The 112,212-nt window shown below is 63.1% G+C and carries 101 protein-coding genes and 1 pseudogene (2 of these 102 only partly in view); 40 read left to right on the top strand and 62 right to left on the bottom strand.

What is annotated here, in order from left to right; all coding sequences use genetic code 11:
• Nucleotides 1–479 carry the 3' portion of a RidA family protein gene (locus BLJAPNOD_RS04905; protein WP_077502173.1) on the top strand. It extends 13 nt beyond the left edge of the window, so 479 of the gene's 492 nt are visible here — the last part of the coding sequence; the start codon falls outside the window, past its left edge; it ends in the stop codon at nucleotides 477–479.
• 19 nt (nucleotides 480–498) lie between these two features.
• Here the strand turns inward: BLJAPNOD_RS04905 and BLJAPNOD_RS04900 are convergent, their stop codons facing one another.
• On the bottom strand, nucleotides 499–1,278 hold the full coding sequence (locus tag BLJAPNOD_RS04900) for an IclR family transcriptional regulator (RefSeq protein ID WP_115421136.1): 780 nt from the start codon (nucleotides 1,276–1,278) through the stop codon (nucleotides 499–501).
• 229 nt (nucleotides 1,279–1,507) lie between these two features.
• Between BLJAPNOD_RS04900 and BLJAPNOD_RS04895 the strand changes: the two genes are divergently transcribed.
• Nucleotides 1,508–2,707 (top strand): aminotransferase class V-fold PLP-dependent enzyme, encoded by a 1,200-nt coding sequence (locus tag BLJAPNOD_RS04895; RefSeq protein WP_115421135.1) that lies wholly within the window; start codon nucleotides 1,508–1,510, stop codon nucleotides 2,705–2,707.
• Between the two features lie 44 nt (nucleotides 2,708–2,751).
• Nucleotides 2,752–4,581, top strand: a complete 1,830-nt coding sequence (locus BLJAPNOD_RS04890) for an ABC transporter ATP-binding protein (RefSeq protein ID WP_115421134.1) — start codon at nucleotides 2,752–2,754, stop codon at nucleotides 4,579–4,581.
• Between the two features lie 24 nt (nucleotides 4,582–4,605).
• Here BLJAPNOD_RS04890 and BLJAPNOD_RS04885 read toward each other — a convergent pair whose 3' ends face one another.
• The 3 genes from BLJAPNOD_RS04885 to BLJAPNOD_RS04875 all read right to left on the bottom strand — a co-directional run bounded on the left by BLJAPNOD_RS04885 (nucleotide 4,606) and on the right by BLJAPNOD_RS04875 (nucleotide 6,244).
• A complete protein-coding gene (locus tag BLJAPNOD_RS04885; RefSeq protein ID WP_115419093.1) occupies nucleotides 4,606–4,974 on the bottom strand; it encodes a VOC family protein in 369 nt (122 codons plus the stop codon).
• Nucleotides 4,975–5,132: 158 nt separating this feature from the next.
• A complete protein-coding gene (locus tag BLJAPNOD_RS04880; RefSeq protein ID WP_107027568.1) occupies nucleotides 5,133–5,294 on the bottom strand; it encodes a Thivi_2564 family membrane protein in 162 nt (53 codons plus the stop codon).
• A 224-nt stretch (nucleotides 5,295–5,518) separates the two neighbouring features.
• Entirely contained in the window at nucleotides 5,519–6,244 is a 726-nt protein-coding gene (locus tag BLJAPNOD_RS04875; RefSeq protein WP_115419092.1) for an META domain-containing protein, read from the bottom strand.
• A gap of 240 nt (nucleotides 6,245–6,484) precedes the next feature.
• On the opposite strand from BLJAPNOD_RS04875, the gene dxr reads away from it, so the two are divergent.
• Nucleotides 6,485–7,660: a 1-deoxy-D-xylulose-5-phosphate reductoisomerase gene (gene dxr, locus BLJAPNOD_RS04870; protein ID WP_115421133.1), complete on the top strand. Its 1,176-nt coding sequence runs from the start codon at nucleotides 6,485–6,487 to the stop codon at nucleotides 7,658–7,660.
• A gap of 234 nt (nucleotides 7,661–7,894) precedes the next feature.
• On the opposite strand, the gene hemA is transcribed toward dxr, so the two are convergent.
• The 4 genes from hemA to BLJAPNOD_RS04850 all read right to left on the bottom strand — a co-directional run bounded on the left by hemA (nucleotide 7,895) and on the right by BLJAPNOD_RS04850 (nucleotide 13,068).
• Complete coding sequence (gene hemA / locus BLJAPNOD_RS04865) at nucleotides 7,895–9,109, bottom strand: 5-aminolevulinate synthase (RefSeq protein WP_077502178.1); 1,215 nt, start codon at nucleotides 9,107–9,109, stop codon at nucleotides 7,895–7,897.
• Between the two features lie 225 nt (nucleotides 9,110–9,334).
• Nucleotides 9,335–10,132 carry a xanthine dehydrogenase family protein subunit M gene (locus BLJAPNOD_RS04860; RefSeq protein WP_115419091.1) on the bottom strand — a complete coding sequence of 266 codons (798 nt, stop codon included), beginning with the start codon at nucleotides 10,130–10,132 and terminating at the stop codon, nucleotides 9,335–9,337.
• A gap of 15 nt (nucleotides 10,133–10,147) precedes the next feature.
• A complete protein-coding gene (locus BLJAPNOD_RS04855; RefSeq protein ID WP_115419089.1) occupies nucleotides 10,148–12,496 on the bottom strand; it encodes a xanthine dehydrogenase family protein molybdopterin-binding subunit in 2,349 nt (782 codons plus the stop codon).
• Between the two features lie 83 nt (nucleotides 12,497–12,579).
• On the bottom strand, nucleotides 12,580–13,068 hold the full coding sequence (locus BLJAPNOD_RS04850) for a (2Fe-2S)-binding protein (RefSeq protein ID WP_115419088.1): 489 nt from the start codon (nucleotides 13,066–13,068) through the stop codon (nucleotides 12,580–12,582).
• Between the two features lie 429 nt (nucleotides 13,069–13,497).
• On the opposite strand from BLJAPNOD_RS04850, the gene BLJAPNOD_RS04845 reads away from it, so the two are divergent.
• From BLJAPNOD_RS04845 to BLJAPNOD_RS04830, 4 genes are all read left to right on the top strand, one after another.
• On the top strand, nucleotides 13,498–13,755 hold the full coding sequence (locus BLJAPNOD_RS04845; protein WP_065780791.1) for a glycine zipper family protein: 258 nt from the start codon (nucleotides 13,498–13,500) through the stop codon (nucleotides 13,753–13,755).
• A gap of 238 nt (nucleotides 13,756–13,993) precedes the next feature.
• The gene (locus BLJAPNOD_RS04840) at nucleotides 13,994–15,223 is read left to right on the top strand and encodes an MFS transporter (RefSeq protein ID WP_115419087.1); all 1,230 of its coding nucleotides are present in this window, start codon (nucleotides 13,994–13,996) and stop codon (nucleotides 15,221–15,223) included.
• Nucleotides 15,224–15,504: 281 nt separating this feature from the next.
• Nucleotides 15,505–17,418 (top strand): autotransporter assembly complex family protein, encoded by a 1,914-nt coding sequence (locus BLJAPNOD_RS04835; RefSeq protein WP_115419086.1) that lies wholly within the window; start codon nucleotides 15,505–15,507, stop codon nucleotides 17,416–17,418.
• Between the two features lie 112 nt (nucleotides 17,419–17,530).
• Entirely contained in the window at nucleotides 17,531–21,706 is a 4,176-nt protein-coding gene (locus BLJAPNOD_RS04830) for a translocation/assembly module TamB domain-containing protein (RefSeq protein WP_115419084.1), read from the top strand.
• Nucleotides 21,707–21,845: 139 nt separating this feature from the next.
• On the opposite strand, the gene BLJAPNOD_RS35875 is transcribed toward BLJAPNOD_RS04830, so the two are convergent.
• Both BLJAPNOD_RS35875 and BLJAPNOD_RS35870 read right to left on the bottom strand, forming a co-directional pair.
• Nucleotides 21,846–22,253, bottom strand: coding sequence for a hypothetical protein (locus BLJAPNOD_RS35875; protein WP_244610876.1), 408 nt, complete (start codon nucleotides 22,251–22,253; stop codon nucleotides 21,846–21,848).
• A gap of 30 nt (nucleotides 22,254–22,283) precedes the next feature.
• Nucleotides 22,284–22,931 carry a MerR family transcriptional regulator gene (locus tag BLJAPNOD_RS35870; RefSeq protein WP_244610875.1) on the bottom strand — a complete coding sequence of 216 codons (648 nt, stop codon included), beginning with the start codon at nucleotides 22,929–22,931 and terminating at the stop codon, nucleotides 22,284–22,286.
• A gap of 305 nt (nucleotides 22,932–23,236) precedes the next feature.
• Here BLJAPNOD_RS35870 and BLJAPNOD_RS04820 point away from each other — a divergent pair, with 305 nt between their 5' ends.
• Nucleotides 23,237–24,028 carry an APH(3') family aminoglycoside O-phosphotransferase gene (locus BLJAPNOD_RS04820; protein WP_115419083.1) on the top strand — a complete coding sequence of 264 codons (792 nt, stop codon included), beginning with the start codon at nucleotides 23,237–23,239 and terminating at the stop codon, nucleotides 24,026–24,028.
• A gap of 27 nt (nucleotides 24,029–24,055) precedes the next feature.
• On the opposite strand, the gene BLJAPNOD_RS04815 is transcribed toward BLJAPNOD_RS04820, so the two are convergent.
• Together BLJAPNOD_RS04815 and BLJAPNOD_RS04810 are read right to left on the bottom strand one after the other, a co-directional pair.
• Nucleotides 24,056–24,553 (bottom strand): VOC family protein, encoded by a 498-nt coding sequence (locus tag BLJAPNOD_RS04815; protein WP_077502190.1) that lies wholly within the window; start codon nucleotides 24,551–24,553, stop codon nucleotides 24,056–24,058.
• Between the two features lie 112 nt (nucleotides 24,554–24,665).
• Nucleotides 24,666–25,100, bottom strand: coding sequence for an Lrp/AsnC family transcriptional regulator (locus BLJAPNOD_RS04810; RefSeq protein WP_115419082.1), 435 nt, complete (start codon nucleotides 25,098–25,100; stop codon nucleotides 24,666–24,668).
• 138 nt (nucleotides 25,101–25,238) lie between these two features.
• Here BLJAPNOD_RS04810 and rocF point away from each other — a divergent pair, with 138 nt between their 5' ends.
• The 4 genes from rocF (at nucleotide 25,239) to BLJAPNOD_RS04790 (ending at nucleotide 30,505) form a co-directional block, all read left to right on the top strand.
• Complete coding sequence (gene rocF, locus BLJAPNOD_RS04805; protein WP_115419081.1) at nucleotides 25,239–26,162, top strand: arginase; 924 nt, start codon at nucleotides 25,239–25,241, stop codon at nucleotides 26,160–26,162.
• A 128-nt stretch (nucleotides 26,163–26,290) separates the two neighbouring features.
• A complete protein-coding gene (gene rocD / locus BLJAPNOD_RS04800; RefSeq protein ID WP_115419080.1) occupies nucleotides 26,291–27,496 on the top strand; it encodes an ornithine--oxo-acid transaminase in 1,206 nt (401 codons plus the stop codon).
• 298 nt (nucleotides 27,497–27,794) lie between these two features.
• Nucleotides 27,795–28,274 carry a chemotaxis protein CheW gene (locus tag BLJAPNOD_RS04795; protein WP_025425030.1) on the top strand — a complete coding sequence of 160 codons (480 nt, stop codon included), beginning with the start codon at nucleotides 27,795–27,797 and terminating at the stop codon, nucleotides 28,272–28,274.
• A gap of 446 nt (nucleotides 28,275–28,720) precedes the next feature.
• On the top strand, nucleotides 28,721–30,505 hold the full coding sequence (locus tag BLJAPNOD_RS04790) for a PAS domain-containing methyl-accepting chemotaxis protein (protein WP_115419079.1): 1,785 nt from the start codon (nucleotides 28,721–28,723) through the stop codon (nucleotides 30,503–30,505).
• A 318-nt stretch (nucleotides 30,506–30,823) separates the two neighbouring features.
• On the opposite strand, the gene BLJAPNOD_RS04785 is transcribed toward BLJAPNOD_RS04790, so the two are convergent.
• The 7 genes from BLJAPNOD_RS04785 to BLJAPNOD_RS04750 form a co-directional block, all read right to left on the bottom strand.
• The gene (locus BLJAPNOD_RS04785; protein WP_077502195.1) at nucleotides 30,824–31,054 is read right to left on the bottom strand and encodes a formate dehydrogenase subunit delta; all 231 of its coding nucleotides are present in this window, start codon (nucleotides 31,052–31,054) and stop codon (nucleotides 30,824–30,826) included.
• Nucleotides 31,044–31,898, bottom strand: a complete 855-nt coding sequence (gene fdhD, locus BLJAPNOD_RS04780; RefSeq protein ID WP_115419077.1) for a formate dehydrogenase accessory sulfurtransferase FdhD — start codon at nucleotides 31,896–31,898, stop codon at nucleotides 31,044–31,046. The genes BLJAPNOD_RS04785 and fdhD overlap by 11 nt, the downstream gene beginning before the upstream one ends.
• 5 nt (nucleotides 31,899–31,903) lie before the next feature.
• Complete coding sequence (gene fdhF / locus BLJAPNOD_RS04775) at nucleotides 31,904–34,783, bottom strand: formate dehydrogenase subunit alpha (protein WP_115419076.1); 2,880 nt, start codon at nucleotides 34,781–34,783, stop codon at nucleotides 31,904–31,906.
• Nucleotides 34,784–35,017: 234 nt separating this feature from the next.
• Nucleotides 35,018–36,574 carry an NADH-quinone oxidoreductase subunit NuoF gene (locus BLJAPNOD_RS04765; RefSeq protein WP_115419074.1) on the bottom strand — a complete coding sequence of 519 codons (1,557 nt, stop codon included), beginning with the start codon at nucleotides 36,572–36,574 and terminating at the stop codon, nucleotides 35,018–35,020.
• Nucleotides 36,571–37,050 carry a formate dehydrogenase subunit gamma gene (locus BLJAPNOD_RS04760; protein WP_077502204.1) on the bottom strand — a complete coding sequence of 160 codons (480 nt, stop codon included), beginning with the start codon at nucleotides 37,048–37,050 and terminating at the stop codon, nucleotides 36,571–36,573. The genes BLJAPNOD_RS04765 and BLJAPNOD_RS04760 overlap by 4 nt, the downstream gene beginning before the upstream one ends.
• A 176-nt stretch (nucleotides 37,051–37,226) precedes the next feature.
• A complete protein-coding gene (locus BLJAPNOD_RS04755; RefSeq protein WP_115419073.1) occupies nucleotides 37,227–38,120 on the bottom strand; it encodes a LysR family transcriptional regulator in 894 nt (297 codons plus the stop codon).
• Nucleotides 38,121–38,378: 258 nt separating this feature from the next.
• Entirely contained in the window at nucleotides 38,379–39,146 is a 768-nt protein-coding gene (locus BLJAPNOD_RS04750) for an SDR family oxidoreductase (protein WP_115419072.1), read from the bottom strand.
• Between the two features lie 173 nt (nucleotides 39,147–39,319).
• Here BLJAPNOD_RS04750 and BLJAPNOD_RS04745 point away from each other — a divergent pair, with 173 nt between their 5' ends.
• The 8 genes from BLJAPNOD_RS04745 (at nucleotide 39,320) to BLJAPNOD_RS04710 (ending at nucleotide 47,759) form a co-directional block, all read left to right on the top strand.
• Nucleotides 39,320–40,084, top strand: coding sequence for a DeoR/GlpR family DNA-binding transcription regulator (locus BLJAPNOD_RS04745; RefSeq protein WP_025425039.1), 765 nt, complete (start codon nucleotides 39,320–39,322; stop codon nucleotides 40,082–40,084).
• Between the two features lie 131 nt (nucleotides 40,085–40,215).
• Nucleotides 40,216–41,733 (top strand): glycerol-3-phosphate dehydrogenase, encoded by a 1,518-nt coding sequence (gene glpD / locus BLJAPNOD_RS04740; protein WP_077502209.1) that lies wholly within the window; start codon nucleotides 40,216–40,218, stop codon nucleotides 41,731–41,733.
• 51 nt (nucleotides 41,734–41,784) lie between these two features.
• A complete protein-coding gene (locus BLJAPNOD_RS04735) occupies nucleotides 41,785–42,855 on the top strand; it encodes an ABC transporter ATP-binding protein (RefSeq protein ID WP_115419070.1) in 1,071 nt (356 codons plus the stop codon).
• 22 nt (nucleotides 42,856–42,877) lie between these two features.
• The gene (locus tag BLJAPNOD_RS04730; protein WP_115419068.1) at nucleotides 42,878–43,948 is read left to right on the top strand and encodes an ABC transporter ATP-binding protein; all 1,071 of its coding nucleotides are present in this window, start codon (nucleotides 42,878–42,880) and stop codon (nucleotides 43,946–43,948) included.
• A gap of 2 nt (nucleotides 43,949–43,950) precedes the next feature.
• Nucleotides 43,951–44,817: a sugar ABC transporter permease gene (locus BLJAPNOD_RS04725; RefSeq protein WP_077502214.1), complete on the top strand. Its 867-nt coding sequence runs from the start codon at nucleotides 43,951–43,953 to the stop codon at nucleotides 44,815–44,817.
• A 20-nt stretch (nucleotides 44,818–44,837) separates the two neighbouring features.
• Nucleotides 44,838–45,662, top strand: a complete 825-nt coding sequence (locus BLJAPNOD_RS04720) for a carbohydrate ABC transporter permease (protein ID WP_115419067.1) — start codon at nucleotides 44,838–44,840, stop codon at nucleotides 45,660–45,662.
• A 12-nt stretch (nucleotides 45,663–45,674) separates the two neighbouring features.
• Nucleotides 45,675–45,959 (top strand): DUF2160 domain-containing protein, encoded by a 285-nt coding sequence (locus tag BLJAPNOD_RS04715; protein ID WP_115419065.1) that lies wholly within the window; start codon nucleotides 45,675–45,677, stop codon nucleotides 45,957–45,959.
• A 78-nt stretch (nucleotides 45,960–46,037) separates the two neighbouring features.
• Nucleotides 46,038–47,759 carry an ABC transporter substrate-binding protein gene (locus BLJAPNOD_RS04710; RefSeq protein WP_077502220.1) on the top strand — a complete coding sequence of 574 codons (1,722 nt, stop codon included), beginning with the start codon at nucleotides 46,038–46,040 and terminating at the stop codon, nucleotides 47,757–47,759.
• 105 nt (nucleotides 47,760–47,864) lie between these two features.
• On the opposite strand, the gene BLJAPNOD_RS04705 is transcribed toward BLJAPNOD_RS04710, so the two are convergent.
• Nucleotides 47,865–49,031: an MFS transporter gene (locus BLJAPNOD_RS04705; RefSeq protein ID WP_115419064.1), complete on the bottom strand. Its 1,167-nt coding sequence runs from the start codon at nucleotides 49,029–49,031 to the stop codon at nucleotides 47,865–47,867.
• 158 nt (nucleotides 49,032–49,189) lie between these two features.
• Entirely contained in the window at nucleotides 49,190–49,555 is a 366-nt protein-coding gene (locus BLJAPNOD_RS04700; RefSeq protein WP_115419062.1) for an antibiotic biosynthesis monooxygenase, read from the bottom strand.
• Nucleotides 49,556–49,715: 160 nt separating this feature from the next.
• Here BLJAPNOD_RS04700 and BLJAPNOD_RS04695 point away from each other — a divergent pair.
• Nucleotides 49,716–50,627: pseudogene (locus BLJAPNOD_RS04695) on the top strand (LysR family transcriptional regulator).
• A gap of 13 nt (nucleotides 50,628–50,640) precedes the next feature.
• Here the strand turns inward: BLJAPNOD_RS04695 and BLJAPNOD_RS04690 are convergent.
• A complete protein-coding gene (locus BLJAPNOD_RS04690; protein WP_115419061.1) occupies nucleotides 50,641–51,078 on the bottom strand; it encodes a hypothetical protein in 438 nt (145 codons plus the stop codon).
• A 312-nt stretch (nucleotides 51,079–51,390) separates the two neighbouring features.
• Between BLJAPNOD_RS04690 and BLJAPNOD_RS04685 the strand changes: the two genes are divergently transcribed.
• Entirely contained in the window at nucleotides 51,391–52,875 is a 1,485-nt protein-coding gene (locus BLJAPNOD_RS04685) for a nucleobase:cation symporter-2 family protein (protein ID WP_115419060.1), read from the top strand.
• A 161-nt stretch (nucleotides 52,876–53,036) separates the two neighbouring features.
• Nucleotides 53,037–53,948 carry an EamA family transporter gene (locus tag BLJAPNOD_RS04680; RefSeq protein WP_115419059.1) on the top strand — a complete coding sequence of 304 codons (912 nt, stop codon included), beginning with the start codon at nucleotides 53,037–53,039 and terminating at the stop codon, nucleotides 53,946–53,948.
• Between the two features lie 70 nt (nucleotides 53,949–54,018).
• Here BLJAPNOD_RS04680 and BLJAPNOD_RS04675 read toward each other — a convergent pair whose 3' ends face one another.
• Nucleotides 54,019–54,447, bottom strand: a complete 429-nt coding sequence (locus BLJAPNOD_RS04675) for a Fur family transcriptional regulator (RefSeq protein WP_077502234.1) — start codon at nucleotides 54,445–54,447, stop codon at nucleotides 54,019–54,021.
• 121 nt (nucleotides 54,448–54,568) lie between these two features.
• Between BLJAPNOD_RS04675 and BLJAPNOD_RS04670 the strand changes: the two genes are divergently transcribed.
• The 4 genes from BLJAPNOD_RS04670 to BLJAPNOD_RS04655 are packed head-to-tail and all read left to right on the top strand — an operon-like array spanning nucleotide 54,569 to nucleotide 58,111.
• The gene (locus tag BLJAPNOD_RS04670) at nucleotides 54,569–55,474 is read left to right on the top strand and encodes a metal ABC transporter substrate-binding protein (RefSeq protein WP_077502236.1); all 906 of its coding nucleotides are present in this window, start codon (nucleotides 54,569–54,571) and stop codon (nucleotides 55,472–55,474) included.
• Nucleotides 55,471–56,406, top strand: a complete 936-nt coding sequence (locus BLJAPNOD_RS04665) for a manganese/iron ABC transporter ATP-binding protein (protein ID WP_077502238.1) — start codon at nucleotides 55,471–55,473, stop codon at nucleotides 56,404–56,406. Before BLJAPNOD_RS04670 ends, BLJAPNOD_RS04665 begins: the two co-directional genes overlap by 4 nt.
• Nucleotides 56,403–57,263, top strand: a complete 861-nt coding sequence (locus BLJAPNOD_RS04660; RefSeq protein ID WP_115419058.1) for a metal ABC transporter permease — start codon at nucleotides 56,403–56,405, stop codon at nucleotides 57,261–57,263. Before BLJAPNOD_RS04665 ends, BLJAPNOD_RS04660 begins: the two co-directional genes overlap by 4 nt.
• Complete coding sequence (locus BLJAPNOD_RS04655; RefSeq protein WP_115419056.1) at nucleotides 57,260–58,111, top strand: metal ABC transporter permease; 852 nt, start codon at nucleotides 57,260–57,262, stop codon at nucleotides 58,109–58,111. The genes BLJAPNOD_RS04660 and BLJAPNOD_RS04655 overlap by 4 nt, the downstream gene beginning before the upstream one ends.
• A gap of 45 nt (nucleotides 58,112–58,156) precedes the next feature.
• Here the strand turns inward: BLJAPNOD_RS04655 and BLJAPNOD_RS04650 are convergent, their stop codons facing one another.
• The 4 genes from BLJAPNOD_RS04650 to BLJAPNOD_RS35865 form a co-directional block, all read right to left on the bottom strand.
• Nucleotides 58,157–58,906, bottom strand: a complete 750-nt coding sequence (locus tag BLJAPNOD_RS04650; protein WP_115419055.1) for a F0F1 ATP synthase subunit A — start codon at nucleotides 58,904–58,906, stop codon at nucleotides 58,157–58,159.
• Nucleotides 58,907–59,259: 353 nt separating this feature from the next.
• Nucleotides 59,260–60,165, bottom strand: coding sequence for an aminoglycoside phosphotransferase family protein (locus BLJAPNOD_RS04645; RefSeq protein WP_115419054.1), 906 nt, complete (start codon nucleotides 60,163–60,165; stop codon nucleotides 59,260–59,262).
• A 92-nt stretch (nucleotides 60,166–60,257) separates the two neighbouring features.
• Nucleotides 60,258–61,382: a mandelate racemase/muconate lactonizing enzyme family protein gene (locus BLJAPNOD_RS04640; protein ID WP_115419053.1), complete on the bottom strand. Its 1,125-nt coding sequence runs from the start codon at nucleotides 61,380–61,382 to the stop codon at nucleotides 60,258–60,260.
• Nucleotides 61,383–61,400: 18 nt separating this feature from the next.
• Nucleotides 61,401–64,061, bottom strand: coding sequence for an aldehyde dehydrogenase family protein (locus BLJAPNOD_RS35865; RefSeq protein WP_244610874.1), 2,661 nt, complete (start codon nucleotides 64,059–64,061; stop codon nucleotides 61,401–61,403).
• Nucleotides 64,062–64,161: 100 nt separating this feature from the next.
• Between BLJAPNOD_RS35865 and BLJAPNOD_RS04625 the strand changes: the two genes are divergently transcribed.
• Both BLJAPNOD_RS04625 and BLJAPNOD_RS04620 read left to right on the top strand, forming a co-directional pair.
• Nucleotides 64,162–65,073 carry a LysR substrate-binding domain-containing protein gene (locus BLJAPNOD_RS04625; RefSeq protein ID WP_244610873.1) on the top strand — a complete coding sequence of 304 codons (912 nt, stop codon included), beginning with the start codon at nucleotides 64,162–64,164 and terminating at the stop codon, nucleotides 65,071–65,073.
• Entirely contained in the window at nucleotides 65,070–66,002 is a 933-nt protein-coding gene (locus BLJAPNOD_RS04620) for a DUF6030 family protein (RefSeq protein WP_244610872.1), read from the top strand. Before BLJAPNOD_RS04625 ends, BLJAPNOD_RS04620 begins: the two co-directional genes overlap by 4 nt.
• Before the next feature lie 6 nt (nucleotides 66,003–66,008).
• Here BLJAPNOD_RS04620 and BLJAPNOD_RS04615 read toward each other — a convergent pair whose 3' ends face one another.
• Nucleotides 66,009–66,440 (bottom strand): Lrp/AsnC family transcriptional regulator, encoded by a 432-nt coding sequence (locus BLJAPNOD_RS04615; protein ID WP_077500747.1) that lies wholly within the window; start codon nucleotides 66,438–66,440, stop codon nucleotides 66,009–66,011.
• A 126-nt stretch (nucleotides 66,441–66,566) separates the two neighbouring features.
• Between BLJAPNOD_RS04615 and BLJAPNOD_RS04610 the strand changes: the two genes are divergently transcribed.
• Nucleotides 66,567–67,670, top strand: a complete 1,104-nt coding sequence (locus BLJAPNOD_RS04610; protein WP_077500748.1) for a saccharopine dehydrogenase family protein — start codon at nucleotides 66,567–66,569, stop codon at nucleotides 67,668–67,670.
• 149 nt (nucleotides 67,671–67,819) lie between these two features.
• Here the strand turns inward: BLJAPNOD_RS04610 and BLJAPNOD_RS04605 are convergent, their stop codons facing one another.
• The 8 genes from BLJAPNOD_RS04605 to BLJAPNOD_RS04570 form a co-directional block, all read right to left on the bottom strand.
• A complete protein-coding gene (locus BLJAPNOD_RS04605) occupies nucleotides 67,820–69,247 on the bottom strand; it encodes a mannose-1-phosphate guanylyltransferase/mannose-6-phosphate isomerase (RefSeq protein WP_115419051.1) in 1,428 nt (475 codons plus the stop codon).
• A gap of 268 nt (nucleotides 69,248–69,515) precedes the next feature.
• Entirely contained in the window at nucleotides 69,516–69,920 is a 405-nt protein-coding gene (locus tag BLJAPNOD_RS04600) for a F0F1 ATP synthase subunit epsilon (protein ID WP_077500928.1), read from the bottom strand.
• A gap of 125 nt (nucleotides 69,921–70,045) precedes the next feature.
• Nucleotides 70,046–71,560, bottom strand: a complete 1,515-nt coding sequence (gene atpD, locus BLJAPNOD_RS04595) for a F0F1 ATP synthase subunit beta (protein WP_077500750.1) — start codon at nucleotides 71,558–71,560, stop codon at nucleotides 70,046–70,048.
• 24 nt (nucleotides 71,561–71,584) lie between these two features.
• Nucleotides 71,585–72,466, bottom strand: coding sequence for a F0F1 ATP synthase subunit gamma (locus BLJAPNOD_RS04590; RefSeq protein ID WP_115419050.1), 882 nt, complete (start codon nucleotides 72,464–72,466; stop codon nucleotides 71,585–71,587).
• Nucleotides 72,467–72,493: 27 nt separating this feature from the next.
• Nucleotides 72,494–74,023, bottom strand: a complete 1,530-nt coding sequence (gene atpA / locus BLJAPNOD_RS04585) for a F0F1 ATP synthase subunit alpha (protein WP_057255020.1) — start codon at nucleotides 74,021–74,023, stop codon at nucleotides 72,494–72,496.
• Nucleotides 74,023–74,589 carry a F0F1 ATP synthase subunit delta gene (locus BLJAPNOD_RS04580; RefSeq protein WP_077500752.1) on the bottom strand — a complete coding sequence of 189 codons (567 nt, stop codon included), beginning with the start codon at nucleotides 74,587–74,589 and terminating at the stop codon, nucleotides 74,023–74,025. Before BLJAPNOD_RS04580 ends, atpA begins: the two co-directional genes overlap by 1 nt.
• Nucleotides 74,590–74,846: 257 nt before the next feature.
• Nucleotides 74,847–75,233 (bottom strand): DUF4345 domain-containing protein, encoded by a 387-nt coding sequence (locus BLJAPNOD_RS04575; RefSeq protein ID WP_115419049.1) that lies wholly within the window; start codon nucleotides 75,231–75,233, stop codon nucleotides 74,847–74,849.
• 182 nt (nucleotides 75,234–75,415) lie between these two features.
• Nucleotides 75,416–77,620, bottom strand: a complete 2,205-nt coding sequence (locus tag BLJAPNOD_RS04570; RefSeq protein ID WP_115421131.1) for a primosomal protein N' — start codon at nucleotides 77,618–77,620, stop codon at nucleotides 75,416–75,418.
• A gap of 178 nt (nucleotides 77,621–77,798) precedes the next feature.
• On the opposite strand from BLJAPNOD_RS04570, the gene fsa reads away from it, so the two are divergent.
• Nucleotides 77,799–78,452, top strand: coding sequence for a fructose-6-phosphate aldolase (gene fsa / locus BLJAPNOD_RS04565; RefSeq protein WP_025425070.1), 654 nt, complete (start codon nucleotides 77,799–77,801; stop codon nucleotides 78,450–78,452).
• Between the two features lie 49 nt (nucleotides 78,453–78,501).
• Here fsa and BLJAPNOD_RS04560 read toward each other — a convergent pair whose 3' ends face one another.
• Both BLJAPNOD_RS04560 and BLJAPNOD_RS04555 read right to left on the bottom strand, forming a co-directional pair.
• The gene (locus BLJAPNOD_RS04560) at nucleotides 78,502–79,638 is read right to left on the bottom strand and encodes an AAA family ATPase (RefSeq protein WP_115419048.1); all 1,137 of its coding nucleotides are present in this window, start codon (nucleotides 79,636–79,638) and stop codon (nucleotides 78,502–78,504) included.
• 39 nt (nucleotides 79,639–79,677) lie between these two features.
• Nucleotides 79,678–80,601 carry a GNAT family N-acetyltransferase gene (locus BLJAPNOD_RS04555; RefSeq protein ID WP_115421130.1) on the bottom strand — a complete coding sequence of 308 codons (924 nt, stop codon included), beginning with the start codon at nucleotides 80,599–80,601 and terminating at the stop codon, nucleotides 79,678–79,680.
• Nucleotides 80,602–80,735: 134 nt separating this feature from the next.
• On the opposite strand from BLJAPNOD_RS04555, the gene BLJAPNOD_RS04550 reads away from it, so the two are divergent.
• Both BLJAPNOD_RS04550 and BLJAPNOD_RS04545 read left to right on the top strand, forming a co-directional pair.
• Entirely contained in the window at nucleotides 80,736–81,671 is a 936-nt protein-coding gene (locus tag BLJAPNOD_RS04550; protein ID WP_077500756.1) for a tyrosine recombinase XerC, read from the top strand.
• A 114-nt stretch (nucleotides 81,672–81,785) separates the two neighbouring features.
• Entirely contained in the window at nucleotides 81,786–82,865 is a 1,080-nt protein-coding gene (locus tag BLJAPNOD_RS04545) for a TraB/GumN family protein (protein ID WP_115419047.1), read from the top strand.
• Nucleotides 82,866–82,911: 46 nt separating this feature from the next.
• Here the strand turns inward: BLJAPNOD_RS04545 and BLJAPNOD_RS04540 are convergent, their stop codons facing one another.
• The gene (locus BLJAPNOD_RS04540; RefSeq protein WP_115419046.1) at nucleotides 82,912–84,150 is read right to left on the bottom strand and encodes an MFS transporter; all 1,239 of its coding nucleotides are present in this window, start codon (nucleotides 84,148–84,150) and stop codon (nucleotides 82,912–82,914) included.
• A 146-nt stretch (nucleotides 84,151–84,296) separates the two neighbouring features.
• Here BLJAPNOD_RS04540 and BLJAPNOD_RS04535 point away from each other — a divergent pair, with 146 nt between their 5' ends.
• Nucleotides 84,297–84,869: a TetR/AcrR family transcriptional regulator gene (locus BLJAPNOD_RS04535; RefSeq protein ID WP_199565894.1), complete on the top strand. Its 573-nt coding sequence runs from the start codon at nucleotides 84,297–84,299 to the stop codon at nucleotides 84,867–84,869.
• 6 nt (nucleotides 84,870–84,875) lie between these two features.
• On the opposite strand, the gene BLJAPNOD_RS04530 is transcribed toward BLJAPNOD_RS04535, so the two are convergent.
• The 18 genes from BLJAPNOD_RS04530 to sdhC form a co-directional block, all read right to left on the bottom strand.
• On the bottom strand, nucleotides 84,876–85,355 hold the full coding sequence (locus BLJAPNOD_RS04530) for a DUF2867 domain-containing protein (RefSeq protein WP_115419044.1): 480 nt from the start codon (nucleotides 85,353–85,355) through the stop codon (nucleotides 84,876–84,878).
• Nucleotides 85,356–85,514: 159 nt separating this feature from the next.
• Complete coding sequence (gene lpdA, locus BLJAPNOD_RS04525; RefSeq protein ID WP_115419043.1) at nucleotides 85,515–86,921, bottom strand: dihydrolipoyl dehydrogenase; 1,407 nt, start codon at nucleotides 86,919–86,921, stop codon at nucleotides 85,515–85,517.
• A 24-nt stretch (nucleotides 86,922–86,945) separates the two neighbouring features.
• Nucleotides 86,946–87,698: an SDR family oxidoreductase gene (locus BLJAPNOD_RS04520; RefSeq protein ID WP_115421128.1), complete on the bottom strand. Its 753-nt coding sequence runs from the start codon at nucleotides 87,696–87,698 to the stop codon at nucleotides 86,946–86,948.
• Nucleotides 87,695–88,198, bottom strand: a complete 504-nt coding sequence (locus BLJAPNOD_RS04515) for a hypothetical protein (protein WP_115421129.1) — start codon at nucleotides 88,196–88,198, stop codon at nucleotides 87,695–87,697. The genes BLJAPNOD_RS04520 and BLJAPNOD_RS04515 overlap by 4 nt, the downstream gene beginning before the upstream one ends.
• Nucleotides 88,199–88,200: 2 nt before the next feature.
• Nucleotides 88,201–88,842, bottom strand: a complete 642-nt coding sequence (locus tag BLJAPNOD_RS04510) for a LysE family translocator (protein ID WP_077500763.1) — start codon at nucleotides 88,840–88,842, stop codon at nucleotides 88,201–88,203.
• Entirely contained in the window at nucleotides 88,839–89,264 is a 426-nt protein-coding gene (locus BLJAPNOD_RS04505; protein ID WP_115421127.1) for a VOC family protein, read from the bottom strand. The genes BLJAPNOD_RS04510 and BLJAPNOD_RS04505 overlap by 4 nt, the downstream gene beginning before the upstream one ends.
• Nucleotides 89,265–89,339: 75 nt before the next feature.
• On the bottom strand, nucleotides 89,340–89,729 hold the full coding sequence (locus tag BLJAPNOD_RS04500) for an MAPEG family protein (protein ID WP_077500764.1): 390 nt from the start codon (nucleotides 89,727–89,729) through the stop codon (nucleotides 89,340–89,342).
• 81 nt (nucleotides 89,730–89,810) lie between these two features.
• Nucleotides 89,811–91,043 (bottom strand): 2-oxoglutarate dehydrogenase complex dihydrolipoyllysine-residue succinyltransferase, encoded by a 1,233-nt coding sequence (odhB, locus tag BLJAPNOD_RS04495; RefSeq protein ID WP_077500765.1) that lies wholly within the window; start codon nucleotides 91,041–91,043, stop codon nucleotides 89,811–89,813.
• 60 nt (nucleotides 91,044–91,103) lie between these two features.
• A complete protein-coding gene (locus tag BLJAPNOD_RS04490) occupies nucleotides 91,104–94,100 on the bottom strand; it encodes a 2-oxoglutarate dehydrogenase E1 component (RefSeq protein WP_115419042.1) in 2,997 nt (998 codons plus the stop codon).
• A gap of 163 nt (nucleotides 94,101–94,263) precedes the next feature.
• On the bottom strand, nucleotides 94,264–95,166 hold the full coding sequence (gene sucD, locus BLJAPNOD_RS04485; protein WP_115419041.1) for a succinate--CoA ligase subunit alpha: 903 nt from the start codon (nucleotides 95,164–95,166) through the stop codon (nucleotides 94,264–94,266).
• Nucleotides 95,167–95,183: 17 nt separating this feature from the next.
• A complete protein-coding gene (sucC, locus tag BLJAPNOD_RS04480; protein ID WP_077500768.1) occupies nucleotides 95,184–96,377 on the bottom strand; it encodes an ADP-forming succinate--CoA ligase subunit beta in 1,194 nt (397 codons plus the stop codon).
• A gap of 110 nt (nucleotides 96,378–96,487) precedes the next feature.
• Nucleotides 96,488–97,453, bottom strand: a complete 966-nt coding sequence (gene mdh / locus BLJAPNOD_RS04475; RefSeq protein WP_077500769.1) for a malate dehydrogenase — start codon at nucleotides 97,451–97,453, stop codon at nucleotides 96,488–96,490.
• A gap of 183 nt (nucleotides 97,454–97,636) precedes the next feature.
• A complete protein-coding gene (gene zapE, locus BLJAPNOD_RS04470) occupies nucleotides 97,637–98,791 on the bottom strand; it encodes a cell division protein ZapE (protein ID WP_115419040.1) in 1,155 nt (384 codons plus the stop codon).
• 62 nt (nucleotides 98,792–98,853) lie between these two features.
• Nucleotides 98,854–99,396 (bottom strand): protease inhibitor Inh/omp19 family protein, encoded by a 543-nt coding sequence (locus BLJAPNOD_RS04465; protein ID WP_115419039.1) that lies wholly within the window; start codon nucleotides 99,394–99,396, stop codon nucleotides 98,854–98,856.
• A 329-nt stretch (nucleotides 99,397–99,725) separates the two neighbouring features.
• Nucleotides 99,726–100,505, bottom strand: a complete 780-nt coding sequence (locus BLJAPNOD_RS04455) for a succinate dehydrogenase iron-sulfur subunit (RefSeq protein ID WP_025425089.1) — start codon at nucleotides 100,503–100,505, stop codon at nucleotides 99,726–99,728.
• 18 nt (nucleotides 100,506–100,523) lie between these two features.
• Complete coding sequence (gene sdhA, locus BLJAPNOD_RS04450; protein WP_115419038.1) at nucleotides 100,524–102,365, bottom strand: succinate dehydrogenase flavoprotein subunit; 1,842 nt, start codon at nucleotides 102,363–102,365, stop codon at nucleotides 100,524–100,526.
• 7 nt (nucleotides 102,366–102,372) lie between these two features.
• Nucleotides 102,373–102,753, bottom strand: a complete 381-nt coding sequence (gene sdhD / locus BLJAPNOD_RS04445; RefSeq protein ID WP_115419037.1) for a succinate dehydrogenase, hydrophobic membrane anchor protein — start codon at nucleotides 102,751–102,753, stop codon at nucleotides 102,373–102,375.
• A gap of 12 nt (nucleotides 102,754–102,765) precedes the next feature.
• Complete coding sequence (gene sdhC / locus BLJAPNOD_RS04440) at nucleotides 102,766–103,161, bottom strand: succinate dehydrogenase, cytochrome b556 subunit (protein ID WP_025425092.1); 396 nt, start codon at nucleotides 103,159–103,161, stop codon at nucleotides 102,766–102,768.
• Between the two features lie 306 nt (nucleotides 103,162–103,467).
• On the opposite strand from sdhC, the gene BLJAPNOD_RS04435 reads away from it, so the two are divergent.
• Nucleotides 103,468–104,112 (top strand): hypothetical protein, encoded by a 645-nt coding sequence (locus tag BLJAPNOD_RS04435; protein WP_115419036.1) that lies wholly within the window; start codon nucleotides 103,468–103,470, stop codon nucleotides 104,110–104,112.
• Nucleotides 104,113–104,236: 124 nt separating this feature from the next.
• Here the strand turns inward: BLJAPNOD_RS04435 and BLJAPNOD_RS04430 are convergent, their stop codons facing one another.
• The 5 genes from BLJAPNOD_RS04430 to tsaD form a co-directional block, all read right to left on the bottom strand.
• Nucleotides 104,237–104,908 (bottom strand): methyltransferase, encoded by a 672-nt coding sequence (locus tag BLJAPNOD_RS04430; RefSeq protein WP_115419035.1) that lies wholly within the window; start codon nucleotides 104,906–104,908, stop codon nucleotides 104,237–104,239.
• A gap of 66 nt (nucleotides 104,909–104,974) precedes the next feature.
• Complete coding sequence (locus BLJAPNOD_RS04425; RefSeq protein ID WP_115419034.1) at nucleotides 104,975–105,406, bottom strand: EVE domain-containing protein; 432 nt, start codon at nucleotides 105,404–105,406, stop codon at nucleotides 104,975–104,977.
• 7 nt (nucleotides 105,407–105,413) lie between these two features.
• Nucleotides 105,414–105,707: a YciI-like protein gene (locus BLJAPNOD_RS04420; RefSeq protein ID WP_115419033.1), complete on the bottom strand. Its 294-nt coding sequence runs from the start codon at nucleotides 105,705–105,707 to the stop codon at nucleotides 105,414–105,416.
• A 79-nt stretch (nucleotides 105,708–105,786) separates the two neighbouring features.
• Nucleotides 105,787–106,776, bottom strand: a complete 990-nt coding sequence (locus BLJAPNOD_RS04415; RefSeq protein WP_115419032.1) for an NAD(P)H-dependent glycerol-3-phosphate dehydrogenase — start codon at nucleotides 106,774–106,776, stop codon at nucleotides 105,787–105,789.
• Between the two features lie 31 nt (nucleotides 106,777–106,807).
• Entirely contained in the window at nucleotides 106,808–107,902 is a 1,095-nt protein-coding gene (gene tsaD, locus BLJAPNOD_RS04410; RefSeq protein WP_199565893.1) for a tRNA (adenosine(37)-N6)-threonylcarbamoyltransferase complex transferase subunit TsaD, read from the bottom strand.
• A gap of 74 nt (nucleotides 107,903–107,976) precedes the next feature.
• On the opposite strand from tsaD, the gene hemC reads away from it, so the two are divergent.
• The 4 genes from hemC to BLJAPNOD_RS04390 all read left to right on the top strand — a co-directional run.
• Nucleotides 107,977–108,906, top strand: coding sequence for a hydroxymethylbilane synthase (hemC, locus tag BLJAPNOD_RS04405; protein ID WP_115419031.1), 930 nt, complete (start codon nucleotides 107,977–107,979; stop codon nucleotides 108,904–108,906).
• 3 nt (nucleotides 108,907–108,909) lie between these two features.
• Nucleotides 108,910–109,620: a uroporphyrinogen-III synthase gene (locus tag BLJAPNOD_RS04400; protein WP_115419030.1), complete on the top strand. Its 711-nt coding sequence runs from the start codon at nucleotides 108,910–108,912 to the stop codon at nucleotides 109,618–109,620.
• Between the two features lie 102 nt (nucleotides 109,621–109,722).
• A complete protein-coding gene (locus BLJAPNOD_RS04395; RefSeq protein WP_115419029.1) occupies nucleotides 109,723–110,961 on the top strand; it encodes a COG4223 family protein in 1,239 nt (412 codons plus the stop codon).
• 11 nt (nucleotides 110,962–110,972) lie between these two features.
• On the top strand, nucleotides 110,973–112,212 hold the 5' portion of the coding sequence (locus tag BLJAPNOD_RS04390) for a heme biosynthesis protein HemY (RefSeq protein WP_115419028.1). Its footprint extends 407 nt past the window's final position; 1,240 of the gene's 1,647 nt are visible here — the first part of the coding sequence; it begins with the start codon at nucleotides 110,973–110,975; its stop codon lies beyond the right edge, outside the window.

The following is a 112,212-nucleotide window of genomic DNA, read 5'->3' as shown; positions in this document are numbered from 1 at the left end:
CCAAGGGCCGTGTGCCGGCTTCGCCCTACCAGAGGCTCGCGGCGCTGGGCATCGACCTGCCGCCGGCGCCGCCGCCGATCGCCAACTTCGTCACCCACGTCCAGGAGGGCAACATCCTCTACCTGTCCGGACAAGGCCCGCGCGAAGTCGACGGACACCTTCATGCCGGCAAGGTCGGTGCCGATGTCGACGTCGAAAGCGCTTACGAGCACGCACGGCTGACGGGCATCAATCTGCTGGCGGTGATGCATGATGCCTTGGGCGACCTCGGCCGCGTCAAGCGCGTCGTCAAGCTGCTCGGCATGGTCAACGCCGTGCCGGATTTCGCCGATCACCCGCGGGTGATCAACGGTTGCTCGGACCTGATGATCGACGTCTTCGGCGAGGCGGGCCAGCATGCCCGCTCGGCCGTCGGCTTCGGCTCGCTTCCCGGCAACATCACCGTCGAAATCGAAGCGATCGTCTCGCTTCACGACTGACGGCACGGGGGAGGTCGGATCAATGGCTGCGCCAGCCCATCATCTTCTCGATCCGCTCGGCGGAAACCCTGACGTGATCTGCGTAGAAGTTGCGATCGTCGAGGATCTTCTGCTCGGGCAGAACGATGGAAATGGTCGCAACGCACCCGCCCTTGTCGTCGAGGATCGGTGCGGCGACGCAGGCGACCGCATAGTCGGACTCACCGGCCTGGATCGAAAGCTTGGCAGCAAGCGCCGTCTCTGCCTGCGCCGACAACGCCGCCGGATCGATATCGGCCCGACCGGTCGGCGACGTGCGGGCGCAGCGGCGGAACAGCTCCAGCCGTTCGTCGGAGGGCAGATGACCGACCAGCAACCGTCCGGAGGCCGTCCAGTTGAGCGGCACGCGGGTGCCGACCCTCGATGTCACCTGGAAATGGCCGGGGCCGTCTGCCATTGCGAGCACCTGCATGTAATCGCCGTCGCGGCCGCAGAGCTGGATGGTTTCGGCAACTTCGCGGCCGAGATCGTGCATCTCCCGCGTCGCCACTCCGAGGAAATCGAGCGAGCGCGCATAGGCAAGGCCGTAGTGGTAGAGCCGGTCGCCGAGCCAGACCTGGCCGTCGGTATCGCGGCTAAGCAGGTTCTTCTCCACCATGTCGTCAACGATGACATAGGCCGTCGAGAGCGGCGCTCCGACTGCCTTGGCAATGGCGTAAACGCCGCTCGGCGAGCCGGTCTCGTAGAGGAAGTCGAGCACCTGCAATGCCCGATCCATACCGCTCACGCGCGAACGGCGGGTCTTGCCGGTCGGTTCCATGTCCTCGCCGGGCTCGGCGGCAATCGTCGTCTTGTCCAAGGGTCTGCTCCCGTGCAATTCGAAATTCGCAACACATGGGCGGGCAGCATCAGCTTTCCGTCTCACCCGCCACGACGGCCCGTTCGTCGATCCGAAACAGCCGGCTTATATCTCATTACTATGGTAGATATTCCGCGAAAACGGAATAGCCTACCCGTTTCGACTGCCAGAAAATCATATGGAGACCACCATGCCTGACCGCGACATCCGCGAAGCCCTCGGACTTCGCCCCGTTATCAACGTATCCGGCACGATGACGAGCCTCGGCGCATCGATCGTGGTCCCGGAAGCGATCGCCGCGATGACAGGCATACTGCCGCAATTCGTCGAGATCAACGACCTGCAGCGCAAGATCAGCCCGGTGATTGCCCGGTTGACCGGCGCAGAGGCCGGCTTCGTCACCGCCTCCTGCTCGGCCGGCATTAGCCTTGCGGTTGCAGGCACGATGACCAGCAATGATCTGGCGGCCATCGAGCGCCTGCCCGACGCCACCGGCCTGAAGAACGAAGTCATCATCCAGATGGGCCATGTCGTCAGCTACGGCGCGCCGGTCGACCAGGCGATCCGTATTGCCGGCGGCAAGCCGGTGCTCGTCGGCCAGGCGACGTCGGCCTATCGCTATCACATCGAAGGCGCCATCAACGAGCGCACGGCCGCTGCCGTCTACGTCGTTTCGCACCATGTGGTGCAATACGGCCTCGTCGGCCTCAAGGAGTTCGCCGAAGTCTGCCATGCCAGGGGCGTGCCCGTCATCGTCGATGCGGCATCCGAATATGATCTGAAGATCTTCCTCGAACAGGGTGCGGATATCGTTCTCTATTCCGGCCACAAGTTCCTCGGCGGCCCGACCTCGGGCATCGTCGCCGGCGAAAAGACGCTGGTGCGCAACGCCTTCCTGCAGAACCTCGGCATCGGCCGCGGCATGAAGGTGGGCAAGGAAAGCATGCTCGGCGTGATGGCAGCGCTCCTTGCCTGGGAAACGCGCGACCACCAGGGCATCCGCGACCGCGAGACCGGCTATCTGAACCTGTGGCGCGGCACGCTCGATGGCCACCCCGGCATCAAGCCGGTGATCGAGGCCGATCCGACCGGCAACCCGCTCGACCGTCTCCGCGTCACCATCGATCCGCAGGAAGCCCACATCACCGCATGGGATCTCGCCGATGCGCTGGCGCGTGGACAACCGCCGATCATCGTGCGCGATCACGAGGTCGAGCATAACTACTTCTATCTCGACCCGTGCAACCTGCACCCCGGCCAGGAGACCATCGTTGCCAGCCGCCTGGCGGAAGAGCTGACGAAGGCGCAGAGCTCCAACGAAATCATCGCCACGCCGCTTCACGAGCGCAACACCCGCCGCTTTGCCGGCCTGTTGCGCTGGCCCGACTGAGACTGCCCGCCGCCACCGTTGCCGAACGACAAGGAATGGAAGACATGACCCGCACAGACGCTGCCACCAATCCGGCGAAAGCCGTGCTTTCGGTCGAGAACCTGACGACCTCGTTTCTGGTCGACGGCGCCTGGAAGCCGGTGGTGCGAGACATCTCGTTCTCGGTCATGCCGGGTGAAACGGTGGCGATCGTCGGGGAATCCGGCTCGGGCAAGAGTGTCACGTCGCTGTCGATCATGCGCCTCTTGCAGAAGGACATGAGCCGGACCGAGGGGCGGGTCATGCTCGGCGGTCGCGATATCCTCGACCTGCCGGAAAGCGACATGCGCCGCGTGCGCGGCAATGACGTGGCAATGATCTTCCAGGAGCCGATGACCAGCCTCAATCCGCTGTTCACCATCGGCGACCAGATCTCCGAGGCGCTGCGCTGCCACCGGCCGATGAGCAAGGCGGAGGCAAAGGCTGAAACCATCCGCCTGCTCGACAAGGTCAGGATACCCTCGGCCGCCTCCCGTTTCGACGAGTATCCGCATCGCTTCTCCGGCGGCATGCGCCAGCGCGTGATGATTGCCATGGCGCTTGCCAGCCGGCCGAAGCTCCTCATCGCCGATGAGCCCACCACCGCACTCGACGTGACGATCCAGGGACAGATCCTCGACCTGATCAAGGTGCTGCAGGAGGAGGAAGGAACCTCTGTCCTGTTCATCACCCACGACATGGGCGTGGTCGCAGAGATCGCCGACCGCACGGTGGTGATGCTCCGCGGCGAGGCGGTGGAAACCGGCCGGACGGAAGACATCTTCCTGCGCGCCAAACATCCCTATACTCGCGCGCTGCTCTCGGCCGTGCCGATGCTCGGATCGATGAAGGGCAAGCCGCAACCGCTGCGCTTCCCCATCATCGACAGCACCACCGGCCTGCCGGACACGCCGGTCGAGGGCGCGAGTACGGTCGCGGAGAGCCGCCCGATCCTCGAGGTCAAGAACCTCGTCAAGCGCTTCGACATTCATGCCGGCCTGCTCGGCAAGCTTCAGGGCCGCGTGCACGCGATCGAGAACGTCTCCTTCAGCCTGCAGCCGGGCGAGACGCTGTCTCTCGTCGGCGAATCCGGCTGCGGCAAGTCGACGACCGGTCGCGCCATCATGCGGCTGATCGAGCCACAGAGCGGATCGGTCGTGCTCAACGGCCAGGACGTGCTGGCCATGGACCGCAAACGCCTGCGCGAAATGCGCCGAACGATGCAGATGATCTTCCAGGATCCCTTCGCCAGCCTCAATCCACGCATGACCGTGGGCGCGGCGATTGCCGAACCCTATCTCGAACACAAGCTCGGCACGCCAAGCCAGGCACGTGACAAGGTCGCCGATCTCCTGGAGCGCGTCGGCCTGCAGGCCGACATGGCGGCGCGCTACCCGCATGAATTCTCCGGCGGCCAGCGCCAGCGGGTCTGCATTGCCCGGGCGCTGGCGCTCGATCCGAAGGTCATCGTCGCCGATGAGGCGGTCTCGGCGCTCGACGTCTCGATCAAGGCGCAGGTCATCAACCTGCTGCTCGACCTGCAGGCGAGCCTCGGCCTTGCCTATCTGTTCATCTCGCACGACATGGCCGTGGTCGAGCGCGTCAGCCACCGCGTCGCTGTGATGTATCTCGGCGAGATCGTCGAGATCGGCCCTCGCGCCGAGATCTTCGAAAACCCGCAGCACCCCTACACCCGCAAGCTGATGGCCGCCGTGCCGATCGCCGATCCGACCCGGCGGCACACCAGGCGCAATGTCGCCAGCGACGAGATCAAGAGCCCGATGCGGGCGCCCGATTACGTCGTCTCCGCCCGGGAATACCGACAGATTTCGGCTGAACATTTCGTACAGGTTTAGAAAACCAGCTCCGAAATCACGTCATCACTTGTCCGGAACGCAGACCCGCAGGCGATGGCCATCCGGATCGAGCGCGACGAAGGTGCGGCCGAAGACGGCGGTCATCAGCTCCTGCTCGATCGGGATCCCGGCCTTGCGCCATTCCGCGTAGAGCCGCTCGACCTCCGCGTCGTCCTTCACCATGAAGGCGATCTCCATCCGGTGGCCTGAGCCAGAGGACACGAAGTTCGCAGCGCTGGTTGACCAGAGACTGAAGGTCAGGCCGTTTTCCAGGGTGTAGGCGACATAGCTCGGAAAGGCTGCAACCGGCTCGCGGCCAAGCAGTCTCGTGTAGAAGGCGGCGCTCTTTTCGGGATCTTCCACGTAAAGCAGAATGAGGTTGGGGCTCAGCATCTTTGATCATCTCCATTGTTTGATGATCACAGGCTAAGGGTATCCACTGTCAGTTTCTGTCAGCATCAATCCGAACCGTGCATGAAAAAGCCGCCGCTCCTGGGATGGAGCCGGCGGCCTTATCAAACCGTTCTAGCGGATTGACGTGCGTGGCTGCGTCAGAAGACGGCCAGATACTTCAGCAGCGAGATGATGCCGATGACGAGCACGATCGCCTGCACGATCTGTTTCGCCCGGCCGTCGAGCGGCAGGCGCTGGACCAGATAAAGCACGAGCACGATAACCAGGAACGTGATCAGAATGCTGATGAGAAGCCCCATAGACAAACTCCCTTTGTAAGGCGACGCGAAGTCGTCTGAGTGATAACGACGGAGCAGGGAGAAAAGTTCCAGTCGTGGCAAGGACTTATTGGATCGAGGCGCGGATCTGAGACCTTGGCCGACGTGAAACCAGGGGTCAGCACATGCTGGTTGTCAGCCGCTACAACGGCCGCAACGATACTCTCCAAGATCCACCTCCGGCCTGAAGCGCCACGGCGCCAATGTCAGCTCGCCACCTTGCAGACGATCCCGGCGTCGTTGTCGCCCTTGGTCGCGTCGTAGAAGGTCACCTCATCACCCTTCGTCCACCAGATATACTGGCCGCCGACATATTTGGCGCCCGATGCGGCAATCACGTTGGACGCGACGGTGAAGTTGCCGTCGATGGTGAAGGTCACCAGGGAGACCGGGCCGGCATTGATGTATTCGGCCTCGACCGGCTTGCCGCCGCAGTCGTATCGCACCTGCTGGCGATCGACCGTTTCTGCGCCCGGAACGGAAATCGCGATATCGACGCTGCCCGATCCGCCAGCCGCCATGGACGCAAGCGTCAGAGCCGGCGCACCGGCCGACTTGCCCAGTATCAGCTTCGAGCCTTCGACATCCCAGGACAGCTCGCTGCGCAACGCATCCAGGAACTTGCGCTCCTGATCCATCACCGCCGGCACGCACATCTTGCGAGTGGAGGCCGCCGGTCCGAAGGTGATCTTCGCGCCGGAAAGGCTGAAGGTCCCGGTAAAGTGGTTGCAGCCGGCCATGCCGCCATAGGTTCCGTCGTCGCGGATTTCCAATGTCGACTGGAGATTGTCGATGACGCCGCGGCCGGCGATATCCTCGGCAAGCCAGGTGCCGACGAGCGCCTGCGGCACGTTTTCGGCAGCGACCGTCTGCATCGAGGCCATTTCGATCAACACGCAGGCGCAGGAAAGGGCGGTGGCGACTTTCAGCATCGGGAACTCCTTGGCGCTTCGACTCGTGATCCGATTCTTAGCCCGATCACACGTCGGATTGAAGGCCGCGCCCTTGTTGCACGTCGATTTCGCCTGTAGAGCCTAGCGCATACCCTGAAGACCGGCATCGGTTTTCGGCAAAATCAAAACGCGACTTCCATCGTAGAAGCCGGCGTCTGACGCCCCGCCCGGGCACCGAACGCCCCCGCTGGAACAGCGAACAAGAACATGGGAATTGGCATGGCATCCCGCGAAAACGCGAAGCGCCGACTGACGATCCTGGGCTCGACCGGCTCCATCGGCACCAACACGCTCGATGTCGTCAAGCACCTGGGTGGTCGCGACAGTTTCGAGATCGTCGCCCTCACCGGCAACGGAAACATTCCGCTGCTGGCGCAGCAGGCGATCGCCCACGGCGCCGAACTTGCTGTCACCGCCGACGACAGCCATTACGCCAGCCTCAAGACAGCGCTTGCCGGCACCGGTATCGCAGTAGCATCCGGCAAAAGCGGCCTGATCGAGGCGGCTGAGCGCGATGCCGGCTGGGTGATGGCGGCCATCGTCGGCAATGCCGGGCTCGCCCCGACGCTCGCCGCCGCAAGCCGCGGCGCCGACATTGCGCTTGCCAACAAGGAATGCCTGGTTTCCGCCGGCAGCCTGTTCATCGAGGCGGTCAAGCAGGGTGGAGGCCGGCTATTGCCGGTCGATAGCGAGCACAACGCAATCTTCCAGGTGCTGGAAGAGCACCAGCGCCATGCCATCGAGCGCATCATTCTCACGGCCTCCGGCGGCCCGTTCCGCACCAAGACACTCGACGAGATGCGCCACGTCACCGCCGATGTCGCCCGCGCTCACCCGAACTGGTCGATGGGTCTAAAAATCTCGATCGACAGCGCCTCGATGTTCAACAAGGCACTGGAGATGATCGAGGCGAAACATCTGTTCGGGCTGAAGCCGGAGCAGATCGAGGTCATCGTGCATCCGCAGTCGGTCATCCACTCGATGGTCGGCTACACCGACGGCTCGGTGCTGGCACAGCTCGGCTGCCCCGACATGCGCACCGCCATCGGCTACGCGCTCTCCTATCCCAGCCGCTGCGACCTGCCGATCGAAAGGCTCGACTTCGCCAAGCTGTCGCGCCTCGACTTCGAAGCGCCCGATGAAATCAGGTTTCCCGCGATCCGCCTGGCGCGCCGCGCCATGGAAGAGGGCGGCGTGCAGGGGGCCGTGCTGAACGGCGCCAAGGAGACGGCGCTGGAAGCTTTTATCGCGGGAGAGATCGGATTCCTGGCCATGGCCGAAATCGTCGAAACCGTCATGGACAAGCTGTCGGACCTGCCCGCGGCCGTCACCATGGACGATGTCTTTGCCGCCGACGAAAAAGCCCGGCAACTGGCTGCCGGGCTGCTGCAATAGCTTTTTGATCGGGCGCTGCCGCCCCTCATCCGGCCTGCCGGCCACCATCTCCCCGCCGGCGGGGCGAAGGAAACGCATGGCAACGTTCAAGCCGCGAACGAACGTTCGCAACATTTCCCTTTAACGGCGTGCATCCAGTGACGTGCCAGCTTTTGTCCTCGTCCCCTCTCCCCGCAAGCGGGGAGAGGGTTAGGGTGAGGGGCAATCTTCTCGGAAGATTAGGTGAGCCGAACCTTACGCGACTGCCCGTGCCAGCGCACAGCGCGACCACAGCGAATGCAGCGCGCCGACCAGATGGTCGATATCGGCATCCGAATGCAGCGGTGTCGGGGTGATGCGCAGGCGCTCGGTCTTCTTCGGCACCGTCGGATAATTGATCGGCTGCACATAGACGCCGAAATGGTCGAGCAGCAGGTCGGAGATCCACTTGCACTTGGCGGCGTCGCCGACCATGACCGGAACGATATGGCTCGGGTTCGGCATATGCGGAATGCCGCGCTGGTCGAGCAGCGAACGCAAGCGGCGCACGCGCTCCTGATGGGCGAAGCGTTCGAGCTGGCTTTCCTTCAGATGACGGATGGATGCGAGAGCACCGGCCGCCAGCGTCGGCGGGAGCGCCGTCGTGAAGATGAAGCCTGATGCAAACGAGCGGATGAAATCGCAAAGCGCGGTCGAGCCGGTGATGTAGCCGCCCATGACGCCAAAGGCCTTGCCAAGCGTGCCCTCGATGACGGTCAGGCGATCCATCAGGCCTTCGCGCTCGGCGATACCGCCGCCGCGCGGGCCGTACATGCCGACGGCGTGCACTTCGTCGAGATAGGTCATGGCGCCGTACTTGTCGGCGAGATCGCAGAATTCCTTGATCGGGGCAATGTCGCCGTCCATCGAGTAGACGGACTCAAACGCGATGATCTTCGGCGCGCGCGGGTCGGCGGCGGCAAGCTTCGCTTCGAGGTCTGCTACCGAATTGTGCTTGAAGATGACGCGTTCGCACTTGGAATGACGGATCCCCTCGATCATCGAAGCGTGATTCCCGGCGTCTGAGAAGACGATGACACCGGGAATCTTCGAACAGAGGGTTCCGAGTGCTGCCCAGTTGGACACGTAACCCGAGGTGAACAGAAGCGCCGATTCCTTGCCATGCAGATCTGCGAGCTCGCGCTCGAGCAGCACATGGTAGTGGTTGGTTCCGGAGATGTTGCGGGTGCCGCCGGCACCGGCGCCGCATTCGTCGATGGCGCGCTTCATCGCCTCAGTGACGATGGAATGCTGGCCCATGCCGAGATAGTCGTTGGAACACCAGACGGTGACTTCCTGGATACCTTCAGCCGTGTGGCGCGCGGCCTTCGGGAAGTTGCCGCGATGGCGAGCGATATCGGCGAAAACCCGGTAGCGACCTTCCTGATGCAGCCCGTCCAGTTCGGTTTTAAAGAAATTCTCGAAGTCCATCATCTTCTCCAGTGCCCTGCCGCTTTTTTTGATTCAAAGCGACCAGGGGTCAACCCCGCAATGCAACGCGCCCGCCGCCTGCGGCAAAAGGCCTCTAGTTTTGAACCGTTCCAAAGAAAGCCTTAGCGCATGTAAATCCCTCCAAGCTTGATCGAAGTCAAGCTTGGACGGAAAAAGGGCGGCCAAAACCGCCCTTTTTGTCACATCAGAACGGGTTCAATCCACTCATGCCGCCGCCACCGCGCGTTTTGCCATCACCTTCACCAGATTGGCGCGATAGCTGGCATCCGCATGGATATCAGACAGCAGGTCGGACGCATCGACCGTCACATTGACCAGTGCGTCCGGTGACCAATTGGCGGAAAGCGCTGCCTCCATGCCCTTGTGCCGAAAGACACCGTTCGACCCGGCCCCCGTCACCGCGACGCGGACATCTCCGTTGTCCCGCCGCGCCACGAAGACGCCGGTCATGGCGTAGCGCGAGGCCGGGTTGGCGAACTTCTGGTAACCGGCCTTTGCCGGAGCCTCGAAGGTAACAGCCGTCACCAGCTCGCCGTCCTCGAGTGCCGTCTCGAAAAGACCGGTGAAGAAATCGCCGGCAGCAATTTCCCGCCGGTCGGTGATGATGGTCGCATCGAGCGCCAACATCGCCGAGGGGTAGTCGGCTGCCGGATCGTTATTGGTGATCGAGCCGCCGATCGTGCCCATGTGGCGCACATGCGGGTCGCCGATATGGCTGGCAAGCCCCGAAATCGCCGGACAGACGGCTGCAAGTTCGGCCGAGGACGCCACCTCGAAATGCGTCGTCGCCGCTCCGATCCTCACGGTTCTCCCGGACACCCCGATGCCCTTCATTTCCGGGACCTGCCTGACATCGACCAGATCGGTCGGTGCGGCAAGCCGCTGCTTCATCGTCGGTATCAGCGTCATCCCGCCGGAGAGATACTTGCCCTCCCCTGCAGCCTGCCGGAGCTTGACGGCATCCTGAATGGAGGACGCCCGGTGATAGTGGGTCTCGTACATGACGCGTCCTCCCTCTCAGTTGGCAGTGTGGGCGGCAGCCCACACCTTTTGCGGCGTCGCCGGCATCGTCAGCCGGTTGTTGCCGATGGCATCGGTGATGGCGTTGATTAGCGCTGGCGGCGAGCCGATGGCGCCGGCCTCGCCGCAGCCTTTGATCCCGAGCGGATTGTTCGGGCAGGGCGTGTTCGAGGTCGAGACCTTGAACGACGGCAGGTCGTCAGCGCGCGGCATGGCATAGTCCATGTAGCTCGCTGTCAGCAGCTGGCCGTTTTCCGGATCGTAGTGAACGTTCTCGAGCAGTGCCTGGCCGATGCCCTGCGCCAGGCCGCCATGCACCTGCCCCTCGACGATCATCGGGTTGATGATGTTGCCGAAATCGTCGGCCGCGACGAACTGGATGATCTTCGTCACGCCGGTCTCCGGATCGACCTCCACTTCGCAGATGTAGCAGCCGGCCGGGAAGGTAAAGTTGGCCGGATCGTAGAAGGCGCCCTCCTTCAGCCCCGGCTCCATGCCCGGCGGCAGGTTGTGGGCGGTATAGGCGGCCAGCGCCATCTGGAACCACGGCACCGTCTTGTCGGTACCGGCGACTTTCAGCTCGCCGTTCTCGATCACGATGTCGCTTTCGTCCGCCTCCATCAGGTGGGCGGCGATCTTCTTCGCCTTGGCTTCGACCTTGTCGAGCGCCTTGACGACCGCCGACATGCCGACGGCGCCGGAACGCGAACCGTAGGTGCCCATGCCCATCTGCACCTTGTCGGTATCGCCGTGCACGATGTTGACGCTGTCGATCGGCACGCCGAAGCGGTCGGCGACCAGCTGGGCGAAGGTGGTTTCATGCCCCTGCCCATGGCTGTGCGAGCCGGTCAACACCTCAATCGTGCCGACGGCATTGACCCGGACCTCGGCCGATTCCCACAAGCCCACGCCGGCGCCGAGCGAACCGACCGCTGCCGACGGCGCGATGCCGCAGGCCTCGATGTAGCAGCTCATGCCGATGCCGCGCTTCATGCCGCGTCCGGCTGCTTCCGCCTTGCGGGCAGCAAAGCCGTTCCAGTCGGCGGCCTTCATCGCCGCATCGAGCGACGCGTCATAGTCGCCGGCATCGTAGTTCATGATGACGGGCGTCTGGTGCGGGAAGCTGCGGATGAAATTGATCCGTCGGAGTTCCGCCGGCGAGACCCCGAGTTCGCGCGCCGCCGTCTCCATGGTGCGTTCCAAGAGATAGGTCGCTTCCGGCCGGCCGGCGCCGCGATAGGCGTCGACCGGGGCGGTGTTGGTGTAGACCGTGCGCACATTGGCGTGGATCGCCGGGATGTCGTACTGGCCTGACAGCAGCGTCGCATAGAGATAGGTCGGCACCGCCGAGGAGAACAGCGACATGTAGGCGCCGAGATTGGCGACCGTGTCGACCTTCAGCCCGATGATCCGGTTGTTGGCATCGAACGCCATCTTCACCTTCGAGAGGTGATCGCGGCCATGCGCGTCGGTGAGGAAAGCCTCCGTCCGGTCCGACGTCCATTTCACCGGCACACCGGTGCGCTTGGAGGCCCAGAGACAGACGATCTCTTCGGGATAGATGTAGATCTTAGAGCCGAAGCCGCCGCCGACATCGGGCGCAATCACCCGCAGCTTGTTCTCAGGCGCGACATTGTAGAAGGCGCTCATCACCAGCCGCGCCACATGCGGATTCTGGCTGGTGGTGTAGCAGGTATAGTGCTCGTCGCCGCCGTCATAGATCCCGAGCGTGGCGCGCGGCTCCATCGGGTTCGGCGACAGGCGGTTGTTGTGAATGGTGATCTCGGTCACGTGCGCCGCCGCCGCGATCGCCTTGTCGGTGGCGGCGGGATCGCCGATCTGCCAGTCGAAGATCAGATTGTTCGGCGCCTCTGGATGCAGCTGCGGCTGGCCCTGTTCCAGCGCCTTGGTCGCATCGGTGACAACGGGCAGCTCCTGATAGTCGACGACGACAGCTTCTGCCGCATCCTTCGCCTCAGCAATGCTGTCGGCGACGACGATGGCGACGGCATCACCCACATACCGCACTGTCTCATGCGCAAGCGGCCGCCAAGCGCCCATCTTCATCGGCGATCCGTCCTTGGAATGGATCATCCAGCCGCAGATGAGATTGCCGATTCCGTCGGCGAGCAGCTGCTTGCCGTCGAGCACGCCGACCACCCCGGGCATGGCCTTGGCCGCCGTAGCGTCGATCGACCTGATCTTCGCATGCGCATAGGGGCTGCGCACGAAGATCGCATATTTCATGCCCGGCACCGACATGTCGTCGGTATAGCGCCCCTTGCCGGTCAGGAACCTTTTGTCTTCCTTGCGCGCCACCCGCGCGCCAATACCTTCAACGCCCATTGCCGATCTCCTCCCGAGATATCCAGCGAAAGTCCTGCGGTGAAATGTGATCGCGGCGAGAAGTCATCGCCGCGGGCCGGATGTCATTCGGCAGCGACGCGGGCACCGCCCATTTCGGCGGCAGCCGCCAGGATCGACTTGACGATGTTGTGGTAGCCGGTACACCGACAGATATTGCCTTCGAGCTCGGCGCGAACGGTCGCCTCGTCGAGCTGCCCGCCATGCCGGCGGATCATGTCGACGGCTGTCATCACCATGCCCGGAGTGCAGAAACCGCATTGCAGGCCGTGATTGGCCTTGAAGGCTGCCTGAACGGGATGCAGCTCGCCGTTTGCGGCCAATCCTTCGATGGTGGTGATGTCCGAGCCCGCCGCCTGCGCGGCGAGGGTGGAACAGCTCTTCATCGACCGTCCGTCCATATGGACGACACAGGTGCCGCATTGCGACGTGTCGCAGCCGACATGGGTGCCGGTCAGTCCAAGGTTCTCGCGAATGAAATGCACCAGTAGCGTTCGGTCATCGCACTGACCGCTCACCTGACGGCCGTTGACCGTCATTGTAATCTTCGCCATTTCGCTCCTCCGGGTGGGTCAATGCCAACACGAGCGCGGAAAGCCGGGTGATGATCTGTTCACGCGACTTCTAGAAACGCGCCAACTGCTATCGATGCCCTTCGCCTCGTGGCTCGCTCCTCCGCGTCCCCGTGGCTTGTCTGTATCATTGTCTTTTTTTGGAATGTCGCAACCGCCCGAAGGCCGGCCACGATAAAAAATTTGCGTGATGGTTGCGCTTGCCGGAATGAGGCCTTCATGTCCCGTTCAGGAACGATATCATTATGTTGGCGGCGAAGAGAATCCGCCGGACCTTCTGTAGACTTTCACAGCGGCCGGTTTATTTTCTGCAATTGCAAGTTCAGGTGGAGAAAGACAGCCGTCTTTTTGCCAATCACTCAAGGGACGGACGAGGCGACAGGCTGAGATCCGTAGAGATCGGAGAGAACAATGAAGAAAGCCATCGCACTTGTGCTGGTTGCCTTGTCGGTTGCGAGCTGCACCCAGACTGAAAAGGGTGCGGGCATCGGCGCCGTCTCGGGCGCGATCATCGGCGGCGCGATCACCGGCGACGTCCGTGGTGCAGCTGTCGGCGCTGCCATCGGCGGCGTCTCCGGCGCGGTCATCGGCAATGTCACCGAACAGCCGGGCCAGTGCTACTACCGCGACCGCTACGGCCGCCGCTACATCGATTCCTGCCCGCGCTAAGCCGCAGGCACGGTCGATCGTATCGACAAGATGTCCGACGTCAAATGACCGTCAGGGCGAAACATCACCCCTCATGGCTCCCACCGTGAGGGGTTTTTCGTTTTCTGCCCCGGTCATCGATCTGCCGACAGCAGTGCCGCCCGGTAACCCCATCGAACGCGGTGGCGCAGGAACCGGGTGGCCGGCGGCAACGCAACTCTGTCAGGTACCTCGAACCACACCAATCGAGGACCTCTCCATGCCCAAGCCGCCAGCCGCCGCCCTGCCCTCCGCGTTCAAACGCATCGGTTGGTCCAACCTATTTGCCCAATTCTCCGAGCAAATCGCCTTGGCGGCAGCACCGCTTGCCGCCGTCCTTCTGCTTTCGGCCGGCCCCGCCGAAACCGGCTGGCTGCAGATGGCCGAGACGCTGCCGTTTCTGCTGCTGTCCATTCCGGCCGGCCTGCTCGTCGATCGCGCTTCACGGCGAACGCTCATGGTCTTCTCCGAAGTGTTGCGCGCCCTGTCGCTGGTCGCCACCCTGGCTTTGATGGCAAGCGGCCTGCTCACCCTGCCGCTTCTGGCCATCATGGGTTTCGTCGGGGCGATTGGAACCGTCTGCTACAATGTCGCCGCACCGGCACTGATCCCCGCGATCGTCCCGCGCGCGCAGCTTGCCGATGCCAATCGCTGGCTGGAGCTTGCCCGCAGCCTCGCCTATTCCGGGGGACCGGCGATCGGCGGGGCGATCGTCGCCTGGACCGGCGCGTCGCTCGCCTATGTCGCGGCGACCACGCTTTCCCTTCTCGCCGTCGTCCTGCTCGCCGGCCTCAGCGAACAGGAACAGACGGCACGCTCCCAGCGCAACCTGCTTCACGACCTGGCCGAAGGCGCGCGCTTCCTTGCCGGCCATGCGCTGCTCCGACCGATCCTCGTCACCGCCATCGTCTTCAACACATCCTGGTTCGTGCTGCAGGCGGTCTATGTCGCCTACGCCGTCCGCACACTCGGATTGACGGCAACCGGTGTCGGCGTGACGCTCGGCATCTATGGAGCCGGCATGATGATCGGCGCCTATGCTGCCCCCGCCATTGCGCGTCGCATTCCCTTCGGCGTCATGATCGCGCTCGGTCCGCTTAGCGGTCTGCTCGCAGCCGTCGTCATGCTGCTGACGATCTGGTTCCCCCATGGCGCGCTTGCGGGGCTGAGCTTCTTTCTGTTCGGTGCGGGACCGGTTCTCTGGTCGATCGCCACGTTGACGCTCCGGCAGGCCATCACCCCGAACGCGATGCTGGGTCGAGTTTCGGCCTTCATCACCACGGCGACATTCGGCGCAAGGCCGGTTGGCGCAGCGCTCGGCGCCATCGTCGCCACCCACTATGGTGTCAAGGCTTGCCTGGCCGTCGCAACAGTGGGTTTCCTCGTCCAGTTTCTTGTCATCATCGCCTCGCAGGTTCCCAGGTTACGGGCGTTGCCCGAACCGGCTTGACGCTGCCGCGTTGCCTCGATGCGACCATCCGATGCCCGGCAAACATCGCCCGGCAGACGTCCACGGCAACCGCCATCTCGGCTACGGCACTTGGTTTTTGTGCTGCGCTGACAACATTCCGGGTCTTTTTCAGCGAAATCGATCCGGAATCTGGGCCTCAGGGGTGGATGCGGAGCGCTGTCATCGTTAACAGATGGAAAACCTTAGGCATGCGATAGTGACCCCGCCGCATATTGAAGGCAGTTTGTATTGGGTCGCCTTAAGACGGGATGCGGAAGCGAATGTCCCCACCACGGTCGAGTATTGCGTACTGGAAGGCAGCGACTGCGCTCGCGGTTGCCGCCTCGTGCGCGCTTGGCCCCGTGTCCGCGAGCAAAGCCTACGCGTTCAAGATCTTCGGCATGAAGTTCTTCGAGGGCGACGAGGACGAGGCGCAGGTCATCGACCCCGTGAATTACACCCTCACCTTCGACCCCGGCACCGATGACAAGGAACTGAAAGAGGCGCTGGAGAACAGCTCGCAGCTGGTCCAGGGCCAGGAAAAACCGGTTTCCGGCGACCTTGGCCTTGCGATCCGCGCCCGCGACGACCGCGACCGCCTGCTCGCCGCACTCTACGAGAAGGCGCGCTACGGCGGCACCGTGGCGATCCGGATCAACGGCCAGAACCTTGACAGCCTGCCGCCCGATCCCTCCTTCCCCAACGGCCAGCCCGTACCCGTCACAGTGACCGTAAAACCGGGCCCGGTGTTTTCGCTCGGTTCGGTCAAGTTCGAAGGTGATGCCGCCGGTCTCAATCCCGCCGACTACGATCTCGCGCTCGGAACAAGGGCGGATTCGACGAGGATCATCAAGGCCGGCGAAAAGGTCGTCAACGATCTGCGCGAACAGGGACGGCCGTTTGCCAAGCTGACCGAGCGCAGCGTCGTTGCCGATCACGCGGATTCGACCGTCGATGTGGTGATATCGGCGGAAGGCGGGCCGGTCGCACCCGTTGGAGAGGTCAGCGTTTCCGGAACCAAGACCGTCGATCCAGGCTTCGTGCGCGACTATTCGCGGCTCAACGAAGGCCGCCCCTATTCGCCCGAGGATATCCGCAGGGCCTCCGAGCGGCTGCGCCAGCTCGGTGTGTTCTCCAGCGTCACGATCAAGGAGGCCGGCACGCTTTCGCCCGATGGCTCGATCCCGATGAAGATCGAGGTGTCCGAAGGCAAGCACCGCTATTTCGGCTTCGGCGCTCAGGTCTCGACCACGGATGGCCTCGGGCTTTCCGGCTATTGGGGGCACCGCAACCTCTTCGGCCGGGCGGAATCGCTGCGGATCGAGGGCTCGATCGACCGTATCGGCGAGACCCAGGAGCTCGACAAGCTCGACTATTCCGCCGGTATCCTGTTTGCCAAGCCCGGCGCCTTCGGCCCGGCCTCGACCTTCACCGCCAGCCTCAAGGCCAATATCCAGGATCCGGATGCCTATCGCGCCAAGATCCTGACCGGTGCGGCCGGGGCGACATTCGAACTGTCGCCGACCGACACGGTCTCGGGTGGCGGGGAAATCAGCTGGGCGGATGTCGATGACGCCTTCGGTTCGAACTCCTACCTGACGGCCGCCATTCCGCTCGAATATGTGCGCGACACCCGCGACGACAAGCTGAACGCGACCGAAGGCTACCGTGCGCTGATCAACGCCAAGCCGAGCTACGAGATCAAGGGCCAGACCTTCTTCTCGTCCTTCGAGGCATCGGCATCGGGTTATCACGCGCTCGGTGACGAGAAGCGGTTCGTTCTCGCCGGCAAGATCGGTGCGGGCGTTCTGGTCGGCGGCGACGGCCTGGCCGACATTCCCGCCAACCGCCGCTTCTATCTCGGCGGCGGCGGCTCTGTGCGCGGCTATTCCTATCAGGAGATCAGCCCGCGCAATGCCAGCAACGACCTGACCGGCGGACGCTCCTATGTCAACGCTTCGCTGGAGGCACGCATTGCCATCACCGACACGATCGGCATCGTTCCTTTCATCGATGCCGGCACGGTATCGGCGAGCACCACGCCCGACTTCTCCGACATTCGCGCCGGCGCCGGCATCGGCCTTCGTTACCAGACACCATTCGGGCCGATCCGTCTCGATGTGGCCATGCCGCTCAACAAATATCCCGGCGGCACGACCTACGGCATCTATGCCGGTATCGGCCAGTCCTTCTGATTCCAGACGGTTTCGACCGATTTCTATGCGTGGGCGGTAAATTTAGCCTGATCGCCCGGAGTTTCCGCCGGCAAAGATTCCGTAGCGACGCAAGTTGCGTTATGGGTAGTTCATGAATCAGGTCGTCCGCTTTCTTCGCGCGACGCTGCGCTATGGCCTTTACGTGCTTGGCGCTCTCGCGGTCGCAGCTCTTCTCCTCGTCGCCTTCGTCGGCTTCACGACACCCGGCGCCCGTCTTGTCGCCTGGGCGATTGAAAAGTATGCGGCCACTCCCGACCAGATCGTGCGGATCGCCGACCCGAGCCCGCTGTTAACAGGGAAGTTCACCGCCGGCAGCGTGACGCTGTTCGACGGCGAGGGCATTTACGCGGAGGTTCGAGACCTCTCGCTCAACTGGTCGCCCGCGGCCCTCCTCTCCTTCCGTTTCGACGCCGCAGCGCTCTCGGCCGGCTCCATCCGCGTCGAGCGCCTGCCCGTGCCTTCGACGGAAACCAAGGAAGTGCGCTCGACCTTCGCGCTGCCTGTCGACGTCAAGATCGACGCGATTGACCTCAAGGAAATCGTCATCGGCAAGGCGATTGCCGGCGAGGACCAGTTCCTGACCGCGAGCGGCAAGGTCGACGCCACGAACGAAAGCATCGCACTGGCGGTCACCGCGGCGCAGCGCGACCGGCCCGAAGCCCGCGCCATCGCCGATATCGTCTTCAATCCGGCCGGCAACGAGTTGAAACTGGAAGCAACGGTCAACGAGCCCGCCAACGGCGTGCTGGCCAGGCTCCTGCGTCTGCCGAACGAACCCGCTGTCAACATAACGGTCACAGGCGAAGGTCCCCTTTCGGATTGGGCCGGAACCGGGACGGCAGCACTCGACGGCGTTGAGATCCTCAAGCTCGATGGCCGCCATGTCCAGACGACGGACGGCATGCACACGCTGACACTCGCCGGTGGCGGCGGCTTCGGTTCGCTGATGCCGCCGGCACTTCGGCCGATGTTCGAGGGCAGCACCAGCATCGATCTTGCCACCGCCTTCGACGGCAAGGGAATGGTGCGCGTCGACAAGGGCACCATCTCGACCGGCGCGCTCGCACTCAACGCGTCGGGCACGTTCAACAGCCAGGGCGACAACAATCTGCAGGCCAAACTTGCCGGCACCAACGGCGCGATCGATTTCCGCTGGCCGCTGGAAAAGGGCGAAGCTCGCGCCCTGATCAACACCGTCAACCTGTCGCTGATCGGCGACGCCCGGTCGGCCATCCTCGACTTGGCGGCGGATGTCGCCTCCGTCGCACTGCCGGAGGTGGCGCTCGGCGCGGTCAAGCTTTCGGCTCAAAGCGACGGCTTCAACCTCGCGACACAGTCGGGCCCGATCAAGACGACCGTCGAGGTCGGCCAGGCGGGCTTCGACAATGCCGATCTCGCACGACTGATCCAGGCGCCGATGAAGATCGTCGGCGACATCGTGGTTGCCACGGACAGCATCGCCTTCAACCCGGTGACGATCGAAAGCCCCGGCGTCGGCGGCACGGTCGAGGGCGCATTCTCCCGTGAAACCAACACGGTCGCTGCCACCTTCAAGCTCTTCGCGGTGCCGAGCGCCCTGCCGCCGGCAGCCGCGGCGAAATTCGACGGCACCATTGCGCTTGCCGGCAGCCTCAAGACCGGCGCCGACGGCAGCGTCACCATCGAGAACATCGATCTCAAATCAGGGACGATCGAAGCTGCCGGTTCCGTGGCGCTCGCCGGCGGCAACCTGACGGCGGATCTCAAGGGCGTCCTGCCGGATCTCGGCAAGCTGCTTGCCGATGCCAAGGGCAAGGCCGACTTCACCGCCGCCGTGACCGGGCCGCTTTCCGAACTCGGCATCAAGGCGGAACTGACCTCGAGCGGCGCGACACTCGCCGGTCGCACGCTGAGCGACCTGACGATCAAGGCCGACGCCACCGCGAACCAGAACAGCCCGCAGGCCAAGCTGACGGCAACCGGTGCGCTCGACGGCCAGCCGATCGACGTACGCGCCGACGTCGTATCGAAAGACGGTCGCACATCGATCCCGGTGCTCGAAGCCAGGATCGGCGAGAACACGCTCAACGGCACCATCAGCTTCACGCCCGACTTCAAGCCCGACGGCACCGTCGATTTCAAGCTTCCGGACCTTGGGCTGCTTGCCGCCATGGCCGGCCAGAAGGCGTCCGGCGACCTCGCCGGCTCGGCCGCGATCAAGACGACCAACGGCATCACCTCGATCGTGCTCAAGGCCGGCGGCAGCGGCATCAAGCGCGACGATCTGACGATCGCCAAGCCGACGGCCGACATTACCATTGCCGATCTGTCGGCGCTGGCGATCAAGGGCAGTGTGCGTGCGGAAACGATTGCGCAAGGCCCCAACCGGGTTTCCGGCTTGAGCCTCGACTTCACCCAGCAGGCGGGCAAGACCGGCTTTGCCATCGACGGCAGATATGACGGCGGACCGCTGACGGCCAAGGGCGATCTGACGAGTTCGAACGGCCGCACGGAAATCCGTCTTTCCTCCTTCGGCGCAACACCGAGGCAGATTGCGCTGAAGCTCGCGGCACCCACCGTGATCGTGATAGAGAAGGGCACCGTGCGCCTGAATGCTCTGACGGTCCAGGCATCGAGGGGCACTATCGCGGTCAGCGGCACCGCCGGTGAAAAGCTGGATATCACCGCGAAGCTCAACGCGCTTCCGGCTGCGCTCGTCAATGCCTTTGCCCCGAATCTCGGCGCGGAAGGCACCATCGCCGGCACCGTCGACGTCGACGGAACGGCAGCAGCACCGCTCGTCGCCTATAACCTCAAATGGTCCGGCGCTTCGCTTTCGGCGGCGCGCAGCGCAGGTGTCGGCGCCTTCGACATTTCAGCCGACGGCAGGTTTGCCAACAACCGAGTAACACTCGACACGACGCTGTCGGGCGCCGGCGGTCTCTCTTTCAGGGGTGGCGGCAATGTCGATATCGGCGGCAACATGCCGATATCGATGAGGTTCAACGGCAATGTGCCCTTCGCGCTGATCGCCAATCTGATGGCCGAGCAGGGCTTCACGCTCACCGGCCAGGCCGCCGTCAATCTCACGATATCGGGGTCGGCCAAGGCGCCGCAGATTGCCGGCACGATCACCACATCAGGCGGGCGCCTCGTCGACGTCCGGCGCAACCTCGCACTCAACAACCTGACGGCCAACGTGGCGCTCGACGGCAGGCAGGCGACGATCACAAGGCTTTCCGCCAACCTTGCAAGCGGCGGCTCGGTCGAGGTCAGCGGCACGGTCGGCACCGTTGCCGGTTCCGGCTTCCCGGCCAACCTGACGATCAGGCTCAACAACGCCAGCTATGTCGACGGCACGCTGTTCAACGCCCAGCTCGCCGGCGAGATGACTTTGACGGGTCCGCTGGTCGCCACGCCGACGCTCGGCGGCAGGGTAACGATCCGCAGGGCGGCGATAACCATCCCGGAGAAACTGCCGACCTCGCTGTCGGCGATAGATATCAAGCACAGGAATGCGCCGCCCAAGGTGAAGCAGATGGCGAGGGACCTGCGCAGGGACGAGAGGCCGGCAGGCGCCAATGCCAGCGGCGTCATTGCCTTCAACCTTGGTGTAACCGCCAACCAGGTCTTCGTGCGCGGGCGCGGCATCGATGCCGAACTCGGAGGCGATCTGACCATCCGCGGGACAGCCGTGCAGCCGACGATCTCAGGCGGTTTCGAGATGCGCCGCGGCCGCCTGGAAATCCTCGGCAAGCGCCTGACTTTTACCGACGGCACCATCGGTTTCGGTGGCGACCTGATCCCGACACTCGATCTCAAGGCGACCTCGACCTCGGGCGCGACGACCATCACCGTCAATGTCGCCGGCTTTGCCAACAATCCGCAGATCACCTTCTCGTCGTCGCCGGCCCTGCCGCAGGATGAAATATTGGCGCAGCTGATCTTCAACCGCTCACTGTCCAACCTCTCTGCCTTCCAGATCGCCCAGCTGGCCTCCGCTGTCAGCCAACTGGCCGGTGGCGGCTCGACCTCCCTGCTCGATGGCCTGCGCAACAAGCTCGGCGTCGACGATCTCGACGTCACCACCGACGAGAACGGCGGCGCCTCTGTGCGGGCCGGCAAGTATCTCAACGACCGCACTTACATCGAACTGCAGCAGGGCTCGGACTCGGGCTCCAGCAAGGCCGTAATCAATCTCGATGTCGGCAAGGGCGTCAAGCTCAAGGGCTCGGCCGCCGGCGACGGTTCGGCATCAGGCGGTATCTTCTTCGAAAAGGAATACTGAGGCGGCAGGTGACCAACGTCGCCTCGGCTGTAGCTGCGCCTACTTTCAACGCCAATGAACAAACCCGCGGATCGTTTCGATCCGCGGGTTTGTTCATTGGCGCCATTCGTCGTCGGGCGGCGATGCTGCCGATCGAGCGTCAGAGCCCAGGGCGAAAGTAGATACCGCTGAGCTTGCCATCGGGGGCGAGCGACAGGCCGCATTCGAGCGTTCCTCTTTCGAACCGCACGTCATAGACGTCGGAACCCTCCTGCAGCACGCCCTTGAACGCCACGCTCCGCAACGCCCCCAGACGGTCGAGTTCTGCCTTGACGATCGGTGCCTGTTCATGCGCGACCGCTGCAAGTGCCGGCATCATTGCGTCGTAGTCGGGCTCGCCGCGCTGATGCTCGGGAATGACGCGGCGAAGCAATGCCTCGCTGTCGGGAAACGGAATCTTGTCCTTCACCCGTTTCTCCAGGTCGTCGGCAACGGCACGCGCCTTTCTCTCGTCGATGCGCTTCGCCGGTTGTTCGTAGCCGCCCTGGTGCAGGACCACGCTTTCCACGTCACCCCGGTCGTTACGGATGAAGGAAAGCTATGCCTGGACGACCCGATAGAAGAACAGGTCGTCCGCTTCCGGGTAGATTTCAATCGCGCTCTGTCCGGTCAACTGCGCCATCAGTCCACCCTCGCAGCGGGTGATGCTGAGCACGTCGCCGGTCTCGAACTGAAAGTCGCCAACCAGTCCGTCATGTCTTTGCGGATCGAAGCGAACTTCCGTTCGCGGTCGCGCCTGCTCGTAGCGTCGCCATGCGACGGTATCCGGCGATAGGTCGGTCATCCTGGTCTCCTTGGCAAGCGTGATGAGTTCGCTGATCGAGACGGCCTGGCCGCTCGATATCTTCTTGAGCGCAGCGCCGATCAGCGACAGGCTGTGTTCGACCCGGTCGCGCAGATCGACGAGCGCCGATTGCTGGATCGTCAGCGTCTGGCCGAGATGCGGCGCGGTGCCGGCAAGCAGGATGGTGATCCGCGTCAGGCTGAGGCCGAGACGCTTCAGGGCGAGGATCTCCGTCAACCGGGCGATTTCCGCGCCGCCATAGAGCCGCCAGTTCTTTTCCGTCCGGCGCGGCGCGATCAGGCCCCGGTCTTCATAGACGCGCAGCGCCCTTACCGTCAGGCCGAGACGTTCGGCGCATTCCGCAGCGGTCAGAAGGTGGTCATGGTTTCGCTTGTCGCTCATGAAAGTCTCCTGAAATCGTCTTCTAAGCTATGACCTTAGGTTCGGCTCAAGCGATATTTTGTGCGGATTGCATCGAGATTGCACCAAGAACGAAAGCGTTCCGGCCAGGCCGACATGGATTTTGCACAATGCCGTCCCTACATGCCCTCCCGCCGCCGTTGCATGTTTTCATGCCTTGAGCCGTATCCGGTTTAGCGTTGAAAACATGTAGAGTTTCATGGTGCTACGGAGAGCCCTGTACGTCAGAGAGGACGCGCAGATCTGTCGTCTGCATTTTCAGCACAACGCATATTTTCAGGTGTTTCTTGTCTCTTCAGTTTCCCGATATCGATCTTCCGCCTGGTTTCGCACCGCTGCTCAAAGGCTATTCCTGGCGAAAGGACAGTCTTGGTCAGTCGGCATCGAGCGTCTTCCTGTTCGACGCCGAAGCTCGCACTCCTCTGGTTCTGAAGGTCGAGCCGTCTGGCCCCTTCGACGAGCTTGTCGATGAAGCCGAGCGCCTCGAATGGCTGGGCAAGCAGGGGATGCCTTGCCCGCGCGTCATCGCCCGCGACGAGTACGCACGCCGGAACTGGCTGCTGATGGAGGCGGTCGACGGCGTAGACCTCGCCTCAAGCTCCCTTGCTGCGTCAGAACAGGTGGTCCTGCTTGCCGAAGCGGTGCGTCGCATGCATGCGCTTGACGTCGAGGCGTGCCCCTTCGACCATCGGGTCGACGCACGCGTTGCGATCGCCAGGCTGCGCGCGGAGGCGGATCTGATCGATGTGACCGATTTCGATGAGGAGCGGCTCGGCAAGACCGCTGAAGAACTGTTCGTCGAGCTTCAGGCCAAAATCCCGCAGGAAGAAAAACTCGTCGTCACCCATGGCGACGCCTGCCTGCCGAACATCATCGTCAGGGATGGTCGCTTCGCCGGTTTCATCGATTGCAGTCGTCTCGGCGTTGCCGATCCCTACCAGGATCTGGCGCTGACCTGCCGCAGCATTGCCTACAATCTCGGGGAGGAATGGGTCCAGCCGTTTCTCGATCTCTACGGCGTCCGTCGCGCCGATCCCGATAGACTCGACTTCTACTGCCTGCTCGACGAGTTCTTCTGAGCGCGAGGCAAAGATGGCCCGCGCCGCCTACGCGGCGTCGCGGGCCTCAAGGTTCAGATCGACGATATCCGCATCCATAAGGTCGATATCTTCGAGGGCGTTGAACAAAGCCCAGATGTGGCCGAACGGATCGATGAAGGCACCGACGCGGTCTCCGGTCGACAGTGTCTCGGCCGGGTTCCTGAGTGCTGCACCCGCCCCGATTGCCCGGCCCATGACCCGGTCGACGTCTTTCACATGCAGTTCGAGAATGACAGCCGTCGTGCCAAGCGCGTGCGGCGACCTTGGCCCACCAAGCTTCGGCTCGGCGTCCCGGCGCGGATTGGCGCCGGCGATCCGGAAGACGGATTCGCCGATCCGAAGATCGGCGCTCGTCAGGATGCCGCTCGGCCATTCATGCCGCTGCACCAGTTCGGCGCCCAGCACGTCACGATAAAAAGCAATGGCGCGGTCCTCATCGCCATGCCGCACAAAAAGCTTCACACAGATCTGCCGATCGGCCAGCCTGCCGCCATTGATGACCATGACATCCTCCAATCTCGGGTGAGGCGCACATCATAGACAACCATGAGAACAAATCAAGAACAATTGCGTTGTAGCGACGTTTTTCACACTCTGCCAGGGTGGACCGAAGGCGCTAAAATGCGCCCGTCAGCTTGCTCGTTTTCAGCAGGATGTTCGTCTCCGTCACGGTGATACCGTCGATCAACCGGATCCGTCTCAGGGTCTCGTCGAACGACACCAGATCCCGATCCTCGAGTTCGGCGATGAAGTCCCAGCGGCCGTTGGTGCTGTGCAGCGCCCTGACCTGCGGCAGACCGCGCAACTGCTCGGCAACCCGGTCGGCCATCTTGCCGTGGACCTCGATCATCACCACGGCGCGCACCCCGGAGGCCGGAATTTCCGATCCGGTGCGAATGGTAAAGGCGGCGATCGTGCCGTTGGCGACCAGCCGCTCGATGCGGGCTGCAACGGTTGCGCGCGAGACGCCGGTGCGCGCCGAAAGGGTCGAAACCGGCAGGCGGGCATTCTGGCGCAAGGCGCTGATCAGCGCCTGATCGAGATCGTCCATGGTTCTCACTTTGCGAAATAAGACTTAGCAATCTGTCGATCTTATCTCTCCAATCGACAGTTTTCCATCTTTTTGCTGTCACGCGTTTTGACGATAATCCGCGCAACTCACGGAATCACCAGGAAGGAACGGGCGGATATGACCACCATCACGCTGATCGGCGCACCCATCGAAGAAGGTTCTGGACGACGCGGCGCGGCCATGGGGCCGACGGCGCTTCGCATCGCCGGTATCGACACCGTTCTGCGCGAGCTCGGCCACACGGTCTACGACGAGGGCGACGTCAAGCCGCTGCCGGCGCGCGACCTCGCCAACCACGCCGGCGCCAACAACCTGCAGATCGTCGCCGCCTTCGCCCGCGCGCTGCACGATTCGGTTCACGACACCGTTCGCAAGGGCCATTTCCCGATCATTCTGGGTGGCGACCACGCGCTGTCGATGGGTAGCGTTTCCGGCATGGCGCGTTACGCCGCCGAAGTCGGCCGCCCACTGTTCGTGCTCTGGCTCGATGCCCATGCCGACTTCAACTCTCCGGCAACGTCGCCGTCCGGCAACATGCACGGCATGCCGGTCGCCTTCTTCTGCGGCCAGGCTGAATTCACCCCGATCCTGCCGGCAGACCGGCCGATGGTCGATCCGACCAAGGTCTTCCAGGTCGGCATCCGCTCGGTCGATGACCGCGAGCGCGAAGAGATCGCCGAACACGGCGTGCGCGTCTACGACATGCGCGCGGTCGACGAACTCGGCATGGCGCACATCATGCGTCAAATTCTCGATGAAGTCCGCTCGGCCAACGGCCTCCTGCATGTCAGTCTCGACGTCGACTTCATGGATCCCGAGCTTGCACCGGGTGTCGGCACCACCGTTCCGGGCGGCGCCACCTTCCGCGAAGCCCACCTGATCATGGAAATGCTCTGGGAAAGCGATCTCGTCTCCTCCCTCGACGTCGTCGAACTGAACCCCTTCCTCGACGATCGCGGCAAGAGCGCGCGTGTCCTGGTCGAGCTGACGGCGAGCCTTTTCGGCCGCCGTGTCCTTGACCGCCCGACCCGCAGCGCCTGAGCCCCTGCATAATTCCTTGAAACGAAATCGTTTAAAGGGAAAATTATGCAGAAAATCAAAGTGCTACAGCGACCTTTGCGCGTCTGATTAGACGCGCGGCGCTGTAGAAAAATAACGGAGGACGACGGATGAACACCACGGCAGACCTGATCGAAACCGAATACCGGCTCGGCGCACACAACTACAAGCCCCTCGATGTCGTGCTTTCGCGTGGCGAAGGCGTCTATGTCTGGGACATGGAAGGCAATCGCTACCTCGACTGCCTGTCGGCCTATTCCGCCGTCAACCAGGGCCACTGCCACCCGAAGATCTTCCAGGCGATGATGGAGCAGGCGCAGAAGCTGACGCTGACATCCCGCGCCTTCCGCAACGACCAGCTCGCGCATTTCTATGAAGAAATCGCAGCGCTCACCGGTTCGCACAAGGTGCTGCCGATGAATTCGGGCGCCGAAGCCGTCGAGACCGCCGTCAAGGCCGTGCGCAAGTGGGGCTACGAGGTCAAGGGCGTCGCTGAAAACAAGGCCGAGATCATCGTCTGCTCCAACAATTTCCATGGCCGCACCATGGGTATCGTCGGCTTCTCGACCGATCCGGACGCGCGCACCGGCTTCGGCCCGTTTGCGCCCGGCTTCAAGGTCGTCCCCTTCGGCGACATCGATGCCTTCCGCGCCGCGATCACCGAGAACACTGTCGCCTTCCTGGTCGAGCCGATCCAGGGCGAAGCCGGCGTGCTGGTTCCGACCCCGGGCTACTTCCCGGCGGTACGCGAGCTCTGCACCAAACACGGCATCACGCTGATCCTCGACGAGATCCAGACGGGCCTCGGCCGCACCGGCAAGCTGCTTGCCGAAGAACATGAGGGCATCGAAGCCGACGTGACGCTGATCGGCAAGGCGCTTTCGGGCGGCTTCTATCCTGTCTCGGCCGTGCTTTCGAACTCTGAAGTCTTGGGCGTCCTGAAGCCCGGCCAGCATGGCTCGACCTTCGGCGGCAATCCGCTCGCCTGCGCCATTGCCCGCGCGGCGCTCAAAGCCCTGACCGAAGAAGGCATGATCGAGAACTCGGCGCGCATGGGCGACCGCTTCCAGAAGGGCTTGACCGACATCCGGTCGAACATCATCAAGGAAGTGCGCGGCCGCGGCCTGATGCTGGCGGTCGAGCTGGTGCCGGAAGCCGGTGGCGCCCGTAAATATTGTGAAGCGCTGAAGCAGCTCGGCATCCTTGCCAAGGACACCCACGGCGACACGATCCGCATCGCGCCGCCACTGGTCATCACCGCGGAACAGGTCGACTGGGCCGTGGAACAGTTCGCCAAGGTTCTCGCCTCGGCCTGACTTTCAGCCATCGTTGAATTTTCCCTTGCGCCCCGGCATCGACCGGGGCGCAAGTGGTATTAGCACTTGCAAAAGCAAGTCTTAACGAATCCCGGCCTATAGTCCCTTCCCAAAGCGCAAAGCGGTTCCTCCGCGCATGATGCAGCTGCGCCCCGCCGGATGTCGTCGGCGGACTTTTGAAAACGCTCCCCATCGGCTCAATGGCCGCGCCAGCCGCGACCGCACCGCACGGAGATGTAACGAGTTTGGCGGTGTCGCGCCCTTGGCGGCGTCGACCGGAAAGCTGGAAGGACCTTCGATGACAAGCACACTCAGGACGGCTGGTTTCGACGGCGAGACGCTGGAAATCATCGCGTTCCGCCTCCACGATCAGGAATTCTGCGTCAAGACCACCACGATCCGCGAGATCCGCGGCTGGGCGCCCTCCACCCCCATCCCGCATTCGCCGCCCGAGGTCATCGGCGTGATGAACCTGCGCGGCACCGTGATCCCGATCATCGACCTTGCCCACAAGCTCGGCATGAAATCGACCACGGCCAATGAGCGCAGCGCCATCGTCGTTGCGGAAGTCCACAACATGGTGATCGGCCTGGTGGTCGATCGCGTTTCCGACATCCTCACCGTCCAGGGCAACCAGGTGCAACCGGTTCCGGAAGTCACCGCCTCCTTCGACAAGAGCTTTGCCGAGGGCATCATCGCCAACGAGAACGGCATGATCTGCTTCCTCAACCTCGCGCGCATGTTCAAGGAACGCGAAGTCGAGGAAATGGCCGCCTAAACAACGAGGCAGGTCACCGTATCAGAGCCGCTTTGCCGCTGGGCAAGGCGGCTTTTTTTGTCCGCTCGGTCCGGGCTCAAAGCGCCGCGGGCGATTCGTAAACGATAAGTTGCTAATTCAACCTAGAAACAGCATGCGAGTTTTCACAACTCAAAACTGATAATTGCTATTTTAACAACTGCTTAATAATCCTGATACTAACGTAGATTGCATAAGCAAGACGTCATGGGCATGAACGCCCACGAGTTCGAACTCCCCTCAAAGCAAGAAAACGCTGACCCTTTTTAGGGCCGGCGGACGACGGACCAGACAATTTTCGGCATGCCGGCATTTGTCCTTGTCCCCGGAGCCTGCGCCGCTTTCGGCCCCGCACGCCCTGTCGACACCGCAAGCAACGAGTCCCGGCTTTCCGCTTGAAACAACAAGAACCAAATCAGAGGGTAATCATGTTCTCTTTCGGACGGAGCCTGGATTCGCGCCAGATCGTCGCCGCGCTGTCAAAGTCGCAGGCCATGATCCAGTTCGATCTCACGGGAAAAATTCTGACGGCCAACGAAAACTTCTGCCAGGCACTCGGCTACACCCTGCAGGAGATCGTCGGCCAGCACCACCGCATGTTCTGCGCACCGGATTATGTGCAGACGCAGGAATATCGCGATTTCTGGGCCCGGCTTGGACGTGGCGAATTTGACGCCAATGCCTACAAGCGCCTGGCCAAGGGCGGCCGCGAAATCTGGATCCAGGCGACCTACAACCCCGTCTTTCACAACGGCAAGCCCTACAAGGTCGTGAAGTTGGCAAGCGACATCACCGCCGCCAAGATCAAGGCGAATGAGGATGGCGGCAAGCTCGATGCCATCTCGAAATCGCAGGCAGTGATCGAATTCACCCCTTCAGGCGAGATCGTCACCGCCAACGAGAACTTCTGCAACGCGCTCGGCTACAGCCTGAAGGAAATTCAGGGCAGGCATCACAGCATGTTCTGCGATCCGACCTACGTGCAAGGCGCTGACTATGCCGAGTTCTGGAAGAAGCTGGCGGCCGGCGAGTTCATCTCCAACGAGTTCGTGCGCTACGGCAAGGGCGGCAAGGAGATCTGGATCCAGGCGGCCTACAATCCGATCCGCGACACGAACGGCAAGGTCTACAAGGTCGTCAAGTTCGCAACCGATGTCAGCGAACGCATGGGCGCGATCAAGGCGCTCGGCGTCGGCCTTCAGGCGCTTGCGGAAGGCGATCTCACCCACAGCCTGCCGACGCCCTTCGTTCCCAGCATGGAAGCGGTGCGCACCGACTTCAACGGCGCGATCGACCGGCTCTGTCGGGCCATGCAGACCGTTGGCGACAATGCCAACGCCATCGCCTCCGGAGCGCGCGAAATCCGCTCGGCCGCAGACGATCTTTCCAAACGCACGGAGCAGCAAGCCGCCTCGGTGGAGGAAACCGCAGCCGCACTCGATGAGATCACCACGACAGTCGCGGACTCCAGCCGCCGCGCCGAGGAGGCCGGCGGGCTGGTCGCCAAGACCAAGGCGGGAGCCGAGCGCTCCGGCAGCGTCGTCAAAAGCGCCATCGGTGCGATGGGTCAGATCGAGCAATCCTCACGCGAGATCTCCAACATCATCGGCGTCATCGACGACATTGCCTTCCAGACCAACCTCCTGGCATTGAATGCCGGCGTCGAAGCGGCGCGTGCCGGTGAAGCCGGCAAGGGTTTCGCCGTCGTCGCCCAGGAAGTACGCGAGCTTGCCCAACGCTCGGCCCAGGCCGCAAAGGAGATCAAGGCGCTGATCACCACCTCCAGCGACCACGTCAAGAACGGCGTATCGCTTGTCGGGCAGACGGGGGCAGCACTTGAGGAAATCTTGGTCCAGGTCCAGGAGATCAACCTCAACGTCTCGGCCATCGTCGAGGCCGCACGCGAGCAATCGACGGGGTTGAAGGAAATCAACCAGGCGGTCAACTCCATGGATCAGGCAACCCAGCAGAATGCCGCCATGGTGGAAGAAAGCACCGCTGCAAGCCACAACATGTCGCGGGAGGCCGAAGCTCTCCATGCCCTGCTCAGGCAGTTCCAGATCGGCCAGGGGACGGCGCAAATCGAGATGCCGCGCTACGGCGAGGATCGCCAGCAGACAACGCGCATGCACACACCCGCCCGCACCCTGCGCGGCGGACAAAGACAAGCCTTAGCCGCCGCACCATCAAACGACGGCTGGCAGAATTTCTGAGCGCAATCCCTGCACCCCGCGCTCAGGAATAGGGGAAGGCGGCGACCGGTCGCCGCCTTCCCTCAAATCTTTTTCCAGGACGGCATCGCCACCGCATCACGGTTGCCGATCCATGCCCCCGGCTCCGGGAATAGGGATTTTCAGAGGGTCGCCACCTGAGCCGCTTGTCGGCGCGGCCATGCCTCGGCAGCAACATCCGTCAGCTCGTTTCCGCAGAACGCCGGAGCGCCCGTTTCTGCCAGTCTCAGAGGATTCTGCCTGGTCAGGACAGGCAATCAATGTGCAGCCGTTCCGCCGCGGCGGTAATCGCCGCCGCCCTCAAGCCGCCTGCGGGCGCTTGATCTTCGAAGCCGCTTCGAGCACCAGCGGGTTCAAGCCCTCACCGCCGCCATCGATATGCTGGAACAGCTGCCGCCGCATGCGCGGCTCCCAATACTTGTTGATATGCGTCGCAACGCCCTGGGCGGCCTCGTCCTGCGGCTGGCTCTTGAAGAAGGTGGCGATCTGGTTTGCCATGTAGATCAGCTTGGCATTGGTGTCATGCGACATCGGCGACGGCTCCGGACTTGATGCGTTCGGCATGGGTGAAAATCTCGAATTCGTCGCCGCGCACCAGCGCGATCAGCGTCATGCCTGCGGCCTCGGCTGTGCGAATGGCAAGTGCGGTCGGCGCCGATATCGCGATGATGACGGGACTGCCGACAATTGCCGTCTTCTGCACCATCTCGACGGAAACGCGGCTGGTGACGACCACGGCACCGTCGCATCCGCGGAAGCCGGCACGCGCCGCCGCGCCGACGAGTTTGTCCAGCGCATTGTGGCGGCCGACGTCCTCGCGCACGGCGATCAATCCCCTGCCCGGCACATAGAACGCGGCGCCATGCACGGCGCGCGTTTCGAAATGCAGCGGCTGCTGGCCGTTCAAGAGCGCGACCGCCTTGACCACGTCTTCCTCCGACAGACGAAGCGTCGACGCAGAAACATCCGGTGTCGGCCGCACCGCTTGCTCGATCGATTCGATGCCACAGAGGCCGCAGCCGACAGGCCCCGCCATGTGGCGGCGTCGCAGGCGCAGCATATCGTTCTGTTTGTCTTTCAGCGTGATCTGCACGTCGATGCCGAGATTACCGGCCACTTCGTCGGCGATCGCCTCGACCGCTTCGATCTGGACGGGTTCGGTGACGATACCCTCGGTCAGACTGAAGCCGACGGCGAAATCCTCGAGATCGCCCGGTGTCGCCATCATTACCGCATGGGTCGAGCCGCCGAAGGTGAAGGCCACCGGCGTCTCCTCCGGCACCACGCGGGAACCGTCCCGCAAAGTCCCGTCGCGACGGGCGGCTTCCGGCACGGTCTTCGATATCTGGAACTTCGGCATGGATGGCCCGGACATTAAAACTACTCCGCAGCCTCAAGCTTGCCGGCGATCCGGCGCGACTGCCGCGCCTGCTCGTCATAATCCTGTTGCCAGTCCGACGGCCCGTTGGACGGCATCACCTGAACCGCGGTCACCTTGTATTCCGGGCAATTGGTCGCCCAGTCGGAGAAGTCGGTGGTGATGACGTTCGCCTGCGTCGTCGGATGGTGGAAGGTAGTGTAGACGACACCCGGCGCCACGCGATCGGTGATCAGCGAGCGCAACGTCGTCTCGCCGGCGCGGCTCGCGAGCCGGATCCAGTCGCCATCGCGGATGCCGCGCTGCTCGGCGTCGTGCGGGTGGATTTCCAGCCGGTCTTCCGCATGCCAGACGACATTGTCGGTGCGCCGCGTCTGGGCGCCGACATTGTACTGGCTGAGAATGCGGCCGGTGGTGAGCAACAGCGGGAAGCGCGGACCGGTGCGCTCGTCGGTCGCCACATATTCTGTGCGGATGAACTTGCCCTTGCCGCGCACGAAGCCGTCGACATGCATGATCGGCGATCCCTCGGGATGCTTCTCGTTGCAGGGCCACTGTACCGAGCCCATCTTTTCCAGATAGTCGTAGGAGACAAGCGCAAAGCTCGGCGTGGTCGCGGCGATCTCGTCCATGATTTCGGAGGGATGGCGGTAGTTCCAGTTCATGCCCATCGCCTGCGCGAGTTTCTGCGTCACCTCCCAGTCGGCATAGCCGTTCTTCGGCGTCATCACCTTGCGCACACGGTTGATGCGGCGCTCGGCATTGGTGAAGGTGCCGTCCTTCTCAAGGAAAGTCGAGCCCGGCAGGAAGACGTGGGCGTAGTTGGCGGTCTCGTTGAGGAAGAGGTCGTGCACCACGACGCATTCCATTGCCGCAAGGCCTGCGGCCACGTGCTTGGTGTCGGGGTCCGACTGCAGGATGTCCTCTCCCTGGATGTAAATGCCCTTGAAGGTGCCGTCGACGGCGGCGTCCAGCATGTTCGGGATGCGCAGGCCGGGCTCGTTGGAGATCTCGACACCCCAGAGCTTCTCGAAGGTCTCGCGCGTCGCATCGTCGGAGACGTGGCGGTATCCCGGCAGTTCGTGCGGGAACGAGCCCATGTCGCAGGAGCCCTGCACATTGTTCTGGCCCCGCAGCGGGTTCACACCGACGCCCGGCCGGCCGATGTTGCCGGTGACCATGGCCAGGTTGGCGATCGCCATGACCGTGGTCGAGCCCTGGCTGTGCTCGGTGACCCCCAGGCCGTAATAGATCGCGCCATTGCCGCCGGTGGCAAAGAGCCGTGCGGCACCGCGCACGAGATCGGCGGGAACGCCGGTATAGGCTTCGGTCGCCTCGGGGCTGTGATAGGGCTCGGCAACGAAGCTCGCCCAGTCCTCGTATTCCGACCAGTCGCAGCGCTCGCGAATAAACGCCTCGTTGGCGAGCCCTTCCGTGACGATCACATGCGCCAGTGACGTCAGAATTGCGACGTTGGTGCCGGGCTGCAGAGGCAGGTGATAGGATGCTTCGATATGCGGCGAGCGCACGATATCGGTGCGGCGCGGATCGATGACAATCAGCTTGGCACCCTCACGCAGCCGCTTCTTCAGCCGCGAAGCGAAGACCGGATGGCCATCGGTCGGATTGGCGCCGATAATGACGGCGACGTCGGTGAACTCGACGCTATCGAAATTCTGCGTGCCGGCGGAGGTGCCGAAGGCCTGGCCGAGGCCATAGCCGGTCGGCGAGTGGCAAACGCGGGCGCAGGTATCGACATTGTTGTTGCGAAAGCCGGCGCGCACCAGCTTCTGCACCAGATAGGTCTCTTCATTGGTGCAGCGCGACGAGGTGATGCCGCCAACGGAATCACGGCCATACTGGTACTGGATCCGCCGGAACTCGGCGGCCACATGCGCATAGGCCTCCTCCCACGTCACTTCGCGCCAGGGATCGGAGATTTTTTCGCGGATCATCGGGTTGAGGATGCGATCCTTGTGGGTCGAGTAGCCATAGGCAAACCGGCCCTTGACGCAGGAATGGCCGCGGTTCGCCTGGCCGTCCTTCCAGGGCACCATGCGCACCAGTTCCTCGCCGCGCATTTCCGCCTTGAACGAGCAGCCGACGCCGCAATAGGCGCAGGTGGTGACGACGGAATGCTCCGGCTGGCCGATCTCGATCACCGACTTTTCGGTGAGCGTCGCCGTCGGGCAGGCCTGCACGCAGGCACCGCAGGAGACGCATTCCGACGACATGAAGTCTTCCGCCATGCCGGCCGAAACACGGCTGTCGAAACCACGGCCGCCGATCGTCAGCGCGAACGTACCCTGCACTTCCTCGCAGGCACGCACGCAGCGCGAACAGACGATGCATTTCGCCGGATCATAGGTGAAGTAGGGATTGGATTCGTCCTTCGGCAGCCACTTGGCGTTGATGTCGCCATTGTTGCGTGCCTTGACGTGATTGTCACCTTCATAGCCGTAGCGAACGTCGCGAAGACCGACAGCGCCGGCCATGTCCTGCAGCTCGCAGTCGCCATTGGCCGCACAGGTCAGACAGTCGAGCGGGTGGTCGGAAATATAGAGTTCCATCACCCCGCGGCGAACGTCCTTCAGCCGCGGTGTCTGGGTCGAGACTTCGAGCCCCGGCGCCACCGGCGTGGTGCAGGAGGCCGGCATGCCGCCCCGGCCCTTGATCTCGACCAGACAGAGCCGGCAGGATCCGAAGGCGTCCATCATGTCGGAGGCGCAGAGCTTCGGCACCTCGATGCCGGCATCCATCGCCGCGCGCATGATCGAGGTTCCCTCGGGCACGGTGACCTCGCGGCCGTCGATGGTCAGCGTCACCATGGTTTCGGAGCGGGAGGCCGGGGTGCCATAGTCGATTTCATGAATGAGAGACATGTCGGGCCTCCTTGGAAGATACGTTCAAGGGCGCGGCGTTGGCGCCTGCTATTACCACCGGTGATGCGGGCATCCGCCCCTCATCCGGCTGCCGCCACCTTCTCCCCGCAGGCGGAGAGAAGGGAAATGCCGCACCCTTTCCCCTGGCCTCTGAGACCAGGTGAGCCTCGTCCCCTCTCCCCGCCAGCGGGGAGAGGGTTAGCGTGAGGGGCAAATTCAGACGGTTAGGGTTGATCATTCCGCAGCCTCCGCAACCGGAGCCGGTTTGAAATCATCCGGAAAATGCGTCATCGCGCTGACGACGGGATAGGGCGTGAACCCGCCGAGCGCGCAGAGCGATCCGAACTTCATCGTGTTGCAGAGATCGGAGAGCAGTTCGCGGTTCTTCTCCGGCTCGATGCCGGCCGCGATCTTGTCGGCCACCTCGACGCCGCGGGTCGAGCCGATGCGACAGGGCGTGCACTTGCCGCAGCTCTCGATGGCACAGAACTCCATGGCAAAACGCGCCTGCTTCAGCATGTCGGCGGTATCGTCGAAGACGACGATGCCGGCATGGCCGATCAGCCCGTCCCTGGCGGCAAAGGCCTCGTAGTCGAATGGTGTGTCGAACAGCGCCCGCGGGAAATAGGCCCCGAGCGGACCGCCGACCTGCACGGCCTTGACCGGCCGGCCGGTTGCCGTTCCGCCGCCGATATGATCGATGATCTCGCCGAGCGCCAGGCCGAACGCAGTTTCGAACAGGCCGGCATGCTTGACGTTGCCGGCGATCTGAATCGGGATCGTGCCACGCGACCGGCCCATGCCGAAGTCGCGGTAGAAGGCAGCCCCCTTGTCCATGATGATCGGGACCGAGGCGAGCGAGATCACGTTGTTGATCACGGTCGGACAGTCGAACAGGCCCTTGTGGGCGGGAAGCGGCGGCTTCGCCCGCACGATGCCGCGCTTGCCCTCAAGGCTGTTCAAGAGCGCCGTTTCCTCGCCGCAGACATAGGCGCCGGCGCCGGTGCGCACCTCCATGTCGAAGGCACGGCCCGAGCCGAGCACCGATGGTCCGAGCACACCTGCTCGTCGCGCGATCTCGATCGCTTGCGCCATAGTGGCAATCGCGTGCGGATATTCGGAGCGCGTGTAGATGAAGCCCTTGGTCGCACCGGTCGCGATGCCGGCGATTGCCATGCCCTCGATCAGCACGAAGGGATCGCCCTCCATGATCATCCGGTCGGCAAAGGTACCGCTGTCGCCCTCGTCGGCGTTGCAGACGATGTATTTTCGATCGCCCGCCGCTTCCAAAACCGTCTTCCACTTGATGCCGGTCGGAAAGCCGGCGCCGCCACGGCCGCGAAGACCGCTTTCCGTCACCTGGGTAACGATCGACATCGGCTCCATGGCGATGGCATTAGCAAGTCCTCGAAGACCGCCATGCGAGCGGTAGTCGTCGAGCGACAGCGGGTCGATGACGCCACAGCGCTCAAAGGTCAGCCGCGTCTGTTGCTTCAGGAACGGAATATCCTCCGTCTTCCCGAGACAGAGCGCATGATCGCCGCCGGAAACCAGCCCGGCATCGATGAGAGAGACGACATCGCGAGCCTTCACCGGTCCATAGGCGACGCGGCCTTCCGGTGTTTCCACTTCGACCAGCGGCTCCAGCCAGTGCAGGCCACGGGAACCGTTGCGCACGATGGCAACGTCGAGGCCGCGCGCGACGACCGCTTCCTCCATCGCTTTCGCCACCTTGTCGGCGCCGAGCGCCAGAGCGGCTGCATCCCGGGGAATGTAGATCTTCGTCGTCATCGGCGCGCCTCCGCAACAAGAGCGTCGAGATCGCCGGCGTCGACCCGGGCATGCACCTCTCCGTCGAACATCGCGGAGGGTGCGCAGGAACAGAGCCCGAGACAGTAGACCGGCTCGAGCGTCACCGCGCCGTCGGGTGTCGTCTCATGGAAGTCGATGCCGAGCAGGTGCTTGGCGCGCTCAGCCAGCTGATCGCCACCCATCGACTGGCACGCCTCGGCGCGACAAAGCTTCAGCACATGGCGCCCGGCCGGGTGTTCGCGAAAGTCATGGTAGAAGGAAAAGACGCCATAGACCTCGGCACGCGACAGGTTGAGCTCTCTCGCGATCACAGGCAGACAGTCCTGCGGCACATAACCGAATTCGTGCTGGATCTCATGAAAGATCGGCAGCAGTGGCCCTTCGAGCCCCTTCAATTCCTCGATGATCGCAAGCGTGCGCCCGGACACATCTCCACGCGGCTGGTGAATATTCACTCGGGGAGCCCTCCCGGCTCGCGGCTGCAGCGCCCCTCATGCGGATCGCGCCCAACTCCAATTGGCATCGCCTGGGAAGGCCGTTTCCTCCACGCGCCTGCCCATGAAGGAAAAGCTTCGCGCTTCTCATCGGACGGGTCAATAAGGCTGTTCCGTTGGTTGATAGAAAAAATCTATTAAACCTGATTTCGCTCACCGAGAATGCGCGCTTCATGCAATAGCGCCGACACAAGCGGCGTGAACGGTTCACGATGCGTCGCAACCAGACCAACGGTGTGATGGGCGTCCGGTTCGACGATCGGGATCATCCTGATATCTTCGTGAAAACCGAATGATTTCGCGACGTTGAACGGCATGATGCTTGCCCAGCGACCGGTGCGCACATGGGAGAAGAGCACGATCATCGAATTCGATTCGAGCGTCGGCTGAGCGACGACGCCAGCCTCGGAGAAATGCTGGTTGATGATCCGTCGGTTCTGCATATCGGCGGTCAATAGACAAAGCCGAATGTCGCTAACCTCCTTCCACGTCACGGTTTCGCGATCGGAAAGCGGCGTTCCCGCAGCCGTTACGAGGTGATAGCGCTCGATCTGCAGCGGCACGCTGGTCACGCGCCCGAGCGGTTCGTTCTCCAGATAGGTGAGGCCAGCGTCGATCTCGAGGTTTTCGAGCAGCGCCAGGATCTGTAGCGACGTGGTCGACAGCACCGAGAAGGTCACGTCAGGATGCTTTTCCTGAAACGGCGCGGTGATCATCGGCACCATGGCAAGTGTCGTCGGAATGGCCGCCAGCCTGATGTGCCCGGAGAGACCTTTGCGCGCCGTGCGCATTTCCTCGCGCATGGTGCGGGCATCGCCGACGATGCGACGGGCCCATTCGAGCACCCGTTGGCCTTCCGGTGTCAGCCCCTGAAAGCGCGAGCCGCGGCTGACGAGCATGACGCCGAGCTGGCCTTCGAGCTGGCGGATGGCCGCCGACAGCGTCGGCTGCGTCACGCCGCATTCGAGCGCTGCCCGGCCGAAGTGTTTTTCGCGGGCAAGCACCAGGAACATTTCCAGCTTGTCGATCATTCCGAACCTTCGGAGTTCTTGGCTTTGCCCCTCACCCTAGCGCTCTCCCCGCCGCGGCGAGAGGGGACGCGCCCCAATCCCTACCGAAGAGCAATCCCGGCCAAAGAATGTCAGCGTGACCGCAAGATCTTGAACTCCGCAGACCTGGAGAAGTCATCGGAGCGTGCGGCACGTCCCTTCGCCCCGCATGCGGTGAGAAGGTGCCGGCAGGCGGATGAGGGGCCGATGCTGAAATGCAAACACGGTGTTGCCCCACACTCACGTGATCAACTGGCCGCCATTGACCTCCAGCACCTGCCCGGTGATGTAGCCGGAAAGCGCATGGGAGGCGAGGAAGAGGTAGGCCGGCGCGCAGTCCTCAGCCGTTCCGAGCCTGCCGATCGGGATCGTCTTGCGCGTTGCTTCCAGTTTTTCCGGTGACGAGTAGCGTTCGTGGAACTCGGTGGTGATGGTACCGGGTGAAACGCAATTGACCCGGATGCCCTCCGGTGCCAGTTCCCGCGCCAGCGCCTTGGAATAGGTGGAGACGAATGCCTTGGTCGCCGAATAGATCGACGAGCCGGCGCTGCCGCCGGTCAGGGCCGAAATCGACACGGTGTTGACGATTGCCGGATGCGTGCCCTTGCGTAAGTGCGGCAGCAGCGCCCGCGTCATCTCGACCACCGAGGTCTGGTTGAGCTGAACGACGGTGCGATACTGCTCGTCCGTCAACTCCGCCGCCAGAAAACGGCCAACCATCGTGCCGGCGTTGTTGACGAGGATATCGATGCTGTCGAAACGGCTACGGATCTCTTCCGCCAGCGCCTCGACGCCGCCCTCCGCCAGGAAGTCGGCCGCAGCCACATGCGCCCGGCCCTCGGTCGCGGCCGTCTCCAGAAAATCCGGCGGTTCGCCGATCACTCGCCCGGCATGAACGAACACATGCGCGCCGCAATCGAGAAACTGGCGCGCCACTTCAAGGCCGATGCCGCGTCCGCCACCGGTCACCACCACAGTCATGCCTTTGAACAAGGCCGGATGAAACATGTCTTTTCCCTCTTCCCGTCATTGCCAAAGTCGCCTATCGCCGGGGTGATTGCAACGCGCGCAATTCACATGCCGCCGACGAAAGCAGAATCGCGACAAACGCCGATTTCTGAAATTGCACAGCTTTCGTTTTTGCATATTATGAAAAAAAACGAAAACGGGGAGGTTTCGGAATGTATTTGACGGGGCGGCAGGCGGAGATCCTGGAACTGGCGAAGAACGAAGGACGCGTGCTCGTCGAGGAGCTGGCGCAGCGCTTTTCGGTGACGCCGCAGACCATCCGCAAGGACCTGAACGACCTCTGCGACGCCAAGATCCTCAACCGGATTCACGGCGGCGCGATCTTCCCGAGCGGCAAGGAAAACGTCAAATACGATGCCCGTCGGCAGATCGCCGCACCGGAGAAGCAGGCGATCGGCAGGGCCGCCGCAGCCCTCATCCCCGACAACGCCTCGCTGTTCATCAATATCGGCACAACGACGGAAGCGGTCGGCGAAGCGCTTCTCGACCACAAGGAATTGATGGTCATCACCAACAATATCAATGTCGCCAACCACTTGCGCGTCTTCCCCTCGATCGAAGTGGTCATCACCGGTGGCGTCGTTCGCGGCTCCGACGGCGGCATCGTCGGCGAAGCGGCGGTCGACTTCATCAAGCAGTTCAAGGTGGACTTCGCCGTCATCGGCGCCTCGGCCATCGACCATGACGGCGCACTGCTCGATTTCGATTTTCGCGAAGTGAAAGTCGCCCAGGCAATCATCGCCAATGCCCGCCATGTCATCCTCGTTTCCGATTCGACCAAATTCGAAAGAACGGCGCCGGTTCGCATCGGCCACATCTCCCAGGTCCAGACCTTCATCACCGATCGCTGTCTTATTGATAACGTGCGGAAAATCTGCGCCGAACAGGACGTTCGCCTGATCGAAACAGAGGCTTGAAAAGCGCTTTTTTAGACGATCCTGAGATTCGCCCAACATTCGTTTGACATTCGATATGTTTTCGCTTTAACTGATTTCGCTTTCGCGATTGCACCAATTTGTGCATTGCGAAATGTGGGAGGGGAAAAGCAGTGGCAGAGCAGGCAATCTTCGACGTCTTCGTTATCGGCGGCGGCATCAACGGATGCGGCATCGCGCGTGATGCGGTCGGTCGGGGATACTCGGTTGCGCTCGCCGAGATGAACGACTTTGCCTCCGGCACGTCGTCGGGGTCGACCAAGCTCATCCACGGCGGCCTGCGCTACCTCGAACATTATGAGTTTCGCCTGGTGCGCGAAGCGCTGATGGAGCGTGAAGTGCTCTGGGCGATGGCACCGCACGTCATCTGGCCGATGCGCTTCGTTCTGCCCTACCATAAAGGCGGCCCGCGCCCGGCCTGGCTCATCCGCCTCGGCCTGTTTCTTTACGACCATATCGGCGGCCGCAAGCTGCTGCCGGCGACGGCGACGCTCGACATGACCCGCGACCCGGCCGGCAAACCGTTGAAGCGGCTGTTCACCAAGGCATTCGAATACTCCGACGGCTGGGTCAACGACGCCCGTCTGGTTGTACTCAACGCCCGCGATGCGGCGAACCGCGGCGCGAGGATCATGGCGCGCACCCGTGTGATCTCGGCCAAGCGCGACAACGGCACATGGACGATCGAAACCGAAGATACCCAAACCGGCGAGCGCCGGCAGACGCGGGCGCGCATGCTGGTCAATGCCGCAGGCCCGTGGGTCGATGCGGTGCTTTCAGGCGCGCTGGGCAAGAACGACGTCCACAACGTGCGCCTCGTCCAGGGCAGCCACATTGTCGTGCGCAAGAAGTTCAGCGACCCGCGCGCCTACTTCTTCCAGAATCCGGACGGCCGGATTATGTTCGCCATCCCCTACGAGGACGATTTCACGCTGATCGGCACCACCGATCGCGACTATACCGACAACCCGGCCGACGTTCGTATCAGTGATGCCGAGGTCGACTATCTCTGCAAGGCGGCAAGCGAGTATTTCCTCGAGCCGGTGGAGAAGGACGACATCGTCTGGACCTATTCCGCCGTCCGCCCGCTGTTCGACGACGGTGCCAGCAAGGCGCAGGAAGCAACGCGAGATTACGTTCTTCGCGTCGAGGGCGACAGGACGACAGCACCGCTGTTGAACGTCTTCGGCGGCAAGCTGACGACCTATCGTCGCCTGAGCGAATCCGCGCTCGAAAAGATCGGCGAGGCCATCGGCGTCAAGGGTGCCAAGTGGACGGCCGGCTCGAGCCTGCCGGGCGGGGATTTCCCGGCAACAGCCTATGCCGACGAGGTCGCCAAGCTTCACAAGAAATATCCCTTCCTTGCCGCAGGCCATGTGCGCCGGCTAATCCGCCTCTACGGCACGCGCGCCGCGGCGCTGCTCGGATCGGTAGCGAACGAGGCTGGCCTTGGCCGCCGTTTCGGCGCCGACCTCTACGAGGCGGAAGTGAAGTGGCTGATCAATGAGGAGTGGGCCCGGCACGCCGAGGACGTGCTGTGGCGGCGCACCAAACTGGGATTGAAGCTGACGCCCGGCGAGGCGGCAGCATTGGAGGAATACATGCGGGGCGCGGCGAACGCCGCGGCCTGAGGACCTCGCATACTGGAATGCCGATGGCTGGGTGGAACACCGGAGAATTCAATGCTTGAAATGAAGAAGATATCCAAGGTCGTGGGTGGGGAGACACATATCTACCCGACCGATCTTGTGCTGCAGAGGGGGACGCTCAATGTGCTGCTCGGCCCGACCCTTTCCGGCAAGACGTCGCTGATGCGGCTGATGGCCGGCCTTGACAAGCCTGCCTCCGGTTCGCTGATCTTCGACGGCACCGACGTCACCGGCCTGCGGGTCCAGAAGCGCTCCGTGGCGATGGTCTACCAGCAATTCATCAACTACCCGTCGATGACCGTCTACGAAAACATCGCCTCGCCAATGCGCATCAAGGGTTCGGACACAGCCACGATCGATCGCGAAGTGCGCAAGGCCGCCGAGCTTCTGAAGCTCGGGCCCTATCTCGACCGCATGCCGCTCAGCCTCTCCGGCGGCCAGCAGCAGCGCACGGCGCTGGCGCGCGCCATCGTCAAGAATGCCGACCTCGTGCTTCTCGACGAACCGCTTGCCAACCTCGACTACAAGCTGCGCGAAGAACTGCGTGAGGAACTGCCGAAGATCTTTGCGGCCTCCGGCGCGATTTTCGTCTACGCCACCACGGAACCATCGGAAGCGCTGCTTCTCGGCGGCTACACGGCGGCGCTCAGCCAGGGCCGCATCACCCAGTTCGGCAAGACCATCGACGTCTACCGTCGCCCGGTCGACCTGGTGACGGCACGCACGTTCGCAGATCCGCCGCTGAACACAATCGAGCTCATCAAGTCGGGCCTGATCTTCACGTTTGACGGCAAGCATGTTCTGTCTGTTCCCGCCCACCTTTCGGCGCTGCCGGACGGCCCCTGCACGGTCGCCTTCCAGCCGCACCACCTGTCGTTCGACCGTCCCTTCGACGGCGCGACACCGCTGACGGTCAAGACGGCAATCTCTGAAATCGCAGGCTCCGAAAGCTTCATCCACGTCGGCTTTTCCGGTGCGCGCTGGGTCATGCTGGCGCCGGGCATCCACGACATCGAACCGGACGCAACCCTCGAGGTCTTCGTCGATATCCGCCACCTGATGGCCTTCGGGCCGGATGGGCGCGCGATCGGCAAAACGGCCTGAGGAGGCGCTGGGAGGAAAGACAATGGCACGCATCGATCTCGAACATATCCGCCACGCCTATGGCGCCAAGCCGAAGTCGGAAAACGACTACGCGCTCAAGGAAGTGCACCACGAATGGAACGATGGCGGCGCCTATGCGCTGCTCGGGCCGTCCGGCTGCGGCAAGACCACCCTGCTCAACATCATCTCGGGGCTGATCAATCCGTCCGAGGGACGCATCCTCTTTGACGGCAAGGACGTGACGCATCTGTCCACCCAGGACCGCAACATCGCCCAGGTGTTTCAGTTCCCGGTCATCTACGACACGATGACCGTCTACGATAATCTCGCCTTCCCCTTGCGCAACCGGCGTGTGCCCGAGACCGAGGTCGACCGCCGCGTCAAGGAGATCATCGAGATGATCGGCCTTGGCGGTTGGGCAGGCAAAAAGGCGCAAGGGCTGACCGCCGACCAGAAACAGAAGATCTCGCTTGGCCGCGGCCTGGTGCGCTCCGACGTCAGCGCCATCCTGTTCGACGAGCCGCTGACCGTCATCGATCCGGAAATGAAATGGGTGCTGCGCTCGCAGATCAAGCGGCTGCACAAGCAGTTCGGCTTCACCATGGTCTATGTTACCCACGACCAGACCGAGGCGCTCACCTTCGCCGACAAGGTCGTCGTCATGTATGACGGCCAGATCGTGCAGATCGGCACGCCCGCCGAGCTCTTCGAGCGGCCGCGCCATACCTTCGTCGGCTACTTCATCGGTTCGCCGGGCATGAACGTCCTGCCGGCGAGGATCGACGGCAGCACCGCGACCATCGGCGGCGAGACCATCCCCCTCAATTTCCGGCCCGAGTTCAAGTCCGGCGCCAAGACCGAACTCGGCATTCGCCCGGAATTCGTGTCGATCGGCCGCGAGGGCATGCCGGTCGCGATTACCAAGATCGAGGATATCGGCCGCCACAAGATCGTGCGCGCCCGCTTCGCCGATCAGCCGATCTCGATCATCCTCGACGAGGACGGCGACATCCCGGCCGATCCGCGCATCGCCTTCGACCAGAAGGCCATCAACATCTACGCCGATTCCTGGCGCGTCGGCGGGGAGGCCTGACCATGGAAAAGACTTGGAACAACAAAGCCTGGTTCATGGTCCTGCCCGTGCTGGTGCTCGTCGCCTTCTCGGCGGTGATCCCGCTGATGACGGTGGTCAACTATTCGGTTCAGGACACCTTCGGCAACAACGAGTTCTTCTGGGCGGGCACCGACTGGTATGTCGAAGTCCTGACCTCCGACCGCTTCTGGGATGCGCTCACCCGCAACCTGATCTTCTCGGCGATCATCCTTGCGATCGAAATCCCGCTCGGCATCATCATCGCGCTCAACATGCCCAAGAAGGGCCTCGGCGTGCCGGTCTGCCTCGTCCTGATGGCGCTACCGCTCCTGATCCCGTGGAACGTCGTCGGCACCATCTGGCAGGTCTTCGGCCGCGTCGACATCGGCCTGCTCGGCCATACGCTGGAAGCGCTCGGGATCAACTACAATTACGTACAGAACCCCATGGACGCCTGGGTGACGCTGATCGTCATGGACGTCTGGCACTGGACGAGCCTCGTCGTGCTTCTGTGCTATGCCGGCCTCGTCTCGATCCCCGACGCCTACTATCAGGCAGCCAAGATCGATGGCGCGTCGCGCTGGTCCGTGTTCCGCTACATCCAATTGCCCAAGATGAAGCGGGTGTTGCTGATCGCCTTCCTGCTGCGCTTCATGGATAGTTTCATGATCTATACAGAGCCCTTCGTCGTCACCGGCGGCGGCCCCGGCAACTCGACCACCTTCCTGTCGATCGACCTCGTCAAGATGGCCATCGGCCAGTTCGACCTCGGTCCGGCGGCAGCCCTATCGATCATCTACTTCCTCATCGTCCTGCTGCTCTCGTGGATCTTCTACACCGTGATGACCACAAGCGACGCGCAGAGCTGAGCCGGAAGGGAGGAAAAACCATGACCGCTACAACACAACCCCTGTCGCAACGCCTCTCTTGGCTGATCCCGACGGTCTACATCCTGTTTCTGCTGCTGCCGATCTACTGGCTCGTCAACATGAGCTTCAAGGAGACGAGCGAGATCCTCAGCACGTTTTCGCTGTGGCCGCAGAACCCGACCCTGCGGAACTATACGGTAATCTTCACCGATCCGTCCTGGTACAAGGGCTACATCAACTCGATCATCTATGTCGTCATGAACACGGTGATCTCGGTGGCAGCAGCCCTGCCGGCGGCCTACGCCTTCTCGCGTTATCGCTTCCTTGGCGACAAGCACCTGTTCTTCTGGCTCTTGACCAACCGCATGGCGCCTCCGGCCGTTTTCGCCCTGCCGTTCTTCCAGCTCTATTCGGCCTTCGGCCTGATCGATACGCACATTGCCGTGGCGCTTGCCCACTGCCTGTTCAACGTACCGCTGGCGGTCTGGATCCTGGAAGGCTTCATGTCGGGCGTGCCGAAGGAGATCGACGAAACCGCCTATATCGACGGCTATTCGTTCCCGCGCTTCTTCCTGAAGATCTTCACGCCGTTGATCGCCTCCGGCATCGGCGTCGCGGCCTTCTTCTGCTTCATGTTCTCCTGGGTCGAGCTTCTGCTCGCCCGCACGCTGACGACCACGGCGGCAAAGCCGATTGCCGCCATCATGACCCGCACCGTGTCCGCCTCCGGCCTTGACTGGGGCGTGCTGGCGGCGGCCGGCGTGCTCACCATCATCCCCGGCGCGCTCGTGATCTATTTCGTGCGCAACTACATCGCCAAGGGCTTTGCCCTGGGCCGCGTCTAAAGGAGCTTCGTCATGAATTTCTCATGGATGGCATGGACGCTGCCGACGGCGCTGTTCTTCATCACCATCGCGCTGCTGCTCGTTGGCATGGGCATCTGGGAATATGTCTCGCCGGGCGGCAACCCGCGCGTCGGTATCCTGCGGTTCGAAACGACGCGCGGCGACCGGCTCTTCGTTTCGCTGCTCGGCAGCGCCTTCATTCACCTCGCATGGCTCGGCTTCGGCGGCGGACAGGACCTCTGGTGGGCGCTGGCGCTCTCCGTCGTCTATGCCGTCGGCGTCTTCCGCTACGTGTGAGGCGATCGAAATGGCAGGTCCGGGAGGGCCTTCCGACACTGCAATGAACGCAATCGCAAAACCCAAAGGGAGGAAATTATGCGACGGCACCTTTTCACGACGACAGCAGCGGTGCTGCTGGCACTGACCGGCACGGCATTCGCCGGCATGGACGAGGCAAAACAGTTCCTCGACAAGGAAGTCGGCGATCTCTCCACGCTCGACCGCGCCGGCCAGGAAGCGGAAATGCAATGGTTCGTCGATGCCGCCAAGCCGTTTGCCGGCATGGACATCAAGGTCGTTTCCGAAACGCTGACCACGCATGAATACGAATCCAAGGTGCTGGCGCCCGCCTTCACCGCGATCACCGGCATCAAGATCACCCACGACCTGATCGGTGAAGGCGACGTCGTCGAAAAGCTGCAGACGCAGATGCAGTCCGGCGAGAACATCTATGACGCCTATGTCAACGACAGCGACCTGATCGGCACCCATTGGCGCTACCAGCAGGTGCGCAACCTCACCGACTGGATGGCCAACGAAGGCAAGGACGTCACCAACCCCGGCCTCGACATCGCCGACTTCATCGGCACGTCGTTCACCACCGCGCCGGACAAGAAGCTCTACCAGCTTCCCGACCAGCAGTTCGCGAACCTCTACTGGTTCCGCTACGACTGGTTCAACGACGAGAAGAACAAGGCGGACTTCAAGGCGAAGTACGGCTACGACCTCGGCGTTCCCGTCAACTGGTCTGCCTATGAGGACATCGCCGAATTCTTCACCGGCCGTGAGATCGACGGCAAGAAGGTCTATGGCCACATGGACTACGGCAAGAAGGACCCGTCACTCGGCTGGCGCTTCACCGACGCCTGGCTGTCGATGGCCGGCAACGGCGACAAGGGCATCCCGAACGGCCTGCCGGTCGACGAATGGGGCATCAAGGTCAACGAGAAGTCCCAGCCGGTCGGCTCGTGCGTCGCCCGTGGCGGCGACACCAACGGCCCGGCAGCGGTCTACTCGATCGCCAAGTATCTCGATTGGCTGAAGGCCTATGCGCCGCCGGAAGCCCAGGGCATGACCTTCTCCGAATCGGGCCCGGTCCCGGCCCAGGGTGCCATCGCCCAGCAGATCTTCTGGTACACGGCGTTTACCGCCGATGCCGTCAAGAAGGGCCTGCCTGTTGTCAACGAGGATGGAACGCCGAAGTGGCGCATGGCCCCCTCGCCGCATGGCGTCTACTGGAAGGACGGCATGAAGCTCGGCTATCAGGACGTGGGCTCCTGGACGCTGATGAAGTCGACCCCGGAAGACCGCGCCAAGGCCGCATGGCTCTACGCGCAGTTCGTGACCTCGAAGACCGTGGACGTGAAGAAGAGCCATGTCGGCCTGACGCTCACCCGCGAATCCTCGATCCAGCACGAGAGCTTCACCAAGCGTGCGCCGGAACTCGGCGGCCTGATCGAGTTTTATCGTTCGCCGGCCCGTGTGCAGTGGTCGCCGACCGGCACCAACGTTCCTGACTATCCGAAGCTGGCTCAGCTCTGGTGGCAGGCGATCGGTGACGCCTCTTCCGGCGCCAAGACACCGCAGGAAGCGATGGACTCGCTGTGCGCCGAGCAGGAAAAGGTGCTTCAGCGCCTCGAACGCGCCGGTATCCAGGGCGAGATCGGTCCGAAGCTCGCCGAGGAACACGACCTCGAATACTGGAACAAGGATGCCGTTTCCAAGGGCAACCTCGCTCCACAGCTGAAGATCGAGAACGAAAAAGAAAAGCCGATGACCGTCAATTACGACGAACTGGTAAAGAGCTGGCAGAAGTAATCACTCCCAGGACGGCGGCCGCCCGTGCAAACGGGCGGCCGAAGATCAGGAGATGCGGCACCGGGGTCGGCAACGGCCCCGGTTTTTCATGATTGCAGACCGTCGTCAGCGCGAGCGCGGCGGAAATCCATGGCGGCCAGTCCAGGCCACCAGCAGAGCCGGAAGCAGGATAGCCAGCAGCACAGCTGGAAAAATAGTCGCGCCGGCACTGTCGAGCAGCAGGCCGCCCGCCAATCCGCCGCCTGCCATTGCCGCGTTCCAGCCCGTGACGATCATCGACTGCGCCGCATCCGCTTCCACGCCGGCTGCCTTTGCCGAAGCGGTCTGAAACAGCGTCGCTGCGCCGCCGAAGGCGAGCCCCCAGGCGATAACTCCGATGTAGATCGCGACCGAATGATCGGCCCGGAAGGCAAGCAGTAATGATGCTGCCGCAAACAGGATCATGCTCGCCAGCACCAGCAGGCGCAGATGCCTGTCGACCAACATCCCGATGGCGGGAATGACCACGAGCGAGGCGATACCAAAGACAAGCAGCACCGTGTCTGCCCGAGCATCAAGGCCTGACGGCTTCAGGAACGGCACGATATACGTGTTGAGGATGTTGTGGGCGAGAACGACGGCAAACATCACGAACAGCACCGGCCGGATCCCCGGCAGCCGGAACACCGATGAAAGCGCCAGGCGTCGCTCAGCGCGTTGCCCCGGAAAGTCGGGAAGCGCCCACAGGACCCAGCCGACGAGCAGGACTGCCATGATGCTCAGGAGACCAAAGGTCAGCCGCCAGCCGACCATGGCGCCGAGCAAGGTCCCCGCGGGGATGCCGATCGAAAGCGCCACCGGTGCGCCGAGCATGGCGATGGTGATTGCCCGCCCCTGCTGCTGCGGCGCCACCATGCGGCCGGCATAGCCGGCAGCGAGCGCCCAGAGCAGGCCGGCAAAAACGCCGGCAAGGAAGCGCGCGTCCATGATCAGGGCATAGTCGTTCGAGAGCGCGGTCACCGTATTGACGACGGCAAACCCGGAGATCGCCGTGATCAGCAACGGCCGCCGGCGCCAGGTCCGCGTCAGCGCCACGAGCGGGATGGCGGCGACGAGTGAACCGATCGCATAAATCGTCACCATCTGCCCGACGAGCGACTGCGACACCTCGAGGTCGGCGCTGATTTGCGAGAGCAGCCCGGCCGGCAGTGCCTCGGTGAGGATGGTGATGAACCCGGCGCTCGCAAGCGCCAGCAGCGCCGAAAGCGGCAACCGGGCGCCTGCGGCGGGCATGGATAATGTTTCCTGCGGAGGTGAAAGCGCGCAGTCGTTGGATTGCATGGAGCTATCTCTCGGTATCGCCCGACGGGAACGTCGGTCTCAAGCGGCAATGGCGGAAAGGAAGCGCGCACAAGGCGTTCGCCGCCAGCCGAGGCGGGCGGCGATCTTGCCTATGCCGACGCTGCGAGTGTTGCCCGCTTGGGCAGCACGAGATCTTCGACGCGATAGGTGTGAAACTCGCAGGTCGAGACCGAATGCAGCGCCCTGAATTTTTCGAGGAACACCGCGTCGCTGAAGAATTCCTCGACATTCCCTTCGCCGGCTATCGCTTCGATGTTCACCACCGTCTTGCCGTCGGTGCTCTTTGCAAGATTGCTCCAGAGAAAGCCCTCCTTGCGCTCGGCCACATAGTTGACCACGTCCTGGATCAGGCGGAAGGCCTCTTCCTGCTTGCCCTCGTGGGCGTGGATGACATTGACGATAAAGACGGTGGGTTCAGGGTTTGCGCGGAAGCCCGCCACAAGTGCCTGCTGCATGTTTTCTCCTTCTTCCGCCGACGGTGATTTTGCGCGCAACGAAGCCGCTGCGTCGGGCAGGCGGACTATGGCGAGCTTCCAATCGAAGAAAAATGCGCTACAGCTCCGAAGATATCGGACAAAAATATCTACAATTCCGAAGGACGGGCGAGGACGACAAATGGACAGCCTTGGCGCACTCAATGCATTCGTGCAGGCGGCGGATGCCCGCAGCTTTACTGAGGCCGCAGCCCAGCTCGGCGTTTCGCCCTCTGCCGTTGGCAAGGCGATTGCCCGCCTTGAGGAGCGATTGCGCGTTCGCCTCTTCCATCGCAGCACCCGCAGCGTCACGCTGACCCCGGAAGGCACGCTGTTTCTCGAACGCTGCCGGCGGATTTTCTGCGAGATCGAAGCGGCGGAGGCCGAGCTGGTGCAAAGCCAGGAAGCCCCGCGCGGCAAACTGCGCGTCAGCCTGCCGACGGCCGGCATGCTGCTGATGCCGACGCTGACAGCTTTCATGCGCGCCTATCCGGAGGTCGAGATCGATCTCGATTTCTCCGACCGCATGGTCGACGTCATCGAGGAAGGCTTCGATGCGGTGGTACGCAGCGGCGAGATCGGCGATTCCCGGCTGATGACGCGTCAGCTCGGCACGTTCCACCCCTAACTGGTCGCTTCACCCGGCTATTTCGAGAAACATGGCGTGCCGGAGACGCCTACAGATCTTGAACGCCACCACTGCCTGCATCACCGATTTCCCTCGACAGGCAAACTCGAGCCCTGGCCGCTGGTGCAGGATGGCGTTGCACTCACTGTCGGCCTGCCGGTAACAGCCGTCTCCAACGCGCTGGAGCCGCTGATCCATATGGCCGAGGAGGGGCTCGGCATCGCTTGTCTTCCGGACTTCACGGTCAGGCGGCAGATGCGCGAGGGGACACTTGTACCGATACTCAAAAACCAGCTGCGCCGCTGCGGCACCTACCGAATCCTCTGGCCCTCGAGCCGGCACCTCTCGCCGAAACTGCGCGTCTTCGTCGATTTCATGGCTGCCAATCTCTTCCCGGAAAATGGCGGCTCGTCGAGCCCGCTTTAACGGGAAACCGGGCCTACGATTTCGCCAGCACCCGGCGTGCGGTCTTGCCCGGCCGGTCCTTGTCAAAAATCGCCCGGATCGCCTGTTTCGTGCCGTCATCCATCAGCACGACCATGTCCAGATAGAGTTGCCCGTCGACGATGACGAAGCGGACGTCGAACGGCTTGCCGCCATAGTGGCCGCTGGCATTCTCGCTCCAGCGGCCGATGCCGGTCGCGGTAGCAGAACGCGTCTTCAGGTCCGCATGGGCAAAGGCAAACCATCCATTGTTGGACGACACTTTCAGGATGGGGCCGTGCTGTTTGATCGCAAGCCAGCAGGTTTCGCAGGCGCCGGCATTCGACACCATCTGTCGCCACTGTCCCGGAAAATCCTCGGTCTCGGCGTTGGCGGCAAACGGCCACAGGACAATGACGACGGCGACCAACGCGCCGACCAAACGACGAAGCATGCCAGAAGGTGGCGAAATTCTCATATGCAGCAACCCCATCGACATCCAGGCGGAGGCTAGACTTCGCCTCGACGCCAGTGCACATTGCCTGCGCCGCATTGCGGCAACGTTGCATCGGCTCATGTCGCTTGCCGCTTGCCCAGCACTCCCTTTAACGGCGCGCATTCCCCCCGAATTCCCGAAAGTGTTTACTCCTGGGTTGCACTTGCGGCATTCTGTCTCGGCACCAAAGATGCCCTTTCCCTGTCGAAAGACCGGGGATCCCTGTTGGAGGACGGGGAAGCAGACTGGTCGACGTTGGGAGGAGTAACCATGAGCGACGCATCCAGCATACATCCGGTGGACGAGAAGCTGCCTGTCGGCAAGCTTGCGACCCTCGGGATCCAGCATGTTCTTGTCATGTATGGCGGCGCGGTCGCGGTTCCACTGATTGTCGGCCGGGCCTTGCAGCTCAGCCCTCAAGATGTCGCTTTCCTGATTTCGGCCGATCTTTTCGTCTGCGGCCTCGTTACCATCATCCAGTCGCTCGGCATCACCCGCAGCGTCGGCATCCGCCTTCCTGTCATGATGGGCGTTACCTTCGCATCCGTCGGCCCGATGGTATCGATGGCGACCATGACGCCGGGGCATGAGGGCGCCCGGTTGATCTTCGGCGCCATCATCGGCGCAGGCCTCGTCGCGTTGCTGCTCGCCCCGATCATGGGACGGTTGCTGCGCTTCTTCCCGCCGATCGTCACCGGCACCATCATTCTGGTGATCGGCGTGACCTTGATGCGCGTGGGGGTCAACTGGATCTTCGGCAATCCCTTCGGACCGACAGCGCCGAAGCTGGTCGATCCGACCCACGCCGAATGGCTGGCCGGACTGAAGACACTCGCCAGCACCGGCGGCCCGGCCGTTCCTGATGGCATCGTGCTCGGTGCAACGGTTCCAAACCCCATCTATGCCGAGCCGAGCCATGTCGGGCTTGCCGCCTTCGTGCTGATCTCCATCCTCGTCGTCGCGCGCTATGGCCGCGGGCTGATCAGCAACATCGCAGTGCTCACCGGCATCGTCATCGGCTGCGTCTTTGCCGCCGGCCTCGGCATGATGCATTTCGACCGGGTGGCGGATGCCGGCTGGTTTGCCGTCGTCACGCCGTTGCGTTTCGGCATGCCGATCTTCGACCCGGTGCTGATTGCCACCATGTCGCTGGTGATGATCGTGGTGATGATCGAATCGACGGGCATGTTCCTGGCGCTGGGTGAAATCACCAACAAGGAAGTGTCGCAGCAGCAACTGACGGCCGGCCTTCGCGTCGACGGCATCGGCACGATGATCGGCGGCCTGTTCAACACCTTCCCCTACACCAGCTTCTCGCAGAACGTCGGTCTTGTCGGCGTCACCGGCGTCAAGAGCCGCTATGTCTGCGTCATGGGCGGCGCGATCATGATCGTGCTCGGACTGATCCCGAAAATGGGTGCCCTGGTCGAAGCGGTGCCGACCTTCGTGCTCGGCGGCGCAGGGCTCGTCATGTTCGGCATGGTGGCCGCCACCGGCGTGCGCATCCTGTCGACCGTCGACTTCAAGTCGTCGCGCAACAACCTGTTCGTCGTTGCCGTCTCGGTCGGCTTCGGCCTGATCCCGCTGATTGCGCCGAACTTCCTGATGTGGATGCCGCATGCGATCCACCCGATCATCGAATCGGGCATCGTGCTCGCCTCGATCTCGGCGGTCGTGCTCAACGCCTTCTTCAACGGCTTGAGCGCCGAACGGTCGGCCTCGATCAGCGCGGCAAGGCTTGCCGACAGCCACTGAGCCGCCTCAACACCATCAAGCCCCGGCCCTCGCAAGAAGGCCGGGGCTTTGCCGTTCCGGCATCCATGCCGCCCCCGACACTTCGATCGCGAGCGAAGCATCGGCAGGCTTCGGCGCGCTAGAAAGTGGGCAACGAAAAAAGCCCCGAAGGATCAGCCACGATGGCCAAGACCAACCTCACGCTCGAGCTTCTGCTGCTCGCTTTGCTCGCAACCCTCTGGGGCGCGTCCTATACCTTCATCAAGATCGGCGTCGAAACCATTCCGCCGGTGACGCTGATCGCCGCACGCACGTTGATCGCCGGCACCATCCTGCTCGCCGTCCTTCGCTTTCGCGGCATCAAGCTGCCGCGCGACGCGACCACTTGGAGGCGTTTCCTGTTCCAGGCCTGCCTCAACAGCGTTTTCCCCTTCACCATGATCGCCTGGGCGGAACAGACGATCGACGCCGGCGTCGCCTCGATCCTCAACGCGGCCACCCCGATCTTCGCCTTCCTGCTGACGGCGCTGATCACCCGCCACGAAGCGGCATCGGCAAGGAAGCTGATCGGTGTCGTCGCGGGCATGGCCGGCATCAGCCTGATCATCGGCGTCCAGGCCTTCGGCGGTCTCGGCGACCAGCTGTTGCCGCAGCTTGCCGTGGTGTTCGCGACCGTCTGCTATGCCGGTGCCGCCATCTTCGGCAAGAATTTTGGGGGTCTCGACCCGATGGTTCCGGCCGCAGGCTCGCTTCTCGCCGGCGCCGTGCTCCTCATCCCGGCGAGCCTGGTGATCGACCAGCCCTGGACGCTTGCTCCTTCCGCTCAGTCGGTCATCGCGCTTGTCTGCCTTTCCGTGTTCTCGACGGCGCTGGCCTTCGCCATCTACTTCCGGCTGATCCAGACGCTCGGCTCGGTCGGCGCCACGGCGCAGGCATACCTGCGTGTACCGGTCGGCGTCGGCATCGGGGTTCTCTTCCTCGGCGAAAGACTGTCTGACACGATCTGGATCGGCCTTGCCTGCGTCGTCATCGGCGTCGCCGCCATGACCATTCCGGCACGCCGGACCGGATCCGCGCTTGCCGACCGCGGCTAGCCTCAAGACAACGAAAAAAGGCGCAGCGATTGACCCGCTGCGCCTTTCGTCAGTCACGGCGTGATGTCGATCAGTCCTTGCGCTTGCGGCAATAGAGCTCGAGCCGGTGGCGAACCAGGTCGTAGCCGAGTTCGGCGGCGATTTCCGCCTGCAGCTGCTCGATCTTGTCGGAGCGAAACTCGATCACGGCCCCGGTATCGATGTCGATCAGGTGGTCATGATGCGGCGCATCGGCCGTCTCGAAACGGGCGGTTGCGCTTTCAAAGGCGTGGCGCTGCACGACGCCCTGTTGCTCCAGCGCCGACAGCGTCCGGTAGACGGTCGACAGAGAAACGGTGGCATCCAGTTCCTTGGCGCGGCGGTGCAATTCGCTCGCATCCGGGTGATCTTCGGCGGTCGCGAGTATCTTCAGGATTGCCGCACGCTGCCGCGTCACGCGCACGCCGCCGTCCCGAAGCACGCCTTCCAGCTCTTCAACGCGATTCTTGTTCTGTTTCATGGCGCTACACTAGCCAAGGCCGGCAAGTTTGAAAATAGCCAGTTGCGAATGCTTCTCATTTGCATTGACTTATGCAAATCATTCCCCTACTCCTGTGCATGACAACATCGGGGAGTATGGAATGATCGATCAGACGAGACGCGCGATCCTGGTTGCAGCAACCGCATTGGCAGCCTTCGCGCTCGTTCCGGGCACCGCTCTGGCGCAGGAAAAGTTCAAGGCCGTTACGACGTTCACGGTGATTGCCGACATGGCCAAGAACGTCGCGGGCGACGCGGCAATCGTCGAATCGATCACCAAGCCCGGTGCCGAGATCCACAACTACCAGCCGACCCCGCGCGACATCCTCAAGGCGCACGATGCCAAGCTGATCCTCTGGAACGGCCTCAACCTCGAACTCTGGTTCGAAAAGTTCTTCCAGAATTTCGATGAGGTGCCGGGCGTCGTGGTTTCCGACGGCGTCGAGCCCATGGGCATTGCCGAAGGCCCCTATAGCGGTAAGCCGAACCCGCATGCCTGGATGTCGCCTTCGGCAGCACTGATCTATGTCGACAACATCCGCGACGCTTTCGTCAAATACGATCCCGGTAATGCCGAGACCTACAAGGCCAATGCCGAAGCCTACAAGCAGAAGATCGAGGCGGCGATCGCCCCGATCCGGGCCGAGATCGGCAAGATCCCGGAAGACAAGCGCTGGCTGGTGTCGAGCGAAGGCGCCTTCAGCTACCTCACCCGCGACTTCGGCATGAAAGAGCTTTACCTCTGGCCGATCAATGCCGACCAGCAAGGCACGCCGCAGCAGGTCCGCAAGGTCATCGACGCGGTCCGCGCCCACAACATCCCCGTCGTCTTCTCCGAAAGCACGATTTCGCCCGACCCGGCCCAGCAGGTGGCGCGGGAAACCGGCGCAAAATACGGCGGCGTGCTCTATGTTGATTCCCTGAGCGAAGCGGACGGTCCGGTGCCGACCTATATCGACCTCCTGCGCGTCACGTCCGAAACCATCGCGAAAGGCCTTTCGCAATGAACCTTCAGGTGAAGACCGGTGCCCGCCCCACTGCCGGCACCGGAGATATTGGCAGCGGCATCCGCGTAACCGGCGCGACGGTGACCTATCGCAACGGCCACCGGGCGCTGCGCGATGCCTCCTTCGAGATCCCGACCGGCACGATCACCGCCCTTGTCGGCGTCAACGGCAGCGGCAAGTCGACCCTCTTCAAGGCGATCATGGGCTTTGCCCGGCTGGCCAAGGGCGAAATCTCAATCCTCGGACTTACCGTCCAGGAGGCGCTGAAGAAGAACCTCGTCGCCTATGTGCCGCAGGCAGAAGAGGTCGACTGGAACTTTCCGGTTCTGGTCGAGGACGTGGTGATGATGGGCCGCTACGGCCACATGAACATGCTGCGCATCCCGAAGAAGGCCGACCATGAGGCCGTCGCAGCGGCCCTTGCCCGCGTCGGCATGAGCGACTTCCGCAAGCGCCAGATCGGCGAACTCTCCGGCGGCCAGAAGAAGCGCGTGTTCCTGGCGCGCGCGCTTGCCCAGGACGGTCGCGTCATCCTGCTCGACGAGCCCTTTACCGGCGTCGACGTCAAGACCGAGGACGCCATCATCCGCCTGCTGATCGGCCTGCGCGACGAGGGCCGCGTCATGCTGGTCTCGACCCACAATCTCGGCAGCGTGCCGGAATTCTGCGACCGCACGGTTCTCCTGAAGAACACCGTTCTGGCCTATGGTCCGACGGAAACGACCTTCACCCGCGAAAACCTCGAACTCGCCTTCGGTGGCGTGCTCAGGCATTTCGTGCTCGGCGGCGACAGCCTGCATGACGACGCCGATCCACGGCAACTCTCCGTCATCACCGACGACGAGCGGCCGCTGGTGATGTACGGCGCCAAGGGCCAGATGGTGTCGCAGCCAGCCAAACCGGAGAGCGACCCGGAGGCAGCAGGCAAATGATCGCCACGCTCTTCGAGCCCTTCACCTATAATTACATGGTCAACGCCATGTGGGTCAGCGCCCTGGTGGGCGCCGTCTGCGCCTTCCTGTCGTCCTATCTGATGCTGAAGGGCTGGTCGCTGATCGGCGACGCACTCTCGCACTCGATCGTCCCAGGTGTGGCCGGCGCCTATATGCTCGGCCTGCCCTTCTCGCTCGGCGCCTTCTTTTCCGGCGGACTTGCGGCCGGCGTGATGCTGTTTCTCAACCAGCGCACTCGGCTGAAGGAAGACACCATCATCGGGCTGATCTTCACCTCGTTCTTCGGCCTCGGCCTGTTCATGGTCTCGCTGTCACCGACCTCGGTCAACATCCAGACGATCGTTCTTGGCAACATCCTCGCCATCACGCCTGCCGACACCCTGCAGCTGGCACTGATCGGCATCATTTCGCTGGTCATCCTGACGGCGAAGTGGAAGGACCTGATGGTCACCTTCTTCGACGAGAGCCACGCGCGCTCGATCGGCATCCCCACGACTTTCCTCAAGGTGCTGTTCTTCACCCTGCTGTCGGCCTGCACGGTCGCCGCACTCCAGACGGTCGGGGCCTTCCTCGTCATCGCCATGGTGGTGACACCGGGTGCCACGGCCTATTTGCTCACCGACCGGTTTCCGCGGTTGATCGTCATCAGCGTCGCGATCGGCGCGCTCACCAGCTTCTTCGGCGCCTATTTCAGCTACTTCCTCGATGGGGCCACAGGCGGCATCATCATCGTGCTGCAGACGCTGATCTTCTTCGCCGCGTTCATCTTCGCTCCTAAGCACGGACTGCTGGCCGCCCGCAGGCGCAGCGCCGAAGCCCTGGAGGTCACGCCATGATTTCGCTCGACCTTCTACTTGCCGTCTTCGAATTCGAGTTCATGCGCAACGCGCTGCTGATCTCGGTGCTGGTGGCGATCCCGACGGCCCTGCTCTCCTGCTTCCTCGTGCTCAAGGGCTGGTCGCTGATGGGCGACGCCATATCGCATGCGGTCTTCCCCGGCGTCGTCATTTCCTACATCGTCGGCCTGCCGCTTGCGGTCGGCGCCTTTGCCGCCGGCATGTCCTGTGCGTTGCTTACCGGCTACCTCAAGGAAAACAGCCGCATCAAGCAGGACACGGTGATGGGCGTGGTGTTCTCCGGCATGTTCGGCTTCGGCCTGGTGCTCTACACCAAGATCCAGAGCGACGTGCATCTCGACCATATCCTCTTCGGCGACATGCTCGGCATCGGCTGGCCCGACATCATCGAGACCGGCCTGATCGCGCTGGTGGCGACCGCTATCCTGGCGGTGAAGTGGCGGGACTTCCTGCTGCACGCCTTCGACCCCGCACAGGCCAAGGCCGTCGGCCTGCGCGTCAACTGGCTGCATTACGGGCTGCTGGCGATCCTGTCGCTGACGATCGTCGGCGCGCTGAAGGCCGTCGGCCTGATCCTCGCCATCGCCATGCTGATCGCCCCCGGGGCCATCGCGTTCCTGATCACCCGCACCATGGGCAGCATGCTGATCGTCGCCGTGCTGGTGGCAACCGTCGCCTCGTTCTCCGGCGTCTATCTCTCGTTCTTCATCGACAGCGCCCCGGCACCGACCATCGTGCTGCTGATGACCGTGATCTTCCTAGCCGCTTTTCTCTGGTCATCCTTCCGGGCGGCCCGCATCGAGGCGCAGCGGACGACGATCGAATGACTTAGGGCCTCCCTTCCGCGGGAAGGGAGGCCCTATACTGTCATCTCAGTGGCTCGGGTGCAGCGCGTCGTTGAGATACATGCAGGTCAGCATAGTGAAGATGTAGGCCTGGATGACCGACATCAGCAGTTCCAGACCCGTCAACGCTACCGTCATCATCAGCGGCATGACAGCGCCGAGCATCCCGAGCGCGCCGAAGCCGCTGAGGCTGACGACGAAGCCCGCAAACACCTTCAAGGTGATGTGGCCGGCGAGCATGACGGCGAAAAGACGAACCGAGTGGCTGACCGGACGCGAGAGGTAGGAAACGACCTCGATCGGGATGATGATCGGCGCCAGCACCAGCGGCACGCCCGACGGCATGAACAGCCGGAGAAAGCCGAAGCCGTGCTTCACCAGGCCGTACATAGTCACTGTGAGAAAGACGAGCAGCGCCAGTGCAAAGGTCACTGAGATATGGCTCGTCACCGTGAAGGCATAGGGAAACATGCCGATCAGGTTGGCGACCAGGATGAACATGAACAGCGAAAACACCAGCGGGAAGAAGCGCATGCCGTGCTCGCCGGCATTTTCACGCAAGGTCTTCGACGCGAATTCATAGAGAATCTCGGCCGCCGACTGCGCCCGGTTCGGCACCAGGCCGCGCCTGCGCGTCGAAAGCATCAGGAAAAGACTGGCAATCGCCACCGTCACGACCATGAAGGCGGCCGAGTTGGTAAAGCTGATATCGTGTCCGCCGACCTCGGCGATGTGGAAGAGCGACTTGATCTCGAATTGTTCGATGGGTCCGGCCATCATGAACCTCGTGCGTTGGCAAGGAAGCAACCATGGCGCGCCGGCGGCGGCCGCGGGCGCATCAATCTGTTTGGAAAACGGGCGAAAGCCGATCTCGCAACGGGACACGATTGCGCCCGTAGCAGAGGTTCAGCTTGTTTAGGTAGGAAAAGCGCACGCGGGCGTGCCGCAGGCCAGGATGCTGCATGATGCGATCGACTCCATTATCTCAAACCGAGATAGTGGGGCCGTCCCCAGGCGAAGCATCGACGCGGGTCGTCCCGCGTGCGCCTGACCTAGAGGCAATTTCCGGCAAGGTCAAGCCGAACACACCCTGAGATAGAGCGGGATCGAATGGTTCGGTCGACCGAGGCTCACCCAAATTCCCGGTGGTCGGCCAGCACCTCTTCGATCACGCGCCGGCATTTTTCCGCCTCGGCCGAATTCGTGCCGGGAAGACCGGCATAGACGATCAACGCCTTCCACAAAGTCCAGCCGCGGCCGCGCGCCCATGTGCCGGCATCGAGCGCGACGCCGGCGCGAAACGCCTCTCGGCTCGTCCCATGAAACAGCGTCCAGGCGATGGCGAGATCGCAGGCGGGATCGCCAATGCCCGTCGTGCCGAAATCGATCACGGCGCTCAACCGGCCGTCTTCCACCAGCAAATTGCCCCAGCTGATATCGCCATGGAACCAGACAGGCGCGTCCGTCCAGCGTGCCGAAAGTGCTGCCTCCCAGACATCACGCGCAGCATCCGTGTCGATCCGCCCCTGGAGTGCTGCGAGCACACGGCGGGTCTCCGCGTCGTAGTGGGCGGGCGCACCGCCGCGAAAGAAATTGTGCGCACCCGGCAGCGGCCCGCCGCTCGCATCCACCTGCCGCAAGGCGACGAGAAAACGGGCAAGGTCCTGCGCAAAGATAGTAAGGTCGCCGATTCGACCATCGGTTGCCGCCTCGCCCGGCAGCCAGCGATAGACCGACCATGGCCATGGATAGCCCTCGCCGGGCACGCCTTTTACCAAGGGCGCCGGGATCGGCAGCGGCAGATGCGGCGCCAGCCTCGGCAGCCAGAACTGCTCCTTTTCCACCTGCAGCGCATAGGATGCGGCACTCGGCAGACGCACGGTCATGTCCTGCCCGAGATGAAAGGTCCGGTTGTCCCAGCCGCCTGGAAGCAGCGGCGCGATATCAAGCCCCGCCCACTGCGGAAACTGCGCCGCGATCAGGCGCCGGACGAGAGCCGCATCAATGGCGGGAATGATCGTCGATTGGTCGGACATGCTGCAACAAACGCCTCGCGCCAGAACTCGGACGCCTGTTTTAGCCGATCGTCGCCTGTCCGTAACGTTTGCGCTTGAGGCAGCAATCCGGCCTATCCGATACGAGTCGCCTTCAGCCTGTCTTCGTCCAGCATGACACCGAGCCCCGGCGCGTCGCCAAGCTCTAGCCAGCCGCCTGCGTGCCTCAGCGGTGCCGTCATCGGAAAATCCCGACGCATCTCGCTCCATTCCGGATTGTCGTAGGGATATTCGAGCCAGGGTGCGTCGCCGACGCCGGCCGTCAGGTGGGCATTGGCAAGCACGCCGATGCCGTTGGTCCAGGAATGTGGCGTCATCATCACGCCCGCCTCGCGTGCCTGGAAGGCGAGACGCCGACAACCGGTGATGCCGCCGACCAGCGCAACGTCCGGCTGGATCACGTCGAAGGCGCGGTCCTCGATGATATCGCGAAACTCGTAGAGCTCGCGGGTCATCTCGCCGCCGGCGATGCGGATCGACGTCGCGTCCGAAAGCCGGCGCATACCCTTGCGGTCCGAGCGGTGCAGCGGCTCTTCCATCCAGTAGATGCCGAGCCGCTCCAACTCGCGCGCCACCGTCAGCGCATCCTTGAAGGTCCAGGACAACGCCGTGTCCCAGGGCATGCGCCAACCCTGGTTGCAGTCGACCATCAAATCCAGCCGATCGCCGACACGGGCGCGTATCGCTTCCAGCGCGCGCACGTCGTCGCGCCAGGTGCCGCGGCCGCCGGCCGACGACGAGAAACGCACCTTCATCGCCGGAAAGCCTTCATCGACATAACTTTCCGCCTGCGCCGCCATGGCGCCGGGATCGCGCAGCACACCCGACGAAGCGTAGAGGCGCACCCGATCGGACCGCCCGCCGAGCAGCCGCCAGACCGGTTCGCCCGTCACCTTACCCGAGAGATCCCACAGCGCCAGATCCATCGGCCAGCACCGGCCATAATGGAAGTTGATGTGCGAGAGCACCTCGTAATGGCGCTCGAGCTGGCGGGGATCCTGGCCGACGAACAGGTCCTCGTGACCCTCGAAGCCCTTCATCAGGTCGCCGGAGCCGATGCCCTCGCGGCCCTCGTTGTCCCTGACGCGCACGATCGTCGCGTCGAACTGACGCCGCGGCCGCCCGTCCCAGCTCGCCTTGAACGGCGGATCGAGCGGCAGGCGATGATGGCTGATCTCGATGGATGCGATCTTGCTCATGGTCCCTCCCCCGAAGGCTCAGCCGAACTGCTGCCAGATAGTCTTGTAGTCGCAATATTTGTCGATCGCATGCACGGAGCGATCGCGGCCGAAACCCGACTGCTTGAAGCCGCCGAAGGGCGTCGCGAAATTCGACATGTCGTAGGTATTGATCCAGACCGTGCCGGCATGGATCGCCTCGGAAAACCGGTGTGCCCGGTCCATGTCTTTCGTGAAGACGGCGCCGGCCAGCCCGTAGATCGTATCGTTGGCGATCCGCAGCGCCTCCTCCTCCGTATCGAAGGCAATGGCCGCGAGCACCGGCCCGAAGATCTCCTGCCGCGCCAGGCTCATGTCGTTGGTCATGTCGATGAACACGCCGGGCGAGACGTAAAAGCCGCCGCTCTCGGTCATCACCCGCTCGGCGCCGAAGGCGCGGCGTGCGCCCTCCTTCTCGCCGGTCGCAATCAGCGACAGCACCTTTTCCAGATGCGCCTCTTCGATCAGCGCGCCGATCTGGGCTGTCGGGTCAAGGGGATGCTTCAGCGCGATGTCGCTCTTCGTCACCGCCTCGATCTTTGCGATCAGTGCAGCCTGAACCGAGCGCTGGACGATCAGCCGCGTCGAGGCATGACACGTCTCGCCGGAATTGTAGAAGCAGCCCCAGGCAACAGCCGAAGCCGCGGCATCGAGATCGGCATCCTCGAAGACAACCAGCGGCGACTTGCCGCCAAGCTCCAGCGCCACCCGCTTGACGTTCGATTGCGCCGCATAGCCCATGATCAGCTTGCCGACCTCGGTCGAGCCGGTAAAGGCGATCATGTCGACATCCATATGCAGCGCCAGCGGCTTTCCGGTCTCCTCGCCATAGCCGGTAACGACGTTGAAGACGCCTGCCGGCAGGCCGGCCTCGGCAGCGAGACTTGCAAGGCGAATGGCGGTCAGCGACGATTGCTCGGCCGGTTTCAGCACCACGGAATTGCCGGCCGCAATTGCCGGCCCGAGTTTCCAGGCGTCGATGATCATCGGATAGTTCCAGGGCGTGATCACGCCGACGACGCCGAGCGGCACCTTGCGCACCAGCGCCCGGGCATTCGGCCCGGTCGGTGCGATCTCGTCATAGAGCTTGTCGATCATCTCGCCATAGAACTGGATGCCGTCAGCGCAGAGCCGGACGTCGACATTGAGCGACGCCATGATCGGCTTGCCGACATCGAGCGTTTCCAGCATGGCGAGTTCCTCGCCGTGGGCGCGGATGAGATCGGCCCATTTGAGCATGATCTTCTTTTTTTCGAGCGGCTCTTTCTTACGCCAGACGCCGCTTTCGAACGCGATCCGCGCGCTCTTGACCGCCGCATCGATATCGGCGGCACGACCGCGCGAGACTGTAGGGCCCGGCTTACCGTCCATCGGCCGGGGGCGGGTGAACGTTTCGCCGGTGGCCGCGGCGCGATGCTCCCCGTCGATGAAATGTCGACCCTCCGGTTCTAACGCCGTCAGCACATCTTCCCAGTGGTCGCGCGTATAGGCCTTGCTCATCTCGTATCGCCCCTCGCTCACAATGTCTTTGGCAGAGCCACGATGCTGGCTGCAAAACGGTCGATATCGGCATCGTCGATCGGGCGGATCGTCGAGCGCCGCATCGGCTGGTTTTCTGGCGCCCTCATTTCTGCCGCAAGATCCGCGGAGCCAAACGCCCCGAACGCCGCAGGAAGTGCCCTGACAAGGCCACAGCGATCCATCAGGCGCGAAACGAAGTCCGGCAGGCCCGCTGGCACGTCGCAAGCCACACGCTCTCGCAGCGGCGTTGAGGTCCGCCGTATCGGCATCGACGAGCCAGCCGAGCGTCGCCTCGAAACCGAGCGCGGTGGCAAGCCCGTGATGGACCGGCGCCAGTCCCGCGAGCGCATGGCTGATATTGTGGGCGACGGCCGTGCCGCAATTGTCGATGGCGATGCCGGCATAGCAGGAGCCGAGCAACACATCGGCGCGGGCTTGCAGATTGCCGGGATCGCGGACCGCCGTTTCCAGCGACGCCGTCAACAGGCGCAAGGCCTCATGCGCGTAGAACTGCGCGCCGCGATGGGTGTTGCGGTTGGTCGCCGCCTCGAAGGCGTGAATGAAGGCATCGAGGCCGCACCAGGCGGTCAGATGCGCCGGCAACGTCGTCGTCAGGATAGGATCGAGCAACACCAGATCAGCCTTGGTTTCCGCCCCCCAGATCCAGAGCTTCTTGCCCTCGGGCCCGGCAAAGATGTTGGTCGCCGACGTCTCGGAACCGGTTCCCGCCGTCGTCGGCACCATGATTGTCTTCAAGGGTGTCTTCGGCAGCGGATTGGCGGCAAGCGCATAGTGCATCGGGTCCGCGCCGGAGGCCGCACAGCAGGCGGCGATCTTGGCAATATCCAGCGCCGAACCGCCACCGACGCCGATCACGAGATCCGAACCCGTGGCCGCAACGCTCGCTGCACGGACATGCGCCAGCTTGGGCTCGCCGGCAAACTCGGAAAAGACACGCGCGGTGACGCCCTCTTGGGCGAGGTTGTCGGCGATCCGGCCTGCGAGACCGGTCTGGGCGAGAAAGCCGTCGATGACGAGGGTCGCGGTGGCGGCTCCCTGCGCTTTCGCGGCAGCACCAATGGTCGTATGGATATTGTCTGCCAGCCGGATTTCGGGAATGAAGGAAGTGGAAAAGGCCAAAATCGTCTTCCTGTCGCCGCGGGATGATCGCTTTACCCTGCATCACAATCTGATATTTTCAAATCCACGCAATTTTCGGCCTTTTTGATAACCTGAGATCATGGAACACCGGCTGCTCGACCGCATACCGCTGGAGGCTTTTCGCGTTTTCGACGCGGCCAGCCGGCATATGAATTTTTCCCGTGCCGGTCGCGAGCTCAACATCACCCAGGCCGCCGTCAGCCGGCGCATCAAGACGCTCGAAGATCACCTCGGCAGCCCGCTTTTCAGCCGCCGCGGCAAGAACCTGGAATTGACGCCGCAGGGCGAGCGGCTGTTTCAGCGCGTGCGGGCCTCGCTCGATTATCTCGAGGAAAGCCTGGAGCCTTTCCGTGGCGCGACCGGTCAGGCGATCTCGATTGCCGCAAGCGGCTCGGTCTCCCACCTCTGGCTCGGCACGAGGCTGCGCGAGTTCGGCAAGGAGAACCCTGGGATTTCCATCCGGCTGTTGACCTCCGACAGCCCCTCGGAGCTGGCATCTGAAAACAACGATCTCGTCATCCTCTATTCCACCGGCGATCATCCGCGCTGGCACCTGACGCCGCTGATGGCGGAGGAACTGGCGCCGGTCGCATCACCGGACTATCTCGCCTCGCGCTGGCTCGATGCGGAAACGCTAACGCCGCAGGCGTTCGCAGCGCTCGATCTCATCGACTACGACCGCTTCAACGCCAACTGGATCTCCTTCCAACAATGGTTCGAGCGCACCGGTGCCGCCCCGCGAGGCTCCAGGCTGCGGCCCCGATATACGTTTTCGACCTATGTCATGGCCGTCGATGCCGCCCTTCGCGGCGACGGCGTCGCACTCGGGAGCCTCGGACTGCTGCGCGAACACATCGACAACGGCAGGCTCGTGGTGCTCGGCAGCAAGACGCTTGCCACCGGCTATGGCTATTATCTCGGCCTACCCCGCAACCGCCCATCGAGGGACGAGGTGCTGCGCCTGCACGCCGCACTCGGAAAGTCGACATGAGCAGCGGACGGATCAGGACGACAACACCGCCGAAACAGCCGAGCCGTACTGGCCTGGTCTTCTTTGTCGTTGCCTTTGCTGTGATCGTCACGGCGATCGTGGCGACCGTTCTGCTCGCCAACGAACAGCGAAACCTGAAACAATTGCTCAGGGCACTCGATCTCCCGACCACGTTTCTCGATAAGGAAAAGCCCCCGGAGCCGCCCCCGCAGGTCAAGCGACAACCGCCGCGCATCGCCCTGCCGGTCTGGACGTTCCAGGATCTCCACACGCCGGAGCAGCAGTTCCTGCGGGTGCTGCGCAGCGATCCGCGCGCGCTCTGCGACGAACTGCGCGAGGCAGGGTTCCACGAACTCGAATGGAAATCGAGCGCCGGCGAACGCGGCCAATGGGAATGCTCCTCGCTCGTGTCCTTTCCACGCCCCGGCGTCGACAAGACCTCGTCGATCTTCATTTTCATCAAGGGCAGCGGCGAGGAAGAGATCACCTCGTTTCGCGTCAAGCTCAACATCGAGCGTCCGGAGGATGCGCAGGTGGTGACGACCAGCGCCGCGCGCGCCGCCTCGGTCTTCCTCGATCATGTGCGCTGGGCCGATGGCGGCAGCATCGCGCTGCAGATCCAGGCGCTGAAGGAATTCGACGTGAAGCGCTTCGGCAGCCGCGTGCAGTTCAAGCGCGAAACCGACGAGACCACGGCACGCTACAATTTTCTCGCCAACCAGCCCGCCCGCGCCCGCCCGAAGACCATTGCTGAAGTCTACTTCGACCGTGAGAAATGGATGCCCTACGGCACAGACGGTGCGCGCAGCTTCGTTCTCGGTCCGACGGCGTGGAACGGGCCGGCCAAGGTGCCGGCGAGCGGCGAAACGGAAGCGGGCTCGACCGAGGATGCCGGACCGGAAAAGACCGACCTCAACACAAAACCCTGACCCGGGTTAGCGATCGATCCGGGTCGAGAGAATGATAGACGACAGCGTGCGGTCGACGCCGTCGATCTCGCCGATGCGATCGATCAGCAGGTCGAGTTCGTTGATCGATGCCGCCGCAACGACCGCGATCAGGTCGAAGCTGCCACTGACGGAGTGGAGCATGCGGATCTCGCGGATGGCGGCAAGCTCAGGCGTCACGCGGCTCAGTGCCCGCGGCGCGATGGTGATCAGCACATGCGCCTTGACCAGACCCTTTTCATAGCTCTCCGACAGACGGACACCGTAACCGGCAATCACGCCCTCGCGCTCCAGCCGCTCGATCCGCGCCTGCACGGTCGTTCGCGACAGTCCGAGCCTGCGGGCAATCGTGGCCGTCGGCATGCGGGCGTTTTCGCTGAGCACGGCGAGAAGCTCGCGATCCTTGTCGGTGATCTGCATTTCGTCGGTCCACCTAGGCAATCTGCCGAATATCTACAGGCGATTTAGTCATATCGGCGCTTCAAATCAACAGCTCCCCGCCAGACAATAGGGAACGAAACGCATTTCATACCCTGGGGGAAAGTCATGAAGAACATCGTCGTCATCGGAGCAGGCAAGATCGGCTCCACCATTGCGCGCATGCTCGCGCACACCGGCGATTACAGCGTCTGCGTTGCCGACCGTAGCGCCGAGCAGCTCAGCCAGATCGAGAAGCACGACGCCATCACTACGGCTGCAGTCGACATCGGCGACAAGAAGGCGCTCGTTTCCCTTCTCTCCGGCAAGTTCGCCGTTCTGAGCGCCGCACCGTTCCACCTGACGGTCGCCATTGCCGAAGCCGCGGCAGACGCCGGCATCCACTACCTCGACCTGACCGAAGACGTCGAATCCACCCGCCAGGTCAAGGCGATCGCCGCCAAGGCCAGCACCGCCTTCATTCCGCAGTGCGGCCTTGCGCCGGGCTTCATCTCGATCGTTGCCAATGATCTCGCCAGCCGCTTCGAGACGCTCGAAAGCGTGCGCATGCGCGTCGGCGCGCTGCCGCAGTATCCGTCGAACGCTCTCAACTACAACCTGACCTGGAGCACCGACGGCGTCATCAACGAATACATCGAGCCCTGCGAAGCGATCGTCGAGCATAGCCTGATCGAAGTGCCCGCCATGGAAGAGCGCGAAGAATTCTCGCTCGACGGCGTCACCTACGAAGCCTTCAACACGTCTGGTGGCCTCGGCACGCTCTGCGAATCCTTGAAGGGCAAGGTCCGCACGCTGAACTACAAGACGATCCGCTACCCCGGCCACGCCGCCATCATGAAGGCGCTCCTCAACGACCTCGGCCTGCGTCATCGCCGCGAAGTCCTGAAAGACATCTTCGAAAACGCACTGCCGACCACCACCCAGGACGTCGTCGTCATCTTCGTGACTGTTTCGGGCTTCCGCGAAGGTCGCCTGATCCAGGAAACCTACGCCAACAAGGTCTATAGCGGCGTCGTCGCCGGTCGCATGCAGAGCGGCATCCAGATCACGACCGCCGGCAGCATCTGCGCCGTGCTCGATCTGCTGGCCAACGGCAAGATCGCGTCCAAGGGCTTCGTTCGTCAGGAAGACATCGCTCTCGATACCTTCCTCGCAAACCGCTTCGGTCACTACTACGCCCAGAAGGGCGAGGCAGAGCGCGTCGCCGGCTGAGATAGCCCGGTTCGACTGTGCTGACTTTGATGCCCGGGTTCTGCCCGGGCATTTTTTATGCGGTGTAGTTCGTGGGGATGAGCCTGCCCAAGGTGGCGCGTCGGCCACGCTGCACGATCAAGCCCTCAAGCGTGAACGGTTCGGCGGCGCTAGGTGCGGCCGAACTCGTCCTCGATCCGGATGATGTCGTCTTCTCCGAGATACGACCCGGTCTGGACCTCGATCAGCTCCAGCGGGATCTTGCCGGGATTGTGCAGCCGGTGCACGGTGCCTTGCGGAATGTATACCGACTCGTTTTCATGCAGCAGACGCGTTTCGCCGGCCACGGTGATCTCCGCCGTGCCACGTACGACGATCCAGTGTTCGGCGCGGTGATGATGCTTCTGCAACGAGATCTTCTGGCCGGGGCTGACCTTCAGCCGCTTGACCTCGTAGCGCTCGCCGCTGGAAACCGAGGAGACCGCCCCCCAAGGCCTGTAGGACGTCGGGTGCTCCTTGGTAAGCTCCGATGTCGCCTGCGAGCGTGCGAGCACCTTGACTATGTTGCCGACGCTCTGGCTGTCTTCCAGCCGCCCGACATAGACGGCGTCTTCGCTGGCGATCACGGCGATGTCTTCGAGACCCTGCACTGCAAGGTGAATGTCCCGCGACAGCACCAGAGAATTGCGGGTGTTCGATACCGTCGCCTTGTCGGTGACGACATTGCCGTCGTCATCCTTGCGGCCGGCTTTCCAAACTGCATCCCAACTGCCGAGGTCCGACCAGGCGAAAGACGAAGGTACGACGGCGGCGCGGGCCGTCTTTTCGAAAACAGCATAATCGACCGAGATATCAGGTGCTGCGGCGAAAGCTTTCGCCTCCAGCCGGCTGAAATCGAGATCCTTGCTGGCACCCTCGACGGCGGCCTTCGTCTGGGAATAGACCTCGGGCGCATAAAGCTGCATTTCGTCGAGGAAGACCTTGACGGGCAGCATGAACATGCCGGAGTTCCAGAGGTAATGTTCGGTCGAAAGCATGGCCTCCGCCTTGGCGCGATCCGGCTTTTCGACGAAACGGGCGACCCTGTTGGCGCCTGCGGTAAGTGGCTCGCCTAGCTCGATGTAGCCGTAGCCGGTCGCCGGCTCCGTCGGCGTGATGCCAAAGGTGACCAGTTCGCCGGCCATGGCCGCCTGCTGCGCCCGCAACATGCAATCCACATAGACCGCACCGGCATCGACCTCATGGTCGGAGGCAAGCACCTGCATGATCGCGGCATCGCCGAACTTGGCAAGCACAACGAAGGCCGCCGCGGCAAGGGCCGGGGCAGTGTTGCGGGCGACAGGCTCGAGCAGGATGTCGCTGAGCGGCGCCCCGACGGCGCGCGCCTGCTCGGCGACGATGAAGCGGAAATCGCTGTTGGTGACGATGATGGCCGGCTCGTAGAGGCTGGTATCGCTGACACGATCCAGCGTCTGCTGGAACAGCGAGCGATCGGACAGGATCTGCAGGAACTGCTTCGGCGCGCCCGAGCGCGACAGCGGCCACAGGCGCGTCCCTTTTCCACCCGCCATGATTACGGGGACGATCTTAGACATCATGCCAAGCCTCTGCGCGCATCGAACGAATGCCCATCCATACAGGACCGATGCTAAAGAATGCCTGAAGCCGGCCGCGCAAACAAACCGCACCAAAGGCGAGGCATGCCCCACACTTCGGATAGGATGCCGGCTTGCCCATCGTCTTTACGCCGTACCGATTCGCACCGGCGCACGGTACGGCGGCTCTATTGCATCCGCCACCCGGTAACAAAAAACCCCGCTCGAAGGCGGGGCTTTTTCATTGGTTTATCCCGTCGGGATGTCCCTTTCAGGCCGGGATCACGATTTCCCCGAGCTTCGTCAGTTCGGCGATGAACTGTTCGACGCGCGTCTTCTTTTCGTCGCCGGCACCATCCAGCTCGGCACGAACCGCCTCGATGCGCTTTTCCAGCGCAGTGCGGTCGAGCTCGTCGACGTGCACGGCAGATTCTGCAAGCAGGGTGCAGCCGGTCGGCAGGATATCGGCAAAGCCGCCGAAGACGGCGAATCGCTCGGTCCTGCCGTCTGCCGTCTTCACGGTGACGACGCCGGGCTTTACCGTCGTCATTGTCGGGGCATGATTGGCCATCACGGTCATCTCGCCCTCGGTCGCCGGAATGACGACTTCCGTCACCTTCTCGGAGAGGAGCAGGCGCTCGGGGTAAACAAGCTCAAAATTGAAACTGTCGGCCATGACCATTCACTTCTCGTGGGCTCGCCACCTGATGTGGCAGGCTGTGCATGTCTTCCCTGCCCCGCCATGGGCGGAACGCAGGATGAAAGCCTCGGCGCATCGCTGCGCCGAGGCTCACGATGCTATCAAGCGGCTTCTGCAGCCAGCTTCTTGGCCTTTTCGACCGCTTCTTCGATCGAGCCGACCATGTAGAAGGCGGCTTCCGGAAGGTGGTCGTAGTCGCCGTTGACGAGGCCCTTGAAGCCCTTGATCGTATCTTCGAGAGCAACGAGCTTGCCCGGCGAACCGGTGAAGACTTCGGCCACGAAGAACGGCTGCGACAGGAAGCGTTCGATCTTACGAGCGCGGGCAACCGCCAGCTTGTCTTCTTCGGACAGTTCGTCCATGCCGAGGATGGCGATGATGTCCTGGAGAGACTTGTAGCGCTGCAGGGTCGTCTGGACCTTACGCGAAATCTCGTAATGCTCTTCGCCAACGATCATCGGGTCGAGCATGCGCGACGTGGAGTCGAGCGGGTCAACGGCCGGGTAGATGCCCTTTTCGGCGATCGAGCGCGACAGAACCGTCGTTGCGTCCAGGTGGGCGAACGAGGTAGCCGGCGCCGGGTCGGTCAAGTCGTCGGCCGGAACGTAAATGGCCTGAACCGAGGTGATCGAACCCTTGTTCGTCGTGGTGATGCGTTCCTGCATCTGACCCATGTCGGTCGCCAGCGTCGGCTGGTAACCCACGGCCGACGGAATACGGCCGAGCAGAGCCGACACTTCGGAGCCTGCCTGGGTGAAGCGGAAGATGTTGTCGACGAAGAACAGAACGTCCTGGCCCTTGTCGCGGAAGTCTTCAGCGATCGTCAGACCGGTCAGAGCGACACGAGCGCGGGCGCCTGGCGGTTCGTTCATCTGGCCGTAAACGAGCGCAGCCTTGGAGCCTTCGCCGCCGCCGTGCTTGTTAACGCCGGACTCGATCATTTCGTGGTAGAGGTCGTTGCCTTCGCGGGTACGTTCACCCACGCCGGCAAATACCGAGTAACCACCGTGCGCCTTGGCGACGTTGTTGATCAGTTCCATGATGAGAACGGTCTTGCCGACGCCTGCGCCGCCGAAGAGGCCGATCTTGCCGCCCTTTGCGTAAGGCGCGAGAAGGTCGACGACCTTGATGCCGGTGACGAGGATCTGCGCTTCCGTCGACTGCTCGACGTAGGACGGTGCGTCCTGGTGGATAGCGCGCTTGCCCGACGTGATCAGCGGACCGGCTTCGTCAACCGGCTCGCCGATGACGTTCATGATGCGGCCGAGCGTCTCGTCGCCGACCGGAACCGTGATCGGTGCACCGGTGTCGGTGACCGGCTGACCGCGGACGAGACCTTCGGTCGAGTCCATGGCGATCGTGCGGACGGAGTTTTCGCCGAGGTGCTGCGCGACTTCGAGAACGAGGCGGTTACCGTTGTTGTCGGTTTCCAGTGCGTTCAGGATCAGCGGAAGCTGGCCTTCTTCGAACGCAACGTCGACGACGGCGCCGATGACCTGCGTTACGCGACCGACAGCGCCAGCTGCCGCAACTGCGGTCTTGGCGGAAGCTGCCTTCCTCGGTGCAGCCGGCTTCTTTGCCGCTGCGGTTTCTTTCGGGGTAGCTGCCTTAGCCATAATCCTTACCCTCTTCTCGTAACCTTAGAGCGCTTCCGCGCCCGAGATGATTTCAATGAGTTCCTTGGTGATCTGAGCCTGGCGCTGACGGTTGTAGCTCAGCGTCAGCTTGTTGATCATGTCACCAGCATTGCGCGTGGCATTGTCCATCGCGCTCATCTTTGCGCCCATTTCACCGGCGACGTTCTCGAGCAGCGCCCGGAAGATCTGCACCGAAATGTTGCGCGGAATGAGATCGCTTAGGATCGCGCCCGCGTCCGGCTCATATTCGTAGACGGCCGAAGCATCCGATGCTTCCACTGCGACCGGGCCGGCCGAAGCGGGGATCAGCTGCTGTGCCGTCGGAATCTGGGCGATAACGGACTTGAACTCAGAATAGAACAACGTGCAGACATCGAACTCGCCCTTTTCGAAGAGCGCGATGACCTTGTGGCCAATCTGGTCGGCGTTCTGGAAGCCGACCTTCTTGACCTCACGCAGGTCGACACGATCGATAATCAGCGACGCGAATTCGCGACGCAGAATATCGAAGCCTTTCTTGCCGACGCAGATGATCTTCACCGTCTTGCCTGCGGCAAGCAGCCTGCGAACGTGGTCGCGAGCATGGCGAGCGATCTGCGAGTTGAAGCCGCCGCAAAGGCCGCGTTCAGCCGTGCAGACGACCAGCAGATGCGTGTCGTCCTTGCCGGTGCCCGTCATCAGAGCAGGTGCACCGTCGTCCGCGCCGACCGCCTGGGCGATGTTGGCGAGAACGGCAGCCATGCGCTGCGAGTAAGGCCGGGCGGCCTCGGCCGCCTCCTGCGCACGCCGAAGCTTCGCCGCGGCGACCATTTTCATCGCCTTGGTGATCTTCTGCGTCGCCTTGACGGAGGCGATCCGGTTCTTCAGATCCTTAAGTGAAGGCATCCGTTATCCGTCCTAAATGAAATCCGCTCAGGCGAAAGACTTGGCGAAGCTGTCGATTGCAGCCTTCAGCTTGCCCTTGACGTCGTCGGAGATCGCCTTGTCCTTGCGGATGGTTTCCAGGATGTCCTTGCCTTCCGAACGCATGTACGAAAGCAGGCCCTGCTCGAACTTGCCGACCTGGTTGACCGGCAGCTTGTCGAGGTAACCGTTGACACCTGCGAAGATGACAGCGACCTGCTCTTCCGTCTTCAGCGGCGAGAACTGCGGCTGCTTCAGGAGTTCGGTCAGGCGGGCACCACGGTTCAGCAGACGCTGGGTAGCGGCATCGAGGTCGGAGCCGAACTGCGCAAAGGCCGCCATTTCGCGGTACTGAGCGAGTTCACCCTTGATCGAGCCGGCAACCTGCTTCATCGCCTTGATCTGCGCGGCGGAACCGACGCGCGAAACCGACAGGCCGACGTTAACGGCCGGACGGATGCCCTGGTAGAACAGGTCGGTTTCAAGGAAGATCTGGCCGTCGGTGATCGAGATCACGTTGGTCGGAATGAACGCGGAAACGTCGTTGCCCTGCGTTTCGATGACCGGCAGAGCCGTCAGCGAACCGGCGCCATTGTCGTCCGAGAGCTTTGCAGCGCGCTCGAGCAGGCGGGAGTGCAGGTAGAAAACGTCGCCTGGGTAAGCTTCGCGGCCCGGCGGGCGGCGCAGCAGGAGCGACATCTGACGGTAGGAAACAGCCTGCTTCGACAGGTCGTCGTAGCCGATCAGGGCGTGCTTGCCGTTGTCGCGGAAGTATTCGCCCATCGCGCAACCGGCGAACGGTGCGAGGTACTGCATCGGAGCCGGGTCGGATGCGGTGGCAGCAACGATGATCGAGTACTGCAGAGCGCCACGCTCTTCCAGAACCTTCACGAACTGGGCAACCGTCGAACGCTTCTGGCCGATTGCGACGTAGACGCAATACAGCTTGTCACCTTCCGGACCATTGTCGTGAATGGCCTTCTGGTTGAGAATCGTGTCGAGAATGATCGCGGTCTTGCCGGTCTGGCGGTCGCCGATGACGAGCTCGCGCTGGCCACGGCCAACCGGGATGAGGGCATCGATGGCCTTGAGGCCGGTCGACATCGGCTCATGCACCGACTTGCGCGGGATAATGCCAGGAGCCTTGACGTCAACGCGCGAGCGCTGCTTGGCGTTGATCGGGCCCTTGCCGTCGATCGGGTTGCCGAGCGCGTCGACGACGCGGCCGAGCAGTTCCGGACCAACCGGAACGTCCACGATGGCGCCGGTCCGCTTAACGGTGTCGCCTTCCTTGATGTCACGGTCCGAACCGAAAATAACGACGCCGACATTGTCGGCTTCGAGGTTCAGCGCCATGCCGCGAATTCCACCCGGGAATTCGACCATCTCGCCTGCCTGAACATTGTCGAGGCCGTAGACGCGGGCGATACCGTCACCGACGGAAAGCACCTGGCCGACTTCGGAGACTTCTGCTTCCTGGCCGAAATTTTTGATCTGATCTTTAAGAATTGCGGAAATTTCCGCGGCGCGGATATCCATCAGCCGACCTCTTTCAGTGCAAGCTTAAGGGTAGAGAGTTTGGTGCGAAGGGAAGTGTCAATCTGGCGGGACCCGACCTTGACGATCAGACCTCCAAGAATAGACGGGTCGACGATGACGTTCACAGTCACGTCTTTGCCGGTGACGCTCTTGAGCGCCGCCTTCAATTCAGTTTCCTGCGCTGCGGTGAGCGCATGGGCCGACGTTACGTCGGCAGAAATTTCACCCCGGTGACGCGCGGCGATCAGGCGGAACGCCTTGATCATGCCCGGCAGCGTAAACAGGCGGCGATTGCGCGCAACAACCTTGAGGAAGTTACCGACGAGACCGGAGATACCGGCCTTGGCGACGATCGCCGAAATGGCCTTGAACTGGTCGTCGGCAGAAAAGACGGGGCTTACGATCAGCCGCTTCAGGTCTTCGCTGCCATCGATCAGGGCCTGGACGCGGGTAAGATCCGCACCGACCGCCTCGACGGAACCCGCTTCGAGAGCGAGGTCAAAAAGCGAGGACGCATACCTTTCTGCAACACCGGAAATAAGCTGGGATGTGTCTGCCACGGGCACAAGCTTCTCTCAATTTCATCCAAGAACGGTGGTGGCGGCGAGCCGTCAACTTAACGTCCTGAATTTGCTGCAATAATTTGCGGGCTATCGAGGCCTGGCGACCCACTTCCCCCGCAATTCGCGGTTCGTCTAGCATAGGAAGTTTGGACTCGCAACACGCGAACGGCAGGAATGCGGCATAAGTCGACCCGGTTTGGCCGAATTTTGCCGTAAATTCGTTCCTGAGGATGTGAATCGCGAAAACGCGAGGGCCGCAGTCAGATCATTCCAAACACATAGGCGAGAGGAAGAACGGCAAGGGCGGCCTGCACCAGAAGCGCCACCCAATTGTAGAGCGTGGCGCCGTTATCGCTCATCATCGACAGAATCCGACCGAAAGCGGCAAGCGCAAAAGCGGCACCGACGGCAAGATAGACCATCGGCTGCGCCAGAAGGATAGCGGCAAGGCCAAGGCCGGCATGCATGCCGCCCATGGTCGAGCGCGCCTCGGCGAGCCCCCCGCGGCGACCCTCGGCAATACCGATCCCGGCGGCGCGAAAGGTAAGCCGCGGCGCAAACAGCATGACGACGCCGATCAGCGCCGCTGCGGCTGCCGCACAGAAGGCGAGAAACTCGCCGGTTTCCGTCGGAATGTAGAACTCCATGCCCGTTCCCGCAGATGAGCGCCGATCTCGTTCGCATCGCGCTCAGGGCCATCCCCCCTCGCGACGCGCCTCAAACCTCTAGCGCATGTCGCAGCCGTTGTGAATCGCCCACCGCTCGATCACCTCGGCGATCCCAGAAAACTTCTGCTCGAAAGCAGGCGCCAGATCTGAGGAAACTGCGATCAGAGAAAGCTTTGGGGATCGATGTCGAGCTGGACGCTGATCGAGCCGCGCTCCTTCGGGCCGGCGGCAATCATCGCCTTGACGAAGGCCTGCATGTCGCTGTTGCGGCGCCCGTGCACCAGGAGCCGAAACCGATGACGTCCGCGGATCAGCGCCAGCGGCGCTTCGGCCGGCCCCAGGATCGAAATGCCGTCGGTCCGCGGTGCGGCACTTCGAAGCCCGCGCGCATGCGTCTCGGCATCCTGGCGGGTGTCGGCAGAGACGATCAGCGACGCCAGCCGGCCGAACGGCGGCAGCAGCGCCTTTTCCCGCTCGGCGATCTCGCGGTCATAGAAGGCATCGGCGTCGCCGGAGACGATCGCCTGCATCACCGGATGCTGCGGCTGATAGGTCTGCAACAGGCCAAGGCTCTTCAAGCCCGTTCGCCCGGCGCGCCCGGTCACCTGCGACAACAGCTGGAACGTGCGTTCCGCCGCCCGCGGATCGCCATTGGCAAGCCCGAGGTCGGCGTCGATGATGCCGACCAGCGTCATCAATGGGAAATTGTGGCCCTTGGCGACGAGCTGGGTGCCGATGACGATATCCGCCTCGCCGCGCGCAATCGCCTCCAGCTCCAGTCGCAGGCGCTTCACGCCCATCAGGTCGGAGGAGAGCACGATGGTACGGGCATCGGGAAAATGGCGCTCGACCTCTTCGGCGATCCGCTCGACCCCCGGGCCGCAGGCAACGAGATGATCGAAGGTTCCGCATTCCGGGCAAGCCTCGGGCGTCTTTTCCGCATAGCCGCAATGGTGGCACTGGATCTGGCCGCGAAACCGATGCTCGACGAGCCAGCTCGAACAATCCGGGCACTGGAAGCGATGGCCGCAGACGCGGCAAAGGGTCAGCGGCGCATAGCCACGGCGATTGAGGAACAGCAGCGCCTGCTCGCCACGCTCGACCGCCTTGCCGATCTGGTTGATGAGCACAGGCGACAGGAAGCCGCCGCGTGCCGGCGGATGCTGGCGCATGTCGACGACACCGAGCCGCGGCAGCGCCGCATCACCGAAGCGGGTCGGCAGATGGATCGGCTTGTAGCGGCCGACCTCGCCGTTGACCCGGCTTTCGACCGATGGCGTCGCCGAAACCAGAACGACCGGAAAGCCGGCAATGCGGCCGCGCACGACGGCCATGTCGCGGGCATTGTAGAACACACGGTCCTCCTGCTTGTAGGCCGGGTCGTGCTCCTCATCGACGATGATGAGGCCCAGTTCCTCGAAGGGGAGAAACAGCGCCGAGCGTGCGCCGGCGACCACGCGCACCGTGCCTGTCGTCACCTGCCGCCAGACCTTTTCGCGGGTTCTGGGGGCGAGGTCCGAATGCCATTCGGCCGGCTTGGAGCCGAAGCGGTCCTGGAAGCGATCGAGGAAACTTGCGGTCAGCGCGATTTCCGGCAAGAGGATCAGCACCTGCTTGCCGGCCCGAAGCGTCGCGGCGATCGCCTCGAAATAGACCTCGGTCTTGCCCGAGCCGGTGATACCGTCGATCAGCGAAACCGAAAACCCGCCCTGCTCGACGGCGGCGAGCAGGGCGGCGGCTGCATCCTTCTGCGGGCCTTCGAGCCTCGGGGCAGTGAATTCGGGATCGGGGACGGCCACCACAGGCGGCGGCGCCATGAAGACGGTCTCGAATACGCCCTGCTGGGCAAGGCCGTCGATGACGCTCGAAGAGGCGCCGGCCGCGTGCGCTAGGCCTGAACGCGTCCAGGCAAATCCGTCGCCGGCCGCCGCGATGACGCGCTCGCGCGCCGTCGTCATGCGCTCCGGGCGCATGTCGGTCAGCCGCAGCGCCTCCACCATCGGTTCGGGATCGAAGGCGGCGGGCGCACGCAGTGCCATGCGCGCCACCAAGCCCGGCGGCGTTACCGTGTAGGTCGCCACCCAATCGAGGAATGTGCGCATGTCTGGCGTCAAGGGCGGGCAGTCGAAGACCTTCTCGATCGACTTCAGCTTCTTCGGATCGACGCTGCCATCGTCGTCGCCATCCCAGACGACGCCCACGACCAGACGGGGGCCGAGCGGCACCTGAACGATCGAGCCGGGCTCGACCGCCATGCCATCCGGCACCGCGTAGGAATAGGCCTTGGACGCCGGCATCGGCACCAGAACTGGCACGACGCGACGGCTTGAAACTGGCCCGAATAAATCGGTTGAATCGCGAGTCATTTTGCCGTGACCTTGCCACGTGTTTCGGTTAAAGAAAACTGCGCTGCGAACCGCAGCCTTGCCGGCGCAGGGTTTCTCACGGTTCCACCAGAGTTTCAACGCGCGCGATCTCTGCCAAAGGAATTCCTCCCGGTAGATATGCGCCCGAACGGCAATCGTGCCCCAAGGGAGTGACCCCATGAAATTTTTCGTTGATACCGCCGACGTCAAGGAAATCCGCGAGCTGAACGATCTCGGCCTCCTCGACGGCGTCACCACCAACCCTTCGCTGATCCTCAAGTCGGGCCGTGACATCACCGAAGTCACCAAGGAAATCTGCGGCATCGTCGAAGGCCCGGTTTCGGCCGAAGTGACCGCGACCGAATACGCCGAGATGATGAAGGAAGCGGCCGTTCTGTCGAAGATCGCCGACAACATCTGCATCAAGCTGCCGCTGACGCTCGACGGCCTCAAGGCCTGCAAGGCGCTGACATCCGACGGTCACCAGACCAACGTGACGCTGTGCTTCTCGGCCAACCAGGCGCTGCTCGCCGCCAAGGCCGGCGCAACCTTCGTTTCGCCCTTCGTCGGCCGCCTCGACGACATCGCCTTCGACGGCATGGACCTGATCCGCGAAATCCGCCACATCTTCGACAACTACGGCTACGAGACCGAAATCCTCGCCGCCTCGATCCGCACCGTCAACCACGTCAAGGAAGCCGCCCTCATCGGCGCCGACGTCGTCACCGCACCGCCGGCAACGCTGAAGGCACTGGTCAAGCACCCGCTGACCGACAAGGGCCTCGAAACCTTCCTCGCCGACTGGGCGAAGACCGGCCAGAAGATCGCCTGATCTTTTCGGGATAGACATTCGAGGGCTCCGCAGCGATGCGGGGCCTTTTTTATGCGTCATCATCGTCCATCAGGCCGGTGAGCCGCATGCCGTCGATCCAGGTGGCGCTATCCTTGCGGATTACCCGGCGCGCACGAACGCCACAGCGTTCGCGGATGGCATCGGCCAGCCGCTCGGAATGGGTGACGATCCAGATCTGGCTGTCGCGCGCAGCACTGGCGATCATGTCGGCGAGCGCCGGCAGCATATCCGGGTGCAGGCTGGTTTCCGGCTCGTTGAGCGCGATGAACGGCGGGCGGCGATAGGACAGCAGCGCGGCCGCCAGCGCCAGGAACCGCATCTGCCCGTCGGACAGTTCGCGCGTCGAAAACGGCCGTTGCGGGAAGTCCGGGAAGACCAGCGAGAATTCGGCGAACTGTCCGGGATCCGGCACGTCCAGATAGGCGCCGCCGAAGGCATCGGCGATGGCACGGTCGAGATCGACGGTGTCTTGCCGCGTGTGCCGCAACGTCGCAAACACCGCCGCCATGTTGGTGCCGTCCTCGTCGAGCATCGGCGCCGTCACAGCAAGGCACGGCAGGCGCAGCGGTGAATCGCGATCGGTGCGGAAGCCGTGAAAGAACCGCCATTGATCGACGGCCCGCCGGAAGGTGCCGATCTCGGGATAATGCCCGGCATCGCCGAGCAGCGCGATCGCCGTCTCCGATTGCAGCGCCTGCTCGGGGTAGTCTTCCATCCGCCCCCGCTCGCCGCGCACGAAAATGCCGGGACCGGCACGTTTCATCATCGTCACCGGCCGTCGTCCGGTCTCGACGCTCAGTTCTTCTTCCTTGATCTGCGGTTCATAGGCGAAGCCCGCTGCCGCCTTTGGCGGACGCAATCCCGCCTCGATCCGGTAGCGGAAGGTGATGGCCCGCTCCTCGTCCATCAGTTCCGTCTCGAGCCGGATACGCGCCGGCTTGTCGGCACGTCGCCGACCGCTCCAAAGTGCGGAGGACATGCCGCCCTCCCTGGCGATCTCATGGGCAAGGCTGCCGCGCACGGCGGCCTGAACCAATTGCAGTGCGCGATAGAGGTTGGATTTGCCAACCCCATTCTCGCCGATGAACAGGTTGACACCGGTCAGATCCATGCGGATCGACTTCAGCGAACGATAATTTTCGGCGAACATCGAGCGAAGCAGCATGGGTCTGCTTTAGCCGATTCCCTCAATCACATGAAGGGATCAGCAGGCAACGGCAGTACGCACCACCGGCCGAAATTCCGCATCGGCGTCGCGCGCCAGCTCGAACACAGTGTGCCGTTCCAGGGCCTTCGTCACGTCGGCGGCGTCACCGTCCAGAGCGTCCGGCGAAATGAGATTGCCGATGCGGAAATCGAAGAGATCGCCCTTCTTGTTCAGCAACTCGTGGAACACCGTCATGTCGCGGAGTTCCGTCGACCATTTGGCAAACCAATAGAACAGGCCGGAGTTGCGTGCGCTCATGTGCACAGGCAGGATCGGCAGGCCGTACTTGCGTGCGAAGCCCACAGCGGATGTCTTCCATGGCCGCTCGTTGAGGCGGCCGTCGGCCCAGTAGGCGATGCGGCCGGAGGGAAACAGCACCGTCGCCTTGCCTTCGCCGATCGCCCGATTGGTCACCTGCAGCGTTTCGCGGGCTTTCAGCTTGCTCTTGTGCTCCTCGCGCCATTCGACCGGAATGACCATCTCGACGAAACGCGGGTTGACGCGGACGGCATCGCGGTTGGCAAAGAACATCATGTCCGGCCGCCGCGTTTTCAGGAGATCGAAAACGGCGATGCCGTCGGCGATCCCGGTCGGGTGGTTGCTGACCAGCAGGAAACCGCCCTTAGCCGGAATGCGCTCGGCCCGGTCGACGCGCACCTCGAGCGACAGGAGCGAACTCAGATGCTGGAAGGCCTGAAAGCCCGGTACATTGGCCACGGCATCAGCGAATTCCAGTGCCTTTCGGTAATTCAGAAGCGTGTAGAGAAAGGGACGGATAACGGGCCACATCGGGCTCCTGACGATCCGCTGGCCACGCTCGGCAATGAGGGTATCGACGATGTGGCCGGGCTGCCCTTGGGAAACCAGGGCGATCACTTCAGCATAATGCGCGAATCCGTTCACCGAATCCCGTCCCGCCATGGCCTCACCCGATTCTTTGCGGCTGAACATCGCAATTCTATATGATCTAGGGATGACAAAATCCAAGGGTACGTTAGCAAAAACATAAGAGGCGTCAGGGCATTGTCGGCGACCCACCATCATGGAAAGCGACAATGAACGAGCTCATCGTCATCGGCCATCCAGACCTGCTTTCAGAGCGCCAGCGATGGCTGCAAGGGCTCCTGCAGGAGCGTCGCCTGTCCGAAAATACTGTCGAGGCCTATGAGCGTGACACGCGGCAATTCCTGACATTCCTCACCGGCCATCTCGCGGGCCCGCCTCGCCTTTCAGACATCAGCACACTGCGGCCCGCCGACCTTCGCGGTTTTCTCGCCCAGCGCCGCAAGGGCGGTGCAGGTGCACGTACGCTCGGCCGGGGCCTTGCCGGCCTGCGCTCGTTCCTGCGCTATCTCGAACGCAGCGGTCTTGCCAATGCCGCCGGTGCCGCCGCCGTGCGCTCGCCGAAGCAGCCGAAATCGCTGCCGAAGCCTTTGACGGACCGTGAGGCGCTCAACGTCGTCACCACGGAGGCGCAGCTTGCCGAGGAGCCGTGGGTGGCCGCGCGCAACGCGGCCGTGCTGACGTTGCTCTACGGCTGCGGCTTGCGCATTTCCGAGGCGCTCGACCTGACGCCGGGTGATTTTGCCGGCACGCCAACGTCGCTGCGCATCACCGGCAAGGGCGGCAAGACCCGTATCGTGCCGTTGATGACTGTCGCGCGCGATGCGGTTGCGACCTATCTCAAGCTCTGCCCCTACCACGCCGGCGCCGACGAGCCGATGTTCCGCGGCACCCGCGGGGCAAAGCTTCAACCGGCGATCATCCAGCGCGAGATGCAGAAGCTGCGCGGCGCACTCGGCCTGCCCGATACCGCGACCCCGCATGCACTGCGTCACTCCTTCGCCACGCATCTGCTTGCCGGCGGCGGTGACCTCCGAACCATCCAGGAACTGCTCGGCCATGCCAGCCTGTCGACGACCCAGGTCTATACCGGTGTCGATTCGACCCGGCTCCTGGAGATTTACGACCGAGCGCATCCGCGTGCCTGAATTTGGCCCGCGCCTGAATTTGGGCGGAGAGCCCCATTAACCATATTCGTTAAGGAAGCCGTGACCGACGAAGCGTAGGGTCCGCAGAACTCGGCAGAACATTAGGAAGTGATCATGTATTCGATCGCCAAGCCCGTCCGTCACCTCGCGGCCAGGGCCGCCGATATGGCCCTCTGGCTGATCGCGCTCATCCATCTGCTGCTCGCGGCAAGCCTGATTGCGGCTGTGGTTTCGGTCTCGGATGCAGCAGCGGCTACGGACACCGTCTGTGGCGGCACGAACCTCATTGCCGGCTTAGAGAAAAGCGATCCCGCGAAACTCGCCAGGCTGAAGGCGGAAGCGGACGCCATCCCCAACGGCCGAGGCATTTTCTGGAAGATCGAGAAGGACGGCATCGCGCCCTCCTGGCTGCTCGGCACCATGCATGTGACGGATCCGCGCGTGCTCGCCATGCCCGAAGGCGCTTCAGAAGCCTTCGCCAAGGCGTCGACCGTCATCGTGGAATCCGACGAGATCATCGACGAGCAGAAGTCGGCCGCCGCCATCCTGATGCGGCCCGACCTGACGATGTTTGCCGGCAACAAGACCATCAATGATTTCCTCGATGCCGACGACCGTGAACGGCTTGAACAGGGCCTCAAGGCGCGCGGCATCCCGCTGACTCTGGTCGCGAAGATGAAGCCGTGGATGATTGCGAGCTTCGTGGCGCTGCCGGCCTGCGAGATGACGCGCAAGGCCGCCGGCGCATCCTTCCTCGACAAGAAGCTCGCCGAAGACGCCGTCAGCCAGGGCAAGACTCTGAAGGGGCTTGAAAGCCTCGTCGAACAGCTGGCCGCGATGGATTCGCTGCCGACGGAACTACACCTGCGCGCCCTGATCGAGACGCTCGCGCTGGGCAAGACCATCGACGACGTGCTCGCCACCACCACCGATCTCTATCTCTCCGGCGACACCGGCATGATCATGCCGATGATGAAGGCCGTTTCAGAGGATGTGGCCAGTGAGGACGCCAGCTACGCCGACTTCGAACAGCACATCATCATCGACCGCAACAAGACGATGGCGACCCGCGCCGAACCGATCCTCGCCAACGGCAACGCCTTCATGGCGGTCGGTGCCCTGCACCTTGCCGGCGATGAAGGTCTGGTCGAACTGCTCAAGCGCCAGGGCTTCTCCGTCACCCACGCCAACTGAGGGCCTTGGCCGGCAAAACATACCGGTCCGTTGGCATCTGCCATTCTCAGGCGCGTGCGCTTGTGCGAGAATCCGCCGCGACGTCTGCCTCCACGACGTGAGCAGCGTCGATCCTTGACAGACGGCGATAGCCGGCAAGTGCTGCGACAAGGATCAGGGCACCCGCTGCAACCGCGATGAGAAAGCCGGCCTGCACGCCGAAGCGCGCGACCACGGCGCCAGCCGTAGCCGCGCCTGCGGCAACCCCGATCCCGAGACCGGTCGTCAACCAGGTCAGTCCCTCGGTGAGTTTGGCCGGCGGCACGACGATCTCGCCCATGCTCAGGGCGACGATCATCGTCGGCGCGAAAAACACACCCGACAGGAACATCATGGCGGCAAGGCTGGTGACGCCGCCGACCAGCAACAGCGGCAAGGTGCTGGCGGCCGTCATCCCCGCCCCGATCAGGAACAGTTTGGGCAACGGTAAACCGATCCTGACGGCGCCGAAGGTCAGGCCGGCGATGCACGAGCCGAGCGCGTAGAGCGAAAGAACCACGCTTGCGGCCGCCGGCTGGCCCTCCGCCTCGGCAAAGGCGACGCTGACGACGTCGATCGTGCCGACGATCACCCCCATGCCGGCAAGCGCCAGGATCAGGACGTGCAAGGCCGGATAGCGCAGCGCCGAACCCGAAACGATGGTTTCAGGCGGTCGCACCGGCGGCTCGGTGCTCTTCTGCAGCACGAAAGCGGTAACGCCGATGGCCAAAAAGACCGCGGCAGCCAAAGGACCCGCCTCGGGAAACAACCCGACGCTGAGGCCCACCGAAATGGGCGGGCCGACGATAAAGCAGACTTCATCGAACACCGATTCCAGCGAGAAGGCGGTCTTCAGTTCGGGACGGCCGCGGTAGATCTCGCTCCACCGCGCCCTGGTCATGGCCGACATGCTGGGCGCAGAACCGGCGATGAGAGCAAATCCGAAAAGTGTCCAGTCCGGCGCGTTCCAATGGGTTGCGATCAGCAGACCCGTGGTCCCAAGGATGCTGAGCGCCGCGGCAATCGGCAGGACGCGACGCTGGCCGAAACGATCCACGAGCCGCGACACCTGCGGCGCCACCAGCGCCAAGGCAAGCGTAAAGACCGCCGCCACGCCGCCGGCAAGGCCGTAGGAGCCGTGCGATTGGGCCAGCATGGTGATGATGCCGATCGCCATCATCGACAGCGGCAGACGCGAAACCAGGCCCGCCAGCGTGAAGCCAATCGTGCCGGGAACGGCGAAAATCTGACCGTAAGGGTTTGCCATGAAGACTCCGGAGATGCACCCGGTGGGCGCCAGTATTGACATACGCAATGTACGCGAGACATATTCACATACACTTCGCATGTCAATTAACATACGAGGCGTATGCAACTTACAGGTCAACAATGACACGACGGGCGCGCAGTGACATGATCGAGGAAACGCGGGGCAAGCTGGTTCTCGCCGCGCGCGAAGCCTTTGGTCGCCTGGGCTACGCCGATACATCGATGGACGACTTGACGGCTGCGGCCGGCCTGACCCGCGGTGCTCTCTACCATCATTTCGGCGACAAGAAAGGCCTGCTGCGCGCGGTGGTTTCGGCCATGGATGCCGAGATGGATGAAAGGCTCAACGCCGCATCCGCGACACCGGACCTTTGGGGCGGATTCGTCGGGCGATGCCGGCTCTATCTCGAGACGGCACTCGAACCTGACATTCAGAGGATTGTCCTGAAGGACGCCCCGACATTTCTCGGGGCCGACTATCTGGAGACGAGCAGACGCGCGTGCCACACCTCGTTGACCGGAAGGCTTTCGATGATGATGGCAACTGGCGTGGTCCGCCAGGGGGATGCCGAGACGCTCGCGCACATGATCAACGGCGCGCTTGTGGACGCGGCGTTGTGGGTCGTCGAAGCGGACGACCCCGCCGCGCGCCTTGCCAATGCCATCACTAATCTCGACCTGTTGTTGTCGGGGCTGAAGACACCGCATCGAAATTGAAGCCGCTCAGGCGTGCGGACCCGCCGCGCCCGCCAGCATCGTCGGCACGATCACCTTGTGAAACGGCATGACCGCCGCCAGGTAAACGCGCCCGAGCGTGTTGTGGCGCCTGATCAGCGTCGTCATGCCGACGATCTGGTTGACGGCCGAGCCTGCCCGGATATCGACGACGATACGGAAATCGAGATGGGCATCGTTGAAGCCGAGAACGACCTCGTCGTCGTTTCGAGATAGGACCGGAAACGGGCCGATCAGGCCATGCTCGCCGGGCGCCGGCGCCTCGGTCTTCAGGCCAACCAGCGACACCAGCCGGTTGCGCAGCGCAAGCAAGGCACTCACCCAGGACGGCGAATTGCCAAGCGCACGCTCGGCCGCTTCGACGGCCGTCAGCCCCTTTCCGTTCAGGGCAAGCTCGAAGCGATCGGCCCAATCGGCATCGGGCAGATGCGGGCTCGGCAGATGAACGGTGGCGGGTCTCGGTTTCATGATCCCTCTTGGCGGTAGCGCGCGCAATCCGGTGACAGGGGTCGGGGATTGCGCACTTGCTGGAAGCGGCGGTTTCCGTCGCAAGCGCGTGGGATCGAGGATCGCGCCGAATGACGGCGCGGGACAGGGGGCCGCTTGTCGCAGCCCCCTGCCAAATCGTCACATATGGATCGGCTTGAAGAAGGTCGACAGCGCCGCTTCCTTGACCGCTTCCGACATGGTCGGATGAGCGTGGCAGGTGCGGCCGAGATCTTCCGACGAGCCGCCGAATTCCATCAAGACGGCAATCTCGTGGATCATCTCGCCGGCGCCGAAGCCGACGATGTGACCGCCGAGAACCCGGTCGGTTTCCTTGTCGGCGAGGATCTTGACGAAGCCGTCGGTCGCCTGCATCGCACGCGCACGGCCGTTGGCGGTGAACGGGAACTTGCCGACCTTGTAGGCAACGCCCGCAGCCTTCAGCTCTTCCTCGGTCTTGCCGACGGAAGCGACTTCCGGCTGGGTGTAGACGACGCCGGGGATGACGTCATAGTTCACATGGCCGGCCTGGCCCGCGAGGATTTCGGCAACCGCGACGCCTTCGTCTTCGGCCTTGTGTGCCAGCATCGGGCCGCGCACGACATCGCCGATGGCATAGATGCCGGTAACGCTGGTCTGGAAGTGATTGTCGATCTCGACGCGGCCGCGCGGATCCATGACGACGCCGGCCTCGGCAAGGCCGAGGCCTTCGGTGTAGGGCTTGCGGCCGGTGGCGATCAAAACGACGTCGGCGTCGAGCGTGACGGCGTCACCGCCCTTGACCGGTTCGAACGTCACCTTGGCGCCCTTGCCGTCCTTGACGACGCCCGTCACCTTGGCACCGAGCTTGAACTCCATGCCCTGCTTGGCGAGCATGCGCTGGAACTGCTTGGAGACTTCGCCGTCCATGCCGCCGAGGATCGCATCGAGATATTCGACCACGGTTACCTTGGCGCCGAGACGGGCCCAGACCGAGCCGAGCTCGAGGCCGATAACGCCGCCGCCGACGACGATCATGTTGCCCGGCACCTTTTCAAGCGCGATGCCGCCGGTCGACGAGATGATCACCTTCTCGTCGATGTCGACCGACACGCCCGGAATGCCGGCAACGTCGGAGCCGGTGGCGATGACGATGTTCTTGGTTTCGAGGATCTGTTCCTCGCCCTTGTCGTTCGTCACCGAGACCTTACCCTGGCCGAGCACCTTGCCGGTGCCCTGGATGCCATCGATCTTGTTCTTCTTGAACAGGAAGGAAACGCCCTCGACGTTCGACTTCACGGTCGCATCCTTGTGCGCCATCATCTTTTCGAGGTTGAGCTTCGGCGCGCCGACTTCAACGCCGAGCGTATCCAGGCCGTGGCCGGCCTGGTGGAACATTTCCGAGGCGTGCAGCAGCGCCTTCGACGGGATGCAGCCGATGTTGAGGCAGGTGCCGCCATAGGTGGCGCGCTTTTCGACGACGCCGACCTTCAAGCCAAGCTGTGCCGCCTTGATAGCGCAGACGTAGCCGCCCGGGCCGCTGCCGATAACGATAAGATCATAAGCCATTGAATTATCCTTCCTTCAGGACGGTTACCGTCCGCCGCTGACATTGAGAATGGCTCCCGTCACGTAAGTCGCCTTATCGGACAGGAGGTAAAGAACCGCATCCGCCACTTCCCCGGCGGTGCCGGGGCGCTGGACGGGGATGGTTGACGCGAGATCGCGTGCCCGGTCCGGCAGGCCGCCGGACGCGTGGATTTCGGTGTCGATGATCCCTGGGCGCACCGCATTGACGCGCACGCCTTCGGTCGCGACTTCGCGCGCAAGACCGATCGTGAATGTGTCGATCGCGCCCTTGGAGGCGGCATAGTCGACATATTGCGCCGGCGAGCCGAGTTCGGCGGCAACCGACGAGATATTGACGATGACGCCGCCCTTGCCGCCATGGCGCGTCGACATGCGGCGCACCGCTTCTCCGGCGCACAGGATCGAGCCGGTGACGTTGATGCGGAACATCCGCTCAAGCCGTTCGACCGACATTTCGTCGACACGCTGGGTCGGGCCGACGATGCCGGCATTGTTGACCAGTCCGTCGAGCCGGCCGAAGGCCTCGTCGACTGCAGCGAACATCGCCTTGATGTCAGCATCGGATCCGACATCGCCCCTGACCGCGATCGCCGAACCGCCACCGGCCCGGATTGCGGCCACGACCGCGTCGGCCGCCTCGGTGTTCGAGGCGTAGTTGACGACGACGGACCAGCCGGCTTTGGCCGCGCCAAGGCAGACGGCTGCCCCGATGCCACGGCTGCCGCCGGTGACGAGAACGACGGGTGCTCCACTCATGCGGCGCACCCCTTGAGCGTGAAGGCGTCCCAGCTGTCGACCTCCGCCTTGCCCTTGCCCCAGGCGCTAGACGCGCGAAGGGCGGGGCCGAAATCGGGCAGCAGGATCTGGTGTGCAGCCGGTGCGGTTTCGGCTGGGATCGCGTCGATCGCGCCGACCTTGTCGACGGAATAGACCGGCCCCTGCCAGACGGTGCATTTGCGAAGCTCTTCGCCGGTGACGTCACCGGTTGGGCATTCGTGCATGACGATGCCGGTCGCGCGCTCCGGTTCGCCCGACGGCATGACGACGCCATCGAGCAGCAGGCCCGGTTTCAGCACCGCGATCTTGAAATGATTGCTCGTGACCGCACTTTCCGATCCCACCGGCTCGAACCGCAGCTCATAGGCGCCGTCGCGGTCACCGTAGATGGCGCGCGCCTGGCTGCACTCCGCGCCAACCGCCGGCGTGGCAGCCACGACGCCAAGTGCAGCAACAATCAGGGACCGGGCAATGATCATGATCAAACCGCTTTCTCGGTCGCGAGCTTCAGGCCAAGCGCGATGAACACCAGGCCGCTGGCGCGGTCGATCCACTTGCTGGCGCGGGTGAAGGCGGCGCGCATGCGCGGCGTGGTCATGAACAGGCTGACGCCGACGAACCACAGGATGAGGCACGTGGCCATCACCAGACCGTAGCCGAACTTGATCATGATCGGCGTGTGGGCGTGAACCACCGTCGAGAAGATCGACAGGAAGAAGAACACCGGCTTCGGATTGAGCGCATTGGCGGCAAAGCCGAGGCCAAACGCCTTGACCGCGGACTGGCTTTTTGCCGGCTCGCCTGATGGTGCCGCGTCTACCGAAATCTCCGTCTGGCCGGCCCGCAGCGCCTTGATGCCGATATAGATCAGGTAAGCGACACCGCACCATTTGACGATGTTGAACAGGTAGATCGACTGCGAAATGATCAGCCCGAGACCGAGGATCGTATAGGTGACGTGAAACATCAGCGAGGTGCCGATGCCGAACGACGTGATGATCGCCGGACGGCGGCCATGGACGATCGACTGGCGCATGACCATCGCCAGATCGGCGCCGGGCGAAACGATGGCGAAGGAGAAGATCGCCATCAGCGACGCGAGTTCGAGAAGATATTGGCTCATGAGTTTGTAACCGGTGCGTTGAAGGCCCAGACGTGGCCGAAGGGATCCCTGATGCGCGCATAACGCGCCTGCCAGAACGTATCCTGCGGCTCCAGCACTGTCGATGCCCCGGCCGCCGTCGCCCGCTCAAAGGCCGCGTCGACATCGCCCGCTTCGGCCAAGTTGATGCTGATCGCGACGCCGGTGCCGCCAATTGTCAGCGGCGACAGCACGCTGCCACCGAATTCGGGAAACTCGTCATGCAGCATCACCTCGCCGCCAAACAGCGCGAGATTGGCGTGCATCACCCGTTTGCCGTCTTCCGCCATCTGATGAAACGTGTTCACCGCGCCGAACGCCTTCTCGTAGAAGGCGATGGCGGCCCGCCCGTCCCGAACGCAGATATGAGCCTGGATAGGCGGTACGTCGGACCCGAATGCCATGTCATGCGCCTCCATCCAGAGCATTTCCAGGAAAAGTGCGAAGCGGTTTTCCGTCAGGAAATGCGTGAAAACAAACTAGGCGAGAATGCCTGCCAGCATCAGGAGCAACCCGGCTGCAGACACCGTCCACACGGCCGAGCGGATGAGCCCGAGACCGCCAATGTAAATCGGCAGATAGGCGAGCCTTGCCCAGAACCAGAGCATCACGCCCCATTGGGTCAGCGCATCGCTTCGGCCCGAAAACTCGATCACCGCGACAAGTGCAATGAAGACCGGGTAGGTCTCATGAAAGTTGCGCAGCGCCCGTGTCGCCCGGCCCGTAAAGACGTTCGGCTCGGACGCCACATCGCGATTGGTGTCGGCTTCGATAATGCCGTTCTGCAGCCGATAGGCGCCTGCCTGCGCCATCACATAGGCGATGGCGAGAACCGCGCTCCAGAGCAGGTAGGTCAGTTCCAGCGACATCGTACAATCCGAAATGAACGGGCCGGAGAAGGAAGCGGGGGCGGCGATCGCGCCCCCGCCAATGCCTTGGAGATCGAGCCCTTAGAGGTCGAGAACCAGACGTTCCGGATCCTCAAGGCTGTCCTTGACGCGCACGAGGAAGGTAACCGCTTCCTTGCCGTCGACCATGCGGTGGTCGTAGGACAGCGCCAGGTACATCATCGGACGGATGACGATCTGACCGCCGACGACAACAGGACGGTCCTGGATCTTGTGCATGCCGAGAATGCCCGACTGCGGCGCATTCAGGATCGGCGAGGACATCAGCGAACCGTAGACACCACCGTTGGAGATGGTGAAGGTGCCGCCCTGCATGTCGGCCATGGAGAGCTGACCATCGCGGGCAAGCTTGCCCAAACGTCCGATGTCCTTCTCGATCTCGGCGATCGACATCTGGTCGGCATCGCGAACGACCGGAACGACAAGACCCTTGTCGGTGCCGACGGCAACGCCGATGTGGCAGAAGTTCTTGTAGATGACGTCGGTGCCGTCGATCTCGGCGTTGACGGCCGGGATTTCCTTCAGCGCATGGGTAACGGCCTTGGTGAAGAAGCCCATGAAGCCGAGCTTCACGCCGTGCTTCTTCTCGAAGATGTCCTTGTAGCGGTTGCGCAGGCTCATGACCGCGCTCATGTCCACCTCGTTATAGGTGGTGAGCATGGCGGCGGTGTTCTGCGCGTCCTTGAGGCGGCGGGCGATCGTCTGGCGCAGGCGGGTCATCTTGACGCGCTCTTCACGAACGACGTCCTCGGTGGTCGACGGCGCGCGGGCCTGGACCTTGACCGGCTCGGACGCGGCCGGGGCCGAAATGCCCTTGGCAACAGCGGCAAGCACGTCACCCTTCAGCACCTGGCCACGCTTGCCAGAACCGTCGACCTGGTCGGCCGAGAGGTTGTTTTCGGCGAGCAGCTTGCCGGCGGACGGCGCCGGCGGCATCGAGGATGCGGCCGGTGTTGCAACGGCAGCAGCCGGAGCGGCAGCAGCCGGCTCGGCCTTCTTCTCAGCAGCGGCAGCCGGGGCGGCGGCAGCAGCGCCAGCGCCGGCAGCGATCTGGCCGAGCAGCGCGCCGAGACCGACGGTCTCGCCGGCCTGGGCAACGATTTCGGAGAGAACACCGGCGGACGGTGCCGGAACTTCGATCGTCACCTTGTCGGTTTCAAGTTCCAAGAGCGGCTCGTCTGCCTTGATGGCATCGCCGACCTTCTTGAACCAGGTGCCGACGGTCGCTTCACTGACGGATTCGCCAAGGGTGGGAACGCGGATTTCTGTTGCCATGATTTTTGTTCCGTTGATCAGATATCTGTTTCTATCGATTGGCTCGTCGCCAGGGGGGCATCAGCCCCCCAGCGCGTCCTCGAGGAAGGCGGCCAGCTGCGCCATGTGCTTCGACATCAGGCCCGTCGCAGGCGATGCGGCAGCCGGACGGCCGGTGTAGCGCACGCGCTGATACTTGGCGTCGATATGGGCGAGCACCCATTCCAGGTACGGGTCGATGAACGACCAGGCGCCCATGTTCTTCGGCTCTTCCTGGCACCAGACCATCTCCGCGTTGCGGAAGCGGCTGAGCTCATTGATCAGCGCCTTGGCCGGGAACGGATAGAGCTGTTCGACGCGCAGCAGGTAGACGTCGTCGATGCCGCGCTTCTCGCGCTCTTCGAGCAGATCGTAGTAGACCTTGCCGGAGCAGAGCACGACGCGACGGATCTTGGAATCCTTCTGCAGCTTGATCGGACCGTCCTTGATGACTTCAGCGTCATCCCACAGCAGGCGGTGGAACGAGCTCTCGCCGGCCATTTCCGACAGGCTCGAGACCGCACGCTTGTGGCGCAGCAGCGACTTCGGCGTCATCAGGATCAGCGGCTTGCGGAAGTCGCGCTTCACCTGGCGGCGCAGGATGTGGAAGTAGTTCGCCGGCGTCGTGACGTTGGCGACCTGCATGTTGTCTTCCGCGCAAAGCTGCAGGAAGCGTTCGAGGCGGGCGGACGAGTGCTCCGGACCCTGGCCCTCATAGCCGTGCGGCAGCAGGCAGACGAGGCCCGACATGCGCAGCCACTTGCGTTCGCCCGACGAGACGAACTGGTCGAACACGACCTGTGCGCCGTTGGCGAAGTCGCCGAACTGGGCTTCCCAAAGGGTCAGCGCGTTCGGACGGGCCAGCGAATAGCCGTATTCGAAACCGAGCACGGCCTCTTCCGAAAGCATCGAGTTGATGACTTCGTAGCGGGCCTGGGTCGGCGCGAGGTTGGCCAGCGGAATGTAGCGGTCTTCGGTCTGCTGATCGTAGAGAACCGAGTGGCGCTGCGAGAACGTGCCGCGTTCGCAGTCCTGGCCCGACAGGCGGATCTTGGTGCCTTCGACGCAGAGCGTGCCGAACGCCAGCGCTTCAGCCATCGCCCAGTCGATCCCCTCGCCGGTCGAAACCATGTTGGCGCGGTTTTCCATGAAGCGCTGGATCGTGCGGTGTGCGTTGAAGCCCGCCGGGATCTCGGCGATCTTGCGGCCGATTTCCTTGAGCTGCTTCATCGGCACCGAGGTCTTGCCGCGACGCTGTTCGTCCTGGTTGTCGGCAGAGCGCAGGCCCGACCAGACGCCATCCAGCCAGTCGGCCTTGTTGGGCTTGTAGGACTGGCCAGCCTCGAACTCCTGCTCGAGATGGGCGCGCCAGTCGGCCTTCATCTTTTCGACTTCGCCTTCGCTCATCAAGCCCTCAGCGACCAGACGGTCGGAGTAGAGCTGAACGACGGTCTTGTGGGCGCGGATGACCTTGTACATCTTCGGCTGCGTGAACGCAGGCTCGTCGCCTTCGTTATGGCCGAAGCGACGGTAGCAGAACATGTCGATGACGACAGGCTTGTGGAACTTCATCCGGAATTCGGTGGCAATCTTCGCCGCGTAGACGACCGCTTCCGGATCGTCGCCGTTGACGTGGAAGATCGGCGCCTCGATCATCTTGGCCACATCCGACGGATAGGGCGACGAGCGCGAGAAGGCCGGATTCGTCGTGAAGCCGATCTGGTTGTTGATGATGAAGTGCACCGTACCGGCAACGCGGTGACCGCGCAGGCCGGACAGGCCGAGGATTTCGGCAATGACGCCCTGGCCGGCAAAGGCCGCATCGCCATGCAGCAGGAGCGGCATGACCTTCGAGCGTTCGCGCAGCGGAATGATGTCGCCTTCGAAGACGGTCGCCATCTGGTCCTGCTTGGCGCGGGCCTTGCCCATAACCACAGGGTTGACGATTTCCAGGTGCGACGGGTTGGCCGTCAGCGACAGGTGAACCTTGTTGCCGTCGAATTCGCGGTCGGAGGAAGCGCCGAGATGGTACTTCACGTCGCCGGAGCCTTCGACGTCGTCAGGTGCGTAGGAGCCGCCCTTGAATTCGTGGAAGATGGCGCGATGCGGCTTTGCCATCACCTGGGACAGCACGTTCAGTCGGCCGCGGTGGGCCATGCCGAGAACGATTTCCTTCAGGCCTTCCTGGCCGCCGCGCTTGATGATCTGCTCGAGTGCCGGGATCAGCGATTCGCCGCCGTCGAGGCCGAAGCGCTTGGTGCCCTTGTACTTGACGTCGATGAACTGTTCGAAGCCTTCCGACTCAATCAGCTTCTGCAGGATGGCCTTCTTGCCCTCGGGCGTGAAGTCGACGCCCTTGTCCGGGCCTTCGATGCGTTCCTGAATCCAGCCCTTCTCTTCCGGGTTGGACATGTGCATGAATTCGACGCCGATCGTCGAGCAATAGGTGCGCTCGAGGATTTCGACCATCTCGCGAATGGTCGCGTATTCGAGGCCGAGTACGTTGTCGATGAAGATCTTGCGGTCGAGATCCTTGTCCTCAAAGCCGTAGTTCGAGGGCGAAAGCTCGTTGTAGTCATCGACCGGGGCAGCAAGGCCGAGCGGATCGAGCTTGGCATGCAGGTGGCCACGGGCACGATAGGCGCGGATCATCATGATCGCGCGAACGGAATCGCGCGTTGCCTGATGGATATCTGCAGCACTCGCGGCGGTGCCGGTGGCGGCTGCGGCTTCTTCCGCCTTCGCCTTCACCTTCTTCTCGATGACCTTCTCGACCGTACCCCAGTCGCCATCGAGCGCGGAGACGAGTTCGCCGTTGGCGACGATCGGCCAGTTGGGCTTCTTCCAGGAGGCGCCCTTGGCTGCCTTCACCACGTCTTCCGGCTTGTCGGCCAGGGCCTTGAAGAAGGCCTGCCATTCAGCCGAGACGGACGACGGATCCGTTTCGTAGCGTGCATAGAGCTGCTCGATATAGGCGGCGTTCGCGCCGTCCAGAAACGATGTGAGCTGGAATTGCTCGTTGGCCTCTTGCCTTGCCATGGGTTCTCGCGGACGTTTTGGTCCGCCTCCTGACTTAAGTTGGGATGCCGGGTTTTCCCGGTCGTTCATCATTATCGGATGCTTCTAATGCACCCGGCATGCGTCATAACTGCGGTCGTCGGGGCCGGCTCATGTCGCCAGCCCCGACGGCGCCATTTCAAGGTCAGCCCTTGAGGACTTCGACCAGCGTCTTGCCGAGACGGGCCGGCGACGGCGATACGCGGATGCCTGCCTGCTCCATCGCAGCGATCTTGGATTCCGCATCGCCCTTGCCGCCGGAAACGACGGCGCCGGCGTGACCCATGGTGCGGCCCTTCGGCGCGGTACGGCCCGCGATGAAGCCGGCCATCGGCTTCTTGCGACCCTTCTTGGCCTCGTCGATGAGGAACTGCGCCGCATCCTCTTCGGCCGAGCCGCCGATTTCGCCGATCATGATGATCGAGGTCGTGGCATCGTCGGCGAGGAACATCTCGAGCACGTCGATGAACTCGGTGCCCTTGACCGGGTCGCCACCGATGCCGACGGCCGTCGTCTGGCCGAGGCCTTCGTTGGACGTCTGGAACACGGCTTCATAGGTGAGCGTGCCGGAGCGCGAGACGATGCCGACCGAACCCTTGCGGAAGATCGAGCCCGGCATGATGCCGATCTTGCATTCTTCCGGCGTCAGGATACCGGGGCAGTTCGGGCCGAGCAGGCGCGACTTGGAGCGGTCGAGACGCGCCTTGACGCGCACCATGTCGGCAACCGGAATGCCTTCGGTGATGCAGGTGATGAACGGTACTTCCGCATCGATCGCTTCGATGATCGCGTCCGCGGCGCCTGCCGGCGGAACGTAGATCACGGATGCGTCCGCACCGGTCTTTTCACGGCCTTCGGCAACCGACGCGAAGATCGGCAGGGTTTCGCCCTTGGAGCCGGTCCAGGTTTCGCCACCCTTCTTCGGGTGAATGCCGCCGACCATCTGCGTGCCATAATAGGCAAGCGCCTGTTCGGTGTGGAAGGTGCCGGTCTTGCCGGTCAGGCCCTGAACGAGGACCTTGGTGTTCTTGTTAACGAGAATCGACATTAGGTCTGGTCCTTCAGTTAGCCGTTGATCGCGGCAACGATCTTCTTGGCAGCGTCGTCCAGATCGTCGGCGGCGGTGATCGCCAGGCCGGATTCGTTCAGGATCTTCTTGCCAAGCTCGACATTCGTGCCTTCGAGACGCACGACCAGCGGAACCTTGAGGCCGACTTCCTGCACGGCCGCAACGACGCCTTCAGCGATGACATCGCACTTCATGATGCCGCCGAAGATGTTGACGAGGATACCCTCGACCTTCGGGTCGGCCGTGATGATCTTGAAGGCTGCCGCAACCTTCTCCTTGCCGGCGCCGCCGCCGACGTCGCAGAAGTTCGCCGGCTCCTTGCCGTAGAGCTTGATGATGTCCATCGTCGCCATGGCAAGGCCTGCGCCGTTGACCATGCAGCCGATGTTACCGTCGAGCGCCACGTAGGCGAGGTCCCACTTGGAGGCCTCGATTTCCTTGGCGTCTTCTTCGGTTTCGTCGCGCAGCGCCTTGATGTCGTCATGGCGGAACAGGGCGTTGCCGTCGAACGAGACCTTGGCATCGAGAACGCGCACGCGGCCGTTCTTCATGACGATCAGCGGGTTGATCTCGAGCAGGCTCATGTCCTTCTCGACAAAGGCCTTGTAGAGGATCGGGAAGAGCTTTTCGGCGTCGGCCTTGGCTTCGCCTTCGAGCTTGAGGGCCGAGGTGAGCTTGGCGAGATCTGCGGCGGTGACGCCAGCTTCCGGGTTGATCGCGACGTTGACGATCTTTTCCGGCGTGTCGTGCGCAACAGCCTCGATGTCCATGCCGCCTTCCGTCGAAACGACGAAGGCAACCTGGCCGACCGAACGGTCAACGAGCAGCGAAAGATAGAGTTCGCGTTCGATGTCGGCGCCGTCCTCGATGTAGAGGCGGTTCACCTGCTTGCCGGCAGGGCCGGTCTGCGCGGTGACGAGCGTATTGCCGAGCATGTCCTTGGCGTGAGCCTTGGCTTCATCGATCGAGAAGGCAAGACGAACGCCGCCCTTGGCGTCGGCGGAGAGTTCCTTGAACTTGCCCTTGCCGCGACCGCCGGCATGGATCTGGCTCTTGACGACGTAGAGCGGGCCCGGGAGCGCCTTGGCGGCAGCTTCTGCTTCATCGGCGGAGAAGATCGCGACACCTTCCGCGACCGGCGCGCCGTAGCTCTTCAGGAGAGCCTTGGCCTGATATTCATGAATGTTCATGGTGTTTTTCCTGTCTGGAGCATTCTGCAGGCAGGAAAAACACCTGCCTGCAAAAATGCGGCAAAAACAAAAGGTCGAGCGGATGCAGGCATCCGCTCAACGGGACGCGATTACTGCTTCAGGCTCGGCGCAATGCCGATGCAGGCTTCGCAAAGGCCAGCGACAGAAGCGACCGACTTGTCGAAAGCTTCCTTCTCGGCCTTGTTGAGGTCGATCTCGATGATGCGCTCGACGCCACCGGCACCGATGACGGTGGGAACGCCGACATACATGTCCTTGACGCCGTACTGGCCGGTCAGGTGCGCGGCGCAGGGCAGAACGCGCTTCTTGTCCTTGAGGTAGGCTTCGGCCATCTCGATCGCGGAAGCGGCCGGTGCGTAGTAGGCAGAACCGGTCTTGAGCAGGCCGACGATTTCGGCGCCGCCGTCACGGGTACGCTGGATGATTTCTTCGAGGCGCTCCTTGGTGACCCAACCCATCTGCACGAGATCGGTCAGCGGAATGCCGGCAACGGTCGAATAGCGGGCGAGCGGCACCATGGTGTCGCCATGGCCGCCGAGAACGAAGGCGGTGACGTCCTGGACCGAAACGTTGAATTCCTGGGCGAGGAACAGGCGGAAGCGCGCGCTGTCGAGAACGCCGGCCATGCCGACGACCTTGTTCTTCGGCAGGCCGGAGAACTTCTGCAGTGCCCAGACCATGGCGTCGAGCGGGTTGGTGATGCAGATCACGAAGGCGTTCGGGGCGTACTTCTTGATGCCCGCGCCAACCTGTTCCATGACCTTGAGGTTGATGCCGATCAGATCGTCGCGGCTCATGCCCGGCTTGCGGGCGACACCGGCGGTGACGATGCAGACATCGGCGCCTTCAATGGCGGAATAGTCGCTGGCACCCGTCAGGTTCACGTCGAAGCCTTCGACCGGCGAGGACTGAGCGATGTCGAGACCCTTGCCCTGCGGGATGCCGTCGGCAATGTCGAAGAGGACGATGTCGCCCAGTTCCTTCAGGCCGGCGAGATGCGCCAGCGTGCCACCAATCATCCCTGAACCGATAAGTGCGATCTTGTTGCGCGCCATGAAAGTGCTTCCTTTGTGATCCCAAACTGATCGAGGCCTGAAACGCCGCAAACGCCAAACCTTCGCCGGAAGCCATTAAACGGCAATCGTTAAAATATCAATCGATACTTTTGGATGGAACAATTTCAATCGGTTAGATCATAAAATTCTTACGTAAACGTAAGAATTTCCGTCATTCGCGCGTCACGAAACCGCAATATTTTCAGGATGTTCTACCGCATATTCCGCGCTCTGCATCTCGATCAGCCGCGATACGGTGCGATCGAACTCGAAACCTTCCGTCCCCTTCTTCAGCGTCAAAAGGTTCTGCGGTTCGGCAGCGGCCGAGGCAAAGAGGCGGGCGCCATTGTCGTAGAGCGTGTCGACCAGCAGGATGAAGCGCTTGGTTTCGTTGCGCATATGTGGCCCGAGATGCGGCACGTGATCGACGAAGAGGGTGGAATAGCGCTCGAGGATCGCCAGATAGTCGGCAGCCCCCAGCGGCTGCTGGCAAAGGTCGGTGAAGCTGAAACGGGCAGCCTTTCCGGCCGCTGCCGGCACGGGGATCTTGCGGCCCTTGCGCGGCACCTCGGCGGGCGCAATCACAGTGCCTGCGGTTTCCCGAGCCCAGGCCTTGTCCATAGACGCGTCCGCGTCGGGACCGAGCGGTGAGATCCACACCGGATTGCCATCCGTCTTCATCAGGCGGTAGTCGGTATCGGTGTCGAGCGAGATGATCTCGGTATTGGCCTTAAGGAGATCGATGAACGGCAGGAAGAGCCCGCGGTTGAGACCGTCGCGATAGAGATTGTCCGGCGCGACGTTCGAGGTCGCCACCAGCACGCAACCCTTGGCGAAGAGTTCGCTGAACAGCCGGGCGAGGATCATCGCATCGGCGATATCCGTCACCGTGAACTCGTCGAAGCAGAGAAGCCGCGCTTCGCCGAAGAGCTCGGAGGCAACCGGCGGGATCGGATCGGCCTGTTTGGTCTCGCCGTTCTTCAGCTTCTGGCGGTGCTTGTAGATCCGCTCGTGCACATCGGCCATGAACTCGTGGAAATGCGCCCGGCGCTTACGCTGGATAGGCACCGCCTCGAAGAACATGTCCATCAGCATGGTCTTGCCGCGGCCGACGCCACCATGGATGTAGAGGCCCTTGACCGGCGGATGATCCTTCTTGCGCGAGGCAAAGAGCCAGCCAAGTGCATTGGTCTTGCGCGACGGCCTGCTTGCCAGAAGTTCGGCCGAGAGGTGATCGAACCGTCGCGCGATCGCGAACTGGGCGGGATCGCGTTTTCGCTCGCCGCTCAGAACGAGTGTTTCGAGCTTGCGGTGGATGCTGTCGTCAGGATTGAGCACGTCTCACCCGAGCTGGACCGGAAAACGGGAAGCCCGGCGGTGAGCCGGGCTGGATCAGGCCATTAACGGCTGAGGCTGACCGGCTGACCGCCATTGGTCGAACCGTCGAAACGCGCATCGGCCGTCTTGTAGAGGCGGGCGATGGCGTTGCCGGTGCGATCCTTGAGGACGACCTGCTTGCCTGCCACTTCCCAGGAGCCCATGGCCGTCAGCTCGCCGGCGCAGCCACGCGTGCCGCCGCGCGAACCGCTGCCGAGGTTGGTCAGCGTCAGGAACATGTCGCAGGAACTGCCGGCGCTCGAAACACGCCAGTTGCCGACCATCGATTCCTTGGTCACGTCGAGGCCGCCACCGGCAGCAGCAACTTGCGTGCCGGCCGCCTGCGCGCCACCGGCGATCGCCGTTCCGGCCGTCGGTGCAGCCGGGAATTGTGACGTGTTGCCGGTCGGATCTGGAAGCTGGTTCGACGAGACCGAAGGCACGGGCTGGGCCTGGAGGGGAGCAGGTGAAGAATCCTGGGAGCTGAAGCCACCCATGGATGTCCGCTGGCATCCGGTCAGCGCAAGCACAACCGCCAGCCCCGCCGCCGCATGAATAACCCGCATATCTTTACTCCCGATGTGTTCCGCGAACCATGATGCAACGCGATAATATAGGCCGAAATACAGCAAATCCACCTGTCAAATCAAGGGACGACGATTCAATGACACCTGTTGCAGGATTGAAACGTCTACGAGAACGGACAATCACGACTTCAGACCAGTACCATCTTGCTTCAGGCGATCGAAACGACTGTCTTTCACCGGCACAATCAACGATTGCCGGACGGGCGAGCAGAGCCATTGCAGACACATCGTTCGCCCGCCGGACAGAAAATGCAAACGGCGGACACAAGGTCCGCCGCGATATGCAAGAGCGTTTGAAGCGCCTCGGATCAGACCCGACGCTCGACCAGCATCTTCTTGATCTCGCCGATTGCCTTGGCCGGGTTGAGCCCCTTCGGACAGGCCTGGGCGCAGTTCATGATCGTGTGGCAGCGATAGAGGCGGAAGGGATCCTCGAGATTGTCGAGACGTTCGCCGGTCGCTTCGTCACGGCTGTCGATCAGCCAGCGATAGGCCTGCAGCAGAACCGCCGGACCGAGATAACGGTCGCCGTTCCACCAATAGCTCGGACAGGAGGTCGAGCAGCAGGCGCACAGGATGCACTCGTAAAGACCGTCGAGCTTGAGGCGATCCTCGTGGCTCTGCTTCCATTCCTTGGCCGGTGTCGGCGTCACCGTCTTCAGCCAGGGCTCGATCGAGCGGTGCTGGGCATAGAAGTGGGTGAGATCGGGCACCAGGTCCTTGACCACGGGCATATGCGGCAGCGGATAGACCTTCACCGTGCCGTTGACCTCATCCATGCCCTTGGTGCAGGCAAGCGTGTTGGTGCCGTCGATGTTCATGGCGCAGGAGCCGCAGATGCCTTCGCGGCAGGAGCGGCGCAGCGTCAGCGTCGGGTCGATCTTGTTCTTGATGTAAAGCAGACCGTCGAGCACCATCGGGCCGCAATCGTCGATATCGATGTAGAAGGTATCGATACGCGGATTGGCGCCGTCATCCGGGTTCCAGCGATAGATGCGGTATTCGCGAACATTGGTCGCGCCTTCCGGCTTCGGCCAGACCTTGCCTTCGGTCATCTGCGAGTTCTTGGGGAGAGCGAGTTCAACCATGTGCCTAAATCCTCAAGATCAGTAGACGCGTGCCTTGGGCTCGATCTTTTTCGGATCGATGCCTTCGGCGATCAGGTCGGTATGGACAGGGCGGTAGTCGAGCTTGACGTCGCCGGCGTCGTTGACCCAGGCGAGCGTGTGCTTGCGCCAGTTGACGTCGTCACGGCCGCCGAGCGCACCGCCGGTATAGTCTTCGCGAGCGTGCGACCCACGGCTCTCCTTGCGCGCTTCAGCGCCGTAGATCGTGGTGATGGCGTTTGCCATCAGGTTCTGCAGTTCCAGCGTCTCGACGAGATCGGAGTTCCAGATCATCGACCGGTCCGTGACCTTGACGTCGGGCAGTTCCTTCCAGATCGCCGAAATGCGCTTGCAGCCCGATTCCAGCGATTCCTGCGTGCGGAACACGGCGGCGTCTTCCTGCATGGCACGCTGCATCTTTTCGCGCAGCACCGCCGTCGGCGTCGAGCCGTTGGCAAAACGCTGGGCGTCGAAGCGGGCCATGATCTTGTCGCATGCGGCAACGTTGATGGCCGGGATCGCCTCGTTGCGGTCGATGACCTGGCCGGCGCGGATGGCGGCGGCGCGACCAAAGACCACGAGGTCGATCAGCGAGTTGGAGCCGAGACGGTTGGCACCGTGCACCGAGGCGCAGCCGGCTTCGCCCACGGCCATCAGGCCGGGCGCGATGCGCTCCGGGTTCTGGCTGTCGGCGTTCAGGACTTCGCCCCAGTAGTTGGTCGGCACGCCGCCCATGTTGTAGTGCACGGTCGGCAGAACCGGGATCGGCTCGCGGGTCACGTCGACGCCGGCGAAGATCTTCGCCGATTCCGAAATGCCGGGCAGACGTTCGTGCAGCACGGCCGGATCGAGATGGTCGAGATGCAGGAAGATGTGATCCTTGTTGCGACCGACGCCGCGGCCTTCACGGATTTCCATCGTCATACAGCGCGAAACCACGTCGCGCGACGCAAGGTCCTTGGCCGACGGCGCATAGCGCTCCATGAAGCGCTCGCCTTCAGAGTTGACGAGATAGCCGCCTTCGCCGCGCGCGCCTTCAGTGATCAGGCAGCCGGCGCCGTAGATGCCGGTCGGGTGGAACTGGACGAATTCCATGTCCTGCAGCGGCAGGCCGGCACGCGCGATCATGCCGCCGCCGTCGCCGGTGCAGGTATGAGCCGAAGTTGCCGAGAAATAGGCGCGGCCGTAGCCGCCGGTCGCCAGCACCACCATCTTGGCGGAGAAGCGATGGATCGTGCCGTCGTCGAGGTTCCAGGCGACGACGCCGGTGCAGCGGCCGTCATCCGACATGATCAGGTCGAGCGCGAAATACTCGATGAAGAATTCGGCATTGTTCCTGAGCGCCTGGCCGTAAAGCGTGTGCAGGATGGCGTGACCGGTGCGGTCGGCGGCAGCGCAGGTGCGCTGTACCGGCGGGCCTTCGCCGTAGTTCTGCATGTGGCCACCGAACGGCCGCTGGTAGATCTTGCCTTCCTCGTTGCGCGAGAACGGCACGCCGTAATGCTCGAGCTCATAGACCGCCTTCGGCGCTTCCATGGCGAGGTACTGCATGGCGTCGACGTCGCCGAGCCAGTCGGAGCCCTTGACGGTGTCGTAGAGGTGCCACTGCCAACTGTCCGGCGTCATGTTCTGCAGCGAGGCGGCGATACCGCCCTGGGCGGCAACCGTGTGCGAGCGCGTCGGGAAGACCTTGGTGATGCAGGCTGTCTTCAGGCCCTGCTCGGCCATGCCGAGCGTGGCGCGCAGGCCGGCGCCGCCGGCGCCGACGACGACGACGTCGAAGGCGTGATCGACATACTGATAGGCCTTGCCGTTTGCAGCGGGTGAACTGTTCGATGCCATGACGAAATTACCCTGCAAAAGCGATCTTCAGGATGGCGAAAAGACAGAGCCCGCCAACCGCGATCGTGAAAAATGTGTTGAGCATGAGAAGGGCGATCTTCGCGCCTTCGCTGTGCACGTAGTCCTCGATGATCACCTGCATGCCGAGCTTCATGTGGATCAGGCCCGAAAGCAGGACCAGCCCCATGACGACGGCGACAAAGGGGTTCGACAGAGCCGAGACGACTTCCGCATAGGGAGCGCCGGCGTAGCGAACGAGGAAGATGACGAAGAAGATCAACAGCGGAACGTTGGCGACCGCCGTGACGCGCTGGCGCCAGAAGTGATCGGTGCCTTCCTTGGCGGAGCCGTAGCCGCGGACCTTGCTGAGAGGTGTGCGCATGTTCATGGTGTTGTCCCCTCAGTACCGCACGAGATAGCCGACCACCCAGATCAGCACGGTCAGTGCCACCGAGCCGACGATCGTGGCCTTGGCCAACTTGGTGGCGAAGTGCTTTTCGTAGCCGTAGCCGAGGTCCCACATGAAGTGGCGCAGACCGCCGAGCATATGGTGCACCAGCGCCCAGGTGTAGCCGAAGAGCACCAACTTGCCGAGCAGCGTGCCGAACAGCCAGCTGACCCAGTCATAGTAGGCTTCGCCGGACGCGGCAGCGATCAACCACCAGGCAACGAGAATGGTGCCGAAGTAGAGCGCGCCGCCGGTAATGCGGTGCACAATGGACATGACCATCGTCGGGATAGGCTTATAGATTTGAAGATGCGGCGACAGCGGCCGGCTTCTTGTGACATCCGTCATCGGAACCTCACGGAAATGCCCGGATTTCCGCCCAAAAAGTGGACGATTTTAGTCCGGTATCGCACCTGATTGTGCGCAATTCAGTCCTTCGGACCTTTAATCACCATATTGCTTAACGACAAGTGTGTTTGCAGTGCAAAATGAATTTAATCGATTAGACGAAAAGCGGCATTTTAAGGTCCGACCGAGACACCGCACCCAATTAACGATACGCGCGAAAACCACAACCAAATCCGTGACTTTCAAGCGAACTTGCCCCAGAGTGCCCTTAACGATTTGTTAAGCGTTTTGCGGAGGGCGGACAGAATGAATCTGTTTCGAGCAATCCATGCGACCAAAGTTTTAGCACTTGCGGGTCTGCTTGTCGCGACTGCCTGCATGCCGGTCAACGCAGGAGATTGGGGTGGCTCGCTTGAAGTGCAGTCTCGCGGGCGGCACATCCGGCTCGATTCGCATCGCTCCTTTAGCCGCTACGACTTCGACCGCATGGGCTATCGCGCAATGCGCGGCGGCAATTCGATACCGCGCAACGATTGGACTGCGCAGAACGGACCGCCGGAAGTGAATAGCCGCGTGCGGCACATCCGCCTTCCCAAATATCGTCCGTATCCCGGGCACTATGGAGAGCGGCTGCGCTATCGCGACGGCTGGGCGCGCGAGCGCACGATCTGGACTTCCGGCAACCGCTATAATCAGCGCCCGGATAGCTACGGCGGCGACGGCTTTCCCGATACGATCGGCAGCATCGGCACCTATGCCGGCGGCATTTCGGCCTATCGCGATCCGGGCAACGGCATCTATTTCAGCCAGGAAGGCAACTATCGCTATTATGACGACGGGCAGTTCGCACCGCCACCAAAGGTAAACCGCGCAAAGATCATCGTCGTGTCACCGAGAACGCTCAATCGCGCCTGTGCCTTCGAACACGGCGTCTGCGTCATCCGGCGTTAGCGCTCGACCGTACGCCCTGGGAGCGCCCGTCGGACTGGTAGCCACGACACCTTCATGATGCCGATGATCGCGCCGTCGTCGCAGACGCAAGCGACCGCTCAACGAAGCGAGTCCGAAGTGTCTATCAGTCCTTGACGGTTTCAGCCTTAGGTCGATCGAAGCGCCAGACCGTCGTGCGCTTGACCTCGCTGTCCTCGAGCGCCCTTGTCACCGGCACCTCGTAGGTCGCCAGCGCCGTCATCCGGTCGCGAGGGCAATAGGACCGCCCGGGATCGCCGACGATAACGATCGAACCGCCAGAGACGAGTGCCGTGAACCAGGGCAGCAGGCGCTCGGCAAAGGATTTGTCGTAGAAGACGTCGCCGGCAAGATAGATATCGGCTGCGAGATCCCGGCCGGTGATATCGTCAGCGGTATAGGCAATCTCGACACTGTTCAGTTCGGCATTGAGCCGCACCGCCGTCTCGGCCCACGGATCGATATCGGCAGCAAGCACCGAAGCGGCACCGGCCTTCATCGCAGCGATCGCGACCAGACCGGAGCCCGAAGCGAAATCGACGACGCGCCGGCCGGCCACGACCTCCGGATGATCGAGGATATAGCGCGCGAGCCCCTGCCCGCCCGCCCAGGCAAAGGCCCAGAACGGCGGCGGCAGACCGATCTCCTCCAGCTCCTCCTCCGTTTTCAGCCACAGTTCGTGCGCTTCCGTCGCCAGATGCAGCCGGACCTCCGGCACATGCGGCGGCGACAGAACGCCGGTGTTGGTGCGGATGAAACTTTCGGGATCGGTCTTCAAGAAATGCTCCGGGGGTGGTCCGAATTGGGGAGAGAGATTTTCGACCGGATCACGCGGAAAACAAGGCTAGCGCGGCGGACTGTCGAACCCGGCCATGCGGCACACTTCGATCCACTCGTCCTCGGTGACCGGCTGGACCGAAAGCCGCATGCTGGTGACCAGTGCCATGTTGGAGAGCTTGGGGTTATCCTTGATCTCCTTCAGCGTCACCGGGCGTAGCACGTCGCGAACGGCGCGGATGTCGACGCAGTCCCAGCGGGCATCGCCCTCGGCGGTCGAATCCGGGTGCGACAACGCGCAGACCTCGGTGATCCCGACGATTTCGAGACCCTCGTTCGAGTGATAGAAGAAGCCCTTGTCGCCGACCTGCATCGCCCGCATGTTGTTGCGCGCGAGGTAGTTGCGAACGCCGGTCCATTCGGTGCCCTTCTCGCCCGCATCCTTCTGCATCTGCCAGGACCACTTGAAGGGTTCGGATTTGTAAAGCCAGAACGCCATTCGTGTCTCAAGCCTCCGGGTTGTTGAAGACCCAGTTGAAGGCCTTGATTTCGACATTGGAGAACAGGCCGGCCTTGGCATAGGGATCGGCTTCGGCGATGGCGCGCGCATCGTCGATCGTCTCGGTCTTGACGATCACCAGGCTGCCGGTCGGCTTGCCGTCGTCGCCGAGGAAGGGACCGGCCATCTTCAGAATGCCCTTGGCATTGAGGTCGTTGAGATAGGCGACGTGATCAGGCCGCGTGTCGAGCCGAAGCTGCAGCGCGCCTGGTTTGTCGGTGCATTGAAGTGCGAAAAGCATGCTTCCTCCTTAAGTTTTCGATTGGCGCGGGATGCGGGCGGAAAACCGCTTAGCACTTTTCCTCATCCCGACGCCCGGCTCATTCCTGGGTGATCGGACGGGACATCAATTGCTCAAGCGCGGTGCGCACATCGAGCCTGCCGTCGATGATCGCAGCAACCGCCTCGGTGATCGGCATCTCGACGCCGAGATCGCGTGCGACCCGGGCGGCAACCGAGGCGGCAAAGGCGCCCTCGACAAGTTCGCCCTGGCGCCCACTGGCGCGGCCATCCTTGCCGAGCGCAATGCCGAAGCGCAGATTGCGCGACTGGTGGCTGGTTGCCGTCAAAACGAGATCGCCGAGACCCGAGAGCCCGCGAACCGTATCGGCATCGCCGCCTTCGGCGACGACGAAGCGGGACATTTCCGCAAGACCGCGCGAGATCAGCGCCGCCCGGGCGCTATCGCCCAGCCCCGCGCCCTCGACGATGCCGCAGGCAATGGCCAGCACGTTCTTCAACGCGCCGCCGAGCTGCACGCCAACGCGATCTTCCGATGGGTAGAGACGGAAAGTCGGGCCGGACAATGCCTCGGCAAGCAGCGTCGCCGTGGCATTGTCATGAGCGGCAACCACCATCGCCGTCGGCAGGCCCTTGGCAATGTCGGCTGCAAAGCCGGGGCCGGAGAGCACGCCGATGCCGTGCCCCGGCAATTCCTCCAGAAGCACGTCAGTCAGGAGGCGGCCGGTCGCCTGCTCCATGCCCTTGGCACAGGTGACGATCGTCGCCGCGGCATTGATCGCCGGACCGTATTGACGGGCGGCTTCGCGGTGCGCCTGCGACGGCATGACGAACAAGACGATCTCGGCATCGCCAAGCACCGCGACATCGGCGCTGTGCTTGAGGCCTGCAGGCAGGTCGATGCCCGGAAGCGCCTGTTCGTTGCGGCCGGTTCGGCGGCACTCCTCCGCGGTCTCTTCCCGCCGGGCGAGAAGGGTCACGTCGCTGCCGTCGGCGGACGCGGCGACGGCAGCAAGCGCCGTGCCGAAGGCACCCGCGCCGACCACCACGATCTTGGGATTGGTATTCATCGTCTGTCCATCATGCCCTGGCTGATTTCCGTCATGCCTTGGCCCCGCGTTTGCCCGAGCCGAGCAAGGCCTGCGCCTGTTGGTCGAGCGGCCAGCGCGAGCGCGGCGCGACGTCGAGACCATCGGCCGGCAGGCCGGCGGCAAACCGCTCTGCTCCCGCCCAGGCGATCATCGCGGCATTGTCGGTGCAAAGCGCAAGCGGCGGCGCGATGAAATCGAAGCCGTTCCTGTCGCAGAGCTCCTGCAGCGTTGCCCTGAGCACCTGGTTGGCGGCAACGCCGCCGGCAACGACGAGGGCAGGCTTTTCGACGGACGCATGATCCGTCTTGAACCGCTTCAACCCACGCCCGATCCGATCCTTCAGCGTGCGCGAGATCGCCCGCTGGAAGGAGGCGCAGATATCGGCGATATCCTGTTCCGTCACCGGCTCCAGCGACTGCGCGGCCTGGCGCACCGCCGTCTTCAGGCCGGAGAAGGAGAAGTCGAGCCGAGCATCGCCGACCAATGGACGCGGAAAGTTAAACCGCTCGGCATTGCCGTTCAGCGCCGCGCGCTCGACGGCAGGGCCGCCGGGATAGGGAAGACCGAGGAGCTTTGCCGTCTTGTCAAAGGCTTCGCCGAGCGCATCGTCGATCGTCGTTCCCCAGCGCTCGTAGTCGCCGACGCCCTTGACCAGGATCAGCTGGGTGTGACCGCCTGAGACGAGCAGCATAAGATAGGGAAAGGAGAGACCGTCAGTCAGCCGCGCGGTCAGCGCATGGCCCTCAAGATGGTTGACGGCATAAAGCGGTTTACCGGTCGCCCGGGCGATCGCCTTGCCCGTCATCAGCCCGACGATGAGGCCGCCGATCAGACCGGGACCACTTGTCGCAGCAATGGCGTCGATATCGTCGAGCGTCACGCCGGCGCGCAGCAGCGCCTCCTCGATCAGCGTGTCGAGCGCCTCGACATGGGCACGCGCTGCAATCTCCGGAACCACGCCGCCATAGGCGCTATGCTCTTCCAGCTGGCTCAAGACGACGTCGCCGAGGATGCTTCCTTGACCGTTTTCGTCGCGCAGCACGACAGAAGCGGCGGTTTCATCGCAGCTTGTTTCTATGCCGAGAATGCGCATGGGCGAGGACATCAGGAACTACTCAAAGATTGCGGTCGCACCGAAAGGTGGGTACACGGAACTCCGGTAACAATGGATAGCCTTTGATGCAAACGAAACCTTTCCGGATCGGCACGCGCGGCAGCCCGCTGGCGCTCGCTCAAGCCCATGAAACGCGCGATCGTCTCGCAGCTGTCCATGGTCTGCCACCGGAAATGTTCGAGATCGTCATCCTGTCCACCAAGGGTGACCGCATCACCGATCGCTCGCTTGCAGAGATCGGCGGCAAGGGCCTGTTCACCGAGGAAATCGAACAGCAGCTCCTGTCGGGCGAACTCGATTTCGCCGTGCATTCCTCCAAGGACATGCCGACCAAGCTCCCCGACGGCCTGTTCCTTTCGGCCTTCCTGCCCCGCGAAGACATCCGCGACGCCTTCATCGGCCGCACGGCACCGAAACTGATGGAATTGCCCGAAGGCGTGACCGTCGGCTCGTCGTCGCTACGCCGCCAGGCGCTAATCCGTCGTCTGAGGCCCGACATCAATGTCATCACCTATCGCGGCCAGGTCGAGACACGGCTGCGCAAGCTTTCCGAAGGCCAGGTCGATGCGACGCTGCTGGCCTATGCCGGCCTGAAACGGCTCGGGATGACCGACGTTCCGACCGAACTGCTCGACCCGGAAGAGTTTCCGCCGGCACCGGCGCAAGGCGCGATCTGTATCGAGAGCAGGATCGGCGACAACCGTGTCAACGACCTGCTCGCCGCCATCGACGATGCCCGAACCCATGAAGCCGTCGCCTGCGAACGCGGTTTCCTCGCGACGCTCGACGGCTCCTGTCGCACCCCGATCGCCGGTCTGGCGATCTCGGACGGCACCCATCTGCGCTTCTCCGGCATGATCCTGACGCCTGATGGCCGCACCCACCACCGCGTCGCCGTCGAAGGCAAGGCCGTCGACGCCGAGGCGCTCGGGCAAAAGGCCGGCGAACACATCCGTGCCGAGGCGGGACCAGGCTTCTTTTCGAGCTGGACCTGAACCATGCGGCTGCTCGTGACCCGGCCGCAACCCGCCGCGGAGGCTACGGCCCGCCGGCTGGGGGCCGAAGGTCACCGGCCGCTGCTGTTGCCGCTGGCGCAGGCGGAACATTTGCCTGAGATCGCTCAAGCTGCACTCGAAACGCCGCATGCGGCGATCGCGCTGACGAGCGCCGAAGCCGTTCGGGTGCTGGCCGAACTTGAGGCCGATCTCACACCGCATAAGGTCAAACCCTGTTTCTGCGTTGGCGAAGCAACGTCGCGCGCGGCTCGCGCACTCGGCTTCACCCTGGTCCACACGGCAGAGGGCACCGGAAAGAGCCTTGCGGAACTGATCGCAGCCACGCCGTCTCGATCCGAACGAGCACTCCTCTATCTCGCAGGCTCCCCCCGCTCCAAGGCATTTGAAGCGACGCTTCGCCAGCTTCACATCGACCACGTCACCATCGAATGCTACCGGATGCAGCCGATCGCCCATCCGCCGGACGCATTGACACGCCTGCTTTCCGCCGGTCCGCCGGATGCCGTGCTGCTCTATTCCCACGACACGGCGCGGCGCTTCGCCGCGCTGCTTGTCGACGCGGGCCTTGAAGCCGCCGCTTTCTCACCGCGCTACCTCTGCCTGAGTGACGCGGTTGCCGCGGCTCTACCGGAAGGAGCACCGGTCGAGATCGCGGCAAGACCCGACGAGGAAAGCCTTTTCAGCCTCCTCTAATGCTATTTCGATCAAAAACGGAACAAGGGGGGCTTTCCCTCACCGGTCAGCCTGACTAGGTTTGTTGCAAGAACCGACAGGCAACAACGGTAGGAGGTCACCATGGTATCGGAAAACCCGCCGCGCCGCTCGAAAGCCGAGAAAGAGCCGCTGACGATCGACCTCGAAGCGGAAAAGTCCGTGACGGAAAATTCGGAAACGACGGCGAGCCACGCAGCAGCTGCCGATGAGCCGACCGAGCCCCCCGAAGTCGATGGCGCGGCAGAAGCGCGCGTCGAGGAAGAGATCGAGGAACAGCGCGCCGACGCGGCAGCGGCAGCCTTCACCGAAGAGCCTCCACATCTCAGCCGCGAGCCCGAGGCGACAGTGGTGCAAAAACCGCCTTCGAACGCCGGCGCGCTGGCCGCGGGCATCTTCGGCGGCCTCGTCACGCTCGCCGGCTTCGGCGTGCTGCAATATGCCGGCTATATCCCCGCGCTTGGCCCCGACCGAGGCGCCTCGACCACGGAGCTCACGCTTTCGAGCGAGGTCCAGGCGCTGCGCGACCAGGTGGCCGGCATTCAGGCGCCGGCTGCGACCATCGACATCGCGCCGCTCGAGAACCGTCTCGCAGCCCTCGAGCAGACCGCAGGCCAGCCGGGCGCCGGGGCCGCGCCAGCCGCAGAGGTGACAGCGCTGCAGGCCGAGGTGACGAACCTCACCAAGGAGATCGCCGCGCTGAAATCGGGCCTTGCCGAGGCGCAGCAATCGGCAACGACGGCCAGAGCCGAACTGGCGAGCCGCATCGACACCGCCGAGCAGAAACTTAACGAGCCCGCCAACGACATCCAGGTCGCAAAGGCTGTCGCCGTGACGGCGCTCAAGAGCGCGATCGACCGCGGCGGGCCGTTCCTGGCCGAGCTCGACGCACTTCGCAGCATCGCGCCGGACGAGACAGCAGTAACCGGCCTCACCCAGGATGCAACGACAGGCGTGGCAACGCGGGCCGACCTTCGGCGCAACTTTGCAGCGGTGGCCGATACGATGCTCGATACGCTCAATCAACCGGACCCGAACGAGGGCATCTTCGACCGCCTCGTTTCCAGCGCCATGTCGGGCATTCGCGTGCGCCCCGTCGGCAGCGTCGAAGGCGACACGCCGGAGGCTGTCGTCGCCCGCGTCGAGGACAAGCTGAACAATGGCGATCTCAAGGGCGCGGCCCTGGAATGGGACGCCTTGCCGGCAGCTGCCAAGACCGCCGGCGAAGCGTTCAAGGCCAAACTCGACCAGCGTCTCCGGGTCGAAGGCATCATCGATGCCGCCGTCGTGGCAACGATGAACAAGTCCGGAACCCAGGGCTGAGGAAGACAGATATGATCCGCATTTTGATCTTCATCCTGATCGTGCTCGGCCTCGGCCTCGGCTTTGCGTGGCTTGCGGATCGGCCGGGCGAACTATCGCTCGTCTGGCAGGGGCAGCTCGTCGAAATGAGCCTGATGCGTGCGGCCTCGCTGCTGATCTCGCTGGTCGCCGCCGTGCTGATCGCCATCTGGCTGGTGCGCACCATCTGGCTGTCGCCGCACACCGTCACCCGTTACTTCCGCGCCCGCAAACGCGACCGGGGCTACCAGGCGCTGTCGACCGGCCTGATCGCGGCCGGTGCCGGCGATGCCAATCAGGCGCGCAAGATGACGGCGCGCACCCGCGGCCTGATCAGCGCTGACCAGGAACCCCTGATCCACCTTCTCGAAGCCCAGACCTTCCTGATCGAGGGCAAATACGACGACGCCCGCAAGAAGTTCGAACTGATGGCCGACGACCCGGAAACGCGGGAACTCGGCCTGCGCGGTCTCTATCTCGAGGCCAAGCGCCTGGGCGCGCACGAAGCGGCCCGCCAATATGCCGAACGGGCGGCGGAAAAGGCGCCGCACCTGCCCTGGGCAACGCTGGCGACCCTAGACAGCCAGAGCCAGGCAGGACAATGGGACGACGCACTGCGCCTGCTCGACCAGAGCCGGACGGCGCACGTGCTGGAGCGCAAGGACGCCGACCGCAAGAAGGCCGTGCTGCTGACGGCCCGCGCCATGACCCGCCTCGACGGCGATACCAAGGCTGCCCGTGACGATGCGCTTGCGGCCATCAAACTCGACGAAACGCTCGTGCCCGCCGCACAGGTGGCGGCAAAGGCGCTGTTTCGCGAGGACAACCTGCGCAAGGGCGCATCGATCCTTGAAAAGGCCTGGAAGCACGAACCGCATCCTGACGTCGCCCGCCTTTACGTCAGGGCGCGTGGCGGCGACACGGCGGTCGACCGGCTGAAGCGCGCGCGAAAACTCGAATCGCTCCGCCCGAACAACGCGGTTGCCATGGCCGCCGTCGCCGAGGCGGCGCTGGAAGCCCGCGAGCTTCTGCTTGCCCGCACCAAGGCGGAGGCCGCAGCACGGCTGGAGCCGACCGAGAGCATCTTTTTGCTGCTTGCCGATATCGAGGAGGCCGACACCGGCGACGAGGGCCGTATCCGCCACTGGATGGCCCAGGCCCTGAAGAGCCCGCGCGATCCCGCCTGGACAGCCGATGGCGTGACCTCGCCGACCTGGCTGCCGGTCTCGCCGG

This window comes from Ensifer sp. M14 (assembly GCF_003355565.1).
GTDB lineage: Bacteria > Pseudomonadota > Alphaproteobacteria > Rhizobiales > Rhizobiaceae > Ensifer.
The sequence above is the reverse complement of the archived record's forward strand: the minus strand, read 5'-3'. Positions and strand labels throughout refer to the sequence as shown.

What these genes read in the sequence shown, in the direction of transcription:
- BLJAPNOD_RS04900 (WP_115421136.1), bottom strand. Translation starts at nt 1,278, where the DNA reads ATGGAACCGACCGGCAAGACCCGCCGTTCGCGCGTGAGCGGTATGGAT.
- BLJAPNOD_RS04895 (WP_115421135.1), top strand. Translation starts at nt 1,508, where the DNA reads ATGCCTGACCGCGACATCCGCGAAGCCCTCGGACTTCGCCCCGTTATC.
- BLJAPNOD_RS04890 (WP_115421134.1), top strand. Translation starts at nt 2,752, where the DNA reads ATGACCCGCACAGACGCTGCCACCAATCCGGCGAAAGCCGTGCTTTCG.
- BLJAPNOD_RS04885 (WP_115419093.1), bottom strand. Translation starts at nt 4,974, where the DNA reads ATGCTGAGCCCCAACCTCATTCTGCTTTACGTGGAAGATCCCGAAAAG.
- BLJAPNOD_RS04880 (WP_107027568.1), bottom strand. Translation starts at nt 5,294, where the DNA reads ATGGGGCTTCTCATCAGCATTCTGATCACGTTCCTGGTTATCGTGCTC.
- BLJAPNOD_RS04875 (WP_115419092.1), bottom strand. Translation starts at nt 6,244, where the DNA reads ATGCTGAAAGTCGCCACCGCCCTTTCCTGCGCCTGCGTGTTGATCGAA.
- dxr (WP_115421133.1), top strand. Translation starts at nt 6,485, where the DNA reads ATGGCATCCCGCGAAAACGCGAAGCGCCGACTGACGATCCTGGGCTCG.
- hemA (WP_077502178.1), bottom strand. Translation starts at nt 9,109, where the DNA reads ATGGACTTCGAGAATTTCTTTAAAACCGAACTGGACGGGCTGCATCAG.
- BLJAPNOD_RS04860 (WP_115419091.1), bottom strand. Translation starts at nt 10,132, where the DNA reads ATGTACGAGACCCACTATCACCGGGCGTCCTCCATTCAGGATGCCGTC.
- BLJAPNOD_RS04855 (WP_115419089.1), bottom strand. Translation starts at nt 12,496, where the DNA reads ATGGGCGTTGAAGGTATTGGCGCGCGGGTGGCGCGCAAGGAAGACAAA.
- BLJAPNOD_RS04850 (WP_115419088.1), bottom strand. Translation starts at nt 13,068, where the DNA reads ATGGCGAAGATTACAATGACGGTCAACGGCCGTCAGGTGAGCGGTCAG.
- BLJAPNOD_RS04845 (WP_065780791.1), top strand. Translation starts at nt 13,498, where the DNA reads ATGAAGAAAGCCATCGCACTTGTGCTGGTTGCCTTGTCGGTTGCGAGC.
- BLJAPNOD_RS04840 (WP_115419087.1), top strand. Translation starts at nt 13,994, where the DNA reads ATGCCCAAGCCGCCAGCCGCCGCCCTGCCCTCCGCGTTCAAACGCATC.
- BLJAPNOD_RS04835 (WP_115419086.1), top strand. Translation starts at nt 15,505, where the DNA reads ATGTCCCCACCACGGTCGAGTATTGCGTACTGGAAGGCAGCGACTGCG.
- BLJAPNOD_RS04830 (WP_115419084.1), top strand. Translation starts at nt 17,531, where the DNA reads ATGAATCAGGTCGTCCGCTTTCTTCGCGCGACGCTGCGCTATGGCCTT.
- BLJAPNOD_RS35870 (WP_244610875.1), bottom strand. Translation starts at nt 22,931, where the DNA reads ATGAGCGACAAGCGAAACCATGACCACCTTCTGACCGCTGCGGAATGC.
- BLJAPNOD_RS04815 (WP_077502190.1), bottom strand. Translation starts at nt 24,553, where the DNA reads ATGGTCATCAATGGCGGCAGGCTGGCCGATCGGCAGATCTGTGTGAAG.
- BLJAPNOD_RS04810 (WP_115419082.1), bottom strand. Translation starts at nt 25,100, where the DNA reads ATGGACGATCTCGATCAGGCGCTGATCAGCGCCTTGCGCCAGAATGCC.
- rocF (WP_115419081.1), top strand. Translation starts at nt 25,239, where the DNA reads ATGACCACCATCACGCTGATCGGCGCACCCATCGAAGAAGGTTCTGGA.
- rocD (WP_115419080.1), top strand. Translation starts at nt 26,291, where the DNA reads ATGAACACCACGGCAGACCTGATCGAAACCGAATACCGGCTCGGCGCA.
- BLJAPNOD_RS04795 (WP_025425030.1), top strand. Translation starts at nt 27,795, where the DNA reads ATGACAAGCACACTCAGGACGGCTGGTTTCGACGGCGAGACGCTGGAA.
- BLJAPNOD_RS04790 (WP_115419079.1), top strand. Translation starts at nt 28,721, where the DNA reads ATGTTCTCTTTCGGACGGAGCCTGGATTCGCGCCAGATCGTCGCCGCG.
- BLJAPNOD_RS04785 (WP_077502195.1), bottom strand. Translation starts at nt 31,054, where the DNA reads ATGTCGCATGACACCAATGCCAAGCTGATCTACATGGCAAACCAGATC.
- fdhD (WP_115419077.1), bottom strand. Translation starts at nt 31,898, where the DNA reads ATGTCCGGGCCATCCATGCCGAAGTTCCAGATATCGAAGACCGTGCCG.
- fdhF (WP_115419076.1), bottom strand. Translation starts at nt 34,783, where the DNA reads ATGTCTCTCATTCATGAAATCGACTATGGCACCCCGGCCTCCCGCTCC.
- BLJAPNOD_RS04765 (WP_115419074.1), bottom strand. Translation starts at nt 36,574, where the DNA reads ATGACGACGAAGATCTACATTCCCCGGGATGCAGCCGCTCTGGCGCTC.
- BLJAPNOD_RS04755 (WP_115419073.1), bottom strand. Translation starts at nt 38,120, where the DNA reads ATGATCGACAAGCTGGAAATGTTCCTGGTGCTTGCCCGCGAAAAACAC.
- BLJAPNOD_RS04750 (WP_115419072.1), bottom strand. Translation starts at nt 39,146, where the DNA reads ATGTTTCATCCGGCCTTGTTCAAAGGCATGACTGTGGTGGTGACCGGT.
- BLJAPNOD_RS04745 (WP_025425039.1), top strand. Translation starts at nt 39,320, where the DNA reads ATGTATTTGACGGGGCGGCAGGCGGAGATCCTGGAACTGGCGAAGAAC.
- BLJAPNOD_RS04735 (WP_115419070.1), top strand. Translation starts at nt 41,785, where the DNA reads ATGCTTGAAATGAAGAAGATATCCAAGGTCGTGGGTGGGGAGACACAT.
- BLJAPNOD_RS04730 (WP_115419068.1), top strand. Translation starts at nt 42,878, where the DNA reads ATGGCACGCATCGATCTCGAACATATCCGCCACGCCTATGGCGCCAAG.
- BLJAPNOD_RS04725 (WP_077502214.1), top strand. Translation starts at nt 43,951, where the DNA reads ATGGAAAAGACTTGGAACAACAAAGCCTGGTTCATGGTCCTGCCCGTG.
- BLJAPNOD_RS04720 (WP_115419067.1), top strand. Translation starts at nt 44,838, where the DNA reads ATGACCGCTACAACACAACCCCTGTCGCAACGCCTCTCTTGGCTGATC.
- BLJAPNOD_RS04715 (WP_115419065.1), top strand. Translation starts at nt 45,675, where the DNA reads ATGAATTTCTCATGGATGGCATGGACGCTGCCGACGGCGCTGTTCTTC.
- BLJAPNOD_RS04710 (WP_077502220.1), top strand. Translation starts at nt 46,038, where the DNA reads ATGCGACGGCACCTTTTCACGACGACAGCAGCGGTGCTGCTGGCACTG.
- BLJAPNOD_RS04705 (WP_115419064.1), bottom strand. Translation starts at nt 49,031, where the DNA reads ATGCCCGCCGCAGGCGCCCGGTTGCCGCTTTCGGCGCTGCTGGCGCTT.
- BLJAPNOD_RS04700 (WP_115419062.1), bottom strand. Translation starts at nt 49,555, where the DNA reads ATGCAGCAGGCACTTGTGGCGGGCTTCCGCGCAAACCCTGAACCCACC.
- BLJAPNOD_RS04690 (WP_115419061.1), bottom strand. Translation starts at nt 51,078, where the DNA reads ATGCTTCGTCGTTTGGTCGGCGCGTTGGTCGCCGTCGTCATTGTCCTG.
- BLJAPNOD_RS04685 (WP_115419060.1), top strand. Translation starts at nt 51,391, where the DNA reads ATGAGCGACGCATCCAGCATACATCCGGTGGACGAGAAGCTGCCTGTC.
- BLJAPNOD_RS04680 (WP_115419059.1), top strand. Translation starts at nt 53,037, where the DNA reads ATGGCCAAGACCAACCTCACGCTCGAGCTTCTGCTGCTCGCTTTGCTC.
- BLJAPNOD_RS04675 (WP_077502234.1), bottom strand. Translation starts at nt 54,447, where the DNA reads ATGAAACAGAACAAGAATCGCGTTGAAGAGCTGGAAGGCGTGCTTCGG.
- BLJAPNOD_RS04670 (WP_077502236.1), top strand. Translation starts at nt 54,569, where the DNA reads ATGATCGATCAGACGAGACGCGCGATCCTGGTTGCAGCAACCGCATTG.
- BLJAPNOD_RS04665 (WP_077502238.1), top strand. Translation starts at nt 55,471, where the DNA reads ATGAACCTTCAGGTGAAGACCGGTGCCCGCCCCACTGCCGGCACCGGA.
- BLJAPNOD_RS04660 (WP_115419058.1), top strand. Translation starts at nt 56,403, where the DNA reads ATGATCGCCACGCTCTTCGAGCCCTTCACCTATAATTACATGGTCAAC.
- BLJAPNOD_RS04655 (WP_115419056.1), top strand. Translation starts at nt 57,260, where the DNA reads ATGATTTCGCTCGACCTTCTACTTGCCGTCTTCGAATTCGAGTTCATG.
- BLJAPNOD_RS04650 (WP_115419055.1), bottom strand. Translation starts at nt 58,906, where the DNA reads ATGGCCGGACCCATCGAACAATTCGAGATCAAGTCGCTCTTCCACATC.
- BLJAPNOD_RS04645 (WP_115419054.1), bottom strand. Translation starts at nt 60,165, where the DNA reads ATGTCCGACCAATCGACGATCATTCCCGCCATTGATGCGGCTCTCGTC.
- BLJAPNOD_RS04640 (WP_115419053.1), bottom strand. Translation starts at nt 61,382, where the DNA reads ATGAGCAAGATCGCATCCATCGAGATCAGCCATCATCGCCTGCCGCTC.
- BLJAPNOD_RS04625 (WP_244610873.1), top strand. Translation starts at nt 64,162, where the DNA reads ATGGAACACCGGCTGCTCGACCGCATACCGCTGGAGGCTTTTCGCGTT.
- BLJAPNOD_RS04620 (WP_244610872.1), top strand. Translation starts at nt 65,070, where the DNA reads ATGAGCAGCGGACGGATCAGGACGACAACACCGCCGAAACAGCCGAGC.
- BLJAPNOD_RS04615 (WP_077500747.1), bottom strand. Translation starts at nt 66,440, where the DNA reads ATGCAGATCACCGACAAGGATCGCGAGCTTCTCGCCGTGCTCAGCGAA.
- BLJAPNOD_RS04610 (WP_077500748.1), top strand. Translation starts at nt 66,567, where the DNA reads ATGAAGAACATCGTCGTCATCGGAGCAGGCAAGATCGGCTCCACCATT.
- BLJAPNOD_RS04605 (WP_115419051.1), bottom strand. Translation starts at nt 69,247, where the DNA reads ATGATGTCTAAGATCGTCCCCGTAATCATGGCGGGTGGAAAAGGGACG.
- BLJAPNOD_RS04600 (WP_077500928.1), bottom strand. Translation starts at nt 69,920, where the DNA reads ATGGCCGACAGTTTCAATTTTGAGCTTGTTTACCCCGAGCGCCTGCTC.
- atpD (WP_077500750.1), bottom strand. Translation starts at nt 71,560, where the DNA reads ATGGCTAAGGCAGCTACCCCGAAAGAAACCGCAGCGGCAAAGAAGCCG.
- BLJAPNOD_RS04590 (WP_115419050.1), bottom strand. Translation starts at nt 72,466, where the DNA reads ATGCCTTCACTTAAGGATCTGAAGAACCGGATCGCCTCCGTCAAGGCG.
- atpA (WP_057255020.1), bottom strand. Translation starts at nt 74,023, where the DNA reads ATGGATATCCGCGCCGCGGAAATTTCCGCAATTCTTAAAGATCAGATC.
- BLJAPNOD_RS04575 (WP_115419049.1), bottom strand. Translation starts at nt 75,233, where the DNA reads ATGGAGTTCTACATTCCGACGGAAACCGGCGAGTTTCTCGCCTTCTGT.
- BLJAPNOD_RS04570 (WP_115421131.1), bottom strand. Translation starts at nt 77,620, where the DNA reads ATGACTCGCGATTCAACCGATTTATTCGGGCCAGTTTCAAGCCGTCGC.
- fsa (WP_025425070.1), top strand. Translation starts at nt 77,799, where the DNA reads ATGAAATTTTTCGTTGATACCGCCGACGTCAAGGAAATCCGCGAGCTG.
- BLJAPNOD_RS04560 (WP_115419048.1), bottom strand. Translation starts at nt 79,638, where the DNA reads ATGCTGCTTCGCTCGATGTTCGCCGAAAATTATCGTTCGCTGAAGTCG.
- BLJAPNOD_RS04555 (WP_115421130.1), bottom strand. Translation starts at nt 80,601, where the DNA reads ATGGCGGGACGGGATTCGGTGAACGGATTCGCGCATTATGCTGAAGTG.
- BLJAPNOD_RS04550 (WP_077500756.1), top strand. Translation starts at nt 80,736, where the DNA reads ATGAACGAGCTCATCGTCATCGGCCATCCAGACCTGCTTTCAGAGCGC.
- BLJAPNOD_RS04545 (WP_115419047.1), top strand. Translation starts at nt 81,786, where the DNA reads ATGTATTCGATCGCCAAGCCCGTCCGTCACCTCGCGGCCAGGGCCGCC.
- BLJAPNOD_RS04540 (WP_115419046.1), bottom strand. Translation starts at nt 84,150, where the DNA reads ATGGCAAACCCTTACGGTCAGATTTTCGCCGTTCCCGGCACGATTGGC.
- BLJAPNOD_RS04535 (WP_199565894.1), top strand. Translation starts at nt 84,297, where the DNA reads ATGATCGAGGAAACGCGGGGCAAGCTGGTTCTCGCCGCGCGCGAAGCC.
- BLJAPNOD_RS04530 (WP_115419044.1), bottom strand. Translation starts at nt 85,355, where the DNA reads ATGAAACCGAGACCCGCCACCGTTCATCTGCCGAGCCCGCATCTGCCC.
- lpdA (WP_115419043.1), bottom strand. Translation starts at nt 86,921, where the DNA reads ATGGCTTATGATCTTATCGTTATCGGCAGCGGCCCGGGCGGCTACGTC.
- BLJAPNOD_RS04520 (WP_115421128.1), bottom strand. Translation starts at nt 87,698, where the DNA reads ATGAGTGGAGCACCCGTCGTTCTCGTCACCGGCGGCAGCCGTGGCATC.
- BLJAPNOD_RS04515 (WP_115421129.1), bottom strand. Translation starts at nt 88,198, where the DNA reads ATGATCATTGCCCGGTCCCTGATTGTTGCTGCACTTGGCGTCGTGGCT.
- BLJAPNOD_RS04510 (WP_077500763.1), bottom strand. Translation starts at nt 88,842, where the DNA reads ATGAGCCAATATCTTCTCGAACTCGCGTCGCTGATGGCGATCTTCTCC.
- BLJAPNOD_RS04505 (WP_115421127.1), bottom strand. Translation starts at nt 89,264, where the DNA reads ATGGCATTCGGGTCCGACGTACCGCCTATCCAGGCTCATATCTGCGTT.
- BLJAPNOD_RS04500 (WP_077500764.1), bottom strand. Translation starts at nt 89,729, where the DNA reads ATGTCGCTGGAACTGACCTACCTGCTCTGGAGCGCGGTTCTCGCCATC.
- odhB (WP_077500765.1), bottom strand. Translation starts at nt 91,043, where the DNA reads ATGGCAACAGAAATCCGCGTTCCCACCCTTGGCGAATCCGTCAGTGAA.
- BLJAPNOD_RS04490 (WP_115419042.1), bottom strand. Translation starts at nt 94,100, where the DNA reads ATGGCAAGGCAAGAGGCCAACGAGCAATTCCAGCTCACATCGTTTCTG.
- sucD (WP_115419041.1), bottom strand. Translation starts at nt 95,166, where the DNA reads ATGTCGATTCTCGTTAACAAGAACACCAAGGTCCTCGTTCAGGGCCTG.
- sucC (WP_077500768.1), bottom strand. Translation starts at nt 96,377, where the DNA reads ATGAACATTCATGAATATCAGGCCAAGGCTCTCCTGAAGAGCTACGGC.
- mdh (WP_077500769.1), bottom strand. Translation starts at nt 97,453, where the DNA reads ATGGCGCGCAACAAGATCGCACTTATCGGTTCAGGGATGATTGGTGGC.
- BLJAPNOD_RS04465 (WP_115419039.1), bottom strand. Translation starts at nt 99,396, where the DNA reads ATGCGGGTTATTCATGCGGCGGCGGGGCTGGCGGTTGTGCTTGCGCTG.
- BLJAPNOD_RS04455 (WP_025425089.1), bottom strand. Translation starts at nt 100,505, where the DNA reads ATGGTTGAACTCGCTCTCCCCAAGAACTCGCAGATGACCGAAGGCAAG.
- sdhA (WP_115419038.1), bottom strand. Translation starts at nt 102,365, where the DNA reads ATGGCATCGAACAGTTCACCCGCTGCAAACGGCAAGGCCTATCAGTAT.
- sdhD (WP_115419037.1), bottom strand. Translation starts at nt 102,753, where the DNA reads ATGAACATGCGCACACCTCTCAGCAAGGTCCGCGGCTACGGCTCCGCC.
- sdhC (WP_025425092.1), bottom strand. Translation starts at nt 103,161, where the DNA reads ATGACGGATGTCACAAGAAGCCGGCCGCTGTCGCCGCATCTTCAAATC.
- BLJAPNOD_RS04435 (WP_115419036.1), top strand. Translation starts at nt 103,468, where the DNA reads ATGAATCTGTTTCGAGCAATCCATGCGACCAAAGTTTTAGCACTTGCG.
- BLJAPNOD_RS04425 (WP_115419034.1), bottom strand. Translation starts at nt 105,406, where the DNA reads ATGGCGTTCTGGCTTTACAAATCCGAACCCTTCAAGTGGTCCTGGCAG.
- BLJAPNOD_RS04420 (WP_115419033.1), bottom strand. Translation starts at nt 105,707, where the DNA reads ATGCTTTTCGCACTTCAATGCACCGACAAACCAGGCGCGCTGCAGCTT.
- BLJAPNOD_RS04415 (WP_115419032.1), bottom strand. Translation starts at nt 106,776, where the DNA reads ATGAATACCAATCCCAAGATCGTGGTGGTCGGCGCGGGTGCCTTCGGC.
- tsaD (WP_199565893.1), bottom strand. Translation starts at nt 107,902, where the DNA reads ATGTCCTCGCCCATGCGCATTCTCGGCATAGAAACAAGCTGCGATGAA.
- hemC (WP_115419031.1), top strand. Translation starts at nt 107,977, where the DNA reads ATGCAAACGAAACCTTTCCGGATCGGCACGCGCGGCAGCCCGCTGGCG.
- BLJAPNOD_RS04400 (WP_115419030.1), top strand. Translation starts at nt 108,910, where the DNA reads ATGCGGCTGCTCGTGACCCGGCCGCAACCCGCCGCGGAGGCTACGGCC.
- BLJAPNOD_RS04395 (WP_115419029.1), top strand. Translation starts at nt 109,723, where the DNA reads ATGGTATCGGAAAACCCGCCGCGCCGCTCGAAAGCCGAGAAAGAGCCG.